The sequence below is a fragment of the Pseudoalteromonas sp. SW0106-04 genome (genome assembly GCF_001293805.1).
Lineage (GTDB): Bacteria > Pseudomonadota > Gammaproteobacteria > Enterobacterales > Alteromonadaceae > Pseudoalteromonas > Pseudoalteromonas ruthenica.
The window spans coordinates 288,357-403,699 of the sequence record NZ_BCAI01000002.1; the positions used below are offsets into that span (position 1 = coordinate 288,357).

General features: G+C 47.6%; 117 protein-coding genes (2 of these 117 cut by a window edge). 34 read left to right on the forward strand and 83 right to left on the reverse strand.

Features of this window, described 5'->3' with window-relative positions; translation table 11 throughout:
- From sspA to zapE, 7 genes are all read right to left on the reverse strand, one after another.
- Positions 1–35, reverse strand: the beginning of a protein-coding gene (gene sspA, locus W04_RS03965) for a stringent starvation protein SspA (RefSeq protein ID WP_022945575.1). 592 nt of this gene lie to the left of the window's left edge; only the first 35 of its 627 coding nucleotides appear in the window; its start codon is at positions 33–35; the stop codon falls past the left edge of the window.
- 127 nt (positions 36–162) lie between these two features.
- Positions 163–900, reverse strand: a complete 738-nt coding sequence (locus tag W04_RS03970) for a cytochrome c1 (protein ID WP_022945574.1) — start codon at positions 898–900, stop codon at positions 163–165.
- Positions 897–2,162, reverse strand: coding sequence for a cytochrome b N-terminal domain-containing protein (locus tag W04_RS03975; RefSeq protein ID WP_045979164.1), 1,266 nt, complete (start codon positions 2,160–2,162; stop codon positions 897–899). The genes W04_RS03970 and W04_RS03975 overlap by 4 nt, the downstream gene beginning before the upstream one ends.
- Entirely contained in the window at positions 2,162–2,758 is a 597-nt protein-coding gene (gene petA / locus W04_RS03980) for a ubiquinol-cytochrome c reductase iron-sulfur subunit (protein ID WP_022945572.1), read from the reverse strand. The genes W04_RS03975 and petA overlap by 1 nt, the downstream gene beginning before the upstream one ends.
- Before the next feature lie 467 nt (positions 2,759–3,225).
- Positions 3,226–3,615 carry a 30S ribosomal protein S9 gene (rpsI, locus tag W04_RS03985; protein ID WP_022945570.1) on the reverse strand — a complete coding sequence of 130 codons (390 nt, stop codon included), beginning with the start codon at positions 3,613–3,615 and terminating at the stop codon, positions 3,226–3,228.
- 11 nt (positions 3,616–3,626) lie between these two features.
- Positions 3,627–4,055, reverse strand: coding sequence for a 50S ribosomal protein L13 (gene rplM, locus W04_RS03990; RefSeq protein ID WP_022945569.1), 429 nt, complete (start codon positions 4,053–4,055; stop codon positions 3,627–3,629).
- A 230-nt stretch (positions 4,056–4,285) separates the two neighbouring features.
- Positions 4,286–5,374, reverse strand: coding sequence for a cell division protein ZapE (gene zapE, locus W04_RS03995; RefSeq protein ID WP_053909873.1), 1,089 nt, complete (start codon positions 5,372–5,374; stop codon positions 4,286–4,288).
- Positions 5,375–5,475: 101 nt separating this feature from the next.
- On the opposite strand from zapE, the gene W04_RS04000 reads away from it, so the two are divergent.
- The 3 genes from W04_RS04000 to W04_RS04010 all read left to right on the forward strand — a co-directional run bounded on the left by W04_RS04000 (position 5,476) and on the right by W04_RS04010 (position 8,586).
- Complete coding sequence (locus tag W04_RS04000; protein ID WP_045979162.1) at positions 5,476–5,925, forward strand: YhcB family protein; 450 nt, start codon at positions 5,476–5,478, stop codon at positions 5,923–5,925.
- Positions 5,926–6,046: 121 nt separating this feature from the next.
- A complete protein-coding gene (locus W04_RS04005) occupies positions 6,047–7,399 on the forward strand; it encodes a DegQ family serine endoprotease (RefSeq protein WP_022945566.1) in 1,353 nt (450 codons plus the stop codon).
- Between the two features lie 104 nt (positions 7,400–7,503).
- Complete coding sequence (locus W04_RS04010; protein ID WP_022945565.1) at positions 7,504–8,586, forward strand: trypsin-like peptidase domain-containing protein; 1,083 nt, start codon at positions 7,504–7,506, stop codon at positions 8,584–8,586.
- A gap of 74 nt (positions 8,587–8,660) precedes the next feature.
- Here the strand turns inward: W04_RS04010 and murA are convergent, their stop codons facing one another.
- The 7 genes from murA to W04_RS04045 are packed head-to-tail and all read right to left on the reverse strand — an operon-like array spanning position 8,661 to position 13,311.
- Positions 8,661–9,920 carry a UDP-N-acetylglucosamine 1-carboxyvinyltransferase gene (gene murA, locus W04_RS04015; protein WP_053909874.1) on the reverse strand — a complete coding sequence of 420 codons (1,260 nt, stop codon included), beginning with the start codon at positions 9,918–9,920 and terminating at the stop codon, positions 8,661–8,663.
- Positions 9,921–9,932: 12 nt separating this feature from the next.
- On the reverse strand, positions 9,933–10,190 hold the full coding sequence (locus W04_RS04020; protein ID WP_026111196.1) for a BolA family protein: 258 nt from the start codon (positions 10,188–10,190) through the stop codon (positions 9,933–9,935).
- Between the two features lie 5 nt (positions 10,191–10,195).
- Positions 10,196–10,486 (reverse strand): lipid asymmetry maintenance protein MlaB, encoded by a 291-nt coding sequence (locus W04_RS04025; protein ID WP_053909875.1) that lies wholly within the window; start codon positions 10,484–10,486, stop codon positions 10,196–10,198.
- Entirely contained in the window at positions 10,479–11,156 is a 678-nt protein-coding gene (locus W04_RS04030; protein WP_026111195.1) for a phospholipid-binding protein MlaC, read from the reverse strand. Before W04_RS04030 ends, W04_RS04025 begins: the two co-directional genes overlap by 8 nt.
- Before the next feature lie 5 nt (positions 11,157–11,161).
- Positions 11,162–11,716 carry an outer membrane lipid asymmetry maintenance protein MlaD gene (gene mlaD / locus W04_RS04035; protein ID WP_022945560.1) on the reverse strand — a complete coding sequence of 185 codons (555 nt, stop codon included), beginning with the start codon at positions 11,714–11,716 and terminating at the stop codon, positions 11,162–11,164.
- A gap of 12 nt (positions 11,717–11,728) precedes the next feature.
- Positions 11,729–12,508, reverse strand: coding sequence for a lipid asymmetry maintenance ABC transporter permease subunit MlaE (gene mlaE / locus W04_RS04040; protein ID WP_026111194.1), 780 nt, complete (start codon positions 12,506–12,508; stop codon positions 11,729–11,731).
- An 8-nt stretch (positions 12,509–12,516) separates the two neighbouring features.
- The gene (locus W04_RS04045; protein WP_081604435.1) at positions 12,517–13,311 is read right to left on the reverse strand and encodes an ATP-binding cassette domain-containing protein; all 795 of its coding nucleotides are present in this window, start codon (positions 13,309–13,311) and stop codon (positions 12,517–12,519) included.
- Positions 13,312–13,515: 204 nt separating this feature from the next.
- Between W04_RS04045 and W04_RS04050 the strand changes: the two genes are divergently transcribed.
- From W04_RS04050 to mgtE, 12 genes are all read left to right on the forward strand, one after another.
- Positions 13,516–14,487, forward strand: a complete 972-nt coding sequence (locus W04_RS04050; RefSeq protein WP_053909876.1) for a calcium/sodium antiporter — start codon at positions 13,516–13,518, stop codon at positions 14,485–14,487.
- A gap of 9 nt (positions 14,488–14,496) precedes the next feature.
- On the forward strand, positions 14,497–15,465 hold the full coding sequence (locus W04_RS04055) for a KpsF/GutQ family sugar-phosphate isomerase (RefSeq protein ID WP_022945556.1): 969 nt from the start codon (positions 14,497–14,499) through the stop codon (positions 15,463–15,465).
- A complete protein-coding gene (gene kdsC / locus W04_RS04060) occupies positions 15,465–16,016 on the forward strand; it encodes a 3-deoxy-manno-octulosonate-8-phosphatase KdsC (RefSeq protein WP_022945555.1) in 552 nt (183 codons plus the stop codon). Before W04_RS04055 ends, kdsC begins: the two co-directional genes overlap by 1 nt.
- Positions 16,013–16,567: an LPS export ABC transporter periplasmic protein LptC gene (gene lptC, locus W04_RS04065; RefSeq protein WP_053909877.1), complete on the forward strand. Its 555-nt coding sequence runs from the start codon at positions 16,013–16,015 to the stop codon at positions 16,565–16,567. Before kdsC ends, lptC begins: the two co-directional genes overlap by 4 nt.
- On the forward strand, positions 16,557–17,081 hold the full coding sequence (gene lptA, locus W04_RS04070; RefSeq protein ID WP_022945553.1) for a lipopolysaccharide transport periplasmic protein LptA: 525 nt from the start codon (positions 16,557–16,559) through the stop codon (positions 17,079–17,081). The genes lptC and lptA overlap by 11 nt, the downstream gene beginning before the upstream one ends.
- Positions 17,081–17,806 carry an LPS export ABC transporter ATP-binding protein gene (gene lptB / locus W04_RS04075; RefSeq protein ID WP_022945552.1) on the forward strand — a complete coding sequence of 242 codons (726 nt, stop codon included), beginning with the start codon at positions 17,081–17,083 and terminating at the stop codon, positions 17,804–17,806. Before lptA ends, lptB begins: the two co-directional genes overlap by 1 nt.
- Positions 17,807–17,830: 24 nt before the next feature.
- Positions 17,831–19,327, forward strand: a complete 1,497-nt coding sequence (locus W04_RS04080; RefSeq protein WP_022945551.1) for an RNA polymerase factor sigma-54 — start codon at positions 17,831–17,833, stop codon at positions 19,325–19,327.
- 25 nt (positions 19,328–19,352) lie between these two features.
- A complete protein-coding gene (gene hpf, locus W04_RS04085; protein ID WP_022945550.1) occupies positions 19,353–19,640 on the forward strand; it encodes a ribosome hibernation promoting factor in 288 nt (95 codons plus the stop codon).
- A 1-nt stretch (position 19,641) separates the two neighbouring features.
- Complete coding sequence (gene ptsN, locus W04_RS04090) at positions 19,642–20,088, forward strand: PTS IIA-like nitrogen regulatory protein PtsN (protein ID WP_022945549.1); 447 nt, start codon at positions 19,642–19,644, stop codon at positions 20,086–20,088.
- A 66-nt stretch (positions 20,089–20,154) separates the two neighbouring features.
- Positions 20,155–21,000: an RNase adapter RapZ gene (rapZ, locus tag W04_RS04095; protein ID WP_022945548.1), complete on the forward strand. Its 846-nt coding sequence runs from the start codon at positions 20,155–20,157 to the stop codon at positions 20,998–21,000.
- Complete coding sequence (locus W04_RS04100) at positions 21,000–21,272, forward strand: HPr family phosphocarrier protein (protein ID WP_053909878.1); 273 nt, start codon at positions 21,000–21,002, stop codon at positions 21,270–21,272. Before rapZ ends, W04_RS04100 begins: the two co-directional genes overlap by 1 nt.
- Positions 21,273–21,388: 116 nt before the next feature.
- Positions 21,389–22,747 (forward strand): magnesium transporter, encoded by a 1,359-nt coding sequence (gene mgtE, locus W04_RS04105; RefSeq protein WP_022945546.1) that lies wholly within the window; start codon positions 21,389–21,391, stop codon positions 22,745–22,747.
- On the opposite strand, the gene W04_RS18680 is transcribed toward mgtE, so the two are convergent.
- From W04_RS18680 to pmbA, 4 genes are all read right to left on the reverse strand, one after another.
- Positions 22,744–22,902, reverse strand: coding sequence for a YqaE/Pmp3 family membrane protein (locus tag W04_RS18680; RefSeq protein ID WP_022945545.1), 159 nt, complete (start codon positions 22,900–22,902; stop codon positions 22,744–22,746). The genes mgtE and W04_RS18680 overlap by 4 nt on opposite strands.
- An 81-nt stretch (positions 22,903–22,983) precedes the next feature.
- Positions 22,984–23,547: a BON domain-containing protein gene (locus W04_RS04110; protein ID WP_045979157.1), complete on the reverse strand. Its 564-nt coding sequence runs from the start codon at positions 23,545–23,547 to the stop codon at positions 22,984–22,986.
- A gap of 224 nt (positions 23,548–23,771) precedes the next feature.
- Positions 23,772–24,188 (reverse strand): VOC family protein, encoded by a 417-nt coding sequence (locus tag W04_RS04115; RefSeq protein WP_022945543.1) that lies wholly within the window; start codon positions 24,186–24,188, stop codon positions 23,772–23,774.
- A gap of 133 nt (positions 24,189–24,321) precedes the next feature.
- A complete protein-coding gene (gene pmbA, locus W04_RS04120) occupies positions 24,322–25,671 on the reverse strand; it encodes a metalloprotease PmbA (protein WP_053909988.1) in 1,350 nt (449 codons plus the stop codon).
- A 100-nt stretch (positions 25,672–25,771) separates the two neighbouring features.
- On the opposite strand from pmbA, the gene yjgA reads away from it, so the two are divergent.
- The gene (gene yjgA / locus W04_RS04125) at positions 25,772–26,284 is read left to right on the forward strand and encodes a ribosome biogenesis factor YjgA (RefSeq protein WP_022945541.1); all 513 of its coding nucleotides are present in this window, start codon (positions 25,772–25,774) and stop codon (positions 26,282–26,284) included.
- Positions 26,285–26,353: 69 nt separating this feature from the next.
- Here the strand turns inward: yjgA and tldD are convergent, their stop codons facing one another.
- From tldD to W04_RS04255, 26 genes are all read right to left on the reverse strand, one after another.
- Complete coding sequence (gene tldD / locus W04_RS04130) at positions 26,354–27,793, reverse strand: metalloprotease TldD (protein WP_053909879.1); 1,440 nt, start codon at positions 27,791–27,793, stop codon at positions 26,354–26,356.
- A complete protein-coding gene (locus tag W04_RS04135; RefSeq protein ID WP_231658015.1) occupies positions 27,790–28,620 on the reverse strand; it encodes a carbon-nitrogen hydrolase family protein in 831 nt (276 codons plus the stop codon). The genes tldD and W04_RS04135 overlap by 4 nt, the downstream gene beginning before the upstream one ends.
- Positions 28,617–32,456: a YhdP family protein gene (locus W04_RS04140; RefSeq protein WP_053909880.1), complete on the reverse strand. Its 3,840-nt coding sequence runs from the start codon at positions 32,454–32,456 to the stop codon at positions 28,617–28,619. The genes W04_RS04135 and W04_RS04140 overlap by 4 nt, the downstream gene beginning before the upstream one ends.
- Positions 32,456–33,928 carry a ribonuclease G gene (rng, locus tag W04_RS04145; protein ID WP_022945537.1) on the reverse strand — a complete coding sequence of 491 codons (1,473 nt, stop codon included), beginning with the start codon at positions 33,926–33,928 and terminating at the stop codon, positions 32,456–32,458. Before rng ends, W04_RS04140 begins: the two co-directional genes overlap by 1 nt.
- A gap of 2 nt (positions 33,929–33,930) precedes the next feature.
- A complete protein-coding gene (locus W04_RS04150; RefSeq protein WP_053909881.1) occupies positions 33,931–34,509 on the reverse strand; it encodes a nucleoside triphosphate pyrophosphatase in 579 nt (192 codons plus the stop codon).
- Positions 34,510–34,511: 2 nt separating this feature from the next.
- Positions 34,512–34,991 (reverse strand): rod shape-determining protein MreD, encoded by a 480-nt coding sequence (mreD, locus tag W04_RS04155; protein ID WP_022945535.1) that lies wholly within the window; start codon positions 34,989–34,991, stop codon positions 34,512–34,514.
- Positions 34,984–35,829, reverse strand: coding sequence for a rod shape-determining protein MreC (mreC, locus tag W04_RS04160; protein WP_022945534.1), 846 nt, complete (start codon positions 35,827–35,829; stop codon positions 34,984–34,986). The genes mreD and mreC overlap by 8 nt, the downstream gene beginning before the upstream one ends.
- Positions 35,829–36,872, reverse strand: a complete 1,044-nt coding sequence (locus W04_RS04165) for a rod shape-determining protein (RefSeq protein WP_022945533.1) — start codon at positions 36,870–36,872, stop codon at positions 35,829–35,831. The genes mreC and W04_RS04165 overlap by 1 nt, the downstream gene beginning before the upstream one ends.
- A 148-nt stretch (positions 36,873–37,020) precedes the next feature.
- Positions 37,021–38,238: a PEGA domain-containing protein gene (locus W04_RS04170; RefSeq protein ID WP_082342117.1), complete on the reverse strand. Its 1,218-nt coding sequence runs from the start codon at positions 38,236–38,238 to the stop codon at positions 37,021–37,023.
- A gap of 109 nt (positions 38,239–38,347) precedes the next feature.
- The gene (locus tag W04_RS04175; RefSeq protein WP_197275939.1) at positions 38,348–42,562 is read right to left on the reverse strand and encodes a DUF6701 domain-containing protein; all 4,215 of its coding nucleotides are present in this window, start codon (positions 42,560–42,562) and stop codon (positions 38,348–38,350) included.
- 65 nt (positions 42,563–42,627) lie between these two features.
- Entirely contained in the window at positions 42,628–43,083 is a 456-nt protein-coding gene (locus W04_RS04180) for an agglutinin biogenesis protein MshP (RefSeq protein WP_130147138.1), read from the reverse strand.
- A complete protein-coding gene (locus W04_RS04185) occupies positions 43,055–43,786 on the reverse strand; it encodes a prepilin-type N-terminal cleavage/methylation domain-containing protein (RefSeq protein ID WP_053909884.1) in 732 nt (243 codons plus the stop codon). Before W04_RS04185 ends, W04_RS04180 begins: the two co-directional genes overlap by 29 nt.
- Complete coding sequence (locus W04_RS04190) at positions 43,786–44,292, reverse strand: prepilin-type N-terminal cleavage/methylation domain-containing protein (RefSeq protein WP_053909885.1); 507 nt, start codon at positions 44,290–44,292, stop codon at positions 43,786–43,788. Before W04_RS04190 ends, W04_RS04185 begins: the two co-directional genes overlap by 1 nt.
- Positions 44,282–44,740: a type II secretion system protein gene (locus tag W04_RS04195; protein ID WP_053909886.1), complete on the reverse strand. Its 459-nt coding sequence runs from the start codon at positions 44,738–44,740 to the stop codon at positions 44,282–44,284. Before W04_RS04195 ends, W04_RS04190 begins: the two co-directional genes overlap by 11 nt.
- Positions 44,741–44,743: 3 nt before the next feature.
- Complete coding sequence (locus tag W04_RS19145) at positions 44,744–45,286, reverse strand: prepilin-type N-terminal cleavage/methylation domain-containing protein (protein WP_053909887.1); 543 nt, start codon at positions 45,284–45,286, stop codon at positions 44,744–44,746.
- Between the two features lie 24 nt (positions 45,287–45,310).
- Entirely contained in the window at positions 45,311–45,889 is a 579-nt protein-coding gene (locus tag W04_RS04205) for a prepilin-type N-terminal cleavage/methylation domain-containing protein (protein WP_053909888.1), read from the reverse strand.
- 78 nt (positions 45,890–45,967) lie between these two features.
- Positions 45,968–46,456 (reverse strand): hypothetical protein, encoded by a 489-nt coding sequence (locus W04_RS04210; protein WP_053909889.1) that lies wholly within the window; start codon positions 46,454–46,456, stop codon positions 45,968–45,970.
- A gap of 1 nt (position 46,457) precedes the next feature.
- The gene (locus W04_RS04215; protein WP_053909890.1) at positions 46,458–47,684 is read right to left on the reverse strand and encodes a type II secretion system F family protein; all 1,227 of its coding nucleotides are present in this window, start codon (positions 47,682–47,684) and stop codon (positions 46,458–46,460) included.
- Positions 47,684–49,396 (reverse strand): GspE/PulE family protein, encoded by a 1,713-nt coding sequence (locus W04_RS04220; protein WP_269432182.1) that lies wholly within the window; start codon positions 49,394–49,396, stop codon positions 47,684–47,686. The genes W04_RS04215 and W04_RS04220 overlap by 1 nt, the downstream gene beginning before the upstream one ends.
- Positions 49,396–50,601: a tetratricopeptide repeat protein gene (locus W04_RS04225; protein ID WP_053909892.1), complete on the reverse strand. Its 1,206-nt coding sequence runs from the start codon at positions 50,599–50,601 to the stop codon at positions 49,396–49,398. The genes W04_RS04220 and W04_RS04225 overlap by 1 nt, the downstream gene beginning before the upstream one ends.
- On the reverse strand, positions 50,598–51,500 hold the full coding sequence (locus W04_RS04230; protein ID WP_053909893.1) for an ExeA family protein: 903 nt from the start codon (positions 51,498–51,500) through the stop codon (positions 50,598–50,600). The genes W04_RS04225 and W04_RS04230 overlap by 4 nt, the downstream gene beginning before the upstream one ends.
- Positions 51,500–53,191 carry a pilus (MSHA type) biogenesis protein MshL gene (mshL, locus tag W04_RS04235; RefSeq protein ID WP_053909894.1) on the reverse strand — a complete coding sequence of 564 codons (1,692 nt, stop codon included), beginning with the start codon at positions 53,189–53,191 and terminating at the stop codon, positions 51,500–51,502. The genes W04_RS04230 and mshL overlap by 1 nt, the downstream gene beginning before the upstream one ends.
- Positions 53,175–53,492, reverse strand: a complete 318-nt coding sequence (locus tag W04_RS04240) for a hypothetical protein (RefSeq protein ID WP_053909895.1) — start codon at positions 53,490–53,492, stop codon at positions 53,175–53,177. The genes mshL and W04_RS04240 overlap by 17 nt, the downstream gene beginning before the upstream one ends.
- A complete protein-coding gene (locus tag W04_RS04245) occupies positions 53,470–54,126 on the reverse strand; it encodes a hypothetical protein (RefSeq protein ID WP_053909896.1) in 657 nt (218 codons plus the stop codon). Before W04_RS04245 ends, W04_RS04240 begins: the two co-directional genes overlap by 23 nt.
- Positions 54,123–54,716: a PilN domain-containing protein gene (locus W04_RS04250; RefSeq protein WP_053909897.1), complete on the reverse strand. Its 594-nt coding sequence runs from the start codon at positions 54,714–54,716 to the stop codon at positions 54,123–54,125. The genes W04_RS04245 and W04_RS04250 overlap by 4 nt, the downstream gene beginning before the upstream one ends.
- Positions 54,713–55,648 (reverse strand): hypothetical protein, encoded by a 936-nt coding sequence (locus tag W04_RS04255; RefSeq protein WP_053909898.1) that lies wholly within the window; start codon positions 55,646–55,648, stop codon positions 54,713–54,715. The genes W04_RS04250 and W04_RS04255 overlap by 4 nt, the downstream gene beginning before the upstream one ends.
- 91 nt (positions 55,649–55,739) lie before the next feature.
- Here W04_RS04255 and W04_RS04260 point away from each other — a divergent pair, with 91 nt between their 5' ends.
- Positions 55,740–56,648 carry a 1-aminocyclopropane-1-carboxylate deaminase/D-cysteine desulfhydrase gene (locus W04_RS04260; protein ID WP_053909899.1) on the forward strand — a complete coding sequence of 303 codons (909 nt, stop codon included), beginning with the start codon at positions 55,740–55,742 and terminating at the stop codon, positions 56,646–56,648.
- On the opposite strand, the gene W04_RS04265 is transcribed toward W04_RS04260, so the two are convergent.
- The 3 genes from W04_RS04265 to W04_RS04275 form a co-directional block, all read right to left on the reverse strand.
- A complete protein-coding gene (locus W04_RS04265) occupies positions 56,635–58,230 on the reverse strand; it encodes an EAL domain-containing protein (RefSeq protein ID WP_053909900.1) in 1,596 nt (531 codons plus the stop codon). The two genes, W04_RS04260 and W04_RS04265, sit on opposite strands and share 14 nt — an antisense overlap.
- 153 nt (positions 58,231–58,383) lie before the next feature.
- Complete coding sequence (gene ssb, locus W04_RS04270; protein WP_022945512.1) at positions 58,384–59,091, reverse strand: single-stranded DNA-binding protein; 708 nt, start codon at positions 59,089–59,091, stop codon at positions 58,384–58,386.
- Between the two features lie 19 nt (positions 59,092–59,110).
- The gene (locus tag W04_RS04275) at positions 59,111–60,478 is read right to left on the reverse strand and encodes an MFS transporter (RefSeq protein WP_022945511.1); all 1,368 of its coding nucleotides are present in this window, start codon (positions 60,476–60,478) and stop codon (positions 59,111–59,113) included.
- A gap of 242 nt (positions 60,479–60,720) precedes the next feature.
- Between W04_RS04275 and uvrA the strand changes: the two genes are divergently transcribed.
- Positions 60,721–63,543, forward strand: a complete 2,823-nt coding sequence (gene uvrA / locus W04_RS04280) for an excinuclease ABC subunit UvrA (protein WP_053909901.1) — start codon at positions 60,721–60,723, stop codon at positions 63,541–63,543.
- 45 nt (positions 63,544–63,588) lie between these two features.
- On the opposite strand, the gene W04_RS04285 is transcribed toward uvrA, so the two are convergent.
- Entirely contained in the window at positions 63,589–65,724 is a 2,136-nt protein-coding gene (locus W04_RS04285; RefSeq protein ID WP_082342120.1) for a winged helix-turn-helix domain-containing protein, read from the reverse strand.
- A 266-nt stretch (positions 65,725–65,990) separates the two neighbouring features.
- Between W04_RS04285 and W04_RS04290 the strand changes: the two genes are divergently transcribed.
- From W04_RS04290 to W04_RS04300, 3 genes are read left to right on the forward strand one after another with little or no spacing between them, the layout of a single operon-like run.
- Positions 65,991–66,218, forward strand: coding sequence for a hypothetical protein (locus W04_RS04290; RefSeq protein WP_053909903.1), 228 nt, complete (start codon positions 65,991–65,993; stop codon positions 66,216–66,218).
- Positions 66,219–66,229: 11 nt separating this feature from the next.
- Positions 66,230–66,499 (forward strand): hypothetical protein, encoded by a 270-nt coding sequence (locus W04_RS04295; protein WP_053909904.1) that lies wholly within the window; start codon positions 66,230–66,232, stop codon positions 66,497–66,499.
- Positions 66,496–66,723 carry a hypothetical protein gene (locus W04_RS04300; RefSeq protein ID WP_053909905.1) on the forward strand — a complete coding sequence of 76 codons (228 nt, stop codon included), beginning with the start codon at positions 66,496–66,498 and terminating at the stop codon, positions 66,721–66,723. The genes W04_RS04295 and W04_RS04300 overlap by 4 nt, the downstream gene beginning before the upstream one ends.
- A gap of 129 nt (positions 66,724–66,852) precedes the next feature.
- Here the strand turns inward: W04_RS04300 and W04_RS04305 are convergent, their stop codons facing one another.
- Positions 66,853–67,245 (reverse strand): thioesterase family protein, encoded by a 393-nt coding sequence (locus W04_RS04305; RefSeq protein ID WP_053909906.1) that lies wholly within the window; start codon positions 67,243–67,245, stop codon positions 66,853–66,855.
- A gap of 27 nt (positions 67,246–67,272) precedes the next feature.
- On the opposite strand from W04_RS04305, the gene W04_RS04310 reads away from it, so the two are divergent.
- The gene (locus tag W04_RS04310; RefSeq protein ID WP_053909907.1) at positions 67,273–67,977 is read left to right on the forward strand and encodes a 2OG-Fe(II) oxygenase; all 705 of its coding nucleotides are present in this window, start codon (positions 67,273–67,275) and stop codon (positions 67,975–67,977) included.
- A 40-nt stretch (positions 67,978–68,017) separates the two neighbouring features.
- On the opposite strand, the gene W04_RS04315 is transcribed toward W04_RS04310, so the two are convergent.
- From W04_RS04315 to W04_RS04340, 5 genes are all read right to left on the reverse strand, one after another.
- Positions 68,018–69,259, reverse strand: a complete 1,242-nt coding sequence (locus tag W04_RS04315) for a cysteine desulfurase-like protein (protein ID WP_053909908.1) — start codon at positions 69,257–69,259, stop codon at positions 68,018–68,020.
- Between the two features lie 9 nt (positions 69,260–69,268).
- Complete coding sequence (locus W04_RS04320) at positions 69,269–69,901, reverse strand: 2OG-Fe dioxygenase family protein (RefSeq protein ID WP_022945502.1); 633 nt, start codon at positions 69,899–69,901, stop codon at positions 69,269–69,271.
- 229 nt (positions 69,902–70,130) lie between these two features.
- Complete coding sequence (gene acnB / locus W04_RS04325) at positions 70,131–72,728, reverse strand: bifunctional aconitate hydratase 2/2-methylisocitrate dehydratase (protein ID WP_053909909.1); 2,598 nt, start codon at positions 72,726–72,728, stop codon at positions 70,131–70,133.
- A 257-nt stretch (positions 72,729–72,985) separates the two neighbouring features.
- Positions 72,986–74,047 carry an OmpA family protein gene (locus W04_RS04335; protein ID WP_045979110.1) on the reverse strand — a complete coding sequence of 354 codons (1,062 nt, stop codon included), beginning with the start codon at positions 74,045–74,047 and terminating at the stop codon, positions 72,986–72,988.
- 371 nt (positions 74,048–74,418) lie between these two features.
- The gene (locus W04_RS04340) at positions 74,419–75,570 is read right to left on the reverse strand and encodes a DUF5610 domain-containing protein (RefSeq protein WP_053909911.1); all 1,152 of its coding nucleotides are present in this window, start codon (positions 75,568–75,570) and stop codon (positions 74,419–74,421) included.
- Positions 75,571–75,765: 195 nt separating this feature from the next.
- On the opposite strand from W04_RS04340, the gene trmA reads away from it, so the two are divergent.
- Complete coding sequence (gene trmA, locus W04_RS04345) at positions 75,766–76,863, forward strand: tRNA (uridine(54)-C5)-methyltransferase TrmA (RefSeq protein ID WP_053909912.1); 1,098 nt, start codon at positions 75,766–75,768, stop codon at positions 76,861–76,863.
- A 67-nt stretch (positions 76,864–76,930) separates the two neighbouring features.
- Here the strand turns inward: trmA and W04_RS04350 are convergent, their stop codons facing one another.
- Genes W04_RS04350 through ccoG form a run of 4 tightly spaced genes read right to left on the reverse strand, consistent with a single transcriptional unit; the run spans position 76,931 to position 80,649 of the window.
- The gene (locus tag W04_RS04350; RefSeq protein WP_022943751.1) at positions 76,931–77,563 is read right to left on the reverse strand and encodes a thiol:disulfide interchange protein DsbA/DsbL; all 633 of its coding nucleotides are present in this window, start codon (positions 77,561–77,563) and stop codon (positions 76,931–76,933) included.
- A gap of 12 nt (positions 77,564–77,575) precedes the next feature.
- Positions 77,576–78,196 (reverse strand): thiol:disulfide interchange protein DsbA/DsbL, encoded by a 621-nt coding sequence (locus W04_RS04355; RefSeq protein WP_053909992.1) that lies wholly within the window; start codon positions 78,194–78,196, stop codon positions 77,576–77,578.
- 40 nt (positions 78,197–78,236) lie between these two features.
- A complete protein-coding gene (locus tag W04_RS04360) occupies positions 78,237–79,214 on the reverse strand; it encodes a serine/threonine protein kinase (protein ID WP_022943749.1) in 978 nt (325 codons plus the stop codon).
- A gap of 1 nt (position 79,215) precedes the next feature.
- Positions 79,216–80,649, reverse strand: coding sequence for a cytochrome c oxidase accessory protein CcoG (gene ccoG, locus W04_RS04365; RefSeq protein ID WP_053909913.1), 1,434 nt, complete (start codon positions 80,647–80,649; stop codon positions 79,216–79,218).
- A gap of 187 nt (positions 80,650–80,836) precedes the next feature.
- Between ccoG and W04_RS04370 the strand changes: the two genes are divergently transcribed.
- Positions 80,837–81,178 (forward strand): hypothetical protein, encoded by a 342-nt coding sequence (locus W04_RS04370; RefSeq protein ID WP_022943747.1) that lies wholly within the window; start codon positions 80,837–80,839, stop codon positions 81,176–81,178.
- Positions 81,179–81,375: 197 nt separating this feature from the next.
- Here the strand turns inward: W04_RS04370 and W04_RS04380 are convergent, their stop codons facing one another.
- The 13 genes from W04_RS04380 to gspC are packed head-to-tail and all read right to left on the reverse strand — an operon-like array spanning position 81,376 to position 93,290.
- A complete protein-coding gene (locus W04_RS04380; RefSeq protein ID WP_022943745.1) occupies positions 81,376–81,981 on the reverse strand; it encodes a UPF0149 family protein in 606 nt (201 codons plus the stop codon).
- Entirely contained in the window at positions 81,981–82,745 is a 765-nt protein-coding gene (locus W04_RS04385) for a type II secretion system protein N (RefSeq protein WP_053909914.1), read from the reverse strand. The genes W04_RS04380 and W04_RS04385 overlap by 1 nt, the downstream gene beginning before the upstream one ends.
- Positions 82,746–82,747: 2 nt before the next feature.
- A complete protein-coding gene (gene gspM / locus W04_RS04390) occupies positions 82,748–83,215 on the reverse strand; it encodes a type II secretion system protein GspM (RefSeq protein WP_022943743.1) in 468 nt (155 codons plus the stop codon).
- Positions 83,212–84,420 (reverse strand): type II secretion system protein GspL, encoded by a 1,209-nt coding sequence (gene gspL, locus W04_RS04395; protein WP_053909915.1) that lies wholly within the window; start codon positions 84,418–84,420, stop codon positions 83,212–83,214. Before gspL ends, gspM begins: the two co-directional genes overlap by 4 nt.
- Complete coding sequence (gene gspK, locus W04_RS04400) at positions 84,417–85,415, reverse strand: type II secretion system minor pseudopilin GspK (RefSeq protein WP_022943741.1); 999 nt, start codon at positions 85,413–85,415, stop codon at positions 84,417–84,419. Before gspK ends, gspL begins: the two co-directional genes overlap by 4 nt.
- A complete protein-coding gene (gene gspJ, locus W04_RS04405; RefSeq protein WP_053909916.1) occupies positions 85,402–86,058 on the reverse strand; it encodes a type II secretion system minor pseudopilin GspJ in 657 nt (218 codons plus the stop codon). Before gspJ ends, gspK begins: the two co-directional genes overlap by 14 nt.
- On the reverse strand, positions 86,045–86,449 hold the full coding sequence (gspI, locus tag W04_RS04410) for a type II secretion system minor pseudopilin GspI (RefSeq protein WP_022943739.1): 405 nt from the start codon (positions 86,447–86,449) through the stop codon (positions 86,045–86,047). The genes gspJ and gspI overlap by 14 nt, the downstream gene beginning before the upstream one ends.
- The gene (gene gspH, locus W04_RS04415; RefSeq protein ID WP_022943738.1) at positions 86,446–87,024 is read right to left on the reverse strand and encodes a type II secretion system minor pseudopilin GspH; all 579 of its coding nucleotides are present in this window, start codon (positions 87,022–87,024) and stop codon (positions 86,446–86,448) included. Before gspH ends, gspI begins: the two co-directional genes overlap by 4 nt.
- A gap of 5 nt (positions 87,025–87,029) precedes the next feature.
- Entirely contained in the window at positions 87,030–87,452 is a 423-nt protein-coding gene (gene gspG, locus W04_RS04420) for a type II secretion system major pseudopilin GspG (RefSeq protein WP_053909995.1), read from the reverse strand.
- Positions 87,453–87,493: 41 nt separating this feature from the next.
- Positions 87,494–88,726, reverse strand: coding sequence for a type II secretion system inner membrane protein GspF (gspF, locus tag W04_RS04425; RefSeq protein ID WP_022943736.1), 1,233 nt, complete (start codon positions 88,724–88,726; stop codon positions 87,494–87,496).
- Positions 88,726–90,222, reverse strand: a complete 1,497-nt coding sequence (gspE, locus tag W04_RS04430; protein WP_231658024.1) for a type II secretion system ATPase GspE — start codon at positions 90,220–90,222, stop codon at positions 88,726–88,728. Before gspE ends, gspF begins: the two co-directional genes overlap by 1 nt.
- Positions 90,223–90,274: 52 nt before the next feature.
- The gene (gspD, locus tag W04_RS04435) at positions 90,275–92,341 is read right to left on the reverse strand and encodes a type II secretion system secretin GspD (protein WP_082342123.1); all 2,067 of its coding nucleotides are present in this window, start codon (positions 92,339–92,341) and stop codon (positions 90,275–90,277) included.
- A gap of 22 nt (positions 92,342–92,363) precedes the next feature.
- On the reverse strand, positions 92,364–93,290 hold the full coding sequence (gspC, locus tag W04_RS04440) for a type II secretion system protein GspC (RefSeq protein ID WP_053909918.1): 927 nt from the start codon (positions 93,288–93,290) through the stop codon (positions 92,364–92,366).
- 212 nt (positions 93,291–93,502) lie between these two features.
- Between gspC and hslR the strand changes: the two genes are divergently transcribed.
- From hslR to W04_RS04455, 3 genes are all read left to right on the forward strand, one after another.
- Positions 93,503–93,907 carry a ribosome-associated heat shock protein Hsp15 gene (hslR, locus tag W04_RS04445; protein WP_022943732.1) on the forward strand — a complete coding sequence of 135 codons (405 nt, stop codon included), beginning with the start codon at positions 93,503–93,505 and terminating at the stop codon, positions 93,905–93,907.
- Positions 93,908–93,915: 8 nt separating this feature from the next.
- On the forward strand, positions 93,916–94,761 hold the full coding sequence (gene hslO / locus W04_RS04450) for an Hsp33 family molecular chaperone HslO (RefSeq protein WP_045979096.1): 846 nt from the start codon (positions 93,916–93,918) through the stop codon (positions 94,759–94,761).
- A 263-nt stretch (positions 94,762–95,024) separates the two neighbouring features.
- Positions 95,025–96,563, forward strand: a complete 1,539-nt coding sequence (locus W04_RS04455) for a phosphoenolpyruvate carboxykinase (protein WP_022943730.1) — start codon at positions 95,025–95,027, stop codon at positions 96,561–96,563.
- Between the two features lie 53 nt (positions 96,564–96,616).
- Here W04_RS04455 and envZ read toward each other — a convergent pair whose 3' ends face one another.
- From envZ to greB, 3 genes are all read right to left on the reverse strand, one after another.
- Entirely contained in the window at positions 96,617–97,924 is a 1,308-nt protein-coding gene (gene envZ / locus W04_RS04460; protein WP_022943729.1) for a two-component system sensor histidine kinase EnvZ, read from the reverse strand.
- Positions 97,925–98,644, reverse strand: coding sequence for a two-component system response regulator OmpR (gene ompR, locus W04_RS04465; RefSeq protein WP_022943728.1), 720 nt, complete (start codon positions 98,642–98,644; stop codon positions 97,925–97,927). It lies immediately after the preceding gene.
- Positions 98,645–98,742: 98 nt separating this feature from the next.
- Positions 98,743–99,225: a transcription elongation factor GreB gene (gene greB, locus W04_RS04470; protein ID WP_022943727.1), complete on the reverse strand. Its 483-nt coding sequence runs from the start codon at positions 99,223–99,225 to the stop codon at positions 98,743–98,745.
- 75 nt (positions 99,226–99,300) lie between these two features.
- On the opposite strand from greB, the gene W04_RS04475 reads away from it, so the two are divergent.
- The 3 genes from W04_RS04475 to W04_RS04485 all read left to right on the forward strand — a co-directional run bounded on the left by W04_RS04475 (position 99,301) and on the right by W04_RS04485 (position 102,686).
- Entirely contained in the window at positions 99,301–99,615 is a 315-nt protein-coding gene (locus W04_RS04475) for a hypothetical protein (RefSeq protein ID WP_053909919.1), read from the forward strand.
- 34 nt (positions 99,616–99,649) lie between these two features.
- Positions 99,650–100,228 carry a hypothetical protein gene (locus W04_RS04480; RefSeq protein ID WP_053909920.1) on the forward strand — a complete coding sequence of 193 codons (579 nt, stop codon included), beginning with the start codon at positions 99,650–99,652 and terminating at the stop codon, positions 100,226–100,228.
- A 133-nt stretch (positions 100,229–100,361) separates the two neighbouring features.
- Positions 100,362–102,686, forward strand: coding sequence for a Tex family protein (locus W04_RS04485; RefSeq protein ID WP_053909921.1), 2,325 nt, complete (start codon positions 100,362–100,364; stop codon positions 102,684–102,686).
- A 161-nt stretch (positions 102,687–102,847) separates the two neighbouring features.
- On the opposite strand, the gene W04_RS04490 is transcribed toward W04_RS04485, so the two are convergent.
- The 3 genes from W04_RS04490 to bioH form a co-directional block, all read right to left on the reverse strand.
- Positions 102,848–103,651 carry a putative metalloprotease CJM1_0395 family protein gene (locus W04_RS04490; RefSeq protein WP_053909923.1) on the reverse strand — a complete coding sequence of 268 codons (804 nt, stop codon included), beginning with the start codon at positions 103,649–103,651 and terminating at the stop codon, positions 102,848–102,850.
- Between the two features lie 2 nt (positions 103,652–103,653).
- Positions 103,654–103,962: a hypothetical protein gene (locus W04_RS04495; RefSeq protein ID WP_022943722.1), complete on the reverse strand. Its 309-nt coding sequence runs from the start codon at positions 103,960–103,962 to the stop codon at positions 103,654–103,656.
- Positions 103,963–104,058: 96 nt separating this feature from the next.
- Positions 104,059–104,793, reverse strand: coding sequence for a pimeloyl-ACP methyl ester esterase BioH (gene bioH, locus W04_RS04500; RefSeq protein ID WP_053909925.1), 735 nt, complete (start codon positions 104,791–104,793; stop codon positions 104,059–104,061).
- A gap of 95 nt (positions 104,794–104,888) precedes the next feature.
- Between bioH and W04_RS04505 the strand changes: the two genes are divergently transcribed.
- Positions 104,889–105,566 (forward strand): ComF family protein, encoded by a 678-nt coding sequence (locus tag W04_RS04505; RefSeq protein WP_053909928.1) that lies wholly within the window; start codon positions 104,889–104,891, stop codon positions 105,564–105,566.
- 29 nt (positions 105,567–105,595) lie between these two features.
- On the opposite strand, the gene W04_RS04510 is transcribed toward W04_RS04505, so the two are convergent.
- Positions 105,596–108,145 (reverse strand): M14 metallopeptidase family protein, encoded by a 2,550-nt coding sequence (locus W04_RS04510; RefSeq protein ID WP_053909930.1) that lies wholly within the window; start codon positions 108,143–108,145, stop codon positions 105,596–105,598.
- A 150-nt stretch (positions 108,146–108,295) separates the two neighbouring features.
- Between W04_RS04510 and nfuA the strand changes: the two genes are divergently transcribed.
- Together nfuA and W04_RS19060 are read left to right on the forward strand one after the other, a co-directional pair.
- Complete coding sequence (gene nfuA, locus W04_RS04515; RefSeq protein ID WP_022943718.1) at positions 108,296–108,871, forward strand: Fe-S biogenesis protein NfuA; 576 nt, start codon at positions 108,296–108,298, stop codon at positions 108,869–108,871.
- On the forward strand, positions 108,849–109,145 hold the full coding sequence (locus W04_RS19060; protein ID WP_045979089.1) for a hypothetical protein: 297 nt from the start codon (positions 108,849–108,851) through the stop codon (positions 109,143–109,145). Before nfuA ends, W04_RS19060 begins: the two co-directional genes overlap by 23 nt.
- Here the strand turns inward: W04_RS19060 and dinF are convergent.
- Complete coding sequence (dinF, locus tag W04_RS04525; protein WP_053909931.1) at positions 109,090–110,361, reverse strand: MATE family efflux transporter DinF; 1,272 nt, start codon at positions 110,359–110,361, stop codon at positions 109,090–109,092. The genes W04_RS19060 and dinF overlap by 56 nt on opposite strands.
- A gap of 39 nt (positions 110,362–110,400) precedes the next feature.
- Between dinF and W04_RS04530 the strand changes: the two genes are divergently transcribed.
- A complete protein-coding gene (locus W04_RS04530; protein ID WP_053909933.1) occupies positions 110,401–111,444 on the forward strand; it encodes a polysaccharide deacetylase family protein in 1,044 nt (347 codons plus the stop codon).
- Here the strand turns inward: W04_RS04530 and W04_RS04535 are convergent.
- The 4 genes in view from W04_RS04535 to W04_RS04550 are tightly spaced (at most 59 nt apart) and all read right to left on the reverse strand, a layout consistent with a single transcriptional unit that may run on beyond the window.
- Positions 111,422–112,453: a chemotaxis response regulator protein-glutamate methylesterase gene (locus W04_RS04535; RefSeq protein ID WP_045979087.1), complete on the reverse strand. Its 1,032-nt coding sequence runs from the start codon at positions 112,451–112,453 to the stop codon at positions 111,422–111,424. The genes W04_RS04530 and W04_RS04535 overlap by 23 nt on opposite strands.
- Positions 112,454–112,461: 8 nt before the next feature.
- Complete coding sequence (gene cheD / locus W04_RS04540) at positions 112,462–113,079, reverse strand: chemoreceptor glutamine deamidase CheD (RefSeq protein ID WP_022943714.1); 618 nt, start codon at positions 113,077–113,079, stop codon at positions 112,462–112,464.
- On the reverse strand, positions 113,076–113,897 hold the full coding sequence (locus tag W04_RS04545) for a protein-glutamate O-methyltransferase CheR (RefSeq protein WP_022943713.1): 822 nt from the start codon (positions 113,895–113,897) through the stop codon (positions 113,076–113,078). Before W04_RS04545 ends, cheD begins: the two co-directional genes overlap by 4 nt.
- Positions 113,898–113,956: 59 nt before the next feature.
- A protein-coding gene (locus W04_RS04550; protein ID WP_053909936.1) for a methyl-accepting chemotaxis protein crosses the window boundary here: on the reverse strand, positions 113,957–115,343 show its 3' portion. The gene runs 1,322 nt beyond the window's last position; the window shows 1,387 of its 2,709 coding nt (coding positions 1,323–2,709); the start codon falls outside the window, past its right edge; it ends in the stop codon at positions 113,957–113,959.

The window sequence follows — 115,343 nt, forward strand, 5'->3', positions numbered from 1 at the left end:
GTCATTACAGGGCGTTTATTGGCAGCAACGGCCATGCCTACCTCCATCAAAAAATCACAAAGTACAAAATACTTTTGCGTCATGGCCCAAAATTTGAGCAATGACTTTAAACGGCAATAGGGGCATGTTGCCCCTATTGAGTTAACTGGTTGAATATTCTAATTAATGAACATCTCGCCAGTATTCTTTCTTCAAAAAGAAAGCGAGGATAAACAGAATCACCAAAAAGCCGATGACCTTAATACCCAGCGCCTCTGAATCTAAGCGCGAAGGCTCACCTACATACGCCATGAAGTTTGCTAGGTCGCGGGCAGCTTGGTCGTATTCATCGACACTCATTTCCCCGGTCCCATCAGTCTCAGTACCCACTACTTTTTGTACTGTTTTACCATTTTGCTCAACTTCTTCGTAAATTGGCGTTGGTAGACCTTGCAACTCTTGCAACACGTGCGGCATACCTACTGATGGGAACACTACATTATTCACACCAAAAGGACGCGACTCATCTTTATAAAACGACTTTAAGTACGTATAGATGTAGTCAGGTGACTTAACACGTGCGATTAAGGTTAAATCCGGCGGAGCCGCACCAAACCATTTCGCTGCATCTTCTTCACCCATCGCATTTTTAATATGGCTACCTACTTTTGAACCATCAAAAATAAGCGTCTCTTCGCCGATTTCAGTAGGAATACCGATATCGCGGAAAGTACGCTGGTAGCGCTGGTACTGCATTTGGTGACAACCTAAGCAGTAATTCATGAACAACTTGGCACCACGCTGTAATGATGCCTGGTCCTTTAGGTCAATGTTCGCGTCTTGCAGCGGCATTGAAGGACCTGCTGCCATCGACAAAGTAGGCAGCAATGCGAATAAACCGATAACTAGTTTCTTCATCATTTCGTCAACCTCTCTGGCAATGGCTTGGTTTTCTCGTTTTTACTGTAGAAGAACAGTAACACAAAGAACATGAAATAGGTCACCGTACAAATCTGCGACAGAATTGTTTTGAAATCAGTTTGCGGTGTTGCACCAACCCAACCAAGAATAACAAAGGTCACAACGAACTGCGCAATATTCAATTTGTGGAAACCACAACGATAGCGAATAGAGCGTACGCGACCACGGTCAATCCAAGGTAGTAAAGCTAACACCACAATAGACGCACCCATAGCCACAACACCCAGTAGTTTATCTGGAATTGCACGCAGGATTGCGTAGAACGGTGTGAAGTACCATACCGGGAAAATATGCTCAGGTGTTTTCAGCGGGTTCGCTGCTTCAAAGTTTGGTGCTTCCAAGAAGAAGCCGCCCATCTCTGGCGTAAAGAACACGATGTAAGAGAAAATAATCAAGAAGCCAACCACACCAACAATGTCTTTCACTGTGTAGTAAGGGTGGAACGGTATTGCATCGACAATATCTTTCTTATCGGTGTAATACTCGTGGAATTTGAATTTCGCTTTGTCTTCTTCCGCAACAGTGCCTTTTTTACGTTTAATATCGATACCGTCAGGGTTGTTAGAGCCCACTTCGTGCAACGCAACAATGTGTAAGAACACGAGAATAACGAGCACTAATGGCAGCGCGATAACGTGCAATGCAAAGAAACGGTTCAAAGTGGCACCAGAGATAACATAGTCTCCACGGATCCACAGTGTTAGATCATCACCAATAACCGGAATCGCACCAAACAGTGAGATAATAACCTGAGCACCCCAGAATGACATCTGACCCCATGGTAATAAGTAACCCATGAAGGCTTCAGCCATTAATGCTAGGAAGATAAACATACCAAACAACCACAATAGCTCACGCGGTTTTTGATATGAACCGTAGATCATGCCACGGAACATGTGCAAATAAACCACCACGAAGAAGGCAGAAGCCCCTGTAGAGTGGAGATAACGCAGTAGCCAGCCGTATTCAACATCACGCATGATATATTCAACGGAAGCAAAAGCACCTTCAGCAGAAGGTACAAAGTTCATGGTCAACCAAATGCCCGTGACGATTTGGTTTACTAGCACGAGCATGGCCAATGAGCCAAAGAAGTACCAGAAGTTAAAGTTTTTCGGTGCTGGATATTGTGCGATGTGCATATTCCAGACGCGAGTCATGGGAATACGTTCATCAATCCAATTGATAATATTACCAAACATTATGCTGCCCCTTCGCCTTTTTCACCACCGACCAAAATCGTGGTGTCATCAATGAAGTAATAAGGAGGGATCTCAAGGTTCAGTGGAGCGGGAACCGATTGGAATACTCGACCTGCCATATCAAACTTAGAACCGTGACATGGACAGAAGAAACCATCATCAGTACCTTCCACTTTCTCGCCAAAGCCACCTTGTAAGAAGCTAGGAGAGCAACCTAAGTGAGTACAGATACCCACAGCGACAAAGATATCGTCTTTGCGAGAACGCATTGGGTTCTTAGCAAATTCAGGCTGTTGTGGTTCCTCAGATTGAGGATCACGCAGCTGATCTTCGTGCTCTTTAAGTTGTTTTAACATGTCAGGCGTACGCGAGATAACCCATACAGGTTTGCCTCGCCACTCAACACGGATTAGTTGTCCTGGCTCAATCTTCGAGATATCAACTTCTACGGGAGCACCCGCAGATTTAGCTCTCTCACTTGGGTTCCAAGACGCGATAAAAGGAACAGCAGCTCCAACCGCACCAACACCACCTACAACAGAGGTAGCTATGGTTAAAAAGCGGCGTCGGCTGTTGTCTACAGGCGCATTGCTCATCCACTTATCTCCACTATGATTCTCAACACTTGCTATATTGAGAACATCAGTTACAGCAGGTTAATTTTTGAAGTTACAAAATAGAAGCGATCATAAATAAAAGCCTTGATTAAAACAAGGTTATTCATTGTCTCACCGCCAATAAACACCGCCATTATTGCCATGCAACTTTTTACGGCATAGATCAGCGTGAACGATCATATCGCGGTTACTTGCTGGTGACGGTGACAAAGATCAATATCGGTTCAGCAAAGTATTAAAAATCACTTCATCGGTTTATTTGCCACGCAATTGTAGCAAAATTTTATCAAAAATAGTGGCGCGATGGGCATTAAATGAGGGAAATAATAGAAAAATATCAAACTTTAAGGCAGTAACGGGGGAGATGACACTTTATCATTGCCTAAAGTAAAAAACCCGGTTTGCCAAAGCAAAGCCGGGTTTTGAAATTCTGGATACGTAAAAAATTAACGCTTCGAGAATTGAGTGTTCTTACGTGCTTTCTTAAGACCCACTTTCTTACGCTCAACTTTACGAGCATCGCGAGTAACAAAGCCAGCTTTACGAAGGTCTGAACGAAGTGACTCGTCGAACTCCATAAGCGCACGGGTAATACCGTGACGGATTGCACCAGCTTGACCAGTAGAACCACCACCTTCAACAGTGATGTATAGGTCAAACTTTTCAGTCATTTCAACAAGCTCTAATGGCTGACGAACAACCATGCGAGACGTTTCACGACTGAAGTATTCTTCGATAGAACGTTGATTAATTACGATGTTGCCAGTGCCTGGGCGTAGGAATACGCGAGCACTTGAACTTTTACGACGACCTGTACCGTAGTATTGATTTGCCATGACTGTGCTCCTTAAATGTCTAGAACCTGAGGCTGCTGTGCAGCGTGATTGTGCTCAGTACCTGCGTAAACTTTAAGCTTACGGAACATTGCACGGCCTAGAGGACCACGTGGCAACATGCCTTTAACCGCTTTTTCAATGATCATCTCAGGCTTGCTAGCTTGAAGTTTCTCAAAGTTAGTAGACTTCAGGCCACCTGGGTAACCAGTGTGCGCATAGTACATTTTGTTCTGAGCTTTGTTACCAGTTACAGTAACTTTGTCAGCGTTGATTACGATGATGTAGTCACCAGTGTCAACGTGTGGAGTGTACTCTGCTTTATGCTTACCGCGAAGACGACGAGCGATTTCAGTAGCGATGCGACCTAAAGTTTTACCTTCGGCGTCAACTACGTACCAGTCACGTTTTACTGATTCTGGTTTAGCAACAAACGTTTTCATTCTAAAAATCCAATGTTTTCAATTTTAAAACCACAGGCAGTTTATTAACTGCCGCTCTACTAATGCTTTAACCCCTTCGAGTTTAAGACTTGATACTGTAAATAGTGGCTAAGCTAAATACAGTGATAGAACGCAACGTGGCAGGCGCGGGAGTATAGCAGTTTGAAAATCCCTTGGCTACCGCCGCGCTGATTTTTTATGCAGTGATAGGAGCTGTAAAAACGAACCGGCTAAGCTAAATGAGGGCGTTCTAGATATTCGCGTGATTGCATCTCTTGCAATCGGCTTACACAGCGTTTGAACTCAAAGTTTAAGTTCCCTTGAGTATAGAGCGCTTCAATGGGCGCTTGTGCGGAGATAATCAGCGTCACATTACGCTCATAAAATTCATCGACTAACGCAATAAAACGGCGCGCAGCGTCATCATTGTGTTGCCCCATTTGTTTCACATTGGCGAGTAACACGGTGTTATAAAGGCGGGAGATTTCCATATAATCCACTTGCGAGCGCGCACTTTCACACAGTTCGGCAAAATCAAACATCACAATGCAGTCACTAACCATGCGTGTTTGAATCATCCGCCCTTCAATTTCAATGGCCTCGTTTGCTCTGCCCGGCTCGGGGGATAGTTGCTCGAAATAAGCAAATAGGTTTTGATCCGCTTGCTCATCAAGCGGACTGTGAAAAATTTCCGCTTGCTCTAAGGTGCGCAAGCGATAATCAACGCCGGAATCGACATTCACTATCTCGGTATTAGCCTTTACCAGCTCAATTGCGGGCAGGAAACGTGCCCGCTGCAAGCCATTTTTATACAGCTCATCAGGCACAATATTAGACGTCGCAACTAATATAATCCCTCTCGCAAACAGCGCTTCCATCAGGCCACCTAATAGCATGGCATCTGTGATATCCTGAACAAAAAACTCATCAAAGCAGATGATGTCGGTTTCGGCTTTGAGTTTATCGGCCACCACCAACAGCGGGTTTTTAACATCTTGTAATTGTTTTAGTTCCTGATGCACACGGTGCATAAAGCGGTGAAAATGCACCCGCATTTTACGCTCAGTCGGCAGAGCCTCGTAAAAGGTATCGACCAGATAGGTCTTACCACGCCCTACCCCGCCCCAAAAGTAAAGCCCTTTGATGGCCTTCGTGCTATCCTTGGCAAACAGCTTAGAGAAAAAACCGCGCGGCTTTTCAGGCTGAGCAACAATGTCATCATACAGGCGTTGCAGGTGGCGCACCGCGTTTTCTTGTGCTTCATCATGGAGGAAGTCATCGCGCTGTAAATCTTGTTGATATTTTTGCCAAGGTGTCATGGTGATAGGAGCAATACTAGGGATTAATTTTCGCGCTATCTTAACACGGCTGACAACAAAGCGTATATTTGACTCAGTAAAGTTTTCAAAAGGGGAAATTTATGTATACCACTACTTGGCTAGGTATCGTAATTATTGTTGCTGCATGCAGCTTTTTTGTTGGCAGCTGGATGACTAAACGCCGCTTCAAACAGGGCGAATTAGAAGAGCAAGCGCAACAAGCGCAAAATGACCTTGAGCGTTACCGTCAGGATGTCGCTGATCATTTAGATAACACCAATAAATTAATCGCTAAGCTCAAGGAAAACTACGAACAGTTAGTTAACCATGTACAGCAAAGCGACCACTTATTAACTGCAAAACAAGATGTTGATTTAAGCCAGCCTTTCTTCTCAAAAGAAACCACTGAGCAACTGCATGCGTCTTTAAATCAGCGTCCCGAGCGCCAACCCACTCGCAGCGTGCACGACAGTCAGCCAACCGATTATGCCAGCGGCGAATCAGGGTTATTTAGTGGTGAGCAAAAGTCTAACGATAAGCAACCTGCCTGATAAATAGGCAGTTATTTATCTCTTGAGGAACTAAATTAACGACCCCATAGTCTGTATAGGAAATAGCTTTATAGGTATCGGGCTGCATAGCAGCCCCTGTATTGTGGAGTTTGCCCAGACTATGAAAATGAAGTTATCAATCATCAGTGCCGCCATTTTATCGGCCACTTTACTTGCTCAACCTAGTATCTCTCATGCCAAGCTGCCCGTCGCGGTAGATGGACAGCAGTTACCTACGCTTGCACCTATGCTCGAGCGCGTCACTCCTGGCGTAGTGAGTATTCGTGTATCCGGCTCAAAAGAAGTGCGTCGCCGTGTCGACCCGTTTGACTTCTTCTTTGGGCGCCCCCAACCTCGGTCACAAAAGCGTCCATTTAGCGGCCTAGGCTCCGGTGTCATCATCGACGCCGATGAAGGTTATGTAGTGACGAATAACCATGTTATCGCCGATGCCGAGGAAATGGTGGTGACCTTAGAGGATGGTCGTGAATTCGAAGCGACGCTCGTCGGCGCTGATAAAGAATCAGATATCGCGCTGTTACAAGTTGATGGCGAAGACCTTACTGAAGTCAAACTCGCTGACTCTGACAAGCTCCGTGTTGGTGACTTTTCTGTCGCTATCGGTAACCCATTTGGTTTAAGCCACACAGTCACTTCAGGCATCGTCAGTGCCCTAGGGCGTAGTGGGCTTAATATCGAAGGCTATGAGGACTTTATTCAAACCGATGCGGCTATCAACCAAGGTAACTCAGGGGGAGCGCTAGTTAACCTCAAAGGTGAACTAATCGGTATTAACACTGCTATTTTAGGTGCTTCCGGTGGTAACGTTGGCATCGGCTTTGCCATCCCCTCTAATATGATGAAAAACTTAGTCGACCAGATTGTTGAGTATGGACAAGTGCGCCGTGGTTCATTGGGTGTTGCTGGGCGCACATTAGATGCAGGCTATGCCGAAGCCTTGGATCTCGATGTTAAACAAGGTGCAATGGTTGAGCGCGTCGTTGAAGACTCGGCTGCCGAGAAAGCAGGCATCAAAGCTGGCGATGTTATCATCAGCGTCAACGGTGATGATATTAAGAGCTTTGCTGAATTAGCCGGCAAAATTGCTACCCTAGGTGAGGGTAAGGAAGTGGAAATCGGTATTTTCCGTGATGATGAAGAAATCGAGTTAGACGTGACCTTAGCCGCAGCCGACAATGTTACAGAGGAAGCCGCCGAAATTCATCGCGCCTTAGCCGGTGCAGAGCTTGAATCCGGCAAACGTAACGGTATCAAAGGGGTTATTATCAATTCGGTAGACCCCCGTTCCGTTGCTGCCCGACTGGGCTTGGAAGAGGGGGACATTATTACTCAGGTCAACCGTGAGCGGGTAGAAACCGTGCGTGAACTTGCTAATCTAATCAAAGATATTCAAGGTAATATTGTGCTGGTAGTACGCCGTGGCAATAGCACCTTCTTCGCGCCTATTCAGTAACCCCTGCTGTGCTTTAACAACATTCAACAGCGGCGCCCTTGCCGCTGTTGTCGTTTATGTGCCATCATTGCCTAAGCTTATAAATAAATAATAATTATTATCTCGTGCTGAAAAAGATTAAGTTCGCCTTGCTGCCGCTATTAAGTGGTCTGGGTATCGCCTTTATTATTGTGCTCGCCACTCCGTCTTTGCGTGATGCTTTGCTCCCCATTCTCTCCGCTGATGGCTTTACTGGCTCCCATATGAGCTACGCCAAAGCGGTACGCCGCGCCGCGCCCGCAGTGGTCACAGTGTATTCTGAGCGCATCTCGACTCAGCCACGTTACATGCAAAGACAGAACACCGTATCTGAACTCGGCTCAGGCGTACTAATGAGTCCAGACGGCTACATTTTGACTAACTACCATGTCATTAATAATGCTGATTTAGTCGAGGTCATTCTTGCTGACGGACGCCGTTTTAGTGAAGTGCAGTTAGTAGGGTTCGATACCGTTACTGATTTGGCATTATTGAAAGTCGCGGGGGAGAATCTGCCAGCTATCCCGGTTGATAATGACTTCAAACCTCAGGTTGGCGATGTGGTGCTAGCTATTGGTAACCCCCTTAACTTAGGGCAAACCATTACTCAGGGGATTATTAGTGCCACCGGAAAGCAACGAGTAACCGACAGCTCCCACAGTAGCTTGCTACAAATGGATGCCGCGATAAATGTCGGTAACTCAGGCGGTGCCTTAGTGAATTCTCATGGCGACTTGGTTGGCATTACCTCAGCACAGTTTAAAACCCGAGCGAACCTCGATATTCAAGGGATCTTCTTTGCTGTTCCCTACTCTCTCGCTAAGGATGTTATGGATAAGCTTATTCGCTATGGTCGGGTTGTGCGTGGCTACATGGGCATGGATGTAACCGCTGTCGATCAGCAAGGTCGGGAAGTCACTAATAACCATATGGCCATCGCCGGTATGCGTATTAATAAAATGGATCCACTCGGGCCGGCGTGGCGAGCTGGTATCAAAGAAGGCGATATTGTCGTCAGCATGGGCGGGCATTCGGTGAGTAATATCCAACAGACTCTGGAGCGCATTGCCAATACCGAACCGGGGACTGAACTTGAGGTGGAACTCTACCGTGATGGTGAGCCGCACACTTTGACGGTCACCGTCGCTGAACTAGAAACCCGGTTATAATCGAACACACCCACATTCCCATCTAAAAAGGCCGCTATCAGCGGCCTTTTTCTATTACCAAGTTAATAGCGAGACTACTCACTCACACGTTTAATATTGGCACCAAGCGCGCTGAGTTTGTCTTCAATATGCTCATAACCACGGTCAACATGATAAATGCGGTCAACACGGGTTTCACCACTGGCAATGATTCCGGTTAAGATCAAACTTGCAGAGGCCCGTAAATCGGTCGCCATAACCCGTGCGCCAGTCAATTTAGGACTGTCGCCACAAATTGCGGTATTCCCTTCAAGGCGAATATTGGCTCCCATGCGCTGAAGTTCAGGTACATGCATAAACCGGTTTTCAAAAATAGTTTCGGTAATTGTGGCGCTGCCATTAGCAACCACATTTAGCGCCGTAAACTGCGCTTGCATATCCGTAGGAAACCCTGGGTGAGGTGCGGTTTTAATATTCACAGCTTTGAGCTCACGACCACGCATATCTAGGTAGATGCTGTTGTCGGTCACTTCAACAAGTGCATTCGCCTCGCGCAGTTTTTCAATAACTGGCTCAAGGCTATGATAATCTGTGTTTTTGCATAACACATCGCCTTTTGCCATGGCCGCTGCAACTAGGAATGTTCCGGTTTCTATACGATCCGGTAAAATCGCATGCTCACACCCTTGCAAACGCTCTACGCCTTGCACTTCGATGCGACTGGTCCCTGCTCCGCTGATTTTAGCGCCCATGTTATTCAAGTACTTGGCTAAATCGCTAATCTCCGGCTCACGCGCCGCGTTTTCGAGTACCGTCTTACCTTGTGCTAAGGTTGCCGCCATCAACAGGTTTTCGGTGGCGCCCACACTGACGGTATCCATAAAGATTTCCGCACCTTGCAGCCGACCTTCGACATGAGCGTTAATGTACCCATTTTCAACCTCAATGGTTGCTCCCATACGGCGCATACCTTGAATATGAATATCCACAGGTCGTGCCCCAATGGCACAGCCACCGGGCAGAGAAACTTGAGCTTTGCCAAAGCGCGCAAGTAAGGGGCCTAAGGCCAACACCGATGCGCGCATTTGTTTTACTAAGTCGTAAGGAGCCAGTACCTTATCGACAGAACCACCATCGATCAGTAATTGCTCGTCTTGCCAACGAACTCCTGCGCCTAATTCTTTCAACAGCGCTTCAGTGGTATTGATATCCCGCAGCTTAGGAACATTGCTAAACGTGCTTTGTGAATCAGCCAGCAGCGCTGCGAATAAAATTGGCAATGCTGCATTTTTAGCACCAGAAATGGTGAGCTCACCGCTGAGCGGTGTGCCGCCTTGAATAATAAAATGGTCCATGCTGATTCCTAATTACTGCGGAAGGATAAACTTACGTTCGCGTTGCCATTGCTCTGGCGTAAAAGCGCGAATAGAAACCGCATGAATGGTGCCGTCTGAGATTTTTTCCATCAGTGGTTTATAAACAAGCTGTTGCTTTTTCACTGGTGTGAGCCCATCGAAGCAGTCACCCACGGCAATTACTTGGTAATGGGTCCCTTCTACTTTTACGATTATCTCTTCAAGACCTAGCTCTTGTTTTAATAAAGCTTCTACTTGACTGCTTTGCATCACTCTCACTCAAAAATACTTTCGACCTGTCCCAACTGCATAAGTTTATGCAACTGCTCAGGTATATGGTTTAGTTGTAACTGGCGCCCTTGGCGTTGCAGTTGCGACGATGCCTGAATAAGCCACGCTAAGCCTGCAGTATCGACTCGCGTCACTTCGCTCAAATCGATTTCCACTTGCTCTTGGCCTTGCACAAGCTGCTCACTTAAGCGTTTATCGGCAACGCTGTAGCGAGTTAGCTCACCGGCAATGGCAAAGTGCTGTGGCTTTATTTGTTGCAGCGACAGATTACTCATCGACACCATCACCTCGAAATTGCACAGGTAACTGGCTTTTCTTATCTAGTAAATCAATCACGTGCTCAATACCTTCTTGGCGCAAAATACCGTGTATTTCGCTTTGCTTGGCATCAAGCAAACTGATGCCTTCGGCGATCATGTCATAAGCACGCCATTGGTTGTCGTTATCCTTACGCACTTTGAAGCCAATATCAATGTCTGGTTTCCCTGGGTCCTTAATGGTGGTCTTTACCACAACCACATTCGCATCACCAACATCGCGAGGCGCGGCAAACTCAACCTTTTGGTTCGTGTACTGCGTAAACACCCCAGCATAGGTAGTTACCAGGTAGTTTCTGAAGACATCAATAAAGCGCTTTATATGGGCTATCGCCTGCTTCTTCTCTTCGGGGTCTTCGATACTGCGCGCCTTTTGAATATAGCTTGCGAGCATACGATAAGACGCATACTTATAGTCGATATAGGGCAACAGCTCTTCTTCGACAATGACCTTTAGGTATTCTTTATCGGCTTGAATTTTCTGTTGATCGCGCTCAACACGTTTAAAGGTGTTATCAGCAACCTGACGCACCATTTTATAAGGTTCACTTAAATCCACCTCTTGTGCCTGTAAGCTAGAAGTGGCGGCCAAGAGTACGGCAGTTAAAACAATGAACAGCTTACGCATAATCATTACTCGCTACTTTGATTAAATAAAAACTGGCCGATAAGCTCTTCTAAAACCAAGGCTGATTTGGTGTCAGTGATCATATCGCCATCCTTGAGCGCTTTCGTTTGTACGCCAAATACGGCATCTATCGAAAGCTCATCCTCGCTTTGTGCCTGCGCCACTTCATTGCCTAAACAACTTTGCTGTGCCGAGTCACTCGCTATGACCGGGGAAATACCCAAATACTGCTCGCCGAGTATGCCCGAGGTTAATATCGATACCGATGTGGCATCGGAAAACTTACACTCATATTGGTTGTCGATGGCCATTTCAACCACAGGAACAAATTCACTGGGGTGCACTTGGATGCCCTCAACACGGCCAACCACAACGCCACCGACTTTAATCGGAGCGCGTGTTTTCAACGATCCTATATTTTCAAACTTAGCCTGCAATGAATAAGTGCCATTACTACCAGCTAATCCTGCATTGGCGACCTTTAAAGCCAGAATTGCCAGCGCCGCCACACCAAGAGTGACAAAGAAGCCGACTAAAATTTCAATTTTTCTCGAATTCATGGTGTTAATCCTTTAGCCGCCAAACATTACGGCGGTCAAAATAAAATCGAAGCCAAGAACGGCTAATGATGAATGCACAACGGTTTCTGTGGTCGCTTTACTGATCCCCTCAGAGGTCGGGATACAGTCATAGCCTTTGTATAGGGCTATCCAGGTTACCAACAAGGCGAAGACAAAGCTTTTAATCAGGCCGTTGAGAACGTCTTTTTCGAACGACACTTGCGCTTGCATAATAGACCAGAAGCTGCCTCTATCTACACCAAGCCAATCTACGCCCACTAAATGTGCGCCGATGATGGCAATAGCAGAGAAGATCAGCGCAAGCAGCGGCATACTAATCATGCCGGCCCAAAAGCGTGGTGAAATGACGCGCTTCAGCGGGTCTACAGCCATCATTTCTAAACTCGTTAACTGCTCGGTGGCTTTCATTAAGCCTATTTCGGCGGTTAACGCGCTGCCAGCGCGACCAGCAAATAACAGCGCCGTCACCACCGGCCCTAGTTCGCGTAATAGGCTCAAAGCAACCAGGGGCCCCAAGCTATCTTCAGCGCCGTAATCAACTAATACGGTATAGCCTTGCAGAGCTAAGACCATGCCAATGAACAGCCCTGACACCAAAATAATAATCAGTGACTGAAAACCCACCATATACAGCTGTCGAATTAATAAGGGCGTGCCTTTGCGCACATTAGGAACACTAATTAAGGCACCCAGCAACATCTGTGTAGCGCGCCCCATCGACGCGAAACGGCTTAGACTTTTATGTCCAAGGCGTTGCCACAAATTAAGCAGCGACTGCATCATGACAACAACTCCTGTTCATAAGGCTCAGCATCAAAGTGGAAAGGCACTGGCCCATCAGACAGCCCTTGCAAAAATTGCTGCACTAAGGGCGATTCATGTTCACGCATTTGTGCCGGGCTGCCACTGCCAATCACCCCTTTGTCGGCGAGAATAATCACGTGGTCGGCGATACTCAACACCTCTTGCACATCGTGGGTAACAATCAAAGAAGACAACCCTAACACTTCGTTGAGTGATTTAATTAGCCGCACTAACACGCCCATAGAGATAGGGTCCTGTCCGGCAAAAGGCTCATCATACATGATAAATTCAGGGTCTAGGGCTATCGCGCGAGCCAAAGCAGCGCGGCGTGCCATCCCCCCGGACAACTCAGCAGGCATTAAATCTTTTGCGCCACGTAAGCCAACCGCTTGTAGTTTCATTAACACCACCAAGCGAATTAACTCCTCACTGAGTTCAGTGTGCTCTCTAAGAGGAAAGGCGATATTGTCATACACCGACATATCGGTAAACAGCGCACCACTTTGAAACAACATGCTCATTTTTGTCCGCGCTTGATAAAGCGCCGAACGTGACATGCTTGGAATGCTATTGCCTTGAAATAAAATATCGCCCGAATCGGGCTTTAATTGCCCACCAATCAGCCTGAGCAAAGTGGTTTTACCTATACCACTTGGGCCCATAACAGCAGTGATTTTCCCTTTCGGAATGGTAAAGTCCATATTTTGATAGATAACACGCTCTCCGCGCGAGAAGGTAACATCCTTGATTTCTACTATTGGTTGCGACAAGTCGCTCTCCCGCTCATTTCTATCATTAGACCTCGTATTTTAAAGTTTTTTTACGCTGAGGGAAAAAAGATTCTGTAAATTTTTGTAAGCCCATTCAAATTCCTGCTCAGTGGAACACCTAAACACACGGTTTTCTTACACAAACACAGCCCAGTTTGTTACTATCTGCGCCAAGGTTTCACTTACATCAATGGCTCATTAATCATGCTCACCTCTTTCGCCATTCTAGTCGCTGGTTTTGTCGCCCTAGTATGGAGTGCGGATCGTTTCGTTTATGGCGCAGCTGCGCTGGCTCGCAACTTAGGGGTGCCAGCCCTAATCATCGGTTTGACCGTGGTCGCAATGGGGTCGTCGGCACCAGAGATGATGGTATCAGCTTCTGCGGCACTGGCAGATAAAACCGATACCGCTGTCGGCAACGCTATTGGTTCAAACATTACCAATATTCTCTTGGTGTTAGGTATTACTGCTTTGCTACGCCCACTTTCAGTGTCCTCCATTACACTAAAGCGCGAAATGCCCATTGTGCTCGTGGTGTCACTGATTGCATGGTATATGTTTACCGATAATTATTTCTCTCAGCTTGAGGGATGGCTATTGGCGGGCGGTTTTGTCACCTTTATCGTTTTTTTGATTGTTATTTCACGCAATCAAAAAAGTAATGATGACGATCCCTTGGTGAGTGAAGTCTGTGATGAAATACCCAGTGGGGTGAGCACCAAGTCAGCACTGATTTGGTTGATTATCGGGATGGCGATGCTGCCCATCAGTTCGCATTTTATTGTCGACTCAGCAGTGGATATAGCCCAGTATTTTGGCCTTTCTGATTTAGTCATTGGGCTTACCATCATTGCCATTGGCACTAGTTTACCGGAACTTGCTGCTTGTGTGGCTGGGGTGCTGAAAAATGAAGACGACTTAGCACTGGGCAACATTGTCGGCTCGAATCTATTTAATATTCTCGCGGTCCTATCCATCGCCGGTATTTTAAACCCATCGGTTATCGACCCCTCCGCTGCTAACCGTGATGCATTAATTATGATTGCGGCAACGGTGGTGCTTATTGCCATGAGTTTGAACTTTCGTGGCGCGCGGCGTATCAACAGAATCGAGGGCGGCTTTTTACTAGTCGCATTTTTTGCCTACCAAGGATATATTTTTAGTCAGTTAGCCTAGAGTAATAGTATGAGCCAAAGCTTTATTGCCACCGCACAACGGGTTTTAGAAATAGAACAAACCGCTTTGCAGGAGTTACATCAGTATTTAGACGCACAATTTATTCAAGCGTGCGAGATGATCATGGCTTGTAGCGGCCGAGTCATCGTTATTGGCATGGGTAAATCAGGACATGTTGGTAATAAAATTGCCGCGACCCTAGCAAGTACCGGCACTCCAGCGTTTTTCGTGCACCCAGGTGAGGCCAGCCATGGTGATTTAGGCATGATCACTGAAAATGACATCGTTATGCTCATTTCTAACTCTGGCGAAACGCACGAAATTGTGAGCATTATTCCGGTAATTAAACGTATTGGCGCGCCCATGATTGCCATGACCGGCAATCCTCAATCAAGTATGGCGACCTTAGCTGATGCCCATATATGTATTAAAGTATCGCAAGAAGCCTGCCCACTGGGTTTAGCCCCCACCGCAAGCACTACCGCAACCTTGGCAATGGGCGATGCCCTCGCTGTTGCTTTATTAGAAGCCAAAGGCTTTACCGCCGATGACTTTGCCCTCTCCCACCCCGGCGGGAGCTTAGGTAAACGTTTATTACTGACCTTGAATGATGTTATGCATAGCGGCGATGACGTGCCACGTAGCCACCAATCACAAAGCATTAAAGAAGCCTTGTTAGAAATCTCAAGCAAAGGCTTAGGAATGACCGCTGTTGTCGATGATAATGAGCGACTGGTAGGGCTATTTACCGATGGCGATTTACGCCGTGTATTGGAGCAGCGAGTGGATATTCACAACACCGCGCTGATTGAGGTAATGACTCCAAACTGCACCACAGCCGATGCTCATATGCTGGCGGCGGAAGCACTGAAAATTATGGAGCAAAAGCGCATTAATGGACTCATCGTGACCGATCACGAGCAACGTCCCATTGGCGCGCTGAACACGCAAGACTTATTGCGCGCGGGGGTGATTTAGTGTTGTTTTCAGAGTTATACCAAGCCATAGACGAAGGCGCGTGGCAACGTGCACAGCGCACTCGATTGTTAATTTGCGATATTGATGGCGTGTTTTCAGATGGCCGTATTTACTTAGGCAATCAAGGCGAGGAATTAAAGGCCTTTAATACCAAAGACGGGTTCGGCATTAAAGCGTTGCTCAATGCGGGTGTTGAAGTTGCTGTTATCACCGGGCGACAATCACAGATAGTACAAACGCGAATGCAAAGCTTGGGTGTCCCCCACATTTATCAAGGTAAAGAGAATAAGCTCGAAGCCTATGCACAGTTAAAACGCACATTAAACCTAAGCGATGAGCAAATAGCCTACATTGGTGATGATGGCCCTGATTTACCGGTGATGGAGCAAGTCGGGTTCGCCGTAGCGGTTAACGACGCTCACCCATTGGTTAAGCGAATAGCCCATTACAGTACCTTGCTACCAGGGGGTTTTGGTGCTGTGCGTGAGCTCACAGATTTGCTGATGCTGGCCCAAGGACATAGCCTGGGAACACAGGGAAGTAGCACATGAACGCAGCGAGAGCGCTCATATCACTGCTATTTATCGTCGCGATGGCGTGGCTTTGGTACCCTTATTTTATGAAGTCGACAGATGATGGTGTCGCTCAGCAAGACCATATTGCCACACCCGACTATATCGCAACTGGGCTAAGTCAGACTAGTTATAACGATCAGGGTAAGTTAAGCCACACCGTTTATGCTGAGGAAATGGAGCTGTATCAAGAACTCGGGTTTACGCATTTCACCAAGCCGGTATTTACCTTATATGGTGAAACAGAAAATTGGCAGGTAAACGCCGATGAAGCAACTTTATACAACAACAACATTTTGATCTTGGAAAATAACGTCACCGCCACCAACTTAAAAGAAGGGGCGATGATTGAGAAGGTCAGCGCTGAGGCCATTCAAGTTGATATAGATAGCCAGCGCATGGAGTCCGAGCAGGCTGTAGTATTAAGTGGCCCGAATATGAAGATCACCGGGCAAGGCTTGAAAGCAGACCTCAATACAGAGATAGTTGAATTAACAGAACATACGCGAACAATATATTATGACCAATAAAATCAGTGCATTAATTACATCCATCGCAATTGGCTTGTGCTCTGCTAGCGCTACTGCTGAGCAAATTACCGCCAAGGAAGTGTTAATTGATGCCGACAAACAACAAGCACTGATCAAAGAAAATATCACTATTTTTGATAAGAACGTGCATATTGTTCACGGCAAACGGGAAATAAAAGCTGACCGCCTTGAGGCTCACCGTCGTCCAGAATTGGGTGATAACAAGCAATTGCTCGTAGCCACCGGCTCACCAGCTGTGTACACCGAAGTGATGGAAGATGGCACTGAGATTTCTGCACAGGCGCTGGAAATTCGTTATGACGTCGCCTCTGAGACCCTTAAAATTCAAGGTGATGCTAAGATTGCCATGGCCGACCAGCATATCGTTGCCGAAACCATAAGCTATGATATTGCCAAACAGCTGATCACCGCCGAAAAGGATGAAAACTCCAGCACACGAGTGCGCACAACATTAACACCACAAAGTGACGATACGCCGGAGAAAGAGCAATAATGGCGACTCTTAAAGCACAAAAATTAGCAAAAAGCTATAAAGGCCGGGAGGTCGTCAAAAGTGTGGGCTTAGAAGTACAAGCAGGTAGTATCGTCGGCTTGCTCGGCCCTAATGGAGCCGGTAAGACAACTACTTTTTACATGATAGTTGGCTTGGTACCCAGTGATAAAGGCACCATCAGTATTGATGATGAGGATATCACCTTGATGCCGATGCACTCTCGTGCGCGCTTAGGTATTGGTTATTTACCGCAAGAATCATCTATTTTTCGAAAGCTGACAGTTTTTCAAAATTTGATGGCCATCCTGGAAACCCGCAAGGGCTTAAGCAAAGCAGAGCGTGAAAGCGAGCTTGAGGGCCTACTTGATGAGTTTAATATACAGCACATTCGAGACTCACAAGGAATGGCGTTATCTGGTGGCGAACGTCGCCGGGTAGAAATAGCGCGAGCATTGGCGGCAAACCCCAAGTTTATCTTGTTGGATGAACCTTTTGCTGGTGTCGACCCTATTTCAGTGTTAGATATAAAGAAAATCATAGAGCATCTGCGCAATCGTGGCATTGGTGTATTAATCACCGACCACAACGTGCGAGAGACCCTAGACGTATGTGAAACCGCATACATTGTTTCCCATGGCGAGCTCATTGCTTCTGGCACTCCAGAGCAAGTTCTTGCCGATCAAACGGTTCGCGACGTCTATTTGGGTGAGCAGTTTAGATTATAACGATTAAAGGATTGTTAGAGATACATGAGGCAATCATTACAGCTGCGCCTAGGCCAGCAATTAACAATGACCCCACAATTGCAGCAAGCGATTCGCCTGTTGCAGCTCAGTACTTTGGATCTCCAACAAGAAATTCAAGAGGCGTTGGACGCCAACCCATTACTTGAAGTTGAAGAAGACAATTACGCCGACAATAACGACAACCAAGAGCAAAAAGAGTCGACGTCCGACAACCAAAATAACGATACCGCCGAGACGGCCAGCGCCAGTAAGGATGAAGTTGAAAGTGCTGATGCCATGAACAACGAGTCCATCAGTGAAGACTTGCCCATGGATGTGTCTTGGGATGAGTATATTAGTGCGGCTCCCGTTGCCTCCTCTGGGCCTATGCCAGAAGATGAGTCTATCTACCAAGGCGAAACCACCGAGTCGTTACACGATTATTTAATGTGGCAGCTGCAATTAACACCTTTTAGTGCCACCGACGAGGCCATCGCCACAGCCATCATTGAAGCCATCAATGACAACGGCATTTTAACAGTCAGTTGTGAAGATCTGCTGGAAAGCTTGAATCATGATGAACAAGACGATGGTATCGAGCTTGATGAAATTGAAGCCGTTCTTAAGCGTATCCAACTCTTTGATCCAGTAGGAATTGGTGCGCGTTCTTTACAAGAGTGCTTGTTGATCCAGCTCAAGCAATTTGACCCACAAACCCCTTGGCTTGAAGAGACCAAAGAGGTAGTTTGTAACTATATTGATTTGCTTGGTAGTCGTGACTATCGCACCTTGATGAAAAAGACTAAGCTTAAAGAAGCGCAGTTAAAAGAGGTGATGACACTGATACACAGTTTAAATCCGACTCCTGCAGCCACGATTGTGCGAGAGCAGTCAGAGTATGTGATTCCAGATGTATCAGTGAAGAAAGTTAAAGGCCGCTGGGTGGTTGAATTAAACCCAGATAGTATGCCTAAGATCCGCGTTAACGATCACTATGCATCAATGTCGCGAAGCTGTAAGTCGCAAAGTGATAGTCAATTTATTCGCTCGCATTTACAAGAAGCGAAATGGTTTATAAAGAGCTTGGAACAACGCAATGATACGCTACTTAAAGTAACTAATTGCATTGTTCAACAACAACAGGCATTCTTTGAACATGGTGAAGAGGCAATGAAGCCAATGGTGCTTAATGACGTTGCCGAAATGGTGGAAATGCATGAGTCAACGATTTCCCGTGTGACCACCCAAAAGTATATGCATACACCACGGGGTATTTTTGAGCTGAAGTACTTTTTCTCCAGCCATGTTACAACCGAAAACGGAGGTGAATGCTCGTCCACAGCGATTCGAGCATTGATCAAAAAGCTAGTAGCTGCGGAGAATCCTGCTAAACCGTTGAGTGATAGCAAGATTGCCGACGTACTAGCCGAGCAAGGAATTAAAGTGGCTCGGCGCACGATTGCTAAATATCGTGAATCGCTAGCCATTCCACCGTCAAATCAGCGTAAAAGTTTGATATAGACGTTAGACAAGAAGGAAAATGCTTATGCAATTAAATCTTACCGGTCGTCACGTAGAAATCACTGACTCTCTTCGCAACTATGTGAATAGCAAATTTGCAAAATTAGAGCGTCACTTTGACCATATAAATAATGTGCATGTCATTCTTGATATTGAAAAACTAACACAAAAAGCAGAAGCTACTCTTCACGTTAACGGTGGTGAACTGTTCGCAACCGCAGAGCACCAGGATATGTATGCGGCGATCGACGGCTTAATTGATAAGCTCGACCGTCAAGTGATTAAACATAAAGAGAAATTATCTCGTCACTAACATGAACCTAGATTCACTCTTTACCAAGGACTGCAGCAAAGCTGCGGTCCTTTTTAATAGCAAAAAAAGAATGCTGGAGTACCTCTCTCAGGTGGCTCATCAGCACAGTCCTCACCTCAGCGAGCAATCGGTACTTGATGCTTTGCTAACCCGCGAAAAGCTGGGCAGTACTGGCATCGGCAAAGGCGTTGCTATTCCACATGGCCGTCTCGATGGTATCGACAGTACGATTGCCATTGTTGTAACCAATCGCGAAGCCATTAACTTTGATGCCATTGATAACCGTCCAGTGGATATCTTTGTCGCACTTTTAGTGCCGGCCAATGAGACTGAACAACACCTGAAGACCTTAGCGACAATTGCTGATAAACTAAAAGACAAACAACTGTGTAAACAACTGCGCTCGGCCAGCAGCGATCAAGAGCTTTATCAATTGATCGCCGACTAATGCGCGCCGTATTGATTCATGGTGTGGTTTAAATGTGCGTCTTGGGGTAAAACAAGGAGTTGTCGGATGGAACTTATCATTGTCAGTGGTCGCTCGGGTTCTGGAAAATCAGTCGCGTTACGGGTGCTCGAAGACCTTGGGTACTATTGCGTAGATAACATCCCAGTTATTTTACTCCCCTCCTTGGTGCGCAGTGTTTCAGCAAATTATGACAAAATTGCCGTCAGTATCGACGTGCGCAATTTGCCCAAAGAACAGCATGAATTTAACGACATTCTCGCTTACCTGCCTGAGTTTGCTAAGCCTTCGCTGTTTTACCTTGATAGTGACGAACAAACGTTGATTAAGCGTTTCTCTGAAACTCGTCGACTACACCCCTTATCCATGCAAAATATGACGTTGGATGTCGCTATTCGTGAAGAGAAGCAGCTTCTTGATGTACTCATCTCCCACGCCGACTTTATTATTGATACAACTGAGCTCAGTGTTCACCAGTTGGCGGAGATGATCCGTGAAAAAGTGCTGGGTAAAAAAGACAAGCAATTACTGATCACTTTTGAGTCTTTTGGGTTTAAACATGGCATTCCAAAAAATGCTGATTATGTGTTTGATGTGCGGTTTCTCCCCAATCCCCATTGGGAACCTGAACTAAAGGCGCTCACAGGGTTAGACCAACCCGTTCAAGATTATCTAGCCAGTCACTCAATCGTGCAAAAGTTCACTTGGCAGATCCAAACTTTTGTTCAAACTTGGTTACCCCACCTAGAGCGTAATAACCGTAGTTATTTAACCATTGCTATTGGCTGCACTGGGGGTCAACACCGCTCAGTGTACCTTGCCCAAACTTTGGGAGAGCGCTTTTTAGATACTTATCCGAACGTGAAAATTCGCCATCGAGAGCAGGAAAAATAGTGATGGTTGAAGGTACTTTTATTATTCAAAACAAGTTAGGCCTACATGCTCGTGCAGCCTCACAATTGGCGCAACTGGCGATGAATTTTGATGCCGAAATAATGTTATATCAAGGTGATAAGAGCGCACAGGCCGACAGTGTCTTGGCTTTACTGCTCCTTGAGAGCGGCAAAGGTAAGGAAGTGCGCGTGCAGTGTGAAGGCCCTGATGCCGACGCCGCGTTGGCAGCTATCGGGGCGCTCATTGCAGAAAAGTTCCACGAACAAGAATAACCCTTAGGCATTTACTTTTGCTATCATTGATTTAGTTAGGTTAAACTAATCAACGGCTTGTAAGCGCTTGCTTGCACGCTATTTCCCACCCCATTTTTTGTATTTAAGGGATGCCTATGCCAGAAGCCTATGAACAAGATTACCCGCTGCAACAACTTCAAGAAGTCACCGAAGCTCTTAATAGCGGCCAGTTTGTTCATGTACGCAGGCTTCTCGCCAAAACTGCGCCCTGTGATACCGCATTATTATTAGAATCATCGCCCCATAAGACACGTTCTAAACTATGGGCGCTCGTCGACCCTGATGTCCAAGGTGATGTACTTGAAGAGCTCTCTGAAGATGTACGCCTGAGCATTATCTCACGCATGGAGCCTGAGCATATCGCCGCAGCGACAGAGGACATGGACGATGATGACTTAGGGGAAGTATTACGAAGCTTACCAGAGCCCGTTTATAAAGACGTTATTGAGGCGATGGATATCCAAGATAGAGACCGTGCAACTACGGCTCTGTCTTACCAGGAGCGCTCAGCTGGGGCGCTGATGAATACCGATACAGTGACTATCCGTCCCGATGTCTCTGTTGATGTGGTGCTGCGCTACTTACGTCTCAAAGGCGAGTTACCTGAAGGCACCGATGAGCTCTACGTAGTCGATAAAAATAACTGCTTTTTAGGCTCAATGCCGTTGAGCTCTTTGCTAACCACCATGCCAGATGCCATTGTGCGCGATATCATGGATGAAGAGTGTGAATCTATTCCAATCACCATGGATGAGTCTGAAGTGGCGCAACTGTTCGAGCGTCACAACTGGATTTCGGCCCCTGTAGTCGACGATCAAGCGCACTTACTTGGACGTATTACCATTGATGATATCGTCGATGTTATCCGAGAAGACGCTGAACACAGTTTACTGAGCTTAGCCGGTCTAGATGATGAAGAAGATACCTTTGCACCTGTATTTAAAAGTACTCAGCGGCGCTCCGTTTGGCTTGGAGTAAATTTATTGACCGCGATGCTGGCCGCATTTGTGGCGAGCTTTTTCGAAACCACCTTGGGTATCTTGCCATTTTTAGCCGTGCTCAATGGTATTGTGCCGTCAATGGGGGGCGTGGCCGGCTCGCAAACGCTGACCTTGGTTATTCGAGGCCTCGCACTTGGCCATATTAACGCCACCAACCAGAAATTTATACTGACCAAAGAGCTGGCCATCGGGGCCTTGAATGGGGTGCTGTGGGCTTTGCTTATCGGTAGCGCCATCGCGCTTTGGAAATGGGACTTAACAATCGGTTTAGTGATCGCCTTTGCGATGTTTATGAATCTCCTCGCTGCGGGTATTGCTGGTGCGGTTATTCCCCTAATTCTGAAGAGAATGAATATCGACCCGGCGCTCGCCGGTAATGTAGTGCTGACCACAGTTACCGACATCGTAGGTATCTTCGCATTCCTTGGAACCGCGACTTGGTTCCTTATTTAACGCCGTCCAATAATGTAGATAGCGTGAATAAGGCCAGGGAAGTAGCCTAGTAGGGTTAGTAAAATATTAAGCCAAAAGTGCATCCCTAAACCCACCTGCAAAAATACACCTAGTGGGGGAATAAGAATTGAGAAAATGATTCTAATAATGTCCATGATTGCTCCGCTAATTAAGCCTGCTTGTAGATAAAGGAAAGCCCAGCAACGCTGGGCCTTCTACCGAGAACTTACAACTAATTATTCAGCCATTACTCGCAGTTCATCGTTTACTTCACGAACATCTTCTGTGTTTTCAGCGATTTTAATCGCAAGGTCACGCTCGGCTTCGCTATCTACGTTGCCTTTAAGCGTAACGACACCTTGGTCGGTATCAACATCAATGTCAGTGCCTGCAACTTCTGAATCAAACAGTAGACGAGTAGTGATTACCGTCGAGATCTTAGCGTCGGTTAAATCGCTGCCAGTATCCCCTGCATCATCATTGTGGCTCATACCTTCTTCGTTGTTCATAACCGTTAGCTGGTTTTCTACATCGTTTACACCATCTAGGCTAACTACCAGCTCTTCGGCCAACTCTTTATCGACCTCGCTGTCTACTTTACCTGTGAGCATAACCTTGCCATTTTTCACATCAGTGTTGATGTCAAAGTTGTTCAGGTTGCCATTCAGTAGCAGCACAGTTTCAGCTTTACCATCAATCCATGCATCTTTACTCTCGTTCTGCCAATCATTTGCTTGGGCAGTGAAGGCAGTAGAACCAAGTACAGCTGCAGCTACGATTGTCTTAGTGAACGTTTTCATAATGTCGTCTCCTTACTATTGCTTGTGACGCTTTAAGTGTTGCGAATCCCTTGCCAACTTTATTTTATAATTAAAATCAATAATATAAGGCGTTTGTTCAGCAAGCATTTAGGTACAACCTTACCTAAGTTACACACCTCAGTGAAAAAATTTCAGAAAAGCGAACAACCAAGACATTTACGTTCATTTAGTGTTTATTTTGCAACTTTTAGCAGCATTTAAGCCTATAGGTCGTTATTTCTCTGTGCTGGAATATCAGATCCGTATTCAACAAACTCCACTTCAAAACCTGCTGGGTCTTTAAAATACACGTTGCGACGATAAGGATTTTCAGGGCCCACTTTATCAACTTCGAAGCCCGCGTCTTGGAGTCGTTGAATGACGCCATCAAGATCTTCTGTGACATAAGCAAAGTGTGCTAAACCAACTTGATGGCCGCTGAGATCACGGTTGTCACCAATGCCATTGTCACTAAAAGCAAGGTAGTGGTAATCATCGCCAAAATGCACCCAAGTACGCGGCTTCCCCGACCATAACCCCTCGCCTTGACTTCGCACCCGCCAATGTGGAAAAGCGGCACGATAAAAGTTGAGGGCTTGGTTGATGTCATTCACGACTAGGTTTACATGCTCTAAATACATAACGTTCTCCCGAAGATGATTTATTATTTCAGGGACTAAGGTATTTCCTCAACTTAAGTTGAGGTAAAGCACTTTTTAGAATTTATTTAAAAAAGCCTAGAGAGGGGCTCTAGGCTTTATCGTGTTACTTGAGCTACTGCCCCGCAACTTGCATTTGTTCAATTAACACCGAACCGGTTAACACCCCGCCGCGAGGGTCGACATCACCGCCAATGCCAGCAACGCCTTTAAACATCGAGCTAAGGTTGCCAGCAATGGTAATCTCACTGACTGGGTATTGGATCTCACCATTTTCAACCCAAAATCCGGCCGCCCCGCGCGAGTAATCGCCGGTGACAGTATTGACGCCTTGCCCCATCAACTCGGTCACTAGCAGCCCTTTACCCATTTGTTTAAGCAAAGCGTGCAAATCATCATGGGTTTGCTGTACCAACCAGTTATGAATACCGCCGGCGTGGCCTGTGGCGGTCATACCCATTTTGCGAGCGGCATAACTGGCTAATAAATAGGTCTGCAGTTCGCCACCGTGAATAATCTCACGATCTTGCGTTTTAACGCCCTCTGCATCAAAGGGTGAAGAAGCAAAACCTTTGGCTAGATGCGGACGCTCACTGATATTAACAATATCACTGAAAACTTGGGTATTAAGGCTATCGAGCAAGAAGCTCGACTTACGATAAAGTGCACCGCCGCCAATGGCCGACACTAAATGCCCAAACAGGGAATTGGCCACATCGGCACGAAAGATCACCGGCACCTTCATGGTTCCTAGTTTTTGGCTATTAAGCCGAGCAAGCGTTTCTTGCGCCGCTTCCAGGCCGACGTCTTTCGCCGCTTTTAAGCCTGCTTGCTCACGCGATACGGTATAGGCGGCATCGCGCTGCATCTGCTCACCTTGTTGGCCAATAACCATAGTGCTGATGCTATGGCGAGTGCGCGGGTAGCCTGCCAACATACCGTGACTGTTACCGTACACACGCAGCCCTTGGTGGCTACTAAAGCTGGCACCATCAGAGTTGACGATGCGTTCATCAAGGTTCAACGCCGCCTGCTCTGCCTCCTGGCAAATTTCAATGCCCTGCTCTGGGGTCACCTGCCACGGGTGGTACAAGTCTAAATCCGGCGGGCTTTGCTCTAATAACTCAGCATCAGCAAGGCCATTACATGGGTCTTCTGAAGTGTACTTGGCGATTTCAATGGCTTTTTCCACCACCGAACGCAGCGCACTGGGGCTTAAATCTGTGGTTGATGCTGAGCCTTTTTTATTACCTACATAAATGCTCACACCCAAACCACCGTCTTGGTTAAACTCGATGGTTTCTACCTCACCGAGACGAGTGCCTACAGAGAGTCCAGAAGTACGTGACATAGCGGCTTCCGCAGCCGTTGCACCGAGCTTCTTAGCTTGGGCAAGCACCTCGCTTACGGCCTCTTTGACTTCATCGATTTGGCTATAAATCGCTGCCGATTCATTTTCTTGCATAATGGCTTTCACAGTTGGTGAATATTGATCTAAGCGTACCACAAAGCATCTGCGCATTTTAGTGATATAATGGCTGCAAAGAGCATTAATCGAGCATGTTATGGCTAAGAGCAAACAACCTGAAGAAGAGATTATTTACGTTTCCAAAAGCGAGCTAAAACGCGATGCCATGGAGTTTCATGAGCTGGGTGTAGAAATCGCCAACCTCTCAAAAAAAGCACGTGAAAAACTACCATTGAGTAACGAGCTTGTGGAGGCGATGAACTTAGCCGACCGCCTGAAAGAGAAAAAAGACGCCTATCGTCGCCATCTCAATTACATCGCCAAAACCTTGCGCGGCACCGATAATGTCGAAGACATTCATCAAGCTATGGCCATTATCACCAATAAGAACAATCAAAAAGATGTGGTGATAAACCAAATAGAGCAAATTCGAGATGAGCTAATCGCTGAAGGTGATAGCCGCTTAAATCCTCTGCTTGAGCAATATCCGCAGCTTGACCGCCAGCGCATGCGACAAATTATTCGCCAAGCAGGCAAAGAGGTAAAGCAAGAGAAACCCGGAAAGTCTCACAAAGAGCTATTTCAAATCCTCAAAGAGTTAATGCTCTAGCAGAGTCTCGGTTACCAGCTTTAAGTTAGAAAAAACAGCGCTCTTGCGCTGTTTTTCTTTTGGGGATGTTTAAGCGGTACCACCGACGGTGAGTTGGTCGATTTTCAAAGAGGGCTGCCCCACTCCTACCGGGACACTCTGTCCATCCTTACCACAAATACCCACGCCTTTATCTAGCGCTAGATCATTGCCTACCATAGATATTTGCTTCATTACCTCTGGGCCATTACCAATCAGCGTGGCACCTTTGATAGGTGTGGTGATTTTGCCATTTTCAATTAAGTAGGCTTCCGAGGCTGAGAACACAAATTTGCCAGAGGTGATATCCACTTGGCCACCGCCAAAGTTTGGCGCGTAAATGCCTTTGTCTACTGAGCCGATGATCTCTTCTTGACTATGCTCGCCACCGAGCATATAGGTATTAGTCATACGTGGCATAGGCAAGTGTGCATAAGATTCGCGACGGCCGTTTCCAGTAGGCGCTACTCCCATCAATTTAGCGTTGTGCTTATCTTGCATATAGCCCTTTAAGATACCCTGCTCAATAAGTACGTTGTAACCACCCGGAGTGCCTTCATCATCGATATTTAATGACCCACGACGATTCGCCATGGTGCCATCATCAACCACAGTACATAGCTCTGACGCTACCTGCTGACCAATTTTGCCACTAAACGCAGAAGCGCCTTTGCGATTAAAGTCGCCCTCAAGACCATGACCTACGGCCTCATGCAGCAACACCCCAGGCCAACCCGCACCCAGCACCACAGGCATGGTTCCTGCTGGAGCGTCAATAGCTTCTAAGTTGACCTTAGCCATACGTACAGCGTCCTCAGCGTAGTGCATCCAACGCGGTTTTCCGTCGACTAATTCTTTGAAATAGTTGAAATCGAGTCTGGCTCCACCACCGGCACCCCCACGCTCACGACGATCACCCTTTTTCAACAGCACTGAGCAGTTCAATCTCACTAGCGGGCGAATATCGGTTGCAAAGGTACCATCACTCGCCGCCACAAGCACTTCTTCATAGACGGCGGACATCGAGCTTACCACCTGCTCAGCTTCAGGCGCCAATTGACGGATATACTCTTCAACTTCACGCAGAAGCGCCACCTTATCGTCATCGCTCATGCTCTGAATCGGTTGCAGCGGCGCAAATTGACGTTTCACATCTTGCTCACTGAATATTTTAACCTGACCATGTTGATCCGCATCAGCGATACTGCGTGCGGCCATCGCGGCATTATTAATCGCTTCGAGATTAATAGCATCAGAATAGGAAAAACCGGTTTTCTCGCCACTGATCGCGCGCACACCGACGCCGCGCTCGATGTTATAGCTCCCTTCTTTGACTAAACCGTCCTCTAACACCCACGACTCGTTGTAGCTCGATTGGAAGTATAAGTCCGCATAGTCCACCTTATGCTGATGGATGTATTGCAAGGCGTTGGCGAGATCATCGCGATCCAATCGGCTTTGCGTTAAAAGGTTGTGCTCAACTTGACTCATAAACTTACTTTTCTCGCTTGGCGGTGAGCATGCATGGGCATGGACTCACGGCGTTGATTTAATTCTTCGCTGTTTACTGGCTGGGCTATCCAGCCCTCGCCATGGCTCAGCTCAGCTTGCACTTCACCCCATGGCGAAACAATTAGGCTATGGCCATAGGTCTCACGGCCATTGTTGTGAGCGCAGTCACTATTATTACGACCGTACAGCCCGGCAGCGACCACATAACATTGACTTTCTATCGCTCGTGCACGCAACAAGGTATGCCAATGCGCTCGACCGGTGGGTACTGTAAAAGCACTAGGAACAAGCAGTATATCAGCCCCCAATTGCACTTGCTGACGATAGAGTTCGCTAAAGCGCATATCATAACACACACTTAACCCTAGCCGCCCAAAGGGCGAGTCGAGTACCACCACCTGCTCACCAGCTTCGGTATGTTTGGACTCGTGATAAGTGCCTGTGCCATCCGCTACGGTCACATCAAAAAGGTGAATTTTATTGTATTGCGCTCGCTCTTGACCTTGCTCATCAAAGACAAAAGATGCCGCGAGGTAACGCCCTTCTGAGGTGGCGACCGGCAGAGTCCCTGCCGCAATCCATATACCGTAACGCGTGCACAGCGCAGCTAAACGCTGGCGCCAATATAAGTGTTTTTCGGCCACAGCCAATACCTGCTCACTGCTTTTTGCAAAGCACAGCCAGCTCTCTGGTAAGCACACGAGGCAGGGTCGTTGCGGCTGTAATTGAGCTAAAAATTGCTCCAGCCGCTGAAAGTTATATTCACTGTCTTGCTGGGCACAAAACTGTAACGCATACAGCATCATAGTAATGGTTTCTCCAGTGGCTGCTCAGGTTGCGACGCGGGCGGCTGGTTTTGCGCGGCTTGCGGCAAGGTGACTTCTCGACTGCTACGATCGAGTTCAACCACCTCAGGGTTATCCATTGCCCCACTGACCTTAAATTTAATCTCAGAAATAACGCGCGCTGAGTGGATGACCTTATCCAAGGCCAGTGCAGCTAACCCTGTTACTGGGTTGACCATCCAAGCAACAATCACGGGTAAGCTAGAAGTAACCTGTGGTGCCACGGCTAAATCATAGTTAATGGTTTGCGTATTTAAATCGGCATAACCCTTGATAGTAAGATCAGCAGGCACGCCATCCATTTTCGTATCTTTAGTGTAAGCAATCCCTTGGGCCAACTGCATACTGCCTTGCATACTGTTGTAGAAAAAACCTTTCGCAAACACATCGCGAAAATCCAGCTTGAGCTTGCGCACCAGAGAGTCCAGGCTCAGTAACGAGAAGACCCGCGCTCCGCCATCGCTAATTTCACTTAAGTGCCCTTCACCGAGTTGCCAACTAATTTCACCGCCCAAGCTGGCGATATCAATATCGTAAGGGGCTGCCTGCCAATGCAGCGCAAAATCCATATTTGCTTCAGAGTCTTGAACCGTTGAAGTGATGTCAAACTCATCAAACAGCGAACCAATATCATCACTATTAAATTGGCCTTTGACATGGGTTTGCCCATCACGCCAATAGCCATCGGCACGCAGCACATGTTCGCGTTTATCGACCACCAACTCACTAATAGTCAGTTGCTCGCCAGCACCCGCAAAATGAAGCTCGACCTGATCAAGTTGATAATGGTTAATGCGACAATCACCGCAGGTAAACGCTACACTCGGTAGCTGCGTTAACCAATTTAAATCCGTTTCGCTGCTGTGTCTAACGTCATCACCGTCACTATCATTAGTGGGGATGTTCACGCGTAGATAGTCAGCATGGGCGCGAATATCGCGGCGCTCTGCTTGGCTACCGGTGGGAATGTCTACTCGGGCTCGCAGCTCTTTGGCTAGCAATTTTAAATCCATTGCTGCGGGTTGATTAATTAACGTAAATTCCAGCTCATTAAAGGGCACCACATCAACATAAGCTGTGCGTACTTGCCCCACCACCTTGGTTAACGGTGGCATTACCGAAGGCTCGCCACTGCTGCGTGCAGCCACATCAATAATATTATTAAGTACAGGCTGCCAAGCGAGGATATCGGCTTCTGGGAGATTAACGCTCACCTCAAACCCTTGCTTGTTAAGCCCTAAATTTTGCTTGCCGACAATAAGGTGAGCATTACTCATTTGCTGCTCGCCGTTGTTGAGAATGCCGTTAAAGTATAATTGCTCGTCCAACTCGACCATGATCAGGTTAGAAATGTCATCCCCCTGAATTAAGGCATTAAGCGGCCACGCATCGTCTGCGGCTTTGTTATACGGCGTCGGCAGAGTACTGGTTACCCCGAGCATATCACTTTGCACATGCGCCTCGTAACTAAACCCTTGGTTATCAAAGTTTAGAGCCAACTGCGCATTGAGCGCAGTGGTACCACTCAACTGCGCATCTAACAAGCCATTCAGCCGCTTTTGTAACTGCGCCACATCAGCTTGCAAACCAATGTTAACGTCAGCGTGATAGTTTTCGCCTTGGCTTCCACCTAGTAAGCTCACAGTGAGCGGCATCCCTTGCCAATAGGCCTGGGCTTCATTTATCTCAATACGATCGTTCACAAACGACAACCTGCCCCGCAGTTCACTTAAGTCGATGCCGGGCTGCGCTAGGTGAACGGCATTGCCAGCGAATAACACCTCGCCTGAAGCACGCACTCCACTGTCTTTGAGGTCGATAAGCAGCTGCAGCTCGCCATCTAGGCGGTCTTGTGCCTGTATCACATCAAAGACGGTGGCAAGCGGCTCTGCTAATGGTGTTTGCGCAAAAAAAGGCTGTAGCTTAGGCGCTTCAATATTAGCTGTAATATCAATGGCTAAAGTGTCAGCATTGAGCAAGTCCTGCAAATACACATGGACACTGTCACCCAGCGCTAAATTGAGTAACTCGCCACTGCGGCTATAAATATCCATGCGCTGATTGTTAAACGCTAAGTCAACAGCAGCATTTTTTATCGTCGGCCAATCAGGGGCAAAAGCGAACTCGGTATCTTCTATTTGGGCATTGACCGCGAACCGCCCCTGCTGTTCGGTAAAGGGAAACTGATCGAGCGGTCCCTGTAACAACACCTGAGCAAAATGCATATCGCCACTTTTTATTGCCCCATTGAGGTAGTCAATCAGGTTTTTATGCATATAAGGTTCAGGAAAGTAACGCCCGGCATTGGCTGCACTGCCGCCACTGATTTCTGCATATAGGTTCATATTTGGCTGCGAATCAAGAGTCAGCGCAAATTCGGCAACTAAGTCTAAATCATCATTGCTTAAAGTAACTTCATCACTTTCGATGGACCAATGCTCGCCATCATTAAAGAATGCGACTTCTGCGGCAAGTTGTTGATAAGCGAGCGGCTCGCTAAACGTCTTGCCGGTCAATAGGTGGTTGTCGCTACCAGCAATACTAAGTAAACCTTTACGGTTGTTAATATGCGCGCTGGCACTGAGGTCTTGCGCACCAGGAATACCATGAAATCCCGACCACCCTAAGTGTTCGGCTTCAAACCATACTCGCCATTGCTTATCGCCTTGCCAGTGAAAGTAGCCCTCGTTGATAAAGCCTTGCGGTTGCACCGTCAGCAGCTCTTGTAATAACTGCGATTTTCCTAACCGTGCAAAGGTGGAGAACATGGAAATATCTAAGTCTTGCACCCACACTTGTTGCTGTTCGCTGATGAGTGCATCAAAAATAATCGGTGCCCACTGGTATTGTTCATCGCTAAACTGCAGCCCAGATGTACGCACTCGCCAGCCTTTTGCTTGAGGATGAATACGCACCATCCCCTGCTGCAACTCGAGGTATTGAGGTTGTTGTTGGTATTGCCAATTGAGTTGGCTCGGTTGCATCGCCAATTGCACATCGGTTAAGCGGCCCTCAGCAAAGTGCAGCCAAGATTCAAAATTGAGATTCGATTGTAATTGGCTTAATTCCGGGCGAACAAACTCTTGTAACCAACCAGAGATGTTCAAACTCTGTGCCTGCAGATATAAATCGCCATAAATATTATTTAAGCGCGCGCCGGAGAGTTTAAGGCGAGCTTCAAGAGTGTTTTGCTCGATGCCCGGGAGGCTCACCTGACCTTCGGCAAAATGGTCTTTAGCACGGTTTTGCCACACCAAGTTTTCTAAAAAAATACGGTGATGGCGGTTATCGAGGCTAATGATGTTCAGTTCGCTATCTTCGATAGCAAAATGCCCTTGCTCACCCAAAAACAGGCTTTCGATTAAGGCTTGCTGCTGCGAGCTGCTGGTTTTTGACTCAGTGCTAAGTAGGGCGCGAGCGTCGATTTCAGCGTCAAACCCTTGCAGTACAAAGTAATTGGAGTGCAGCTGCCTATCCAGTAATGATTGCCATAAATTAATATGCAACCGGGTTTGTTCAATACTGACGCTAATAGGGGCCTTGGCATTGTCGGCAAACCCTACTTGGTTTATGACAAGCGCTGGGCCATTGCCCTGCCAGTTTGCACTTAACGAGCCAATGGAGATATCGGCATTTAACTGCTCACCAAGGAACTGCTCGACCTCAGCACGATAATCATTGGCATAAGGTAAGCTGTATTTGACCAGCGACACCAGCACAGCAAGCAACACTAGGGTAACTGCGCTGATTTGCCAAATTTTCCGCAAACAAAAAAAGCAAACCGACTTGGCGTTCACTACATCATCACCACATCGAACTGCTCTTGGCTATATAGGTTTTCTGTTTGAATCATGACCTGTTTACCAATAAAGAGCTCTAGCTCTGCAAGGTTATGATATTCATCATTAATTAGCGCTTCGCTAACCGCTGCAGAAGCATACACCATAAATTTATCTGCATCGTAGGCTCGATTAACTCGAACAATTTCTCGCAGAATCTCGTAACACACGGTCTCGACCGTTTTCAACGAGCCACGACCTGCACAAGACGGACACACCCCGCAGAGAATATGCTCTAAACTCTCCCGGGTACGCTTGCGCGTCATTTCCACAAGCCCGAGTGCAGAAAGGCTGTTAATATTCGCTTTCGCTCTGTCTTTGGACAACGCTTGTTCCAAAGAGTGCAATACTCGGCGTTTATGTTCTTCAGACACCATATCGATAAAGTCGATAATGATAATACCGCCTAAATTACGTAGTCTTAGTTGCCGGGCGATGGCACTGGTGGCTTCAATATTGGTATTAAAAATTGTCTCTTCTAGATTACGGTGGCCAACAAAGGCGCCGGTATTAACATCCACCGTGGTCATGGCCTCGGTTTGATCGATGATCAAATAGCCGCCGGATTTGAGCTCTACTTTACGATGCAGTGCTTTTTGTATTTCGTTCTCTACATCGAATAAATCAAAAATAGGCCGCTCGCCCGGGTAGTACTCTAATACCTTCGCAAGGTGTGGTACGAATTCTTCTGTAAAGGTTGTCAGCTCTTGATAGGTAAGCTTTGAATCCACACGAATGCGTTCCATGTCTTCGCCTACATAGTCACGCAAAGTACGAAAAGCAAGCTTTAAATCCTCGTGGAGGATGTTTTCTTTGCGGGTTTTCTTCCGCCTGTCGACTATTTTCAACCACAGTTTCTTAAGAAATTCTGCATCATGTTTAAGCTCATGCTCGCTGGCTCCTTCCGCTGCAGTACGAACTATAAAGCCGCCGTTCTCGTCGTTGTACTGGGCAACAATATCCTTCAGGCGCTGACGCTCTTCGTCGCCTTCTATACGCTGACTAACCCCTACATGAGTGGCATCTGGCATAAACACCAAATAACGTGATGGAATCGTAATATCCGTGGTTAAGCGCGCTCCTTTAGTGCCGATGGGATCTTTGACCACCTGCACCATAATGTGCTGACCTTGGCGCACCAATTCACGTATATCCTGCACCTTTTTGATATGCTGGTCGTCCACCCCTTCTTCAAAAGACGCACTATTGACGATGTCTGAGGCATGTAGAAACGCTGCCTTCTCTAGGCCAATATCAACAAAAGCGGCCTGCATACCCGGTAATACCCGGCTTACTTTGCCTAAATAAATATTGCCGACGATGCCTAGGTTGCCTATGCGCTCAACCTGCACCTCTTGCAATACGCCGTTTTCAATCAGTGCTACACGGCTTTCACTGGGCGTTACATTAATAAGTAATTCTGAGCTCATGGCTAAAATTCAGCTATTAGTTTCTGTGTTTCATACAAAGGTAACCCCATCACGGCGAAATAGCTACCGCTGAGGTGGGTGACAAAGGCACCAGCGCGTCCTTGAATTCCGTAGCCGCCGGCTTTATCGAGTGGCTCACCGGTGAGCCAATACGCCTCGATTTCTGACGCGGTCAAGGTTTTAAACTGTACGTCAGTGGTGACGACTAAGGAGCTGGTTTTAGTCTCGTTAGCCAAAGCGACTGCTGTCATCACTTGATGCGTACGGCCACTGAGTTTGTTCATAGTAGCGACAAAATCGTCATAGTCTTTAGGTTTACCTAAAGCTTGGTGGTCGAATACCACCACCGTATCGCTACCTAAAACAGGGCGGTCGGTATAGCCCATAGCCACGGCTGATTCAGCCTTTAAGCGTGCGAGACGTTCTACCAACTGTCTTGGTGTTTCCTGTGCGAGTGGAGTTTCATCGGCATCAACAGCAAATTGCTCAAATTCAATGCCCAATTGCTCAAATTCAATGCCCAATTGCTGCAATAGCTCACGCCGACGCGGCGATTGCGAAGCAAGATATATAGCAGACATAACTAACGGATCCGAAAATGGCGGCGATATTTACGTAATAATAAAAATAGCCATGGCCAACAAATAGCACCGGTCGCTGCCGGCCATAAAAATTGCGGTGCAAAATAGACTTCAAGCAAGAAGTGGTGCAGCCAGAATTGCAATAAATGATGCAGAGCCAAAAACACCGCCACAAGCAACCCTTGTTGCCAAATAGAGAAATTACGCAGCTTTTGGTAATTACTCGCAGTAATGTAAATAGTAATGGCATAAGTCAACGAATGCACCCCCAGAGGTGAGCCCGTTGCGAGGTCTATTACGAGCCCTGTTAACCATGCACTGCCAATATTAAGACGATGAGGGACCGCAAGGGACCAATACATAAGTACCAGTAACACCCAGTCAGGGCGAAAGGGTTCAAAAGAGATAGGCAATGGCATCAGCGCCAGCACCAATGCAAAAAAGATGGTAACGATAATGAGCCAAAATTGACGATTAATCATTATTTACCTCAGGCGTCGCCGCTGCACTGTTCAAGACCACTAACAAACGAATGCGATCAAGTTGCGCTACGGGCTCCGCATAAATCTGCGCGAACGGTCGTCCTTCATCACGGTTAATTTCCGTAACTACCGCTACCGGGTAACCCTCTGGAAAGCGCTCTCCTAAACCTGAACTTAACAGCACATCGCCAATACGAATATCTAAACTGTGGGGCACATGCGAGAGTTTAACTCGGGTAATTTTACCAATGCCTTCAACCACAGTTCGCACATCGTTGCGTAATACGCGCACGGGGGTGGCATGAGTTGTGTCTGTGATCAACAAGACACGACTGGTATTCGCGCCCACCTGCACCACTTGCCCCACCACGCCGAGCTCATCAATTACCGCCAGGCCTTCTTTTAGACCGTCGGAGGTGCCCTTATTGATAACCACTTGGTGGCTATAGGGGTTAGAGTGCACCGACAGCACTTGCGCAACTAGCTTGTTATTCTGTTGCCTCGGGTCCGAACCCAATAGCGCTCGTAACTTGTCATTCTCACGAGCTAAGAATTCAAATTGCTGCAGCTGTTCACTTTGCAATAGTTGCTTGGTCTTCAGCGCTTGGTTCTCTCGCAGTAATTGCTCTCGAGAGGTGAGGTTTTTGGCACTGGTGGAAATCAGCTCATAAGGAAGGTTTGCTAGGTAAAGTAAAGGGCTTACTAGCGTATTAAGCGAAGTACGAACAGCAGTGCCACCGCTGGTGTAGCGATCGCCAACAATCAAGATAACACTCAGCACAACTGCGATGGTCAACCGCAGTTGCATTGAGACAGTACGACCAAATAATAGCTTCATTAGTCGTAGCTAAATACATCACCGCCGTGCATGTCTATCATTTCTAAGGCTTTACCGCCGCCTCGAGCAACACAAGTTAACGGGTCATCAGCAACCACGACGGGGATACCCGTTTCTTCCATCAACAAGCGGTCTAAATCTTTTAATAGTGCTCCGCCACCGGTTAATACCATACCGTGAGCAGAGATATCAGAGGCTAACTCGGGAGGAGATTGCTCTAGAGCGACCATGACTGCGCTAACAATACCCATAAGTGGCTCTTGCAGCGCCTCTAAAATTTCATGTGAGTTTAGAGTGAACGAGCGCGGCACCCCTTCAGCTAGGTTACGACCACGGACCTCAATTTCTTTTGCATCATCGGTTTTAAATGCCGAGCCGATTTCATGTTTAATTTGCTCAGCCGTGGCTTCACCAATCAAGCTACCGAAGTTACGGCGTACATAGTTAATAATGGCTTCATCGAACTTATCACCACCAATACGTACAGAAGAAGAGTATACGACTCCGTTAAGTGAAATGATGGCCACTTCAGTCGTACCGCCACCAATATCAACAACCATTGAACCCGTTGCTTCAGACACGGGTAAGCCGGCACCAATTGCGGCCGCCATAGGCTCTTCAATAAGGTACACTTCGCGAGCTCCCGCACCCATTGCTGACTCACGAATAGCACGCTTCTCAACTTGAGTTGCTCCACAAGGAACACAAATCAACACGCGCGGACTCGGGCGTAAGAAATTGTTGTTATGGACTTGCTTAATGAAGTGCTGCAGCATTTTTTCGGTAACATAGAAGTCAGCAATTACGCCGTCCTTCATCGGCCGAATCGCTTTTATATTACCTGGCGTACGGCCCAGCATTTGCTTTGCTTCTGTACCTACCGAGGCCACACTCTTTGGTCCACCAGCACGTTCTTGTCGAATAGCTACAACCGAAGGCTCGTTAAGCACGATACCTTCTTCTTTTACATAAATTAGGGTATTGGCAGTACCCAAATCGATCGAAAGATCGTTGGAGAAGAGACCACGGAGTTTCTTAAACATGGAACTGGTTGACCTTTGAAAAATTCTTATTATCTGAAAGCTTGAGACACTTTACCAATGCATCCCCCTCGCGGCAACATAAAGCTTGCGCTAGCACGAAAAAACAGCGCCAAGGGCAAAACTGTTTAACAAACGGCCACAATAACGCTTATTTACTGGCTAATTTTACGGCGCTTTTGCTGAGTTGAGCATACACCACTTGGGGCTTTTCGAGCACCAACTTTACTTGGTAACTTTTGTACCCCGGTTTGCGCACTTCCACTTGATACTCACCCAGTGGCAATGTGACATCCAATTTAGTTTGCCCGTATGGTTCACCATTGATAAATACGGTGTCATCAACAACGTTAGAGCGTACCGTTAACGTTACCGGATTAGCGTCTTTAGCGTGTTCTTCGAAGTCTCCTAAAGCGGCTATGCGACCAACCTCGGTTGCCGAGCCGGTATTATCGCTTTGCTCACTTAACTGCCCCTGACTCACCTTATTATTGATGTTGTGATTTTGTAATCGGTTCACGGTGATTGTGCGACTTTGGCAATAACCTGGATCAACTTCGAGCAACGAACACAATTGCGAATTATCAATTTCGCCAGCCATGGCCACACTCAAATTGACATTAAAATTACCTTGGCCGCTAAAGGCGCTGTCAACTACATGGCTGGATACCACTTTGACCCGAGCGTTGGCCAAATCACGCTTGGCACTGACTAAACGGTACTCGGATAAATTGTTGTACACTTGATCTAAAAAGCGAGAGGTCGCTTTGCTAAGCCCTTGTTGCTGCCCACGGCGCTCGCATTGCCCTAAGGTTTCATCGCGCTGGCAGTTGATAGTATGCACCACTTCCAAGGTTCCTTTGCGGGCAAATTCGGTGCGTAAACGTTCAACGCGAGCTTGGTCAAGCGATTGCTGCAATGCCAGTTTACTTTTTCGGTTTTGCGCCACAGCAGTATTCAGTGCGCTAATACTTTCACGCTGACCATTGATTGCCGCTTGTTGAGCGTGAATTTGCGCTTGCTTATCATGCAGAGTTTGAGTGGCCTGTTGATAGTCTTTTTGTAAGCTATTCAAAGGCGTGTTTGGGTCTTTCAGAAAAGCCTGATAGCCCTCATCTAACGCCTGCCTGGCGAGCTGTTGTTGACGTTCAACCTGCTTGGCCTGCGCTTGCATACGCTGCAACTGAGTGTGCAATAAAGTCAGCTCATCTTGGTGTGCTTTTATCTGCAACTGATCGCGCTCGAATTGCTGTTGATTCTGACTGAGCTGCGCGGCGATTTCCGCTACTTTTGAGGTATCTTGTGCGTTAGTCGCCATACTGAATACTGCAAGGGCGCATAGTAGTAGTGATGACAGAGCTAGTCGCATGGTTTCCTTCCTAACAAATAAGCATCATCTTGTTTTGTTAAGGGTAGTATAAAAAACCATTTCTACTAGAAAATGAATAAAAACCAGCACATTACCTAAAAAAGGTCAGTTAGTTGAGCTGCTCGCGCCAATAAATAATACGGTCATTACCACGGAAAGTACCAAACTTGAGTGTCGCACTGGGGTTTTCATCAGCCGCACCATCACCGCTCCAATCCCAGAGCAACCAATCAGGCGCAGGGTAGCTCACCGGATAGGTACCAGGGTTTTCCTCAGAGTCGGCAAAAATCCCTTGGTCAACCACGTAATCGCCCGAGACCAACGCTCCACTACCCGTTGTGCTTAGCTCACCACTGCTGTCGATTAAATCGTTATGCGTATACGCACTGCAATGATCTTTGCTATTCACCGCCCAGCGCTGCCCTTGCCAGTACTGAGCTTGCATTGGCACCAACAGTGGTTCGAACTCACTGCCAAAGTTGTTTTCTAAGCGCAATCTACCGTAGCGCATATCCAACAAACCGCTAAAGGCTTTAGCGGTACAGTTACTGCAACTGGCCACCGAGTCTCCTACCATATCGGCGCTGCGCCATGGACGATTGTCAATTTCGCTGGAGATTTCAGCCCCTAGCTGCAATCGATTAAAGGGGCCATCAGGCTGCGCATTTGCCAAGCGTGCAAACATGCCATTGCTAACATTTACGCTGTAGACTCCTTGTTGCCATGTGCCCACAGCGGCACTAAAGCGCGACGCCAAACTTGCCTGCTGTGGCTCTAAACTGCGTGCTACGTAATTAAACTCGGCGCGACCTTGGTAATGTTCACCATAGTTTTGCAATACTCTGCCGGTGGCGCTTAAAGCGTGTGCCTGCCAACTCAGACTAATCTGCGGCTGGTCCATATAGGTAAAGTCAGTGCAGCTATCAAGTAGCTGTGAGGAATTCATGGCAAAATGCTCGGGGTAAAAACGACCAATCACGGCACTGGCCACTTGCTCACCTAAGTATGAAGTCGCTAAATACTGACCATTCACCGGGGCTACGTCTAAGCGAATACTCCCTGCTTCATCCCACATCACTTGTTGGCTTTGTTGTACACCTGAGGTATTCGTAAGTGCGAACGACCCTGAGCTTAATAGGCTGCCATCACCAAATCCAGGCTGTGGATAGACACGATCGAATAAGGTCACTTGAGCGCGCTGCGAAGGTGACTCTAAACCAAAGTTGGGGGTCACATTTCCCTGCTTATTCACGCTTGCCACTTGCACTTGGAACGCCTCGCCTGCGGCCACAAACCCAGCCCCTGAGCCTTGAGTTGCTGGATTTATGCGGCCATCACTGGCAGCTACTGCTATGACCTCCAGCTGGTAAGGTTGGCTCACAAAAGCGGCGCTACTACCCTGCAGGGTGAATTCTGGCTCGGTGGGGGTGGCCGCTACGGTCATTGCCCCATGTAATTGCAGCTGACCTACATCACTGTAGTTGAACTCTAACGGCGCCGCACCCTGGTTATTAAAGGTTAGCGCGACGCTCTGTTTATTCGCTTGTTGCCCTTGGTTGTTGAGGCCAATGGCTGTGCCATTGATTTGAGCTTGCTGGCCACTTTGGCATACCCCCGGGTTTTCACAAGAAAGGCCTAACTGCACCTGCTGTTCGCCTGCCACCCGTGCTTCACAAGCTCCGGTTACGGCATTGGCGGCAACCGCTTTTAATATCAGGTTATTAGATTCTCCTGCACGTAGGGTTGGCGGTGCAGACACGCCGTCACTGGCAAAAAATGCCAGCCCTGCATCGACGAAATCGATGGTGCAATTCGATAATGTACCGCCAATAAAGCAGCGATCTTGACTAAATGGTTTAGCTGGCGGTGTGGAACTTGCCACACCTATTTGCGCACTGCCTCCTTGTGGTAGCTGTAACTTCGTCGTGCCTACGCCATTAGTCAATGTAAACGGGTTACCACCGACAAATGTCCCAGCGGTGCTACTCATTTGTACTTCAACATCTTGCTCAACTAACGCTGTACAGTTTTCATCGGCACAGGCCTGCACCTGTATGTCGGCACTATAACAGCGCACGGTTTGCTGCGGATGCGATAAGCGAAAATGATCGACGGTGACACCAACAGGCTCAGAGCGCAATGCACAAATTTCGATGTTATCGAGTTCATGGATGTTAGTAGAGCCGCCCGTCGAGCCGGTAAAGGATAATAAAAAGTTTTCCGGTACCGGCGCCTGACCAAAACCGCTATCTAGCGCATTAAAGCTATCAATGAGCACTTCAAAGCCGCTACCGGTATTACGCTCTACTTTTACAATGCTCTGATTAGCGATTCTCGAGTCGATAGTGATGCGATAACGATGGGGTTGCGAGGAGGTTGCCTCATCCACTCCCGGTGATAAACAATCGCCGTTGGTGTTCGTGGTGCCATTGTTACAAGTGCCGCGTAAATAGCGGTATCCCGATTGACCATCACCAGAGCCGCGCACCACAACTGATTGTCGCCGCCGACCGATGGAACCATCCCCACCCTCATTAGAGAAGTTTCCAAACTCATCCAGCCCAATCCCTAGCCAGCCGCCAGCAAAACCAGACACCCCTGGTTTATAGCCATAGCCAAGAGGACCACCGAAAGAGCCTGGCTGCGGAGTGACAGCAGCATCAGAGAAAACCAATGCAGCACCATCAGCGCCACTGCCACCATAAGCAAAGTAATCAAACTCAACCTGAACTAAGTTATTCTCCGCCGGAAACAAGCGCTGAAAATTCACCGAAGTTGCCTGGTTGGTACGCGCCTCGGTAAGGCGTAGGCGACCATTCACCGGTTGTGGGGTAAAGTTACCGCGACTACGAAACGGGATCCATTGCTCACTGAGCGATGAACCACTGAAGTCATCGCTGATACAACTTAAGCAGGTGTCTGGACGCACATTACCATCTTTGGTCAGCCCTGCAAGCTGGTTGGTGTAGATAGTGGTTATTTGCTCAGTGGAGAGCGCCCCTTCATAGATAAGCACTTCATCCAGCACACCATTGAGCTCGTCGGCAAATGAGCCATTACTTCGCCACCATACTCCCAATGCCGTGCGCAGCACATTGAGACTACCCGAAGCAGCCTGACGGCAACCAAAGCTAACCCCGTTAATATATAAACAGATATCACGCCCCGAACGGGTCAAAGCAATGTGATTCCATGTGCCGCTGGTAATTAAAGGCGCTGGATTAGAGAAGGCATAATATTGCCCTTTAAAGCCAACTCGTACCTCGCCCCCTGAGCGTACATATAACTCAATCTCAGTATTGGTTTGATTGTTACTGGCGGAGAGCAACTCATTAAAGCGCCCAGTATCGTCAACTTGCGCCCACAAAGATAAAGAAAAGTCATTTCGGCCATTGAGAAGGGCCGCTGGTAAAGCAATATAATCATTGCCACTGCGGTTTAAACCCGCACCATTATTAACCTGCCCCGGCTCAGCGCTAAGCAAATACCCATTCGCTGGATAGTTGCCGGTTAAATCTTCCAATACGCCCGAGTCTAAGTCAGTACACAGATCAAGCGGGTAACTTGCTAGCAACGTTAGGCATGATCCTCTATCTGCCATTAGCTGGGCAATATCAGTCTCACTTAAGGTATCATCATGAACCTGAATATTATCTAACACACCATCAAAATAGTTGGTCAAGTTACCCCAATTTGTTGCTCCTAGGTATAAGTTTCCCGCTGTGTTCTTATTAGTGTAATCAATATATACGCGTTGAGATCCGGCAACCGTATCTCCGGCTTCATTGAACAGTTGTAACGACATTTGCGTTCGAGCATTGCGAAGTACATAGGCTTGAGCCACAAAAAAATACCAATTTCCCTCGCTTAAGAGGGCATTGGAAGTATATTGCTCTGGGCTTCCATAGCGATCCCAGAGCGTAAACGTCACCCGCCCATCCTTAGTGTGCAAACGATACTCCTGTGAATTACCTCCCTCTCCTTTGTGAACAATTGTGCCTGTCGCTGCTAGGTTATCAATACGAAACCAGCCACTAAGAGCAAATGCGCGGTTTGCACGCAGTAGTGGTGAAAGAGACACCGAATCAGCCACTGAAACATAGTATTGCGCCGGATAATACTGACCATTTGGCGGCCCTAAGTAGCCTTCACCACGAAACCAGCCGCCACGACAAGCGATTGCCTCAGTTGTGCTCGCCCCGTTTATTGCCGTACCGTGAAAGCCGTTACCACTTATATCGCGAACTTCATCGCTTACACCCGTCCACTGGGCTTCATTCATCGACCAAAAAGCAACAGTTTGTCCATAAGCATATGGTGACATGACGACACATAGCAGCATCCACATGCTAAATATGTACGCAGAAAACATTATCTTTGTGCCTAGCTTCACCCTTCTAGCCTCACTTCCACAGCGATACTGCGCTGTACATCGATACTGCCAGTGCTACATTGCGCAGCACTGGTTATTTGATAAAAATTAACTGCGCCACTGGCCACTGTCGGCTCAGGAACATCTTCTTCACTGGCACAGCTCATTTCCACGGTGCAATTCTCCAAGGCACGGCTAGCAAAGCTATAATTCGCCCCAGCTATGAGCGCACAACTGGGGGTGCTGTCAGTAATCAACCGTTGCAGGCTGCGCTCTATGCCACTTTGCGCAGCCATGTAACTGCGCGCCCCATAATATTCTAGGGCGTTTTGATTGATACCCGCGTTAATCACGCGAGAGAGCGCGAGGCCAAGCGCCAATAGCAGCACCGCCACTACGACCGCTACAACCAACATTGAGCCACGCTGCTGACGAAAAGAGCTGCTAGGGAACATTAGGAATATGTACCTCATGCGTTAGCCTAAGCTGTTCACCTTGCTCAGAACTAAAAGTTAAATCAAGGGTAACCAGGGCATTACGCTCCAATGTGCCCGGTTCATAGCGTGGTTGCCAGTCACTGACTCCCACAGCCAATAGGTTGGTCGCTGCATTTTGCTTGCGCACCAAAGATGCCCGGCCATCGACCACTTCGGCGCATAGTTCAACTTGGGGGCCAATCACATAAAAGCGCTTACCGGGTGAACTGCGCTGTGGCTGGGCGCTAAGCTGCCAATCATAAATATTGTCGTTATTACCCTGATCGTCAATATCAGTAATAGTCAACGCGTTATTTTCAATATCATTCACACTAGTAGGGAAGATAACAATCTTATCAACGTTTTCAACAGCACTGCCGTCAAAGTCAACCACTGGCAAAGGAGCTTGGTCTATCTCCCCCAGATAAGAGCCACTGCTCTTGATGGGGTAAAAGCTTAAACATCCGTTTGTGCCATCCACCGCGATGGAGTTAGGAACACTATTACGTAACTCTTTTTCTAATCGCAAAATAACAAATCGCGATTGCGCTACCAGCCCTGAACGTTGATTACCCTCACTGTAAATTTGCATAGCAAAGCGAATAAACTGGGTCACCCCGACTGCAAGTATCCCTAGGATAACGATCACTATGATCAGCTCTATTAAGGTAAAGCCCTGATTGCGACTAAATCCACGCATCAATAATTACCTCGATAAGCATCAAAGCGGTAGCGCTCACCATTGGGGGCGGTGATGGTTACCTCAATGCGCTTTGCCTGTTCAATGTTATCATTGCTGGATTGGTCGTAATCACCGTCAATCGCGACTAACACTGAGGCCGCGAATCCAGAATAAGTACCGCCGACATCAGTAATACTTAACCCATTGTAGTCATCAACATCATCATACAGATCACGACTGCCCTCCTCAGGGCCCATGGTGGTGCTACAACCAACGGGTTTTTCATCGCAGCGCTGAAAGGGCGGACTACGATCGCTGTTTTCGTCATAGGCTTTACCCAGAATTTCATTCATCAATGACTGCCCGAGCTTGGCTGCTTTTACTTGCACTAGGGGTTCAGCGCTTTGCCTTGCTTGCGGAGCAATCAAGGTGAATACAATGACCATCGCGATGGCAAAAATTACAATGCCCAGAATCAATTCGACTAGCGTAAAACCTCTCGCTCGCGGGCGCTTAACAGCCATACACAGCCCCTTCGCCGCTAATGCACACAGCTTGATTCCCCACCTGTACACGGCAGGTATTGGCGCAATTAATATCTGGTTGCCCTAGATGGTTAAAAGACAAGGAACTAAAGCTGCCACCGTTGTTATCGGTGGTGGTAAAAGTGATATCAGTGCCGGTGCTATCAACAACGAGATAGTCGTCATAGGCTGTAGAAATGGTATTTTCGCAATTTTGATTAGCGGGGGGCGCGATTAACGTGGTGGTAATTTTAACGCAATTATTACTATTAAGATTGTGCATCGCCTGCAACTGGATACTGCGGATCATCGCCAGCGTGCGGTCTCTTAAAGTGTAGGCATCTTCATTATTGGAGCCGAGAAATCGGGGTATGGCAGTCACCGCCAATACCCCAATAAGGATAATCGTGATTATGAGCTCAACGAGCGTAAAACCACGGTTGTTCATTGCTTACTGACAGTCGTCAAGATTTAAGGTGATCACTGGCGGTGTATTAGCATCGGCTGCTTCGGTGTAGGCCACATAACAGCCATCATTAGCTTCACCGCCGGTACCATTACCTGCCACTACCGCAGTCGGTGCATCACTACCTGTCGTTCTTACCACAAAAATAGCGGGTGTCCCGCCTGTAGCTTCAATCACATCGCTTGCAAAGTCGTTGGTTAAATCAATATCCATCGCTGCGGCAATACCTGTAGCTGCGGCTTGCGGGTAGCCAAAGGAAGTCGTTACATCAACGGTTCCATCGGTGCCTAAGTCAACCCCTTCGGTGCCATCACCTACATTACCTTGAATACCTTCAATAATAGCCTTTCCGTAAACGATATCTTTGGCAGAGTTCATCGCGCCTCTAACACCTTGTACCGTTGCCGCATTGGCATCACCCTGCAAGTTTAAAAAGCGTGGCGCCGCTGTGACTGCAAGAATCCCTAGAATAACAATCACAATAATCAATTCGATTAAGGTGAAACCTTGTTGTTTTGTTGCTTTCATCGTCTGTACCTCGTTATAGCAAACTTAAAATACGGTTACCTGCCCTGTTGCGGGAAAGTAAGAAAAACCATCAGTAGCTGCACCATCAGGCACAGAATCGTCAGGCAGATTCGCGACATTGGTGGTATCGAGCGAATCTGAAAGATAGTAAATACACTGCGAATTGGCCGCGTTAAATTGTACGTAATAACGGCTTTGCGCGGCCTGATTTGGGTCAATGGTATTAATAGGCGCTGATTGTAAAATAAGATCAAACACATCTTTGCAATCTTGGCGTGCCATAGCGCCAACAGTGGTATCGGAGCTACCATCGTTGGTGGGGTAGCCAATATCGCCATCAACACCTAAGGTAACTTGGTCATACACCACAGTGGTAATATCAGCGCCACCATTATCGACTAAGCGACCGTCAACTTCCCATTGTGAGCGCACTAATCCTATCGCCGCTGCAAATCCACCAGCCACGCCTTCAACCGATGCTTCGCGAGCATCATCGGTAACGTCGATAAAGCGCGGCAATGCGGTTGCAGCCAAAAGCCCTAAAATAATGATTACTATAATAAGCTCTATGAGTGTAAAGCCACTTTGTTGTTTGCGTTTCATTGCCTACTCCAACAGAGTTAAGTACCTAAATTCATTCTAGACCAAAGGCTGAATTACTCAAAAATCATTATGTTTTGTTTATTTGAGTGTAACAGCCACTTGACCGGTGTGTACATCAAAGCGAAACCAGGCTCGCTCATTAAAAAGAAACTCACACCCGACTAAGGCTTGCCCTGCCCATATCGGCTTAACACTGACCCCAGCCAGGTTGCCCTGCCCTTGCATTCGGGCAAATAAGCCCTGACAGGGAGCCCCATCGCCCTCAAGGCCTGTCGGCCAGCCAAAGCGATTAACCACAAACTGTTGTTGACCCACCACCTGCATTTGCGCGCTCACCTGCTCTAAGGTAATGATATCTTGTTTATGGGCTAGCCACTTACCATGAATAGCAACGGCACTGTGATGGAACTCCGCCACCGCTTTATGCAAGTTCACGTCATTGACATTATTAAATAACTGGCTGATATAGTAAATAAAAAAGCCAATAAACACACAAATCAGCAATCCACTAATAAGCAGTTGATAAACCCGGCTCAAACGCCGGCTCACCTGCTGCTGATTACGCACTTTAGCCCCCTTTAATCGCAGACATCAGGTTCCACATAGGAGTAAAAATACCCAATGCCAGTATTAGCACCATTACCGCCACCAAAGCAATTAAAATGGGCTCTATCTTCGCAGTCAGGCTCTTTAAATCAAAATCCACTTCGCGTTCATAATAGTCGGCACTTTCTTGCAACAGTTCATCAACGCGACCGGTTTCCTCCCCGACTGCAACCATTTGTAACACCAATTGCGAGAAGAGCTCACTCTGTCGGGAAACCCGCAACAGGCTGTCGCCTTTTTCTATGCCGCGTCGCATCTCGACAATACGCTGATGCATATAGGCATTATCAACGGCATCAGCCGTAAGGGATAGCCCGGTGGTCATTGGTACACCAGAACGTAACACCATGGCAAAACTGCGGCTGTATCGAGATAACAAAGAACGTTCAATGATACTGCCAATAATGGGTAAACGTAATTTCACGCGATCCCATTTCAATCGCCCTAGCTCGGTACCTAAGTAACGCCGTATCCCGTAATAGCTTGCCGCCATCAATGCCAGCAACAACCACCAGTAATGAACAAAGAAATTAGACGTGCCAATGAGAATGCGCGTCATCAGCGGCAACTCAGCATCGAATTTAGAGAACATTTGCGCGAACACGGGGATCACAAAAATATTTAAGATAAACATGGCCGCGATGAGGGCGATGATCACAAACGTAGGGTAGCGCAATGCCGCTTTTATTCGTTTTCGCGTTTCTTGCTCGCGTTCAAAATATTCAGCCAACTGTAAAAAGGCATCCTCAAGCTTACCGGTGTTTTCACCCACCACCACGATAGAGATCATTAAACGATGAAAAACCTCCTTGTGGCTCGCCATAGCAGCGGATAAATTGCGCCCCTGCTCAAGCTGAGTGGTAATTTCTTTTAATACCTCGCGAAAACGCGGATTTGTGGTGGTTTCAGCCAGGCCGTTAATAGCGCGGATAATCGGGATCCCCGCTTTGAGCAGTGAATACATTTGCCGTGAAAAGATAATCATCTCATCAAGGCCGACCTTGGGCTGAAGCCAAGCCATAAGCGGTTTGTTATCGGCGCTTTTTACCACCTGAGTTTCATCTATCTTAATGGGCACACTTTGACGCGCCAATAACTGATCCGCAGCCGCTTGTGCGTTATTAGCCTCAACCACACCTTTAATTAGTTTGCCCTGGCTATCTTTGGCCTGATAACGAAAATGCGCCATTAGTTGTTTACTACCTCAGGTACATATTCAGCTACTTTAAATACTTCATCCAAGGTGGTGATCCCTTGCTGAGCGTAGTCCATTGCCATATGTGATAAAGGTGAGAAATCTGGGTTATTCTTCGCTGCTTGTGCAAAGGCTTGGGTATCACTTTGGCGCAGCGCATCCATCATATCTTCGTTCATTTCTAGTAGCTCAAACACCCCGATACGGCCTTTATAACCGGTGTGATTGCAGCTGTTGCAGCCTCGCCCTTGGTAGAATTGCGCATCCGCTAGGTGAGGCTGTAAATAACGTACCCAGGCACGTTCTTGCTCGTCGGCTTCATAGGGTTGCTGACAGTTTTGACAAATACGGCGCACTAAGCGCTGAGCGATAATCGCTCGCAAGGAGCTGGCAACCAAATAAGGTGGTGCGCCCATATCGATAAGACGCATGGCGCTGGTGATGGCATCATTGGTGTGCAAAGTACTCAATACCAAGTGTCCCGTTAGTGCACCTCGCAGTCCTATCTCCACGGTTTCTTGGTCTCGCATCTCGCCGACCATGATAATATCAGGGTCTTGGCGCAAGGTTGTACGTAACACATTCGCAAAGCTCAAGCCTATTTTACTGTTCACCTGGACCTGATTTATACGGCTGATACGGTATTCAACAGGATCTTCCACAGTGATTATTTTATTCTGAGCCTGATTAAGTTCGCTCAAGGCCCCATACAGGGTCGTCGTTTTACCCGAGCCGGTGGGGCCGGTAACAAGGATCATGCCGTGCGGACGCTTCAGCGTTTCCCGTAACTTATGTAGCAAAGGTGCTGGCATACCGGTTTGATCTAAGGTGAGCAGCCCGGCGGATTGATCCAGCAAACGCATCACCACCGATTCACCATTTTGCACCGGCATGGTCGAGAGCCGCACATCTATGCTGTGGCCTTTTACTTTGATATTAAAGCGCCCATCTTGGGGAATGCGCTTTTCTGATATATCCAAGCCGGACATTAACTTAAGGCGTAGTACTAAGGCTGAGGCAATCTTAACGTGATCTAAGATATTCTCTTGCAACACACCATCCACCCGCTGACGAATACGCAGCATCTTTTCATCGGGCTCAATATGGATATCCGAGGCACGGACCTGTACCGCATCCTCAAAAATGGATTGCAGCAGCTTAACAACCGTTGCATCTGAGGTGCTGTCATCAAGGGCGTTGAGTTCGAACTCTTCCCCTTCTTGATACTCCTCATCAAGTTGTTCAGCAAAGTTAGCAATATCTTGGGTGCGTCGGTATACGGTATCGAACGCCTCTAACATTTGTGACTCTTGCACCACCGCAAGGTCGATGCGCTTCGAACCCAGAATAGGCCCTAACTGGTCAAGGCCACTTAAATCAGCAGGGTCACTCATACCCAATAACACGCTGTCGCCGTTATCCTCAATAACTAGCGCACGGTAACGGCGCGCATATACCTCAGGTAAGAGGGTGGCGGTTTCTGGCGCGATGCGACGTTGCGAAATATCTAAAAAGGGAACATTCAGTTGCTGAGCCAAAAAGCGCAGTAACTGTGGCTCGGCAATCACGCCTAAATCAACTAAGGTCGCCCCAAGTTTCCGCCCTGAGCTTTTTTGCGCCGCCAGCGCTTGCTCAAGCTGCTCTTCGGTAATTATCTGCTCGTGGACTAAGAGGTCCCCTAAGCGCATTTTTAAGCGAGGTCTAATCATGGCGTGTCCTGTAAACTATCATAGCGAGCTCGAGCGTATTGTTGTGACGGCCCTGATAAGCCACCTAATTGTAAAGCGGTAGCATAATGCCCTCGAGCGCTATGGTATTGGCCTAGTGCGTCTTCTGATGTGGCCAACGCCAACCACCATTTCGCTACATTGGGTTGACGCCTTACTAATTCAGTAAAGCATACCTTGGCAATATCGTGCTGCTTTAGCTGGCGCGCTGCCGATCCTTTTAAAATCCAATAGTCGTTGTTACCCAGTTGCGTTGCGCGCGCATTCTGGCCATCTCCTAACACCTCAAGCACGCGCTGATATTGCTGTTGTTCAATGGCCATTTTGGCAATCATGACACGCCATGAAAGGGTTTCTGGCGCCACTTTTAAGCCATTAATAAGCACACTGTATGCTTCTTCTAAGCGCTGTTGTCCATATAAGGTCGCAGCGAGTGATGACCGGGCTTGTTCATGTTCGGGAACAAGAATAACGGCTTGTTCAAACTGCTTTATAGCCTCGTTCGTCATTGCAAAGCGCAGCGACTGTTGTCCTTGCTCAAACCAGCGCTGCGCGCGCTGCTGAACACTTAGCGCCTTGACCACCTTCACAGCGGTATCACTGGATGACGCCACTGGCTGCGAGGCGTTAACCGCTCTCGTTGGTGGCTCAACTTGAGGTGCTTTTGGCTGCGTTGCTACTGGCTTATGACTTGGCTCGTCCTCAGTGGCCACCATTGCTTGTGCTGCCTCGAACGACTCGGTGCTGCTAGGTAGCTGCTGTGATGATGTCGGGGGCTCTGCTTGCTCGTTCTCTACCACGTTGGCATGCTGTGGACTATTGAGCTCGGCATTGATGGCTGACACAGGCCGACTGTTATCATCTTTAGGTGCCGTTAAAGCCACACTGGTCGTTTGCTTGGGCTGCGATGCTGTCTCTTCGATAACGAGCGTTGGCGCGTTTGCCTGGTGCGAGGGGCCAGCGACTGGCGCCTCGTCAAAGCTGTCACTTGTGCTTTTAGGAGCTGCGGGGATCAGTAAATAAGCAAGGGCGATGACGACCATGGCGCTCACTAACACCGCAACAATGGTGATGACATTTCGCCAAGGCCGCGCCTGCGGCAGTTGCACGGTCGGCTCTAACGCCAGTTCATGTTCGCCATCACGCTGCTCAATGTCTTTGAGGGCCTTGTTTAGTAGACTCACAACACTTGTCTCCACAACCAAATCCCCGCCACGCCTAACACTGTCACACTGAGCACTGCAAAGAACCACCAGCGCCGCATAGATGTTGGGGCGTAGCAATCCTCGGTATCGGCAATTGCCGCGCGAATATAGCGCTTATTGAGTGCTGTTTGTCCTTCCCCATAAGCCAATAATAGCGCTTTGTGGCATACCGTATTTACTAACCGAGGAATACCGCGACAAGCCCGTGCTATATGGTGGTTCAGACGCGGTGAAAAGAGGGGAGACTGCGCGCCTGCGCGGCGAAGGCGATGATTAATGTAGTAGTCCACCTCCGCAGCTGTCATCGGCCTCAGCTGATAGGAAAAACCGATGCGTTGGCGCAACTGCCTTACTTGCGGATTGGCCAGCTTAGTATCCAGTTCTGGTTGTCCAAAGAGGACTACTTGGAGCAGTTTTTTTTGTTCCGTTTCTAAGTTGGTTAATAACCGCAATGCCTCCAGCGCTTCCCAACTAAAACATTGTGCCTCATCAACAATCATAACCACCTTTTTCCCTTCTTGACTCAGGGTTAACAGGCGTTTCTCTATGGATTGGCTCAATGTTTGTTGGTCTTGCTCGGGCGCAAGTTCCAGCCCCAACTCAGCCGCCACCGCCCATCGCAATTCATCTGGGGTTAAATAAGGGTTGGGCAAATAGACAACCACATAATTATCCTCAAGGTGGTTTATCAACTTTCTACAAATCAGCGTTTTGCCTGTACCCACTTCCCCGGTGACTTTTATAAACCCTTCGGACATACTCAGTGCACTGAGCAGCACTTTCAGCGCTTCGTTATGAGGCTCAAGAGCACAGTAGAACTGCGTGTTCGGGGTGAGCGAAAACGGCATTTCCGTTAGGTTAAAAAAGCTGAGATACATTAATTGCGGTACCAGGTATCTAACAATTTACGTGAGCGTTGTTGCTGCTTCTTCCATGTGTCTGGCATAACCACGGTCGGGCGCAGTAAGATGACCAACTCTTTTTTATTCTGTTTCTTACGAATACTTTTAAACAGATTACCAACGAGAGGAATATCGCCTAACACCGGCGTTTTCGAAACCTCGTCGGAAGTAATGGTTTGCATTAAGCCTCCGATAACCACGATTTCGCCGCTCGATGCCCTGATTACCGTATCAGACTCTCGAATATTACTTTGAGCCAAAGGCAGCTCGATACTTTCGCTCCCTAATTTAATTGACTTGGTTTGCTCCTCGGTTTGAGTCACGGATGGGTGTACGTGCAAAATAACCGAGCCATATTTGTCTATTTGAGGCGTTACATCCAAAGCTATGCCAGAGAAAAAGGGTGTAAGCTCAATGTCATTGTTATTTTGTTGGGTGACATTGCCGATGTCTTCGCTGCTAGATACATCGGTTACAAAGTATTCATCTTCCCCTACTTTAATCACCGCTTTTTGGTTGTTAGTTGCAGTCACTCGAGGGTTTGAGAGCATTTGCACATCACCTTGGGTTTGCAATAAATTGATCACCCCAGCAAAATCAGGATTAGAGAAGACCAAACTAGCAGCCCCCCCTAATTCCGCAGAAATTTGATTACCGAGCTGCGCTGCTGTCGAGGAGAATGACAGTGATGTACTGCCAATATTTGCCGCTATTTCAGACCAATTGACTCCCTGCTGATATTCATCTTTGAGTGTCACCTCGATGATACGCGCCTCTAAAATCACTTGCCGCTGCAAGCTTTCCTCACTGTGGCGCAAGAACTCTTTCATGGCAGCAATCTCACTCGGTAATGCATGCACTGTTACCAAACTTGCTTGCGGACTAACAATGACATAACGACCACCGTGTGTGCCCACCAGTGATTGCAATGCCTCTTTTAAGTCGGCCCAAAAATCACTCTCGCTACTGGTTTGAATATTTGAGCCATTAAGCTGTTGAATATTTCCAGAGCCACTGTTGTTGCCATTATTGTTATTAATAGCGTTGTTATTACCGCCATTATTGCTACTAAAGTTGTTATTTCCGTTGCCACTGTTGCCGTTGTTATTCTGATCGTAATCGCTCACGCCGCCGGAGATAACGCTGACATTCGATACACCAAAGCGACGCATCATCAGATAGTTTACCGCTATAGACTCGGTGCGCATTTTTGCTGGTAAGACTTGCACTACCTGGCCTTCAAGAAACACATCAAGTGGATACATGCGGGTGATGATCTTAAGCACTTCATCCATACTGACCTGCTTAAGGTTCAAACTAATGGCGCCGGATACCTCAGGATGAATAGCGACACTGAAAGGGGTATCGTCTACCAGGGCGTTAAAAAATGGCCGAAGTGCAACTTCATTGGCGACCACATCGAAGCGCTCAATAGCCGTGCTGGGCTGCACCTTAGTGTGTGCTGATACCGAGCTCAGCAATTCTTGCTCAAAGTCTTTCGGGGGTTGCGGTGCCTCACTAACCTGCGACTGTTTTGCGGGTTCTAGTTCCTTGGCGATATGAGGTTGCACTCGTTCTCCGGTGCCGAAGGTCGCACAGGCGCTAACCAGCAACGAAGAGGTACCAACTATAAACCAGTGGACTAATAACTTATTGTTTAATTTCATTGCTATATAACTCTAACTTCAATTGCTTTGCACCTTGAACAAGGAGCACAGCATGGGCGCTAATATTGGTGACAGTGTAATCGGCTAACTTATCCCCCTGAGCGTATAACTGCCCAGAAATAATGGCCTTATGTTGACCTTTTTTACTCACTACCGACTCCAATACCCATTGCTGCTGTACCGACTCAGTACTACGTGATATCTGTGCCTGCAAAGCGGGGCGTGTTGGGTCTTGTAAAACTTGTGCCGCTATTGGCACACTTGCGACCATGAACAGGCTACAGGCTAATAAATGTTTCATTGTTACTTACCGTTGCTAAGTTCAAGGTGAGTTGCGCTCTCGGATGCTCCTGCACCTGATAATGAAAGCCTGTGATGAGTACCCGAGTGGCTGCCTGCTCAATTCGTGCCATATAATCTCGCAAAGCAAAGTAATTACCTTGCAAGGTCATCTGCATATTGTGCTGATAAAACTGTAATTGTGGTGACGATGGCTCACTTTGCTCGCCTGTTTGCACCGCTTCCACACCCATCACCTTAAAACCCAGTAACTGCACCCCTTGTTGCTGAGCTAGCAAATCGCCGAGAACATCAGGCATACGGTCGCCGGACACAAAACCATCACTGAGCTGTTGTAATTGTTGGTCTAAATTGCGGTTACGCTGGTGCAGCTCTTGAAGCTGCAACTTGAGGTTAGCTTTGTAATCAATAGCCAAAGCTTGAGTGAGTGCCTGTCGCTGTGTGCGCAGTGATGCATTCTCACTCTGGTAACCGGCAATTTGCGTGGCTGCTTGGTCGTGATTTTCCATCAATGGCATGCTTATAAACCACCCACCTAAGTACAGAATACAGAACAGCCCCACTGTCAGCACCAGCATCTTTTCCCGCTGTTGTAGCTGACTAAACTGGTTACTTATATGTTGCCAACGCTTCATGGCTGCTCCCCATCAATGCGAGTAGACACATTAAACTGTCTTAGCTCATCACTTTGATCGAACTCCAAGACCGAAAACTCTTTACCTAAAAAGTAGCTGGAATTTCTTAATTGTTTAAGCCACGGAGCTATTTCACTGGGTACCGCCGTTTTGCCCTGTAACTGCACATGACGCTGACTAATATTAATTTCTGTTAGCCACACTTGTGGGTTGTGATAGCGCGCCAAGTCATTCATCAAGTCGCTGTAAGTAAGCGGTGCACCGCTGCCCTTCCCTTGTAAATATGCAATCAAACTAAGGCGATGCTGCTCTGCGCGCTGTTGCTGTTCTAGTTGCTGCTGCAAGTTCTTGGTATCGCGCCGCTGCGCTAATTGCTTGTTAAGCTCTGCCACTTCAGCTTTTAGGTGGCTATGTTGCTGTGTAAGCTCCTGCAACTGCTGTTGTTGATGATTATTACGCCATACTTGCAGTGCGATAACCACAGCCAACACGACAAATGCAGCGATGAATATTTTTACAACTAGAGCCAGCGGCAGCGGATCATGACGCGGCTTCAAGCTTTCTTGGTAAAAATTTATGCTGCTTTTCATGCCTGCTCCAACATCGGAAAATAGGCGCCCGCCAAAGCCATATGGAATTTAGGGTCAATCACATCAGCCAAATCCATAACCGGTTTAAACTCCACAATAGGGGTAGTTTGAAACGCTTGCAAACGCGAGATCACCGCCTGAGCATCATCAATGCCTTGAATAAGAATTTCCTTTATTGGTGGCTGTTTGAGCTGGCTCTCATAAAAGTCCATGGAGCGCTGAATCTCAAGCCCTAACGAATCACTTAAGTGCGACAAAGTGGTTTCATCGGGCTGTTGCTGTAACGCGCTGAACCCTCGTAGCCTGCGATTAAGCAGCAATTGTTGATCGCGAATGATTAACACACTGGGTTCATCACCAGGCTCCTGATACACCACCAAGCGGGCATAGTTATCTTTGGCGGTCATCGCCGCGAGGGTGGTTTCTTTCACCGATAGCTGCTGAAGGTGGCAGTCATTGAGCTTATCGAGCTCAGAGACCAGCGGCCGCAATTGCTGTTTATCGGTAGCAAACACATTAATCTTGGCCTTTTGACCGGTGCTTTGAATCGGGTAATCGATATAATCAGCAATGATATTCTCAGCACTTATGCTCACCAAGTCTTTTAATGTCCACGGCAGTGACTGAGTGATTTCTTGCTCGCTCAGCTCTGGCTTCTCGGTCTGTACTATCTGATAATAGGATTGTGGTAACACCACGTACAAGTCGCAAGTGTCAGAAGAGATCTTGCGTAGCAATTTAAGTAATGCTTTCGAATAGTTAGCTGAATCGTTGAGCGGCAGCTCTTCGGTATCACTGACAAACCATTGTTGCTTTTTTTGCTTTAACTGCACCGCGCGTAACACGTCTGCGTACAAGGCAACGCCCACTATTGCTTCGGACTTTTTCTTTGTGTTTAGCCAAGGAACACGGGCCAAGAGTTTAAATGCCATATAGTCTGCAGTATCACCTATAAGAATATACAAAGTATCAATAATTTGCGGAATTTAGCAAGTTAATTAGGGGGAAAAATAGGGCAAAACTATGAGCTCAATCATTACATCCATCAAAGAGTCGCCAATGCAGCAAATTCACCATCCGCTGCTGCGGCATCACAACGTGCAACTAAGCATCAAACGCGACGATTTGTATCACCCTCTGATCCAAGGTAATAAATGGCGAAAATTAAAGTACAACTTAGCGGCTTTTCAGGCTTCTGAATGTAGGCAGTTGCTCACTTTTGGCGGTCCTTTCTCCAATCACTTATATGCAACGGCCGCCGCTGGAAAACTATTTGGTCTAAGCACTATTGGCATCGTACGCGGCCCTGAACTTGATATGCACAACCCCACACTGCGCTTTGCCCACGCCTGCGGTATGAAGTTAGTGGCGGTCACGCGTAAAGACTATCGCTTGCGCCAGCAAAAAGATTACCTCAATGAGCTTAAGCAACGCTTTGGTAATGTCTACATTCTCCCTGAGGGCGGAACCAACCACGCGGCGCTACGCGGTGTAGCGGAGCTAGCCCAAACCTTACCAGAACACGATTATCTAGTGTGCGCTACAGGAAGTGGCGGTACCTTAGCAGGGTTATGCGCAGGCCATACGCAGCGAAAAGTACTTGGTATTGCCGTGCTCAAAAATGCAGATTACCTGAATCATGAAATAAGCCAACTAACCTCCACACACCACTGTGACTGGCAATTGATGCAGCACTTTCATGATGGCGGTTATGGCCGCTTTAGTGACAAACAATGGCGCTTTTGCCAAGATTTCAGAGCCACCTATCAAGTGCCACTGGAGCCTATTTACACAGGGAAAATGATGTACGCACTGTGGCAACTGGTTGCACAAGGGTATTTTCCTGCCGGCAGTCGCATTATTGGCGTACATACCGGGGGCTTGCAAGGGCTCAATGGCCTGCGTTATCGCGGCCTACTCAAAGCGACTTGAAGGTTGACAGTTGCAGTGCACCAGAGAAGTATGCCCCTTGTGCAGCCCTAACCCCGAGCTGCTGTAACACCAAAACTTGTTGTTGCCTTTCAACGCCTACGGCAATTATTGGAATACTGTGCTGTTGAGCCTTTGCAACGTAAGCTAGCACACGCTTTTGCACATTTTTATCTACTTCAATGTGGGCAATAAGTTCGGGTGCCAGTTTTATCGCTTGTACCGGCACCGCCAATTTATCGAGATCCACATTCGGCCATGTTCGTAACTGGTCAATAATAATTCCGCGTTGGCATGCCTTAGTTCGGCGCACCCGCCTACGCACGATATATTGATGCTGCTCTAAAAGTTCGGCCTTACATTCGATAAGAACATTGCGATGCTGCTCGAGAAAGAGCGTAAGACGTTGCCAAAATTCATCATCGAACCAGCTTGATTGTTGCAAGTTGATGCTGACATCACCTTGTTGCACCTCGGTGGCAAGGATTTTATCCAATCGGGCTAAAACGGCGCTATCCACACTGCTTTCTGCTTTGCGTGTTTGCGGCTCTTCGAGGTACTCTGGTGAAATCAGGCCCAACTGCTGGTGGCGAACACGTAGCAAGGTTTCGTGATGCAGTATTTGCTCGCTATGCAAATCAAATACGGGCTGGAAAAAGCAAATAAAGTGATCTTTTTGTACACTTTCACTCAGCGAGCATGACTTCGCTGCCAATAACATAGAGTGGTTATGGCTAAAGGGGATACGGTAGCAATGTTTGTCTTCACTTTGCTTTGCCAATGCCAACGCCGATTGCGTTAATTGATAAACAATGGCTTGGTCAGCACCGCTTCGGTAGTTACAAATGCCCACTTTAACCTCTGCAGCCCGCAATTCAGGGAGTAAAGCTCGGCAGCTTTGTAATATGGTGTCGCTGAGTGCCTCAAATTGCTTGTCGAGGTGTTGGTAATGAATATCATGGATGGTAATAGCGAAGCTGCCGGTATTAAGCACCTTCACCGACAGCTGTTGTTGGTAGCTTAAGCTTTCTTGCAACAAAGTCTCGAGCAAACTCGCAACCCCGTTAGCAGCAACACTCAGTTTAGTGCAATGGGCGATTGCAAACACACTCTGATACAAGTGATTTAAGCCTAAAATACTCGCACTCATCGGTGCTTGTTCTGTTTTTTCTAACGATGGTACTTTGCTCTTTTGCGATATACGCTTTCGCCTAAGAAGGTTGACCACCTGCCAACACATGTACGCCAGCAGCGCATTACCGATGATAAACCAGTGACTTTTCGACAACCACAACGGCGAGCCAAATATCTCCTGATGTTCATTCCCGGTGGAGATAACCACAGACACAGGGTCAACATAAGCATGCTGAGGAGGCTCAAGGAAAAAGCCATAAGGTTCGAGTAAGGTCGTTAATAACGCATCATCTACATCAGTAACCCGATCTAGCTGATGTGATAGCTGATGGATATCGGCTTGGCGCTGCACATGCAAGGCATACGCAAGTACAGCATTGCACAATATAGCGAATGTAATAGCCGCTAAACCAACAGCGATCCATGTACGGTATGGACGAAATAAAGACAAAATACAGGCCGACGAGTAATCATTCTCATGCCTAAAGTGTTGTCCATGATAGGGGGAAGCTCAAGCAAGAACCCATAAAAAAGCCCCATAGAATGGGGCTTGTGGAATAAAATAGCGAGATATCAATAAGCTTTTCACACAAATTTTTAGTTGTTAGAACGGGATATCGTCGTCAAAATCAATGGGGGGTTCCATAGGGTTTGAAGCACCACCTTGGGGAGCATTTTGTGGTTTAGGGGCAAAGCCACCACCTTGCTGGCCGCCACCATGCTGATTGCTCTGATGATTCTGCTGAGAGCCAAAGCCACCTTGCTGTTGATTGCCTTGCTGCATACCTTGGTTGCTTTGTTGCTGGCCATAATTATTGCTTTGTTGCTGCCCGTAACCACCTTGCTGCGCAGCCCCCTGTTGAGGAGCTCCCTGCTGTGGGTTACTTTGTGCTTGGTTATTGCCACCAAAACCGCCTTGTTGCTGAGCACCTTGATAACCGCCTGAGGCAGCACCCTGGTTATCGCCACGACCGCCAAGCATTTGCATTTGCCCGCCCATATCGACAACAATCTCAGTGGTGTATTTATCTTGACCGCTTTGGTCGGTCCATTTACGGGTCTGTAGGCGACCTTCAATATAAACCTGTGAGCCCTTGCGCAGGTATTCACCCGCCACTTCTGCCAGCTTGCCAAATAGCACCACCCGGTGCCACTCTGTGCGCTCTTGCATTTGCCCAGTATTTTTATCTTTCCAGCTATCTGTGGTAGCAATGCTGATATTTGCTACGCCATTGCCGTTTGGCATATAGCGAACTTCTGGATCTTGACCCAGATTACCCACCAAAATTACTTTATTAACACCGCGCGCCATGGATTTTTACTCCTATAAATTACACTGCGGCGACGAGTCTTTGCGCCGCCTCTAAATCAAATTTTTTGTCGTCTACTTTAAGATAGCTGCGATTTTCATCACACACCACCGTGGCCTCTAACACCCCAGGTAATGCCACTAAACGACCCGCCAACTGCTGTGCATCCTGCTCTGAATCAACAGCACTAAGCAAACTAATAATTTTGCTACGCGGCGGCACTCGCATTTTCGCGGCTATGACAAGCCATATTACCCCAACCACAGCAGCCGCCGCAAACACCATCTCAGGGCTGCCGGTTTGGGCCACATAACCGCCTAAAATGCCTCCTAAAAACGCGCCCAAGAATTGCGATGAGGAAAAAACGCCCATCGCTGAGCCTTTTTGATTCGCCGGAGACAGTCGCGATACCAAGGCTGGCATAGTGGCTTCAAGAAAGTTAAAAGCCACGAAGTACAGCATCATACATGCCGCGATGACATACACTGAATGCGCCCCGGCAACCAGCCCAAGCATACTCACAATGAGCATCACGATAGCGACTAAAAACAAGGGTTTTTCTTTTTGCTTGGCAACGGCGACGATCATCATCGGCACCATAAGCACAAAAGAAAGCACAAATACGGGGATATATAATTGCCAGTGTTTGGCGGCTTCAAGCCCATCGGCAATCAGTTGCGTCGGTAGTGACACGAATACGGTCGTCAGTGACAGGTGCAAAAACAGCACCCCTAAGTCTAAGCGAGCTAAGTCTGGGTGACGCACTAACTTACCCACATCAGCAAGGGTAACACTGGTTTCGCCCTTGGGCGCACGATTAACCGCCGTAGGCACCATCCAAGTAACAATAGCCATGCCTAACACCGCCAGCGCAGCGGTCAGCCAGAAAATCCCGGAAACACCGAAGCTCGCGGCAACCATGGGCCCTAGCAACATGGCGACAGCAAAGCTCATGCCGATGCACATGCCGATCACGGCCATCACTTTAGGACGCTGCTCATCACGACTGAGGTCGGCAGCAAGCGCCAGCAGTGCACTGGCAATCGCCCCCATGCCTTGTAGCGCCCGCCCTAATGTCAGGGTATACATGGATTCGGCACAGGCGGCGACCACCGAGCCTAAGGTAAACAATACCAACCCACCGATGATCACCCGCTTGCGACCAATGCGATCAGATAACCACCCCATAGGAATTTGCAACAGCGCTTGGGTAAGGCCATAAGCGCCAATCGCGAGGCCGATCCATAACGGAGAAAAGCCACTGAGGCTTTGTCCATAGACAGCCAACACCGGCATCAGCATAAACAGCCCAAGCATTCGAAATGCAAAGACACTGGCTAGCGATACCGCTGCACGTTTTTCGACAGTATTAAGTTGAGATGCGGACATGACGAAGTACTAAGCAGCCATAAAGCAAATTAAATTTATTGGCCGGCGATGATAGCATATCCACGCGCCAATATGACATGCCCAGCGGCATTAATCTTACACTGATCGCCTGCCCTGCTGTGCTTCGTACTGAGTTTTTCGTTGTTACAGTATTCACTCTTTAGGTCAATAAGGCATCGCTAAATCCTGTACAAATATGCGATACTTACGGGCTATTAAATTGCACGGGTAAAAGGCGAAGAATGGAAAATATCGAAGTTCGCGGTGCACGCACCCACAACCTCAAAGACATCAACCTCACAATCCCTCGCGATAAGCTGATTGTCATCACCGGCTTATCAGGCTCCGGCAAATCTTCCCTCGCTTTTGATACGTTATATGCTGAGGGTCAGCGCCGTTATGTTGAGTCGCTTTCCGCATACGCCAGACAGTTTTTATCACTTATGGAAAAGCCCGATGTCGATCATATTGAGGGCCTCTCCCCCGCCATTTCCATCGAGCAAAAGTCGACATCACACAACCCGCGCTCGACGGTGGGCACCATCACTGAAATATACGACTACCTGCGATTGCTGTTTGCCCGTGTTGGTGAGCCACGTTGCCCAACCCACAATTTACCCTTAGCGGCGCAAACCATTAGCCAAATGGTGGATCAAGTCTTGGCGTTACCTGAGGGCAGTAAGTTGATGCTGCTCGCCCCGGTGGTCAAAAACCGTAAAGGGGAGCATGTAAAGCTGCTTGAGCAACTCGCCGCCCAAGGCTATATCCGTGCCCGTATTGATGGCGAGGTCTGTGACTTGTCCGATCCACCGCCGCTTGAGTTACATAAAAAACACAGCATTGAAGTGGTTGTCGATCGCCTTAAGGTGAAAGAGGGTCAGCAACAGCGCTTAGCCGAATCCTTTGAAACCGCCCTTGAGCTTTCAGGGGGCGTTGCTCAGGTTGCCGCTATGGATGACTCCTTACAGGAAGAGATGGTGTTTTCCGCCAATTTTGCTTGCCCGACCTGTGGCTATGCCATGAGCGAGCTGGAGCCACGGTTATTTTCCTTCAACAACCCCGCTGGGGCTTGTCAAAGCTGTGATGGCTTAGGGGTACGCCAGTACTTTGATCCCAACCGCGTTGTTCACAACAGTGAGCTCAGCCTTGCTGGCGGCGCTATCAAAGGCTGGGATAAACGCAGCTTCTACTATTTCCAAATGCTGCAATCGGTCGCCGAGCACTATCAATTTGATCTTAACACCCCCTTTCAAGACCTTGATGAGCAAGCACAAAAAGTGGTTCTAGAAGGTTCAGGAGGGGAGAAAATAGCCTTTAGCTACCGCAATGACCGTGGCGATCTAATTACCCGCAATCATGAGTTTGAAGGCATTCTTAACAATATGCAGCGCCGCTACCATGAGACCGAGTCAAACTCGGTACGTGAAGAGCTGGCTAAGTATCAAACCTCGCAAGCCTGTCCGAGCTGTCATGGCTCACGACTGCGCCAAGAGGCCCGTAATGTATTTATCGGTGACACCAACTTACCTGCCGTCACCCTGATGAGTATCGGTCAAGCCTATGACTATTTTGAGCAGCTCGATTTTAGCGGCCAAAAAGCGCAAATTGCCGATAAGATCCTCAAAGAAATTCGCGACCGCTTGTCTTTTCTCGTCAATGTGGGTCTCAATTATCTGTCGCTTGAGCGCAGCGCCGATACCCTCTCCGGGGGGGAAGCGCAGCGTATTCGTCTCGCCAGCCAGATAGGCGCGGGATTGGTGGGGGTGATGTATGTGCTTGATGAGCCCTCGATTGGCCTGCATCAACGCGATAACGATCGTCTGCTACAAACGCTGACCCGCCTGCGCGACTTAGGCAACACCGTTCTCGTGGTGGAACACGATGAAGATGCTATTCGCGCCGCCGACTATGTTATTGATATTGGCCCTGGCGCTGGGGTACATGGTGGTTATGTGGTTGCTGAGGGCACCCGAGATGAAATCATGGCTAACCCTGATTCATTAACCGGGCAGTATCTCAGTGGCAGCAAAGAAATCGCCGTGCCCAAAGAGCGCCATGCCACCTCTGATAAATGGCTGGAGCTATTCGGTGCCACCGGCAATAACCTTAAAGCCGTCGATGTGCGTATTCCTTTTGGCTTGATGACCTGTATCACCGGGGTCTCCGGTTCCGGAAAATCGACCCTTATTAACGATACCTTGTTTAAGGTGGCGCACACCGAACTTAACGGCGCAACCGCCGTTGAACCTGCGCCGTACAAGGATATTCAAGGTTTAGATCATTTCGACAAGGTTATCGATATTGATCAAAGCCCTATCGGGCGCACGCCACGCTCCAACCCCGCCACTTACACCGGTATTTTCACCGCGATTCGCGAGCTGTTTGCAGGCACGCAAGAGGCGCGTTCACGGGGTTACAAAGTGGGCCGCTTTAGCTTCAATGTTAAAGGCGGCCGGTGTGAGGCATGCCAAGGCGATGGCGTAATTAAAGTAGAAATGCACTTTTTACCTGATGTGTACGTGCCGTGTGACGTCTGCCAGGGCAAACGCTATAACCGCGAAACCCTGGAAGTGCTTTACAAGGGCATGAATATTCACCAAGTGTTAGAGATGACGGTAGAAGATGCGCGACAGTTCTTTGATGCCATCCCCGCGATAAAACGCAAGCTGCAAACGCTGATGGATGTCGGCTTGTCGTATATTCGACTTGGCCAAGCCGCAACCACCCTCTCCGGTGGTGAGGCGCAACGGGTAAAACTCGCCCGTGAATTATCCAAGCGCGATACCGGCAAAACCTTATATATACTTGATGAGCCAACGACAGGTCTGCACTTCCATGATATTCAGCAGCTGCTGGCGGTATTACACCGTTTGCGCGACCATGGTAATACCATCGTGGTGATTGAGCATAACCTGGATGTCATCAAAACCGCAGACTGGATCGTTGATTTAGGCCCTGAAGGGGGCAGCGGCGGGGGCGAAATTCTCGTTGCTGGCACGCCAGAACAGGTAGCCGAGTGCGAGCGCTCACATACCGGTAAATACTTAAAACCGATGCTCAAGTAACACCCACTCTCGGGCCTGAGTTTAATTGTTTTAACTCAGGCCTTATTATTCCCACATAAGGCGGTTGATTGAGCTATCTTCACTCATTTTGCGAGTGATAATGATGCGCCCATCAGCATCGGGCACCGCGCTTAGTATCTCAAATGGTAGCTGCACCTGCTCACACCGCTCTCCAGTCAAAGCCCAACGATACACGTTGTATGTATAGTCCATGGAATAGGCGTAGCCATCGCGCACATGGATAGGCACATGAGAAGACATTGATAGCTCACAGGGCACACTGTACTGGGCATTATCCGTTAATGATATTAAGGTCTTATCTTTGAACAAAAAGACCTCGCCGTTAGCACCGGTGACTAGCTGTAAGGCATCCGTCTCGCGCACCTTGTTAAGCTCCCGAGTGATAAAATCAAACTGATAAAGAGTCCGTGGTGACGATGATTTGCTTAACACATACAACGATTGGCCACTTTCATGCCACGCCCAATCCATTATCGGAATGTGTGCAAGCTCACTAATAGCCGTTGCCTTTGCGGTTTCAACATCGAGTAAGAAAGGTTTTTTCTGCTCTGTCAGCACGATGTTTTCGCCACTAGGCGATACCCTTAAGTTGTCCAAAAGAGCATGGTCTGGGTGATCTAGAAATGATATCTGCTTAACCTGCCCGTCACGGGCGTGCCATACCTGAGGACGGCCAGAGCGTAGCGAAATAAAATAGTGCCCGGTACTATGAGCGACTAACCCATATTCACTGCTATCGGAGGCATAAAGCTGCTGATATTGAGCCGCCTCGGTAAAGCTTTCCAAAGCGACCACTTGATAGGTTATGCGACTAAGCGGTGAGTAATACACCGAGTTGTCGTAATAGCTGATATCTGACATCTTGATATCATCAGGTAAGGCATAGGCCTCGGCGATTTCAGCGCTGTGAATGTCTATAAATAATAGCCGCCCTTTTTCGTCACCATAGAGTAAGGTCTCACTGTTATACCAATCCAATGCCGAGTTTCTGTAAAAACTAGCGGGCGGTGAGTTCATGCGTTTTATTTCACCGGTATCCAAGCTGTATACATAAACCTCTACCTGAAAGTCGAGATCCAGCTGTAAATAGGCGATGTGCTTTCCATCTGGAGATAACGACAAAGACCCTGGACCGACCTTGTCCGCCATAGGCGCAATCAGCTGAGAAGTCGTGCCCGAGTATACATCGTACCTAAATAGACCAATATAATGCGAGTACAACTCACCACGGATAAAATAGAAATAGCGACCATCATTACTTAACTGGCCACTGTAATCAAAACGATGATCACACTCCATGAGCGGCTTAGGTTCGCCTAATTCAGGGAAGTTGGTGAAATCTATGGCTAGATATTGGCAACTGCTATCAGTCGCGTTTCTGGCGCGTATCACCAAGGTATCACTATTATGTTGCCAAGACAGGGCGGCCACTTCAGCCTCTTTATAGGTTATGGCGACTTCGTCCCGAGTGATCACATCGAGAACAAAGGCGCCTTCTTTCCCTGATGCGTCTTTTTCATTGCTGTAAGCCAGTAAGCGTCCGCTATCGTTGATAAGAGGCACATATTCACTGCCCACTTTCCAGGTCACTTTGTGGCGACTCATTGGCTTTTGCTTAGCGATAACAGCGGTTGTTTGTGACGGTGTAAAAAACGCAGACCCGTTCAGCGTGTAAGCGGCACTAGCAAGCACAGCGATAAACACCACCGCAGCCACATACTTCCACCAAGCATAACTGGGCTTTGAGCGCGTAGGTGTTATCGGCTGCTTGTCCTCGTGGGTGTTAACTTGAGTGTGCGCAAGCAGCTCTGGCGCCGCAGTTTGTGGCGCAGCTGCACTGGCAGCGTTATCCAATGTCGCCACTTCACGGACCAAACTATAGCCTTGGCGGTAGTGGGTTTTTATAAAAATGGCTGGATCGTCAGGGTGTTTTAACTTTTTCCGCAACTCAGAAATAGCGCGATTTATGGCATTATTATCAACATAGCCTTGCTGCCAAACATGCTCAATTAATTGTTCACGGGTAACAATCTGCTGCGGCCGTTGGAGAAAAAAAGTGATCAGCTTAATCAGCAGCGGGTCTAATTCTCGCTCAATATCCCCGCTAAGCAACACTCCTCGCTGCTCAAGTAATGTCCATGGTCCAACTCTGTACTGCACTCGAAAAAAGTCCCTTGATTAAAGCCAACGCAATGCTAACACAGGTGAACAAAAAGTGAATCAAAACCTTATAAAAGGTTATATTTAAATATAATAATTGAGGGTATCTTTATGATTTTAAATGTTTATTTTGAATAATATGAAGTTATGAAAAATCCGTAAGATGTAGATAAGCGACGCGGCGAAAACCTCGGCCTAATATGGATAACAACAAAACGGCACAGCCAAGCGGCTTTGCAAACAACACCCATAACGAGGATTAAATTATGAACAAGCCACTACAAGCAGTATTACTAATGAGCACTCTTCTCGCGACAGCAACACAGGCTGGCGAATCGCAAGTTAATACACAGCCCAAAGCGACTCTGCCAAGTACCAGTTTGACGCAATTAAACAATAAATTAGAACAACAACTTGATATGCAGTTACATGAGTCTATTGGCCGTATTAACCAAGATGTCGCCAAGCGCATTATCGAGCAGCAAGGCAACTAAGGAGCACGGTGATGAAAGCCAGCAGTTTATCCGTCCCCCTATTAGCGCTGACGTTGAGCTCGGCGCATGCCGGCGGAGCTCAAGTACTTATGAGCCTTAACACAGCAACGGCGGTGACTGAAAACCCAGCGCATACACAACAGCAGCGCTCGCTGGCTACACTTGAGCGCAAGATGCAGCGCCGTTTAGAGCAGGGCTTAGTGATCGAGGTTGATAACAAAGCATTAGAACGCGCGCTGAGAGCACGTATTGAGCAGCAATTGGAGCAAAAAGAAAAATGACCAAAACAACCAAGCAAGCACTTCCTTACCTGTTGCTCTTTGGCACGTTGGCGTTGGCGCAATTGAGCAGCATTGATTGGCAACAATTGCGAGAGAGCAGCGCGCTAGTACAGCGCCATAGTAAGCAGTTGCAACTGTCATGGTGGCGCGAACAGGACAGTGCCAATGCTTATAATTACATGGTCGCGACCACCCCTCAGCAGCAACCACAATCCATCGATTAAATAACTGCAGGGGCGACCGCAGGGGCGAGCGCTGGAACATAAGCAATGGCACGCTAACTAAAACCATAAAGAGGCCATTGCCATCGTATCAGCCGCCGCCTCTGCGGCCCTTTATGTCGGCCTGCGTAGTCAGTCTGATAAATACTCACTGAGCGCCGTGCGCTCTTCATCGCTCAGGGGCTGAGAGGTTTTATCACTGAAATTGTAGCGCACCATCACCGTTTTTCCCTCGGCGCAACATTCACCATGCTGCCAAGCTTGTTGTTTAATGACGAAGGAGCTTGACCCGATACGCTCTATCATGGTTTTTACCTCGACCTCTTGGCCGTAAAATAACTCCCCCATAAAAGTCACTTCCACTTTAGCGACGATTAACCGCCATTGGTGGGGATTGAGATCGGGGGTAAAGATTTTAAAAATAGGGGTACGGGCGGCTTCAAACCATACAGGGAGTACGGTATTGTTAATGTGTCCAAGGACATCAGTTTCGCTAAAACGGGGCTGAACCTTCTCAATAAGCATAATAATTCCAAAAGGTAAGGTTGAGTCATGTCAGACTTTATTGGCGTTTATGATAACGCGCTTAGTGACGAGTTTTGTAGTCAGTTTATCGACCTTTTTGAGCAAAGCCCGCATACCCAGCCAGGGCGTACCTCTGGCGGTATTGATTTAGCGAAAAAAGATAGCCGCGATTTATACCTCAATGCCCATCCCGAGTATGCTCAAGCGCTACAACATATCCAGCAGGTAACAGCGCGACACGTGATGGACTACGTGCAAGAACACTTTTTTATGATGATTGGCGCCTTTGGCCTTAAAGTTTATCACCCAAAAACCGGACAGCCAGTTGATGTTACAGTGGAAAACTTTGATGAAGTGGCAAAGCCGCAGATCGGCACCTTACTACAGCAACTGTTTCGTCTGGGGAATATTCAAGCGCAAAAGTATGAAGTGAATAAGGGCGGCTACCCCTATTGGCACAGCGAAGTATACCCCCAGCAAGGCCACAACGAAGCGCTGCATCGGGTATTGCTGTTTATGTTTTATCTCAATGATGTCAGCGAGGGGGGAGAAACCGAGTTTTATTATCAGAATCGTAAAATAGCACCCAAACGTGGCACCATGGTGGTTGCTCCGGGTTATTTCACCCACACCCACCGAGGCAACAAGCCTATATCCAATGACAAATACATTCTCACTTCTTGGGTGTTGTTTAACCGCGCCGAGCAAATTTACGGACAGCCTAGTAGCTAACAAAAAAGGCGGCTGTTACGCCGCCTTTTTATAAACATGATTACGCGTTGTTAATGAGCGTTGCCAAGAGCTCGAATAAGCGGTCTATTTCGGCGATGCTGTTGTAGTGCATGCAACCGATACGCACGACTCCGCCTTTATCCATCACGCCGAGCTGCTCACACAGGCCTTGCGCATAAAAGTTACCATCCCATACACAGAGGTGGTGCTGGCCTAAAAACTCCGAAACTTGGCGCGGTTCGAAGCCGGCAATGGTCAGTGCAAAGGTGGGTGTACGCTGTTGCACTCGTTCAACATCGCTAATGCCATACAGAGTGATCTGTGGAAACTCCGCCAAACGCGTTAAGAAGTGGCGACTGAGCGCCATTTCATGCTCTTTACTATTAGCAAAGGCAGCTTGCAAGCGCTGACGACGTGGCGTGCTGGCATCAAGACCACTTAAACTGGCGATATATTCAATTGCGGCGGTGACACCGGCCAACCCTTCAAAGCTTTGTGTGCCCGTTTCCCAACGCCCCGGAACCACATCTTTCGCCGGCGCGACTTTGTAGGGAGTAAAATGCTCCAAATGAGCGCGCTTACCGTAAACGATGCCTACGTGCGGACCAAAGAACTTATAAGCTGAGCAAGCAAGGAAGTCACAGTCTAAGGCTTGTACATCGATAAGCTCATGTGGTGCGTAGTGCACGGCATCCACATAGACTAACGCACCGTGCTGGTGAGCAAGCTCAATAATGCGCTTAATATCATTGATAGAGCCTGTGGTATTGGAAGCATAGGTCACTGCCACCAGCTTAGTATTGCCATTAAGAAGCTGCTCGAAATGAGCCATATCCAAGGTACAATCCTGCTCGTTGACGCGTAGCGCATGCACTCGCGCCCCCTTGTCTTCAGCAGCCTGCACCCATGATGATACATTTGAATAATGATCAGCATTGGTGACAATGATCTCATCGCTCGCTTGCCAGTCTCTTGCCAAAGCGCGGCTGAAACTGAATGTCAGGCTGGTCATGTTGGCGCCAAAGACAATTTGCTCAGGGCTTGGGCTATTAAGTAAATCAGCCACTGCTTGACGCGCGGCACTCATCACCGCCACGGTTTTGTCACTGGAGAAAAACGCGCCGCCCAAATTAGCATTGTAGTGGCCAAGGTAACTGCTCATCGCGTCTAAAACAGACTGCGGAACCTGCGCCCCACCTGGACCATCAAAAAAGGTCGGAGATTGACCATCCACCTGCTGCATTAACGCCGGAAACTGCTGGCGTAATTCGGTTAAGTTCATGGCTGTCCCTTAAGCTGTCAGCACGAAGCAATCCAAGTAACCTGGCTTGCTATCATCAATTTTATTCATCGGCGTGGCGTTGTGCCAAACTTGGCGATCGTCAATCAGCGCAAACATGCCGTCTTTGATCTCCATTTTAAAACACGGTTTCGCTTCTTTATGCTCATACACCAGCAGCTCTCCGCCTTCTAGGTTTTCGTGCGATACGCCACATACACAGACATGGTCAAAGCCGTCTTGATGCACGCCTTCAGGTGCCGGCGGCGTATCACTTTCAATCGCCAACATGCGGAACTGATGAATTTCAATATCACGGTCATCACTGATGCCGGTCATGGTGCGAAACTCTTCCACAATGCGCTTCATGCCTGCACTGGCCAACAGCGACTGTTCTAGATTCTCGTAGGTACGCTCAATATTGCCTTGGAAGTTATTGATGGAGTCGTCCTGAACAAAGGCTTTAGTTGGCTGTAGCGTAAGCTCGCCTTGCTGCATTTTAACCACTGAGTAGCGACGCTTACGAAATGCACCATCGGCATACGGGTTGTCGGGAAGATTATCAAACGAAGGCTTTACTGCGTCGATATGAGCTTGGTCGATAAAACGAAGCTGGAGAAGGTTCTGATTATTTAACGTTGTCATAAAGATCCTGCCTTTTATGCAAATTTGCGGGGATCTTAAGCTATTTTCGGTGGTGGTTTGATTTTATTTACCCAGTTAGTTTATATGTTTTTGCATCAAAAATGCATACATAGAAATATAACAGGTAAATAATCCAACATTTTTATATAGTGAAAAAATAAACACCTAATCAACTTTGTTTTGAGCATAAAAAAGCCCACTTGCGTGGGCTTTTTTATTTAACGCTGCATTACACCGCTTGCTGGATGATGACCTCATCCGCTTTTTTGGTGTACTGAGGCATTTTATGGAAGTTCAAGTAACGATACGTATCAGCCGCTGTCGCATTGATCTTCTCGGCATACTCTTGGTATTCCTGAGGCGTAGGTAGTTTACCCAAAATCGCTGCAACCGCTGCAAGCTCAGCAGAAGCCAAGAATACATTAGCACCAGTACCTAAACGGTTCGGGAAGTTACGCGTTGAGGTAGACACCACAGTCGCTTTATCAGCAACTCGAGCTTGGTTACCCATACACAATGAACACCCTGGTGTTTCAATACGAGCGCCGACACGACCAAAGATACCGTAGTAACCTTCGTCTGTTAGCTGGTCACGGTCCATTTTCGTTGGTGGCGCAACCCAAAGTTGAGTTGGCAAACGACCGCCGTAGTTATCAAGAAGCTTACCAGCGGCACGGAAGTGACCGATGTTAGTCATACATGAGCCGATGAATACTTCGTCGATTTTCTCACCGGTTACGTCAGAGAGTAAACGCGCATCATCTGGATCGTTTGGCGCACACAAGATTGGCTCTTTGATCTCTGCAAGATCAATTTCAATCACGTGCTTGTAGTCTGCATCTTTGTCCGCTTCCATTAGCTCTGGGTTGGCAAGCCACTCTTCCATCGCTTTAATACGACGCTCGATAGTACGTACATCGCCGTAACCTTCAGAGATCATCCACTTCAACATGACAATGTTTGACTCTAGGTATTCAGCGATTGATTCACGGCTCAGCTTGACGGTACAACCGGCGGCACTACGCTCCGCTGATGCATCAGAGAGCTCGAATGCTTGCTCAACAGTAAGGTGTTCAACACCTTCAATTTCAAGAATGCGGCCAGAGAATTCGTTGATCTTACCTTTCTTCTCAACGGTAAGCAGACCTTCTTTGATGCCGTAATAAGGAATAGCATGGACGAGGTCACGAAGCGTGATACCTGGCTGCATTTCACCTTTAAAGCGCACCAATACAGACTCAGGCATATCCAGAGGCATAACCCCGGTCGCCGCTGCAAACGCAACCGCACCAGAACCTGCTGGGAATGAAATACCTAGAGGGAAACGGGTGTGTGAGTCACCACCCGTACCTACTGTATCTGGAAGTAGCATACGGTTAAGCCAAGAGTGAATAACACCATCGCCTGGGCGCAGTGATACACCGCCACGGTTCATGATGAAATCAGGCAGCGTGTGGTGCGTTTTCACATCGATTGGTTTCGGGTAGGCTGAAGTGTGGCAGAAAGACTGCATGGTTAAATCAGCAGAGAAACCAAGGCAAGCTAAGTCTTTAAGCTCATCACGAGTCATTGGACCGGTGGTGTCTTGTGAACCCACGGTAGTCATCTTAGGCTCGCAGTATTGGCCTGGGCGAACACCTGGCATGTTACAAGCGCGACCAACCATCTTCTGCGCTAGCGTGAAGCCCTTACCTGAGTCGGTAATGATCTTTGGCTTACGGAAAATATCTTCCGGTTCCATACCCAAGGAGGCACGCGCTTTATCGGTAAGGCCACGACCCACAATCAGAGGGATACGACCGCCAGCACGCACTTCGTCAAGAATCACGTCAGATTTAAGTTCGAAAGTGCTGATCACCTCATCGGTGCCGTGACGCTTCACCACACCTTCATATGGGTAGATATCAATTTGATCGCCCATATTCATGTCATCAACATTTAACTCGATTGGTAGCGCGCCAGAATCTTCCATGGTGTTGAAGAAAATAGGGGCAATTTTACCGCCAAGACAAACACCGCCAACACGCTTATTCGGTACGTGTGGAATGTCTTCACCCATAAACCAAAGTACTGAGTTAGTCGCTGATTTACGTGAAGAACCAGTACCTACAACATCACCTACATAGGCAAGTGGTAAGCCTTTTGTTTTTAGCTCTTCTAGCTGTGAAATAGGACCTACTTCACCGTTTTTATCAGGGTTAATGCCATCACGCTCATTTTTCAGCATTGCCAAAGCATGCAATGGAATGTCAGGACGTGACCACGCATCAGGAGCTGGAGAAAGGTCATCGGTGTTAGTCTCACCGGTTACCTTGAACACGGTAACAGAGATTTTCTCTGGTACTGCTGGCTTTTTCTCAAACCACTCAGCATTTGCCCATGATTCGATAACTTGCTGCGCGTACTTATTACCTGCTTTGGCTTTTTCTTCCACGTCATAAAACGCGTCGAACATAAGTAAAGTGTGTGACAAGCCCTTTACAGCAATCGGTGCTAAAGCGTCGTCATCAAGAAGGTCTACCATTGGCGCAATATTGTAACCGCCAAGCATAGTGCCTAGTAGCTCTGCTGCTTTTTCTTTATCAATAAGTGGCGTTTGCGTTTCGCCTTTAGCAACTGCAGCAAGGAAACCTGCTTTTACGTAAGCCGCGTCATCCACACCAGGTGGTACACGGTTTACAAGTAAGTCTAAAATGAATTCTTCTTCACCGGCTGGTGGGTTTTTAATAAGTTCGATTAAGTCAGCTGTTTGCTGAGCATCTAGTGGTGCAGGCACAATACCTTGGGCTGCACGCTCTTCAACATGTTTACGATATTCTTGAAGCACAATTTTGCCCTCTTGGTGACGTGAAAACAGCGCGTATCGCCAAAGCGCTTACGTGCTATTTATAAAATTTTGACACAAATACAATTATAAAGGCTTTAAAGATAGAAGAAAATTGCTGCCATTGCCCAGTAAGGAAATAGTCACTATAAATTTGATGAATATCAATTAAGAGAAGATATAAAGTGGTGAATATTGAGTAATAATTATTTGCAACAAAAAAGCCCAGCATCGCGCTGGGCTTTCTCATCAGTTGATACTTAGTTGCGATTTACTTTTACGCGTTCAGTTACAGAGATATGTGCTTCAACGCGACGGTTTTGCGCATGTGCTTGTGCAGTGTTTGCATCGTTTAACAAGCGCTCTTCACCGAAGCCCACCGTATTGATGCGCGACTCGGCAATGCCGTCGTCGATAAGCTGGTTCGCTACGTGATCGGCACGCTTTTTAGAGAGCGTTTTGTTATAAGCGGCATCACCCACTGCAGAAGCGTGACCTTCCAACAGCACAGTGGTTTTTGGATACTCTTTCATAAAGTCAGCCACTTCTTGAATATCGTCAAAGTAACGCTGGTTTACGTCTGAGTTATCATGCGGGAAGCGCACTAACAAGCTCACTTTATCGCCTTTTTCCATGTAACGAGTACAACCGTTCTCATCCACCGCATCGGTCATAGGTGTATTTGCGCAATTATCTCGCGCGTCAATAACGCCATCTTTATCGCTGTCTTTCGGCTCTTCTTTAACTACTGGAGCAACAACAGGCTCTGGCGCCGGCTCTACTTTTTTCGGCTGCGGCTTATCACCAAAGTGATAGCTAAGACCTAGTTTAAGGCCGAAATCTGAGTGGTTTTGGTTCAAGCCTTCGTAGTAATTTGCTTCACCATATGCAGCCCAGTTATAAGTTAGGTGATGGCGAAAACCCACACCTAGATTTGCCGCATTGAAGTCGTTATAAACATCAAACTTCTTAGCACCCAACACACCATAGACGGTATCGTTAAAGTGGTATAGTACATCAGCACCATAACGCTCGCCGGTTTTATGATTGTCGGTATTTTCAATATCAAGCTCGAGTGCAGCAAACTCTAATCGTGCAGTCCAATATTCGTTAAAGCGATAACCCACTTCAACACCTGAGCCAAAAGATTCGCCAATTTCAGTGCCTACAGGCGCACCATCAATGCGATCCCAATCGGCCCAGAAATAATCCCCAAAAACACCAATATGGAGGCCTTCTTGCGGGTTTGTTTGTTCGTCAGCCATAACGCCTTGAGTTGCGAAAGCCAGTACAATAGCTGCAGAGAGTGATTTGATTTTCATTGTATCCATCCCATGTTAACGATTATCGAGCACGCGCTTAGCATTGTTGCGTCACACACCAGATTAAAAAAGCGACTAATACTGCTTGATAAATCTGGGCTCGTTCGATTGTTATTGACTTTATTAGCTGGCATTTCTTGCTCTTATCGTAGCCACAATAATCAATGTGCTCTACGTCGTGGTCCAAGCCAACAGTTCATTTCCACACCCAAAGTGTAGACCGCAGTGAAGCAAAAACAAAAGCTTAGCCCCACTTTGTACTTCAAATTTAAACACAAGTTTGCTGAATAGCTGCTGAGCATCATATTAAAGTACTATGAACTGAATGTAACCAAGGCATTAAAAAAGCACCGAATGGTGCTTTTTGTTTATTACTCGCTGTCATCGTTGGGGGTCGATGGTGAGTCTTTTAACAGCTGCTCCAGCTGCGAGAACATCGCTTTGCTGTAGTCAATAAACTCCTGCACTTTCTCTTGCTCTTTATCTTGATTGAGCCAAAGCATCAACCCCGATAGTTCATTTTGCAGCCCTAAGTCACCGGCCTGTTTGTATGCCTCTTTCAGCGATTCATTGAAAGGTTGCAGCTCTTTGGCAACCTCCTTACCTGGTGCCGAGCGCTCATACTCTCTTATTGCAGCACGAGTTTTAGTTTGTGTCAGATCCATAGAGAAGGCGACTAGCTCAGGGTTATCTAGCTGCAACTCACTGGCTTTATTGAATGCCTCATCATATTGGCCGCTAAAGAAATCTTCACTTACGCCTTGCAGTTGCGCCATGAAATCATTTACAGCTTGCTGCTCATCTTCATTTAATTCGCCATTAACCGATAACGTGAAGTTTAATTCCTGCTTCTCAAACTGTTCAGATGCATAGCCAGCCCCTTGCTTTTCGCCGGGGGCAAATAAACTGGCAGCCGCACCAGCTTGGAAGTTTTGCGCTAAACTAACGACCACTTCATCGCCTTCAGCGGTAGTAAAGCGATACTCGGCATTATTTTGTAGCTGCATATACTGGGCTTGGCTTACCGCTACACCATTACCAATACTTTGTTCGCCAAAAAGCGATTGCTCAAACTCATTGAGCCCTTCCTCGATACCTTTTTGTGACTGCTCAATGCCGGTTTTAATTTCGTCATTGAGTAGCCCAGCATCTTCAAGCTCACCGTAGGCATCATCAATACCGGTTTGCACGCCTTCGCGCGCTTGCGCCAGCATTTCTTGTAACTTGTCGTCATTGGCGCCATCAGCTTTGGCTTTTTTCACCGCACCTGTGACAAACTGCAGCACATTTTTCACAACCTCTTCGAAGTCAAATAACGGCTTGCTTTGCTGTTTTGGTTGTTCGAGCCCTAACGCTTGCGCCAATTTATCATTCAATACCTTGGCACCCACTTGGCCATAACCCGATGAGTAACTATCAAACCTCGGAGAGTTAATCGCGGGCTGTGCCGGCGCATCACCTTTATTTTTTAAACCAGAACGATTGCTTTGGTTAAAGATATGATTTAAATCGCTAATTTTCATGAGCTAAGGCCCTCCTCTGCAGTGGTTGCCAAGCCTTGGCAGCACACATTCATGAGTCAATTAATATACTACTACCGCTGTTATCGGCAGCACGCACAGAAACTGTAGAAATTTTGTGCACTTTATAATGACCGATACTGGACAAACCGTGGCAACTGCCTACAATAGCGGCGCACTTAATAACGAGAGGTTTGCATGCCAGTAATTGATATCGATACCAGCACCTATGACGCGCAGCTAACAGAAAAACAACAACGAATCACGACACAGTTTTCGCGCTTTGGTGTGCAACAGCTTGAAGTGTTTGCTTCGCCGCCGAAGCATTACCGTCAACGTGCTGAGTTTAGAGTATGGCATGATCAGGACGAGCTCTACCACATTATGTTTGACCCCGTGAGCAAAGAGAAGATCCGCGTTGATCACTTTGACCCGGGTGCGCCGCTAATCAATGACCTTATGAGCACACTTATCAACGAGCTCAAAGATGATGAGTTGATGCGCCGTAAACTGTTTCAAATCGATTACCTCACGACGCTAAGCGGTGAGGCATTGGTGAGCCTGCTTTACCACAAGCCACTCGACGAGCAATGGCTAGCTGGTGCCAAGGAATTACAAGCAAGATTACAAAAACGCTTTAATGTTGAACTCATTGGCCGTGCTCGCAAACAAAAAGAAGTGTTAGGGAATGACTATGTTATTGAGCGCTTGCAGGTAAATGGCCAGCAGTACGTTTATCAGCAAGTAGAAAACAGCTTTACCCAACCCAATGCCAAGGTGAACGAGCTAATGCTGGGCTGGGCTCAAGATGTGTGCGCCCCCTTGAATAATGATTTGCTCGAGCTTTATTGCGGTAATGGTAACTTCTCTGTCGCCTTAGCAGGGTCTTTCAATCGCGTATTGGCCACAGAAATTTCGAAGTCATCGGTTAAATCGGCACAATACAATATCGCTGCTAATAAGGTGACTAACCTCGATATTATTCGTATGAGTAGCGAGGAATTTACCCAAGCTATGCGTCAAGAACGCAGCTTTAGCCGCTTAAAAGACATCGACTTACAAGAGTATAACTGCCAGACCATCTTGGTTGATCCACCGCGTGCTGGTATGGATGAGTTAACCTGTAAGTTGGTGAGTGAGTATGACAATATTGTCTACATCTCCTGTAACCCAGACACCTTAGAGCGCGACTTAGATAGGCTAGCAAGTACTCATAAGGTAACGCGATTCGCGATTTTTGATCAGTTCCCTTACACCCATCATATTGAATCCGGTGTGTTCCTCACTCGCAAGTAACTGACATTGTTTGCAGAATAAAAAAAACCGCATCATTAAATGCGGTTTTTTTTATGTCTTTCTTAACTTATTTTTTCGCAAGAAAGTTAATTAGTGCAGCAATATCTTCAGGATCGGTAACACCTGACTCACGACCTAGTAGTAGGCGATATTTACCATTAACAATAAAGGTAGGAACACCGCGTAGGGCCCCCTTTTCTTTAAAGTATTCTTGATCGCGCTGCATCTTAGAGGCTTTAGTGCGAATAGCAAAACCTTTAAATAGCTTGTCAAACTTATCGCCATCTACGCCGTTGGCAACAAAAATATCTTTCACGTCAGCGACTTCGTTAAACTTAGCGCGCTTAGTGTGGATATGACTGAACATGGCTGCAATCAGCTTATCTTTTTGCGGCAGCACTTCAGCAGTCGCGAGTGCTTGTGACAGCATATCTTGATTCTCGGTGCTGCGGCCGCCCATGAAATTAACGTGGCTTTTCTTAAAATCAACATCTTTGCTGAGCTTTGGTTTTACATCCATAAGCAAGCCTTCGTACGCGTTACATGCGGGGCAATAGAAAGAGAAAAACTCTTTCACTTCCGGCTTACGGCTAGCTCTGTCCGAAACCACTTCATAGTGCGTGCCTTCTTCAAACTGTGCCGCAATTGCACTGATAGGCAGCGCTAATGCCATCATGGCTAAAGCAATGAACTTCTTCATCGAGTACTCCGATTATTTTTCTAATAAATAGTTTACGAGCTCGTTTAGCTCTTGTTGCGATGCCACTTTATGCACATGTACTTTGTACTTATCGTTAACGATGAGTGTTGGCACGCCTGTCAAAGCACCTAGTTTTGAGTAAGTTGTTTGGTCATCCACGGCTTCTTTCTCACCATTTACAACAGGTTCGCTCGCAGCAAGCATAGCGAAACGTTGGGCATCAATGCCTTGCTCTGCGAGCAACGCTTCCACAGACTCTTGCGTTTGTAATGGCTCGCGTTGACGGTGAATGCTATCGAAAATCGCCTGCGCTACTTCGGCTTCTTTACCTTCTTCTTTGGCAACGAGGTAAGCCCGAGTTAAGCGGTTTTGCGCATCTTTATCAATACGTAAGAAGTTTACATGGCTCTTAACTAAAGGCACGCCTTCAGGCAGTGACTCTTCAAGCGCCCCAACAATAGGCTCAAGCTTGAAGCAATGAGGGCAGTAGAAAGAGAAAAATTCGGTTACTTTATCAGCTTCAGACGCTTCAGCTTCAAGTACTTGATAGTGCTCGCCCGCTTTAAAGTCAGCTGCCCAAGCGGCAACAGGTAGGCAAAGTAGTAGTAGTGAATATTTTAAAGTTTTTATCATAGTCATCTCAATGTATACATTAAACATCAAAAGCAGGTGCTTAAGGTAAAAGTTTTAATGGTGGCTCATCTAACGCCGCCAACTGCTCTTTTAAAGCCAGAGTTTGCTGTTCCCAGTATTTGTCTTCAGCAAACCAAGAAAAGTTCCGTTCAAACGCCGGATCTGACCAACGTTTTGCTATCCAGCCCATATAATGCACCATGCGCATGGCTCGCAATGGCTCAATCAATCGCAACTGAGAATGGTCGAAGTCGGCAAATTCTTCATATGCCAGAACCAATGTATCAAGCTGCAGTAACTGATTTTGCCTGTCACCACTGAGCATCATCCATAAATCTTGAATCGCTGGGCCTTGTCGGCTGTCATCAAGGTCAACGAATGTCAGGGTGTTGTCCGCAGACCATAGAATGTTGCCAGCGTGGCAGTCACCATGCAAGCGAATACTCTGCGAACAATCATAAAGTTGTACCGTTTTATCAATAACCTGTTGCAGTACCGTATAAAATGGCAGCGACATGGCTGTGCTCACCAAGTTACTTTGCTGTAAATGAACCTTAGCTTGATGCAAATACTCGTCGCACCCAAGCGTTGGTCGCTGCTCAAAAGCAGACGCTTTAGCCGTTTGGTGCATCCGCCCGATTAAGCGCCCGAGTTGCTCCAACTGATCCAGATTGTCCATTTCAAACTGCCGGCCACCCACACTTGGGAACAAGGTAAAACGATAACCTTGATGCTTAAACAGGGTCTTGCCGTTGATTGTCAAAGGTGCCACCACTGGCACCTCAGCATCCATTAATTCTTGAGTGAAGCGGTGCTCTTCCAAAATTTGTGCATCGCTCCAACGCTCTGGGCGATAGAACTTTACAACATAGCGGCGCTTATCCTCTGCCAAAAATTGATACACCCGATTCTCATAGCTATTGAGTGCTAATAACCCGGACTCGGCGTACACCTCAACCGAGTCAAGGGCATCTAAAATGGTGTCAGGTGTCAAAGATGCAAAACTAAACTCGCTCACATTAGCGCCCTTTAAAGAAGTTGCTGGATTGCTTAAGCTGAGTGTCAGGGCTATCCACTGGGTAAAGCACAAACTCAAATTCGGTCATTGGCTTACGTAAGTCATAAGGGTCAATGATCACCGACAACGGTGCATTGTGGGAGCGCCCCGGCTGTACGGTGAACTCCTGCTCACCAATCACTTGATAATGCTCCAACCCCTGCACTTCGACTCTAAAGCGCTGTTCTTGCTGGGCTTTATTTAGAATCTTTAAGGTATAGGTATTCTCTACCAAGCCTTCCATATTGACCCGATACAGCTGATTCCGATCGCGGATAATGTCTAAGTCCATCGGCACGCGCATCATAATATTGGCCGCCAGCGCACCAATAAGAATAAATAGAATGACTGAATAGCCAATCAGCTTGCCACGAACGGGTTTGGTTTTCTCTGCCGACGCTTCAAGGTTGCGCTCGGTGGTGTAGGAGATAAGCCCGCGTGGATAATTCATTTTATCCATCACGCCATCGCAGGCATCAATACAGGCGCCACAGTTTATGCACTCATACTGCAGGCCGTTACGAATATCGATGCCGGTCGGGCACACTTGCACACACAAGTTACAGTCGATGCAATCGCCTAAACCCAGTTCCTTGGGATCTTGTTTACGCCCACGTGGACCACGTTTCTCACCGCGCTTAGCATCGTAACTGACTGTGAAGGTATCTTTATCAAACATGGCTGATTGAAAACGTGAGTAAGGACAAATATGCAAACACATGATTTCGCGCATCCACCCAGCATTACCGTAGGTGCATAGCGTAAAGACAGCAATACTTAATACCGCATAACCACCGGCTGAAAAGGTAAGAAAGTCAGGCAACAACTCACGAATAGGAGTGAAGTAGCCAACGAAGGTAATAGCGGTATAGAGAGAGAAAAGCAGCCAGCTACCATGCTTGGCTGTTTTACGCCAAAACTTATCAAAGTCCATGGGGCGCTGATCCAACTTTTTACGCTGGTTTGCAGTGCCCTCTATCTTCTCTTCGAACCAAATAAAAATAAACGTCCATACGGTTTGCGGGCAGGTATAACCACACCATACTCGGCCATAAAAGGTGGTCACCAAAAACAGCGTAAAGGCAGCAATCATAAAAATAAACGCGAGAATGGTGAGGTCTTGCGGTAAAAACGTCAGCCCAAAAATGGTGAAGTGCTGGTTCATTAAATCGAATAACACTGCTTGCTGGCCATTGTAATTAATCCAAGGAAGTAACATAAAGGCCAACATTCCTACCAGACCAATACGTTGACGTAACAATTGATGGAGGCCTGTTACAGCGCGAACGTAAATGCGGTTACGGGGATTAAATCGATCGCTTTGCGCCGCACTGGGCTTTTCGATCTTCACGTCAGTAGGGATATTTTTTACCTTGATCCGCTGCTCTTTATCCATTGTCTTTCCTCAACGCCACGTTTTTAGGAAGGGGACAGTTAGTTTAACTGCTTAGAGTGCAAGTATATCAATTTAGCGACAAAAATGATGCCTTTGCAGGCATATATGATGGCTTTTGCTTGCTTTTAAAACACAGAGTTTACTAAACTAGGGCTGCGCTCGCAGTTACCTAGATCAAGGTTTAGTTATGAAGAAGTTATTGGTTATTATTTTTTTGGTGTTGGCTTTTTTCACCATAGACCACCCGATAGTAAAAGGCCCCCGGGACAAGCTGTTTAATCAGACCATGTCCGATTTGAGCGCGGCCAGTAAAGTGAACAAAGAAGTCAAAGCCAAACGAGCCCTAGAGCAAATTCGCCAACAAGTACGCTTGACAGACAAACAGGATCAACACCTAGCCTCTGCTTTGAATACCGTCAATGGCATGTACGCATGGGAGCGTAAATACTGTTTAAATCGCGAGCTTAATGAATATCTGTTTGGTGATGCTTTGCGCCAAAGCTGCTCGGTCATCGCCAGCACCCACTAAGTTATGGATTTCTCGTCACTGACCAAAAAGCAAAGCCAGTCGTTTGTGCAGCAAAAAAAATTGCTACAGCGACTGTCTAAAGGTCAAGAGGTGCGCTGCGAGCACTGCCATGGAAAAGTCATCCTAGCTCTGGGTGAGCCGGGCTATGCGAGCGCACGGTGCGAAAAGGGCTGTACCGACGTGCTATTACAGCTATCCTAGCCGTCCCATTCTTGCTCATCATCAAACAAGCCACTTTGCACTGCGACAAGCTCAATCAGCTCAGCAAAGCCGAGGCTAAAGTCGGCCATCATATCGAACAAGACTTCGGCAAACTGTTGCTCGCTCTGCCCACTTTGTGCCGCTTGTGCGCAAAATGCTTGTTGCTCACTGAACAAACTCAGTACGGTCACCGCTTGTAGCAACATCTCGCGACTATCGTCATCCACCGCCTGCGCCGTTAGCAACGGCTCAATATAATAGCTAACACCAATCGCAAACCCTTGGCTCCACAGAAGTATAGGTGCATCATTGGCAAAGTTATGCTGCCAAGGCTGACGCAATTGCACAACCTTACGCAGGTTGAACCCCTCACTATAAACTTGATCGCTCACCTGTTGCTGCGCATTCATTAACGCAAATAATACGCTCTCATCGCTCTTCGCTGCTTGCTCGCCCAACACATCGACCAACCATTGCTCTGGCTCGATAGGCTGAGGGGCGCACACAAGGGCAAACAAGTAGCCTTGCAGCTGCACAAAGTCCATTGCATGGTCATGTTCATCCAAGTATTTTTGCAGTTGTTGCTGCACACTGTCGGTCATTAGAAGTTGATCCTATAACGCCCATCACTGGTTTGGTTGCCAAGGAACTGTACAGCATCATGCACATCCTTAGGTAGACTCGCATCCGGCTTTACAAAACCACTTGCTGTAAGTTGACTACGCTCGTTAAGGCCCGCATCAACTTGCAGCCCAAGGCGATTCTCTTTATCAACTTTCACGCTAATACCGCCGTTTTTACAGGCTAACTGTCCTTCTAATTCACCAATACTGAACCAGCCATTACGCCCTTTCACGGTGATATCTGGTGAGCTAATTTCGCCAGCGAGAACTTGGCAGTGCGGCTGACCCAATTGATAGTGGGCAATATCAACAAAAATCCGCCCCCGCGCTTGGGTGGGAATAGGCAGTTGTACTTGTGCCAATGCCTGCTCCATACGAACACGGGCATTAGCGTCAGTAACCGTTAAGTCCTTCTCAAACAGCCCATAATTAATCACCCCACCCGCAGAGAGCTCTTCAGGGTTACGTTTATTCCCTAAGGTGACATCCACTTGCGCTTTACCTGTTAGTAAAGCCCAGGCATTCACTTGCCACTGCGCTTTGCTCAGGTATTGACCTTGATAGCGCACACCATTTATTTGTCCTTGCCAGATGGTACCGCTTGCTGGCCCTAGCTGTAATCCTGGCGGCAATTGCTTAGCCGCCAAATTAAGCGCGATAGAGGCGGGAAATAAAGCCACAGCAAAGATAATAAAAGATAGTAAAAATAAGCTTCCCAGAGCGAATGCTTTCTTCACAGACATAGTTACTCCAATACAATGCGGCTAACGCGCACATGCCCAGGCTTTTGGTCTTGCGACAGTTCAATATTGGCGATGCTAACGCCGTGATTGTTCACCAACTCGTCAAGCCAAGCTAACAACTGGTTGAACGGTACACTATCAATGTTTACCCGTAAGCCATCACCGCTTGGCTGCATACGGCTGATCGCAATTTGATATCGGCCCCGGGTGCGGTTGACGATTTGCGTCACATTTTTGCCACTGGTGTTGGCAACGGCGCCTTTTGCTTTGAGCTTGACCACACTTTGCTGCACAAATTGCAGCAACTCTTGTTGTTTTAACTGGTCTTGCTTGGCGTCTTCAATGGCATTATTCAACGGCCGATACACCACCATGACAAAGAAGAACACCACAAATACCGCACCAGCAATTAAGAGTAAGCGCTGCTCTTGCGGCTTTAAGGACTGCCAATAATTAGTGAGTGCGCTCATTGTGCTCCCCTTATTCTTAACTCGCCGATGACACTTTCACCATCGTTATTGAGTGAGCCTTGTTCAACATCTAAACCGCGCTGCTCGAGTTTGGCTTTTACCTGTCCAAAACTTTGGAAATCTTGTCCTCGGGCCCCTACGCGCAGTTCATTGCGACGTTGGTCAAAGCGTAATGTTTGCGGCACAAACTGTTTGCTTTGTTGCACCACATCGGCAAAATCTTGTAGTAATAATAAAAATTGAGCGCTCGGACCTTGGCCACTTTCTTTCAAAGCACCGTTAATCTGGCTCCGTAATAAATGAGGACGCACTTTAGTGCCTGGGAAAGCACGTTCATAAGTGCTGATCACCTGAGCCTTGGTTGCTTCAGCTTGGCTACTATAGTGATAAAGCTGCGCGCCCTTAACCCCAAGCATAAAGACCAAGGTCACCGCTGCTGCCACCATCGCCGGGCGCCAAGTTTTTAACCAGCCATAGCTTTGCTTTTTATAAGCAAATTCGCCTTGGCGAAGATCGATTGGCGACGAGGCTGTGGCGAACATCGCCAAAGGTAACTCAAACTTCTCTTCATGTACTTCGGTGGCTATCTGCTCACTGTGATAACCAGGCAACGGGCTATACAAGTCTAAGGTTTGTACGCCAACGGCACTTAAAAAGGCTTCGGCCCACTGTGGCTCTAGCTGTGCGCCATGCCACGCTCCATAGCGCACCAAAAAGCTATGCTCATTGACAGCCATCGCTGTAGCTCGCTGTGGCTGAGGCTCTGGTAATAACAGGGCGTCAGTGTGAATATGCTCAACAAGCAATTGCGCATCGCTCAATACTGAGAGCCAATTTTGCAACCATTGACGATTCACCAAAGCAACCTGAATGAAGTGCTGCTCGCCATCACTGTGCGCCTGGCCGTGAGCGATAAACAAGCTGTCGACATCAACGGCAACCTGCTCCTCAATCATATAAGGAAGCGCTTGCTCTAGCTTGCGGCTCCACTTAGTCGGCAATTGCACGCGGTGACATTGCACCTGAGCACTGGGTAACACTAAGGTGCACTCACGGTTATGTGCTTTCGTTGCTAGCTGCTCTAATTCATTGGCATCATGTAGTTGACCACTGCCAATAATTTCATTTTCACTGCGGTTATAGACCAGCCAATGTATGGGCTGATCGGGGCGCTCGCCCACGTGGATCAGTAAGGACTCTCTCACTGCACGCCTCCAAATTTTCGCGCCAAAATAGTTACGTTGTTTTTATCTGCTTGTAGTAATGACGTCATAGTAAACTCGAAATCAACGAAGGTAGCGGTGGTTTGTAATTGAAAGTACTCACTTTTCAACACAAAACGCTCATCATCTGCCTTCACATCCTGTCCGCCTTGTTTTTTTACTTCTGTGGTGAACTCATTGAGCTCATCGAATCCTTCGTCGGGACGAGCGGCAATCACCGCCTGCGCACCTGACTCACTGAGACCATTGACCATTGCTGCCAATAACAGCGCCTGATCTTCAGTAATGGTATTGACGTTAATAGAAAACAGCTCGTCATCAGGAATAACGCACACATAGGGCGCTATTTTCTGCATGACTAAGGGGTTAAAGCCCTTCACTAAACGCAGCTCTGAAATATCGGCGAAGAAGTTATTGGCGGTTAAGTAAGGCACATCACGTGACAAATACTCATCTTCTTCAGCACCTGAACGCATGGTAATACTGTCTTCATCAAGCCAATCAAAGACACTGTCAGCCATGGCCTCTTCCGACTCTTGCGCAGGCAACTCCTCAACTTCTTTGAGCAAGGCTAGCAGCGCCTTGTGCGCAGGATTTGATTTTACAAAGCCACCTTCAGCAGCACTGGGCTCAGCGCGCAAGGCATTTAAGTTTAAACACGTTTGTAAGTCCCTTATCGCACCACTAATGGTGCCGTTTTCCACCGGATAAGGGGTGTCAGCGGCGAGTGCCCAAGGTTGTTGTAAATGCATTTTATCGGGCTCTTTTTCAATACTTTCCCGCAACACTTTTTGTGCCAGCGCTTCCGCTGCATAGGCATACCATTTCGCCTGGCGGAAATCGTCTAAATTCGTAGACTTTTGCACTTGCACCATTAAATTGATGCTCATTTGCGCCGCTATCGTCGTCGCCAAGGCGACAATAAACAACACAATAACCAGCGCTGCACCACGAGCTGACTGTTTACTTTTCGCCACTTTTTGCCTCCTTGCCTTGCCCTGCAAGTAAAAACAAACGTTTAATTGGCTCCCGGTCTTTTAGCGTCAGCTCAATAGACACCGCTTTGGGTAATCCCTCTTGTTGCCACTGTGGCTGCCATGGCTGCTCCCCTTTACTATCATAAAATTCAAAGGTGAGCTCTTGCACCCCCTCCAACAGCACTTGCACACGTGGCTCTGTACTATCTAACTGATCGACATAGAGTCGATATAGCCGCTCTAGCCGCTCATCTTGTACCCGGTATGCCACAGCTTGCAATTCACTGCGCGGCAATAGGTAGCCGGGGTTCGTCCAGCCGCTGCGCACAAAGCCAATACCATCAAACTCGCTATCGAATAAATAACGTTCGTGCATCAGGAATTGCTCTTGCGTATCACCCGCCTCGTTACGCACTTTGCGTTTAGTGATCTGACTAAAGTCTTGCTCTAGCATGCGAAATACGTTTTGTAGCCGTGAGAGCTCATCCAAGGTTTGCTCTGACGCTTCCTTGGTGCGTGTGGTTACATCCAAAATCTGATGGGTTGCGCCGATAATAAACACCATCACAGCCAACGCGACCAACACCTCGACTAAGGTAAAGCCGCCTTCGCTCGCATTGTGACTGCCATTAGCGCCGGCCATTGCTTTTGGCCTCTTTATCGATATAGGTGGATAGGGTGTAAGCAAACTGCTCGTATTGCTCATCGGTGTACACCTCGATATCCACTTTTACAAAGCTACTGTCCGCCGTGCGCGTGACTTTTTGCTGCCAATACCAGGTTTGTCCAGCCAACTCGACTTTGCCTTTATGGTTATTTTTAGCAGCCCACTTGTCACCTTGAGCACGAATTTCAACTAACTGGTTTTCTGCCACCCAAGACGCATAGGTTTGCTCTTCGATGGTACTTAAGTGATTAATATGCTCGCCGCTGATTTGCATCGCTGCGATGCCAGCCATGGCGCATATACTCAAGGCCACCATCACTTCCAACAACGTAAAGCCCTGATACCGCCAACCCCTGCCTCGATTCATGGCCACTGCTCTCTATCAAGTGCAACGGGAGCCATAAACTCACCGGTAATGGTGTAGGGCATAAGCTCTTCTTCACGGCTATCCACGGCCAACGCCAGCTCAAACGGACTGACCTCTCCGGAGGAAAGGATCATCACCTGCGGGATCTTCATTTTTTCCAGCTCAAGGAAGTCCTCTTCATCGACCCCTAAAAGCTGCTGCCAGTCGACGGCATTGAGCAGGCTATCTTGCGCCCATGGCAAATCTTCTTGATTCAGGGTCAACTCAAAAGGCGGTTCAAATTGCTTGCCTTTCAGTACTCCTTCGGCATCTTCCAATGGCCGCCATTCCTGCTCAGCATAGGTTAAAAACTCATAGCCATTATCGGCAACATACAGCCCTAATTGACGCTGATTTAAAATGGCGTACTCAGAGGCATAATTAATACTGGTTTGCAGCGCGAGGGCGTGTTGCTCGAGCTCATCCTCATGTGAGTCATCGATGCTGTATACCACGAGATTAGCGGTAAAAGCGATGATCGCTAAAACCACTAAAATCTCGATTAAACTAAAGCCACGATGACGAGCAACTGCCATACAAATTAACGCTCTTCTTCGTCCCAGTTACCAATATCGTCCTCAGTACCCGCTTCACCGTCCGGACCCATTGAAAATACGTCAATCTTACCGACTTCTCCGGGGTAAATAAGCTGATACGGATTACCCCATGGATCTTCTGGTAAGCTCTCTATGAAACCACCATCAGGGAAACGTTTTGGCACCGGTTCAATACTTGTTTTGGTCACCAAAGCTTCAAGACCTTGCTCCGTGGTTGGGTAGGTCTTATTTTTTAATTTATACAGGCTCAATGCATCTTCAAGCTGTTGAATATCTAGCTTTGCTTTGTCTAATGCGGCCTCTTCCTGTTGCCCCATAATGTTGGGTGCCACAATTGACATGATCATGCCAATAATGACCAGAACTACCATCACTTCTAATAATGAAAAACCAGATTGCTTTCTCACTGTCATTACCTCTAATTGCTTAAATCCATCTGCGCCTTAGCTTATAAGCCAATGGCCTTGTTCATCGCCATAATCGGTTGCAATATGGCCATTACGATAAATAACACGATAATAGCCATGGTTGCTATCATCGCGGGTTCCAAAAGTTTAAGTGACACATTGACCATGGTCTCAAACTCACGATCTTGGTTATCGGCGGCGCGCTCTAACATTTGCTCTAACTCGCCTGACTTCTCACCACTGGCTATCATATGTAGCATCATCGGCGGGAAAAGCTTAGTTTGCTCAAGCGCCGCACGAAGGCTAGCCCCTTCACTAACTCGAGTAGCCGCCTCGGCAACGGCCGCTTTAATCTTCTCGTTAGCAAGCACATGACCTGAAATTTTCATACCCTCAAGCAGCGGCACAGCACTGGAAGAAAGAATGCTTAGGGTACGAGCAAAACGCGCAGTATTTAAGCCCCGACTCACTTTGCCGATACCGGGTAAGGTCAGCAGCTTGCTGTCATACCAAAAGCGAATATTGGGCTTTTTCAGCGCTTGCTTAATACCGACTGTGAGCAACACAAATACTGCGATGCACACAAACCAATAGTTTTGCACGAAGTGGCTGGCAGCCATCACCCACTCGGTGGTCCAAGGTAATGCTTGCTTTGACTTTTCAAACGTTTTCAATATCTTGGGCACCACAGTTCCAAGAAGAATAGAAACAATGGCCACGGCAAAAATCACCAAAATGATAGGGTATACCATGGCCTGGGTAATCTGTGAGCGCATGTGTTGACGTTGCTCGGTGTAATCAGCTAAGCGGTTTAAAACCTGGTCTAGATGCCCTGATTTTTCACCTGCTGAGACCATCGCCCGATACAGATTATCAAACACGTGAGGAAACTCCGCGAGGCCATCGGCTAGGGTGTAACCCTCCACCACTTTCGAGCGTACCGCCATCAACATTTTCTTCAAGCGCGGCTTCTCGCATTGCTCGGCCACGGCCATGACCGCAGCTTCAACTGGCAATGCGGATTGAATAAGGGTGGCAAGCTGACGGGTAATAAGGGCAAGATCTGACGTCGATATTTTCGCTTTAAATACGTTGCCTAATAAGCCTTTATTGGCAGCATTGGCCTTTTCTTGAGAAGCAGCTAATTCCACGGCAACAGGCATCAGTCCTTTGTCACGCAATTGCTGACGTATTTGCTTTGCCGTATCGGCCTCTAAAAGGCCTTTTTTTTCTTTGCCTCGCCCATCTAACGCGCGATATTCAAATGCTGCCACTATTGCTCCTCACGGGTAACCCGTAACACTTCTTCCAAAGTCGTTTTCCCAGCAAGAACTCTAGAGCAGCCATCTTGGCGAATACTTGGGCTGTGCTGACGCACATATTTCTCAACCATTTGCTCACCATGGCCGTTATGAATCAGCTCACGAATATGGTCGTCCACCACTAATAACTCATGAATACCGGTACGCCCTTTATAACCGTTATAGTTACATTCTTCACAGCCTTGGGCGCGATAGATAGTGGGTGGGTTTTCAGCGGGCACACCCAATAGCTGGCATTCACTTTCATCAGCTTCATGGGCCTGCTTACAATTATTACACAAGGTGCGCACTAAACGTTGAGACAAGACTCCTAACAGCGACGAGGACAATAAGAAAGGTTCTACCCCCATATCTTCCATACGGGTGATCGCCCCGGCTGCGGTGTTAGTGTGCAAAGTTGACAGTACTAAGTGACCGGTCAGTGACGCCTGAACACCAATTTGCGCGGTTTCTAAATCACGGATTTCACCCACCATCACCACATCTGGATCTTGACGCAAAATAGCTCGCAGACCACGCGCAAACGTCATATCCACTTTCGGATTGACCTGAGTTTGGCCGATACCGGGGATCTCGTACTCAACAGGGTCTTCAACAGTGAGGATATTGCGGTCTCGGCTATTGATGGCCGTCATTCCGGCATACAGGGTGGTACTTTTACCCGAACCTGTTGGGCCGGTTACGAGAATAATGCCATGGGGTTTACGAATGAGCTCCGCAAACAGTTCTTGGTTGCGTCGTGTCATTCCCAGGTCTTGTAAATCAAGGCGGGCATTGTTTTTATCAAGTAGACGCAGCACCACCCGCTCACCAAAGCTTGATGGCATCGTTGACACCCGCACGTCAACCGCGCGCCCAGCAATGCGTAGGCTGATACGACCATCTTGAGGAACACGCTTTTCAGCAATATCCAGTTTAGCCATAACTTTAATACGCGATACGAGCAGCGAAGCTAGCTTGCGATTAGGCTTGAGCACTTCTTTGAGCACGCCATCGACGCGAAAACGAATCACAAGCTCTTGCTCGAAGGTTTCGATATGGATATCCGATGCACCCTCTTTGATAGCCTCGCCCAACATGGCGTTAATCAGCTTGATAATCGGCGCATCATCGTCAGCAGCGAGCAAGTCTTCGGTTTGCGGCAGCTCCTCGGCGAGAGAGAATAAATCGGCCTCATTGCCGATATCTTCCATTAGCTGCTGGGTTTCCGAACTATCGCGTTGATAGGCCGCCTCAAGGACGAGTTCGAATTTGTCTTCCGGCAACCGCTCTACGCTAAACCCTCGGCCTGCGAAGCGGCGCACCTCCAACATAACCTGAGGCTCTAAATCATGGCTATGGTAAAGCAGTAACGTCTCATCATGCTCCACTAATAGCACTTGAAAGCGGCGCGCAAAGGCAAATGGCAGTCGCAGCGGCGCTGTGGCAACAGTTTCTGATACCTCCATCAGCGCTTCGTCAGTGACGGGCACCTCAGCGCTGCTTTGGGCGGCGATTTGCTCAGTCATTGTCTCGCTCAGCCTTATTTTGCTCTTTCAAATACTCTTCATAGGTAGGCGGCAATACAAGCGCGTCATTCCACTCAGGGAGTAATGGCACTTGCTCAGTTGGCATCAAATCGATACCGTCATCGCTTTGTTTGAGCTGCTCACCACGGATAAATTTATATTTACTGTGGCTCAGACGGTTCATGCTCTCAATATCGCGTAAAATTGTGGGGCGAATAAAGACGATAAGATTGCGTTTACGCTTTGACGTACTGGTGGATTTAAATAAGTGGCCGAGCACAGGAATATCACCAAGTAACGGTACTTTAGAGACACTTTCTTGGACGTCTTCATCGATGAGGCCACCGAGCACAACCATACCACCATCGTCGGCTAGCACTGTGGTGGTAATGGCACGTTTGTTAATGGAAATATCCACCGCCGTTGAACCCGCGACATTCGATACTTCTTGTTCAATGGTTAGCTGTACTGCCGAGCCATCGTTTATTTGCGGTGTTACTTTAAGCTTCACACCCACTTCCTGACGATCAACAGTCTGGAATGGATTTTCATTGTTACTGCCGGTCGACGAGCCAGTAATAATGGGCACTTCTTGACCAACAATCATCGACGCTTCTTCATTATCCATCGTAGTAATCGAAGGAGTCGCCAAGATATTCGAATTCGTGTCGTTAGAAACGGCTTGGACTATCGCGCCCCAGTCATTCTTAACGATACCCATGGCTAAGCCATTGATTCCACCTAGTAAACTAGCGAGAGGACCAAGGTCGCCTTCTTCGGTACGGCTAATCGGAGTTACCACACCACTTTCTGAGCCAACAACATTGTCAGTAATGGTTTTATCACGAGCTTGCTCTGCTGCCACTGCCAGTGAGCCAACGGGCACGGTGGTGCCGTTGTTAAACTGCAACATGCCTCCTTGTTCGGTGATCCATTGCAAACCAAAGTTAACGCCATCGCCTTCAGAAACCTCAACAATAATGGCTTCTACCAAGACTTGCGCACGGCGAATATCTAGTCGTTCAATCACTTTTTCAAGTGAGCGCATCATGTCGGGTTGGGCGGTAATCACCAATGAGTTTGACGCTTCGTGCGCTTCAATGCTGATGTCATCACTGCCGCGACGTGTGGTGCGCGCAGCATTACCATTGCCTTGCTGCTCTTCTTTTAAAGACTTACTAACCCCCTGTAATACCTTAACCAGCTCATCTGATTTAGCGTAATTAAGGTAAAATACTTTGGTATTCCCGGTTGTCTCTAGCTCGTTATCTAAGCGCTTGACTAATTCAATGGCGCGCGTGCGGGCCTGCCCTTCACCACTGACAATCACACTGTTGGTACGCTCATCTGCAACGACCCGAGGGATCAAAAAGTCGGGGACGCTGCCTTTGCCATTGTCTTTAAAAATATTATCGACAACAGACACCACATCAGAGGCCGTGGCGTGTTTCAGACGCACAATATCAACACGTTTATCACCGGCTTGGTCAACCAAGCGAATAATTTCCACTAGGCGGTTTACCGACTCGGCATGACCGGTCAGCATCATGACGTTAGAAGGGTTAAAGTTGGTAACATGGCCGCCATCTTTTTGGTCACTAAACTGACGGATCAGTGGACCCAACTCTTGGACGGTTACATTTTTCACTCGCACAACCCGAGTTACCAGCATATCACCGCCCATGCCGTCATCTTCACCGATGACTGGCACATTAGACTTTTTCGCGTCTGAGCTTTTCTCTACTTTAATGATACCACTTGGCATTTCGACAGCAGCATAGCCGTGTACTTCGAGAACGTTGAGGAAGAATTGATAGTACAGCTGTTCATCCATGAGCTCGTAGCTACGCACATTAATTTTGCCACGTACATTGGGGTCAATGATCACCGTCTTGTTAAGGTTTTTACCAACGATATTGATAAACTCGTTGATATCTGTGCCCTTAAAGTTTGCCGCATATTCGACTGCGTACAGATTTAAACTTACCCCAGCGGCGAAAAGTAGCGCGCCATACTTGGCAAGCCCTTTTATTATTTTTGTGCGAAATTTCGCGCCCATTGTTCTTACTCCAAACGTGTGATTATTGCAGGCTAAATTGCACATCGAACAGTTGCCCGTTGCGGTTCACGGTAATAGATGCGTCGGTGCTATTGCGCAGCTCTTGCAATGCTGCCATGGCTTGTTTCATATCGGTTAGCTGATAACCATTTATAGCAATGGCGATGTCATTATTTTCAAGGCCCATTTGTTTAAATAGGGCCGGATCTTTTCCTGGGCTTAATTTATACCCTTGTAGACGACCTTGGTTACGTGCCGGAGTGATGCGTAGATACTCCGATAACTTTCCTGGGTCGGCAAGAATTTGTTTGCGTGTTTGCTGTAGAGCTTGCTTGGCCTCGGCACTGGCTGTGGCATTGATGGTTTTCGCCTTACCGGCACTCGCTTTGGGAGCGTTATCAGCTTGTGGCCGACTTGCTGGCACAGGCATAGATACGGTTTTAGTGAAGCTCAAGCCGTCAAGCATCAGTGTTTCAAAGCGCCCACCGACATCCAAAATAGCTCGGTCAGGAAGTACTTTTGCCAGTTTAGCGCGTGTTCCTTTGATAACATCATCAATACCGTAGGTCTCTTGGCGCCCTTGGGATTCAATAATGGCGAGCCCGGCGGTTTTGTCGTTGGTAGCTGCTACCACGCCGGTTAGGTTTATGCTTAGACGTGTTTCAGGGGCGTCGCTGATAACTTCCTGTTTAGGTTCAGCTTGCTCGACAGCGGCGGCATCACCGAACAAATTAACTGAACGGATGGCGGCAATATTTGCTCGCTCTGCACCTTTGTTTGCTTGGCTCACAGGTGGCATCACCGTGCTTGCTTGCGGTTGTGGCCATACCAGCCAAAGCAACCCAGCGGCTAGATAACCACAATACAACACCGCAACCAGCACGATAGTGGCCACGATTTTTCTCTGTGGGAGCTGCTTAAGCCATTGTTGTAGTTGGGCTGAATCCAAAACTCTATACTATTATTATTGTAGTCGTTAACGTCACATAGTACATCTATCACTGAGTGACAACAAGCACACCATGTAGCATTAATGTAAAAACATGTAGCCTAGTATAACCTCCGCGCAAGACAGCAATATGACAGCGTTCTGTGCTTTTTTTGGTCGTTGTGTTGTGCTAAATTTCGCCCTTAACTTAGAGAAAATAGTACCGAGGTAAAGTGAGCAAGTCAGCAGCGAACGAACACAGCGAATCTGTGCGCTTAGACAAATGGTTATGGGCCGTGCGCCTCTACAAAACTCGCGCCATAGCACGAGAAATGGTGCAAGGGGGCAAGGTCCACTATAACGGTCAACGTTGCAAGCCTAGTCGTCAGGTCGAAGTGGGAGCGAGTATACGCCTTGCTCAAGGCTTCGATGAAAAACATATTAAAGTGCTTAAACTACTTGAAAAGCGTGTGGGTGCCCCCATTGCTCTGACCTGCTACGAAGAAACCGAGCAAAGTAAGTTAAAACGCGAAGAAAACGCCATTGCGCGTAAAAACAATGCCTTCTTTGCGCCACACCCTAATCAGAAACCGGACAAAAAGCAGCGCCGTGAACTGATTAAGATGAAAGCCAAATAGAGAAACTCATGCAAAACGATTTATTACACCGTTATATTTTTGAGCAACACGATGTTCGTGGTGAGCTCGTTCAAGTAAGCGATGCTTTCGCGCAAGTGATCAAAGACCGCGACTACCCTGACGCCGTAAAAAAGCTCTTGGGTGAGCTATTCGTAACCACTTCGTTGTTGACTGCGACACTCAAGTTTCAAGGCCATATTAATGTGCAAATCCAAGGTGATGGACCAGTAAAGTTTGCAGCCATCAACGGCGATCATGAGCAAAACCTACGCGGTGTCGCTCGCATGCAAGGTGAAGTAAAAGGAGATGGGTTACTGGCGCTGATGGGTAAAGGTCATATGATTATTACTATCACCCCAGTCAAAGGCGAACGCTATCAAGGGATTGTGCCGCTTGAGCATGACAGCTTAGCTAAATGCGTGGAACAATATTTTGCCCAATCTGAGCAACTAAAAACACGGATGTGGTTCGCCACGGATATAAGCCCTGGTCAAGAACGTGCAGCGGGCCTTTTCCTGCAAGTGCTTCCCGTCAACCAAGACAAAGCGACTGCTGATTTTAGTCATTTAGAGACGCTCAGCGATACAGTAACCGAAGACGAGTTATTAAATTTAGATGCACACACCGTATTGACTCGCTTGTACCATGAAGACAACCCTAAACTGTTCGAGCCACAGCCAGTGCAGTTTAAATGTACCTGTAGTCGCGAGAAAACCATCGATGCACTCGTTAATGTCGGCAAAGATGAATTACTTGCCGACGTACAGGCGAATGGCGAAATTGTTATTAACTGCCATTATTGCCTCAGTGAATACCGCTTTAACGAAGAGCAAATTAAAGCAATCTTCAATTAATTAAGCATTCATTCATTTAAAAAGCTCGAGTACGAAAAACTCGAGCTTTTTTGTTTAAAATAATGACACCGGTATCATGAAATTTTGCTTTTTTATGACACCGGTATCACTGAAATTATTCATGTTTTTTCATATAAAACCGCCATTTTTAGGGCTTTCACCGCTCGTATACAAACAAACCTTCTGTTACTATAAAATCCATAAAGCACTCTCACACAGCTTTAGATTAACCCGTTCAACCTCTCACAATTTTAGGTAAAAAAATGACTTCAAGCGCTACTCGTTTTGTTGATCTTACAACCGCAGAACTGATCGAGCAGGCAGTTCGTCGCGGCGAAGGTACTCTAGCCGCTAACGGTGCATTTGTTGCTAAAACAGGCCGTCGCACTGGTCGCTCTCCTCAAGATCGCTTTATCGTAAAAGAAGCAAGCACTGAAAATGATATTCAGTGGGGCAATGTTAACCGCCCATTCGATGCCGATAAATTTAATGCGTTGTGGGAACGTGTGGAAAACCACGTTGCTGAAAACGATCACTTTGTCTCTCACTTAGAAGTAGGCGCCGATCCAGAGCATTATTTACCTATTGTTGTTACTACAGAAACTGCATGGCACCACGTGTTCGCGAAAAATATGTTCATTGAGCCAAAGCAGTTCAATGCCGCGAATTTACCGCAATGGCAGATTTTGAATGTACCTTCATTCGTATGCGACCCAGAGCGCGATGGCACTAATAGTGATGGCACTGTGATCATCAACTTTGCCGAGCGAAAAGTGTTACTTGCTGGTATGCACTATGCTGGTGAAATGAAGAAGTCGATGTTCTCAGTGCAGAACTTCTTACTGCCAGGGAAAGGTGTTCTACCTATGCACTGCTCTGCAAACGTGGGTGAGAATGGCGATACCGCCTTGTTCTTTGGCCTTTCAGGCACAGGGAAAACCACCCTGTCTGCCGACCCTAGTCGTTTCTTGATTGGCGATGATGAGCACGGTTGGGCTCCTGGTAGCGTCTTCAATATTGAAGGCGGTTGTTACGCCAAATGTATCGACTTATCGCAAAAGAACGAACCGGTTATTTGGGATGCTATTCGCTTTGGTACTATTTTAGAGAACGTGGTACTAGACGACACCCGTACGCCTGATTACAGCGATGCTAGCTTGACGCAAAATACCCGTGCCGCTTACCCACTAGAGCACATTGCCAAGCGCAAAGAAGAAAATCGCGCCGGCGAACCAAAAGCCGTGGTGTTTTTAACTTGTGATGTGAGCGGTGTATTACCACCAGTATCAGTATTAAGTGAAGAAGCTGCAGCATACCACTTCTTAAGTGGCTACACCGCTAAAGTAGGCTCAACAGAAATTGGCTCAACGTCTGATATTGAATCTACTTTCTCAACCTGTTTCGGCGCGCCATTCTTCCCTCGCCCAGCGGGTGTTTATGCGGAACTATTAATGAAGCGCGTGCGTGAGTTCGGCGCTAAAGTATACTTGGTTAACACTGGTTGGACAGGCGGTCCTTACGGTATTGGTAAGCGTTTTGATATCCCAACCACGCGTGCTGTAGTTGATGCGATTGTGTCAGGCAACTTAGCCGATGTAGAGACCCAACATATCGATGTATTAAACCTAGACGTGCCGGTGGCTGTACCTGGTGTCGACACTGAGGTACTGAACCCTATCAACACCTGGGCTGATAAAGACAAATACAACGAATACGCGAAGAAACTCGCAGACGATTTTAATCAGAACTTCGCTAAATACGATGTTTCTGATGCGATTAAACAAGCCGGCCCGCAAAGCTAAGGGCTGCTGTTTATACTTAGCCATTGCGCTGAGAATTCAATCCCACGCCAGCATTACGCTGGCGTTTTTATTGGTAAGTATATAGTTGCACACAAGCCGCCCTGTTCACGGTTCTTGAGCTCAACCTTGCCATTGTGCATAGTAACGATACGCTTAATAATCGCCAGCCCTAAACCGCTGCCTTCACTGCCTCGTGCCTGATCACCTTGGGTAAAAGGCGCGAACACCTTCTCCAGCTCAGATTCAGGGATGCCAGGCCCTTTGTCTAACACACTGACACAGACGTATTTCTTGCGCGCACAAAAGTGAGTATTCACCTCTATGCTGTCATCAGAATAGCGCAAGGCATTCTCTATCATATTGGTGAGTACACGCTTGATTGCCACACAACTTATCGGCACATTGGGAAGGCTGGGGTTCAAAGTGAGTGTGATATCTCGGCCATGCTGTTGCTCAGCATGGACCACCTCTTCAACCAAAGCGTTGAGATCTTCAGGTTGGTTATCCCCTTTGTCATGGTGGCGTAGATATTCAATGAACTGATCAATGATTGCGTTCATATCTTCTATATCGTGAATAATACCTTCGCGCAGATAGTCCTCATCATCAGACATCATTTCAGTGGCTAAGCGAATACGGGTCAACGGCGTTCGCAAGTCATGTGATACCCCAGCCATTAACAAGCGCCGATCTTGCTCTAGCGCAGCAATGCTACGCGACATCTGATTGAAGGCTCGCGTTACCTCAACCATTTCAGTCGAACCTTGCTCATCAACAACGGTGCTAAAGTCGCCTTTACTCACCTTCATCGCCGCTTCTTGGAGTGCTTTGAGAGGGCGGTTTAGGTGCCGCGCAAATAACCACCCTCCCAGCACACTGAGAAAGCCAATACTGGTTAGGTAAAAGGTTAAAAACTCAATATTGGCTTCGGTGAAGCCAGATAATGGCACCCGCACCCAGTATCCTGGAGCCTGCGGCGGTTCTATCCAATACACCAATGGATTAGTTTGACTAATACGCACACGGGCCGAGCCATTAAGCTGTTCCGACATAATGTTGGAGAGCATTGAATATTCACGAGCTTGCCCTAGCCCGTTAATGTAAGCCTCGCGCTGGGTGAGTAACTCGATTCCTGTTTCTTCTAAGAAGCGTTTCGACACTTCATCACTGACTTCGACGCCATCATCGACACCAATGAATACCGTTTTCACCTGCTTTGCGAGCATGATATTCACTTGCTCTATGGTCGGCTTGACCACATAGAAGCTCACCGCAACATAGGACACCACTTGGTTTATAAGTAGCAAAGCACCAACTAAAAATACCGTTTGCCCAAATGCGCTTTTGGGAAATAAGCTCATTTACTTGTTGCCGTCGGGCACAAATACATAGCCCAGCCCCCATACTGTTTGAATATAACGAGGGTTAGCGGCATCGGCTTCGATCATCCGTCTTAAACGTGATACTTGCACATCTATACTGCGCTCCAAAGCGCTGTAATCACGGCCCCTAGCCAAGTTCATAAGCTTATCGCGGCTCAGTGGTTCACGTGGGTGTGAAACAAGAGCTTTCAGTACCGCGAACTCGCCACTGGTCAGTGAAATAACCTCATCCCCTTGAGTCATTTCTCGCGTTGCCAGATTTAGCGCAAAGTCACCAAACTTAACTAAGTTTTCTTCTGATGAAGGCGCACCCGGCACTTCTTTAGCGCGACGACGCAAAATAGCCTTCACTCGAGCCAATAGTTCGCGTGGGTTAAACGGTTTAGGAATGTAATCGTCAGCACCTAATTCGAGGCCAATAATACGATCAACCTCGTCACCCTTAGCGGTCAACATCACGATAGGAATTTCATTTTCTTTTTGTCGCAAACGACGACAAATTGAAAGGCCATCTTCGCCGGGCAACATTAAATCTAAAACCATCAAATGAAAGTTTTCTCGTTCTAATAGCTTATCCATTTGTTCGGCATTGGCGGCGCTGCGTACGATAAACCCTTGCTCAACTAGATAGCGCTCCAAAAGGCTGCGTAAGCGCATGTCATCATCGACAACGAGGATTTTTGTTGTTTCCTGTCCCATTATTTTTCTTTTCGTTGTTTTTCCTCCATTAACTATATTCGAAATAGCGGGCAGGGGAAATGTACAACACCAATTAGATTGTTACATTTGTTGTCGGCCTAACTATCGTCACTGCGATAGTGAATGTCATTGATGTACCAAAGTTTGCGCCCTGTCGGGGTAGATACCCAGGCCTCATCATCAACCTGCTTTTTTAACAACGCTCGCGCCATTGGTGCATCGATTGAGATGACAGTTTTGCTATCATAAATTTCATCTGGACCGACAATTTGAAAGCGTAACACTTCGCCTTGTTCATCTTCCACTTCGACATAGGCGCCAAAAAATACTTTTCCTTCTTGCTGAGGGCTGTAATCAACAACTTGAAGGTCTTCTAAGCGCTTACGCAAATAGCGCACGCGCCTGTCTATTTCCCTCAGACGCTTTTTATTATACTGATAATCGGCATTTTCCGAGCGATCACCTAAGCTCGCCGCCCAAGCGACTTTCTTCGTTACTTCTGGGCGCTCGGTGCGCCATAAGTGGTCTAACTCTCGTTGCAACTGCTGGTATCCACGGCGTGTAATTAATTTCGTTTTCATTGCTTTTTGTTCAGTTTTAATTCACAGTCTGCATTACATAGTTAAATGTAGCGGTATTTTTAGGCGAGTATAGTGATGCACAAATACAGTGTAAAACACATAATATTATTGGTACTCAGCCTACTTGTGCTTAACAGCTGGGGAGTTGCCAATGCTCACACGCAATTTTGTAGCGTTACTGATCAGCCGAGTGTCGCCCTCGAGTTAGAAGCTACCTCAAGCCCAGCTCAAGATAAAGACAGCGAGAAAGATTTTGACTTTACCGCTGCTTCACTTTCAGCAAATACATACCAATCCTTAGCACTTAGAGCGGCTCACGCCGAGCTAGGTAAAGGTGCACTATGTAACTTACGCCCACAACAACGAGCGCCTCCCATTTTCTTTAAATAAGCTGTTTTTTATTAACAATTATTTGGAGAAGATCATGACTGATTTTAAAACCTTACGTACTCATTATGTAACAAGTGCGAGCCAATTTACTGCTCCCCAAGTTGTTCCAGAGGCGTTAAACACCAACAGTAATGCCATGACATTACTGCAAGATTTTACAGCCCAAGCGCCTATTCGCATTTTGGCTAACACCCCTTTAAACGCTGCAAGAAAACTTGCCAGCGCTACTCCCACCAACGCACTGTTAGTGGTCGATGAACAGAATAACGTGCTAGGCGTTACTTCTAGCGTCGAATTACAGAGCGCGCGAGTCACGACTCAAGCCGCACAAATGGGCATCAACCCTAGTGAGCTACTGGTTCATGACATGATGCGTTCGCTGCATACCCTGCCCTGTATCAGTATGCTTGCTGCACGTAATACCACCTTGGGTAATGTACTCAGCACTATGGAACACCGTGGCAGTTTCTATTTATTAGTGACTGACAAAGAGCAAGTAACTGGAGTTTTCTGCGCCCGTGCTATTGCCAGAAAGTTAGGTATCGCATTAGATATCACTCCTGTCGCACAATCTTTTCAAGAGGTTGTAGCCAGCGTCGAGCATCCGCATTAACAAAGCTTTGCAAAGTGAAACACCTCGCCAGGGACGGCGAAATTTGCCCTTCTGTTCACTGTTGGCTGTGATATTATCCAATGCAATTATGATTAATGTGCCCGTATTAGGGCGACAAGTGTAAAGGTTTTCAATGGGCAATCTCACAACTTTGCTTGCGCAAGAGTTGCAAGCGCAAGAGCAACAGGTGATCGCAGCAACCAAGTTGCTTGATGAAGGGGCAACAGTACCGTTTATCGCGCGTTACCGAAAAGAAGTTACTGGTGGATTAGACGATACTCAATTACGCACCCTAGAGCAGCGATTAGGTTACCTGCGTGAGCTCGAGGAGCGCCGTCAATTCATTACTAAAACCATTGCAGAGCAAGATAAGCTCACTGGCGAACTGCAAGCCGACATCGCCGCAGCAACGACCAAAACAGAGCTTGAAGACCTCTACCTTCCCTACAAACCCAAGCGCCGCACAAAAGGGCAAATTGCTATCGAAGCGGGTCTGGCACCCTTGGCCGATGCCTTATTCGAGAACCCTGATCTTGACCCACAAAGCCAAGCTTCAGAATATGTCGATGCCGATAAAGGAATCGCAGATAATAAGGCAGCTTTAGATGGTGCCCGCGCTATTCTGATGGAGCGCTTTGCCGAAGATGCCAAGCTGCTTGCCAAGTTGCGTGCACATATTAAGCAACATGGTCATATTGAAAGTAAGGTCATTGCTGGCCAAGAGCAGTCAGGAACTAAATACCAAGATTACTTTGAACACAGTGAAGGTGTGGCGAGTGTTCCCTCTCATCGCGCTTTAGCCATGCTTCGTGCGCGCAACGAGGGCGTACTGGCACTGAGCATTAACCCAGACGCCGAGAGTGCTGATGGCCATGCTTTATGTGTGTCGATGATAGCCGAGCATTTCAATTTGCCGCTGGAAGGCAAAGCAGCCAGTACCTGGCTCGCCCAAGTGGCGCAGTGGACATGGAAAGTGAAGCTATCACTGCATCTAGAGAATGAGTTTTTAGCGGCGATGCGTGAGCATGCAGAAACCGGTGCCATAGATGTGTTTGCCAAGAACCTAAAAGATTTATTAATGGCTGCGCCAGCAGGCGCGAAAGTCACTTTAGGCCTTGATCCTGGCTTGCGTACCGGGTGTAAAATGGCCGTTGTCGATAGCACCGGCAAAGTCTTAGCGACCGCCACCATCTTCCCACATGCCCCACAAAATCAATGGGATAAATCGCTACGTACGATTGAGCAACTGTGTCGTCAACATAAAGTCGAGTTAATTGCTATTGGTAATGGCACCGCCAGCCGCGAGAGCGATAAACTCATCGCTGAACTGATCAAGGCACAACCGGAGCTCAAACTGAATAAAGTGATGGTCAGTGAAGCGGGCGCCTCGGTGTATTCTGCGTCTGAGTTTGCAGCTCAAGAGTTTCCGGATTTAGATGTCTCATTACGTGGCGCGGTTTCTATTGCCCGTCGCTTGCAAGACCCGCTAGCAGAGCTGGTAAAAATTGAACCAAAATCCATCGGTGTTGGCCAATACCAGCACGATGTATCACAAAGTCAGCTTGGGCAAACCCTGACTTCAGTTGTTGAAGACTGTGTAAATGCCGTGGGTGTTGACGTAAATACCGCATCTGCGCCCCTATTAACTAGAGTTTCCGGACTGAATAAAACCTTGGCGCAGAACATCGTTCAATACCGTGATCAGCATGGTGCCTTTGCGAGTCGCTCTGAGCTGAAAAAAGTAGAGCGCCTAGGTCCTAAAGCCTTTGAACAAAGTGCCGGATTCTTGCGTATTGTCGGTGGTAAAGATGCTCTGGACGCTTCAGCGGTGCACCCAGAAGCCTACCCTGTCGTAAAGGCCATTTGCGCAAAAACGGGTAAGCCCATTGATGCCCTGATAGCCAATGCAGAAGCATTGAAGGACGTCAATCCACAAGAATATATCGATGATAAGTTTGGCCTGCCTACGGTCACCGATATTATTGCAGAACTACACAAACCGGGCCGCGACCCACGCCCTGAGTTTAAGACTGCGGCCTTTAAAGCCGGTGTTGATACCATAGCCGATTTAAAGCCGGGCATGGTGCTTGAGGGAGTCGTTTCCAATGTCGCCAACTTTGGCGCCTTTGTTGATGTTGGCGTCCATCAAGATGGTTTAGTTCATATTTCTGCGTTAACCGACAAGTTTATTAGCGACCCACGCGAAGTGGTCAAAGCCGGTGATATTGTTAAAGTAAAAGTAATGGAAGTGGATGTGTCGCGTAAGCGCATCAGCTTCACCATGCGCTTAAACGATGAGCTACCGGCTGCTGGTGCGGCGAAAGCGGAGCGCAAACAAACGAGAAAGCCTCAAGGCGCTACAAACAAAGGTAAAGGCGCACCGCGCAAGCCTAAAGAAGCGAATAACGCCGCTATGGGCAATGCTTTCGCTGAGGCCTTCGCCAAACTTAAGAAGTAAGCTTTTTTAAGATAGAAAACGCAGCAACCGCTGCGTTTTTTTGGCCCTCACTAACGCATCAGCAGTCGCTATGATGGTGCCGTTGCTTTTAAATAAACCATTTCAGGCAGAAATAGGAAATGTGTTTAGTATAGGGGGGACGAGTAAAGGGAAAAGTAGCGCTAAACCTGCGCCATAAAAGCCGATTGCTTGCGCTCTTGCGGCGCACTGACTTGCTGATAAAAATCGGCAATACGCAGGGCTCTTGATTCAACCTCTTGGTCACGCTCAAAACGACGAGTAGGCTCATTGGTTGCGAATGCTGGCGGTATTGGCGTTTCCTCTTCTTCAGAGGTGTTGAGCTGTTGCCCAGCCAACTCAGCCTGAGCCCGGGCCAGCTTTTGCGTTGCTTCATTCGCTATGGCTCGATCAGCACCGGAGGGCTCTGCTGGCGCCAACGCCGCTGAGCGTACCTGCTGCATCTTCTCGATGGTTGCTTGTGGGTCGCCCGGTACTTCGCCCACATCTATTTGTACTTCTCCACCCACCGCGTAATTTTTGCCATCTGGACCACGTTGATAGTCGTAGCTCGGTGAGCCGGCATATTGACCCCCTACCGATGCATGGGCTTGTTCGTGAGTTCGAACTTCACGGTCACGCTCTGCAAGCTCTTGGATTTGTTGCTGTTCCTGCTCGCGCTGCTGTTGCTGCTGCTCGCTAGATTGCTCCTCAGCCCCCTCACTGTCGCGCTCGTTAATCGTTTTCTGCTGGGCAACTGTTTCTTTTTCGCTGCTTTGCGCGTCTTTACTCTGACCGGGGTTACGTGCCTTGTCTGCGTCTGATGCAGCTTTATTATCGGTTGCGCTCTGTGCTGGCTGCTTAGGCTCGGGGATCACTTCACGCAGCTGGTTGTCACGCCTTACACTCTCGGTGTAAACGTTTGCGGTATTAAAATTAATAGTTGGCGTTGGCGTGACTATGTTCATGTCTATGCACGAATATCAATAATTGTTCCTAACACTTCATCGGCAGTACGAATTGACTCAGTGTTAGCTTTAGCATTGAACTCAGCTACTTTAAGATTCACCAGCTCCTCATCCACGCGCGGAGCCTGTGACACCGGAGCCGTTACCGCTTCATCAGCATTGGCACCTTGAAGTTGACGACCCTGCTGAGTTTGCTGTTGGTCTTGGCGCTCAATAGTAGCGCGATTAATGTTAGCGGTCGCTTGCTCAACATCTTGTTGAGCGCGATTAAAGCCTTCTACACCAGCATTAAAAATAGCTCCTACAGGCATAACTTTCCCACCTACATTACAATTACACTTATAGTTATTATTGCGCAAAAAGTAGACGAAATAAAGGTGTTTCGGCTATGTCTCGCTGGTTTTAGGTCAAAGCATTGATTTTAAAGTAGCTAAAAATTCATCTTTATGAGATATGAAAGGCGCATGAGAGGCCTTATCAAGCACGGCGATATCTAAATCGCTCCGCAACGCCTGCATTTGTGCAATAGCTTTGTAGGGAACCAAGGCATCCAAACGACCAAAAATAGCACCCACTGGTTGCTTAATATGGGCAAACTCGTGGCGTAAGTCATGGTGTTGTAAAATATCCAGGCCTTGGCGCAATGCCTCAGCCTGAGGCGGTGGTGCTTGCTTAAGTAACGCTTTTAATTGCTTGGTATCGGCACGGGCGGTATCACTACCCATTGCTTGAATAGCCAAAAAGCGTTCGATGGTTTTTGCGCTGTTGTTCAGCAGTTGCGAGCTAAAATCTTCTAGAACTTGTGCTTTTATGCCCGGCCAGTCGGCTTGTTGGGCAAAAAATGGAGTGGATGCCACCAGAATAACTTTGCTGACCTTATGTGGGTAAAAATAGGCAAGGTAAAGCGCCACCAACCCACCTAAAGACCACCCCACGATAACGCTGTTGTCCTGCAGTTGCTCTGCAAGCACCGCACTCATAGTCGGTAAATCATAAGTGTGTAACTGCTGACTCTCACCATATCCTGGCAAGTCCAACGCACGTACCTCGCCATCAAATAAAAAGTTGAGTTCTGGGCGAATAAGCTCCCATACCTTGTTATTCATTCCCCAACCGTGCAGTAACACCAATTGTTTTTGCATTTTCTAACGACCACACCCACTATTAAAACGGATTGCCTGGGCTAAGAGCCCAAGCACGCAATGTAGCAATAATAACGGGATTTAAAGGTTATGCAATGGATGCTCTATCACACCTGCGCAGTTGGCTATTTCCGCAGTACTGCAAGCTTTGTTCACAGTCTCTGCCGATGGGAGCACAGTTATGTCAACACTGTTGCGCGACATTTAGCACCTTCTCTGAGCCCGACTTATTAGTTCGTGCCGATATTCAACGACTGTTTCCATTGCGCTATGTTGATCACTTAGTGGCTTTGCAGTGGTATCGGCCACCCGTGAGTACTTGGCTAAAGCAATACAAGTACGCCCATCAGCTGCACTACCAGGTCGCCGTGTCACAGCTTTTACAGCAGCATTTATATACTCTTAGCCGTGCTGATAATTGGCAATGGCCTGATAGTATCGTGCCTATCCCTTTAGCTCATCCCCGGCTTGTTTGGCGCGGCTTCAATCAATGTGTGCTGCTTTGGCAGCAGGCGGTGCCACAAGGTTTATTTGTCGCCAATGCTCTTGCCAGACCATTGAGCACAAAGCAACAAGCTAAGCTGGGCGCGCGTTCGCGACGCAAAAACTTAGCCAACGCCTTTACCGTTAGAATGCGTGTTCAGGGTATGCACATTGCCATCGTTGATGATGTCATGACCACAGGCGCTACCGTAGACAGTGCTGCTCGTAAGTTAAAAGAGGCTGGGGCAAAAGAGGTATCGGCTTGGGTTGTGTGCCTAACCGCAAAGTAAAAAGAGCCGGCTAAAGCCGGCTCTTTGGATTATTCACCGCGAGCGTGAATATGCTCACCGAAGAATAAGGCATTACTAAAGATACGGCTAGTGCCATACCAGAAACCTCGGAAAACCGGATTGTCTGTCATCGCGACCACCGTACCTTGCCCATATGAGTGCGCAACAATGGCTCCTGCATTAGCGATTTGCGTTACGTTATTATCATGGGTAAACCCAGCTAATAATGGCTTCTCGGTGTATTTCGCTACGTTAACAAATGGAGCACTGGATTGCTCAAGCAAAAAGGTGCTGTTTTTGAATACTGGCAGCTGCTTACGAGTTAACGAGTAGCTCAGCGGGTGCGTTAAATCGACTTCCGTATTAAAAATAGCCCCGGCGATACGCTGCTTACCGGCAAGCATATCTTGGTCACCATATTTGAGACCTTCGGTTGCGAATACTGCGGCCATATCTTTACGCGATACATAACTGGCTTTTAGTATTTGTTGGTCAACCAAGAACTTAGCTCCACCTTTTTGGCCCCAGATAACACCACCGCGTTTAACCCATTTTTGTAGTGCCACTTTTTGCGCTTTACTCATTGCCGAGTAGCGGCCATTGGCGAGCACGATGTGGGTGTAATTATCTAGATTCACACCACCTAGGTTATCCAACTCAATAATGCTTGGCGTGATACCCACATGGCGATCTAAGTAATACCACAGCTCGCCCACCTCGTACTGGCTGGTTTGCTTACCGCCCACCAGCAAGACTTTTGGTAAGTGCACAGGAGCAAGCTGCCGCGAACCTAAATCAACGCCTTTACTGGTTAATCCTGAATCCAAGGCAACGATAGGTATAGCAAAGCGTTGTTGCGCCTCATTTAAAATATCTAGCCAATGTTCGTGTTGTTGTATGCCTGCTGGAATAACAATAGATCCCGCCGCAAACTGTTTTGTCGCGTTACCACTTTTTGCACTCAGTGGTGCTAAGGCAACGCGAGCGTTGACTCCCTCACGCAGCAAGTGGCTTAATAATTTAGGTGCATCATAGTCGAACCACTCAAAGGCATACGCGTAGTGTCTTGTTAGTTCTTGCGCTGATGGCTGCGCACCCTGTTGCCATGGCTGCTGTGCAAGCTCCAGCCCCCAAGTACTGCTTAATGGCGCAAATTCAAGGTTAAAGGCATGGGCAAGTGTCCAAGCAGATACGTCATAAAAGGTATTGTCGTTAAAACTTTGCTGCTCAGAGAAAATTGACTTAATCAGTCGGTATTGGCGTTGCGCCAGTGGCACAAAGTAGCTATTAGCCGCAGCAAAAGTGTGCTTATCAACAGTGGTTTGTTCTTCGAGTGCATAAGCCTTAATTTGATGCTGCGCGAGTAACTCTAAGAAATAATCTAAACGGGTAGCATCCTTAGGTGCGCTCACCACATAACCTTTCAACTTGTCTTTATCTGCGAGCTTACCTACTTGTTGGTAAAAGTCCTGCTGATAATCAAGTAGCTGCTGACGGTTTTCAAGCACCGCGTCAAAAGTAGAGAAGCTAGTGAGGAGCTGGTTTTTTATGGTGAAAGCAAAGTCCATTTGACCATTAGCAGTGTCTTGAACATGCCCTCGGCTACTCGCCTGCTCAAAGAGAATACCGATGCTGCCATTCACATCTGGGTAAGTGGAACCTTTACCAACATAAAAATCATCAAATGCTTCTTCGGTAAAATATAAGCGCTCTTCACTATCAAGGATGCGAGCATGATGTTTCGCGATAGCTTTGGTTAGATCAACATTACCATTGGGTGTTAGCGGGTTTTTCCGTGATGGTATACCTGGCTGAAAGAAATAAGTGCTGTTTGGCCCCATCTCATGAAAGTCGGTCAGCACATTGGGCTGCCACTTATGGAACTGAGCAATACGTGCCCGAGACTCAGGGTGTTGTAGTAGTAACCAGTCGCGATTTAAGTCAAACCAATAATGGTTAGTGCGACTACTCGGCCAGTTTTCATCGTGTTCGCGTGTGTGAGGGTCGGCACTGGGTGTCATGGCTCGGTTTGAGTTTGCCCAGTTTGCAAAACGTGCCAAGCCATCTGGGTTCAGCGACGGGTCCAACAGCACCACAGTGTCATTGAGTAGCTTCTCAACACGCTGATCTTGTGCTGCGGCCAAGTAATATGCCACTAATAATGCCGCATTACTGCCTGAAGATTCATTACCATGAACACTATAACCCATGTAAACCACAGCTGGGTCATCGTTCGTGCTTGGCTCACCCTCTAAGCGCGCTAAGTGTTGTGCGCGAACTTGCTCGATATCGGCTAAGCGTTGTGGTGCAGCAAACGTTAACATCAGCAATGGTCGCTGCTCATGGGTGTAACCAATAGTTTCAATATTGACACGTTCGCTGGCATCGGCCAAAGCACGCATATAGTAAACCAGTTGATCGTGGCGCACATGCCATTCACCGACTTCATACCCAAGCACCGACTGAGGTGTAGGGACATTAGGATCGAACTGAATATCATTGTTAAAGTAGTAATCGAGCGGCTTAGCACTCAGTGAAGATGCAAATAAAAGCACCACTAGAAAAAGTATTCGACGCATGGAATTTATTGCTGTTAGAGGACCATAGTCCTCACGCTACCACCCGATTAAAATTAAGCCAACTTTTTACGGTCAACACTGGCGACAACGCGATGAGCAGAGTATGATACGCAGTAACCGAGTAAAATAGTCAAGTATAGCGTTGTTACTATGATCACAATTTCAGAATCTGCTCAAAGCCACTTTGCCAAATTGCTTAGTGAGCAAGCCGAAGGCACCAACATCCGTGTATTTGTTGTCAATCCTGGCACATCACAAGCTGAGTGCGGGGTGTCTTACTGCCCTGCCGATGCCGTTGAGGAAGGTGACATTCGTCTGAACTTCAATGGCTTCGATGCTGTTGTCGACAGTGAGAGTGCACCCTTTTTGGAAGATGCCGAAATCGACTTTGTTACCGACCAAATGGGCACACAACTCACTCTCAAAGCACCTAATGCTAAAGCACGTAAGTTGTCTGACGATGCCTCATTAGAGGAGCGTGTAGAGCACATGTTGCAAACTGATGTGAACCCACAGCTTGCGAATCACGGCGGTCAAGTACAGCTAGTAGAAATTACCGCTGATGGCATTGCCATTTTACAATTCGGCGGCGGCTGTAATGGTTGTTCAATGATTGATGTGACCCTCAAAGAGGGTATCGAGAAGGAAATGGTCGCTAAATTTAGCGAAATCTCTGGCGTGCGTGATATCACCGAGCATAGCCGTGGCGAACACTCATACTACTAAGTTTAAACGCCTAGTATATAGCTTGGGCAGCGAGCCCAAGCTAAGCCTCAGGCGATTTTTTATCGGTTTAGGCTTATTTGCCATCGCCATGGGCCTCATTGCGGCAGGCTACTTTTATGTACCACTGTTACAAGTCCCTGGCCTTATTCTACTCGCCGTTGCCCTATTTTTTGCCTTTTGGGGCTACCTGGGCATTTTTGCTAATCGTTTTTCGCAGGTTATATCAGCAACTGATGTGACTTGGCCAGACGATGATAACGCAGCGCCAAAGTAATCCCGCGCAAGCCCATAAAGGCCGTCATCGCCGCCCACAGCGCGTGATTACCTAAACCTTGAGTCAGGGCAAAAACACCAAAGAAGCCCACAGCTGCTGAGAAGATCATGGTATTGCGCATATCCTTGGCCCGCATTAGCCCCACAAAAACACCATCGAATAGAAAACAGCCCATAGCGATAAGTGGCATGGCGATAAGCCAAGGTAAATAAGTAATCGCCATGGCGTTAACTGCGGGCACATCGGTCAGCAGACGAATAATTTGCGCACCACCGAGTAGGAAGATAAGTGCATATAGCAACGCAAAAACTAAGCCCCATTGCATACTGATACGCACCCACATACGCACACGTTGCTCATCTTTGGCTCCTTTAGCCTGCCCCACTTTGGCCTCCGCTGCGTAAGCAATACCATCCATAGCAAAACTGATTAGCAATAAGAAATTCATTAACACCGCGTTCGCCGCCAACACCACATCACCAAGACGCGCCCCGTAAAAAGTCATAAAGCTAAAGCACAGCTGCAGCATCAGCGAACGAAAGAAAATATCGCCATTGAGACGCAGCAAGGTGCCTAACTGCAGTAGTTTAGGGGATAAATACCAGTGCCATTGTAATTGATGGCGTTTAAATAAACGACTCACTAACCACAGTGCAAACCCGAGAGCACAGTAATCAGCCATCACGGATGCTAAGGCCGCACCTTTGACTCCCATTTCTAGGCCCAATACGAAGTAAAGATCGAGTGCTATATTGACCACATTGGTTAATAACACCAGCAGAAAAGGGCCACGACCATACTGTACACCGAGCATCCAACCCAACAACACCAAGTTACTCAGTGCTGCGGGGGCACTGTAAATACGAATATAAAAGTAATGATTGGCTTGCTCAATTGTTTGCGCCGAGGCATCGGAGAGTTGTGCCATTAACCAGGCTAAAGGATGCTGGCAAACAATAAGTAGTAGCGCCACCAGCAGCGCTAACATGATACTTTTCTGTAACGAGGCCACAAGCTGGCGCTTGTTTTGTTCGCCATAGGCCGTGGCAATAAGCCCGGTGGTACTCATGCGCAAAAAGCCCGCCAGCCAAAACAACATGGAAATAACCGTTGCACCTAGGGCTATACCTGCTAAATAATGGGCACTCCCGAGGTGACCTATGACCGCCGTATCAACCAAGCCTAGTAATGGCACGGTGATATTCGATAGAATCATAGGCCCAGCAAGCATCAATAAGCTTTTATGGTGGGTATTATGTTTAAAAAAGTGTCCCATGTAGTAATTTTCTCTTTCTTTGCACTGGCGTGCGCATCGGCTCAAGCTGCCGTTATTCTACAGTATCATCACGTAAGTAAAACCTTGCCTAAGGTCACCAGTGTTGATGCCAGTACATTTCGTGCTCATATGCAGTACCTTAAAAAAAATGATTTTGAAGTCATTGCGTTAGACACTCTGATTGAAGGACTCAAACAGGGCGAAAGCTATAATGATAAAACCGTGGCCATTACCTTTGATGATGGTTACGACAACAACATTGAGCAAGCAGCGCCTATTCTTAACGAGTTCGGCTACCCCTATACCATATTTGTTAACCCCAAACTTATTGATGAGCAGCGCAGCTATGTCATGACCTGGGAGCAGCTCAAGACACTCAGTCAGCAAGGTGCCCTTATCGCTAATCATAGCGCTCAGCATGACTATCTGCACCACCGCTTAGATGGCGAGAGTGACGCCCAATGGCAAGAGCGTATCCGCGCGGATTTACAGTATTCAGAAAAACGTATAGAGGAAGAGTTGGGTTACAGCTTAAAGTATTTAGCCTACCCTTATGGCGAATTTGACCGAGCCTTACAACAACTGGTGCAAGACATGGGTTATGTTGGCATAGGACAACATTCAGGGGCCGTAGGCCCAGACAACGACTTTACGCGTTTACCACGTTTTCCCGCATCTGGTTTTTATGCAGACTTGGATACCCTGTCTACTAAACTGGCATCCCTGCCGTTTCATATCGATACCTTAACCTATGACGATACAGTCACGACAAAACGCCAACCTGAACTGACGGTCTCTTTCAAAGAAAAAGGCTTTCATCAAAATCAATTCGCTTGCTATGTGTCTGGTCAAGGTCGGGCCGAACTCAACTGGCTCTCTGCTAAGCAGGTTAAAATCACCGCTAAACAAGAGTTGGGAGACGGGCGTGCCCGTTACAACTGCACTGCGCCTTCACAACAAGCGAGCGGGCGCTACTTTTGGTTTTCACAACCTTGGGTGATCACTTCTTCGCCTGCTCAATAAGCCATTGCGGAGATTTAGCTAAACTTAAGGTTACCTGTGCGGCCCCAAGGTCAATGGCGGCCTTGGGCATGCCCCAAACCACTGAACTTGCCTGATCCTGGGCCGCTGTTACTGCTCCTGCCTGTTTTAACTGTAACAGCCCCTTGGCACCATCAGCCCCCATGCCCGTTAGCAATAGTGCACAGGTGTGCTTAGCTAGTTGTTGCTCAACAATGGACGAAAACATCACATCCACCGCTGGACGATGACGATTAACCGGTTCGCTTGATGACAACCGACACACCAGCTTACCGCCTTTACGCTGCACCATCAGGTGCTCGCCACCTGGCGCGATATAGATATTGCCTGCCTTAATGACTTGCTCATCACTTGCCTCGTGCACCTGCATCGCACAAACATTATTCATGCGTATGGCAAAAGACTGGCTGAATACCGGTGGTATGTGTTGGGTGATAACCACCGCAGGGAAGTTTTCAGGTAGGCGCGTAATCACTTCTTTAATAGCTTCGGTACCACCGGTAGATGCACCTATGGCTACGAGGTGGTTGAGTTTAAACTGTTGGTCTTTTTGAACGGTTACCGGCGCAAGTGTTTTGCTGGAGTGACGACGAATGTTGGCCTTAGCCGCAGTGCGCACTTTTTGCTGTACTGAACCTGCATAAGCTTGCATTTGGGCGCGAACATTATTGGTGGGCTTAGCAACAAAGTCTACAGCTCCCAACTCCAACGCTTCGAGTGTAATAGGTGCGCCCTGCTGGGTCAGTGTCGAAATCATCACCACCGGCATTGGTCGCAAGCGCATGAGGTTTTTTAAAAAGCTGATGCCATCCATTTTTGGCATTTCAATATCTAGAGTGAGCACATCGGGGTTGAGCTGTTTTATCATCTCCCTTGCCTGGTAGGGATCGCTGGCACAGCCCACCACCTCCATATCATGGGCGTCAGTAATAATTTCCTTTAATAGTGACTGGATTAGCGCTGAGTCATCGATAATTAATACACGGATCATGGTCACTCCTAAAACAGCTCAATATCGGTATTGCTGTCTGTCTGCTCAAGATCGCGCAGGTATTTCAGTTCTCGTTTCTGAATAGTGTCGTTGTGCATTGTGCGCAGCTTTTTCACCTTCACTGCACCTGATTCTGGGTGAAAGAGCACTTTTCTCGGCCAAGGGCCACCTACATCATGTGCAACCAAGTTGAGCCCTTCCTCCTTTAGGTATGCATTGGCAAAACGGATATTGCCCATACCGACATCGGTCATAGAGCGAATAATCTTACCGCCACCAAATAGTTTTACTTGTAAGTTCTTGCGCAATCCACCATTTTTAACAATTTCATTAATCAAAAATTCCATTGCCCAGTTCCCATAGCGGCAGTCGGTGCTATCGGGATCTATTTGCTCCAGCTGCAAAGAGCTGGGTAACATAAAATGATTCATACCACCGATCCCCATTACCGGGTCGTAGATACACGCAGCAATACATGATCCCAGTACCGTTGACACCAACTCATCTTGCTTGGTGACATAAAACTCACCGGGCAACACCTTAGCCATCACTTTATTGCGGCCTGAGTCCCAAAACCGTTTTATTTGCTCAAACCCGCGTAAGGTTGGCTTGAATGCTGGGTTCATGAACCTACCTTAGAATACATAGTACGACCTAGGTTATTGAACTGAGTTTGCTCTTTACCCATGGTTTCGGAGTGGCCTAAAAATAAGTGTCCTCCGGGTTTGAGCCGCTGTGCAAATAAATTGTAGAGGTGCTCTTTGGTCACTTTGTCGAAGTAAATCACTACATTTCGGCAAAAAATAACGTCGAATTGGCCCTTCATAGGCCAAGGCTCGAGTAAGTTTAAGCGCTTAAAAGTAATGTACTTCTGTAGTGCCTGCTTCACTTTCATTTGTTCGCCACTGCGACTTTTTAAAAACCATGTTTTCAACAGTGGCTCCGGGATCCCTGTGACCTGTCGTTGGTTGTATACTCCTTGTTGTGCGCTGTGCAGCACATTGGAATCTAAATCGGTCGCGAGAATCTTGATATCCCAGCCAACACGCGGACAAACTTTGGCAACCGACATCGCAATGGAGTATGGTTCCTCGCCTGTGGAACACCCTGCCGACCAGATACGAATTTTATGATCGCGAGTATTTTCTTTTAACGCTCGCGGAAGCAGCTCCTTTTCTAGGTAATCGAAGTGGTGCTTCTCACGGTAAAATGAGGTTAGATTGGTGGTCAATGCGTTAATAAAGTGGCTCAGCTCCTGCTCGGGATGCTGCTCCAAAAACGCTAGGTATTGCTTGAATTTGGTAAACCCGTATTGGCGCAACCGTTTTGCCAGCCGCGAATACACCATTTCTCGTTTATGCGGTCCGAGCACGATGCCGCACGCTTGATAAACTTGCCCAGCAATACTTTTAAAGTCTTTATCTGTAAAAATAAACTCCGACATTGCTGGGCCTCCTCGCCAATACGCACTTTAGTTGGGCACATCATGTAGCCACTACGCTATTAAAATTCTTCCCACTCGTCTCCATCATCAACAAAGTTATTCCCTGAGGGGGCAGGTGATTTATTTGCTTGCGTTTTAGCTCCGTTCAACCGTTTCACAGCATTACTCGGGCTGGTACTCATATCCGGAAGAGCTGCTTGCATATTGATGGAGAAAAAACTCAGTAGCTGGCGCATACTATTGGCCTGCTCCGCCATCGATTCGCTAGCAGCAGAGGCTTGTTCAACCAAGGCTGCATTTTGTTGAGTCATCTCATCCATTTGCGCCACGGCTTTATTTACTTGTTCAATACCTGAACTTTGCTCAATTGAGGCTTCTGAAATATCAGAGATCATTTGCGTTACTTTTTGCACCGACTCAACAATGTCCTGCAACGTTGCACCTGATTCATTCACTAATACGGTGCCATCCTCAACCTTGCCGACACTGTCACGGATAAGCTCCTTAATTTCTTTGGCCGCACCCGCTGAGCGTTGTGCTAAGTTACGCACTTCACCGGCAACCACCGCAAAGCCGCGACCTTGCTCACCAGCTCGCGCCGCTTCCACGGCGGCATTAAGTGCAAGCAGGTTGGTTTGAAAAGCAATCTCATCAATAACACCAATAATGTCGGCAATTTTCTTACTCGCTTCGTTAATCTCTGCCATGCCTGAGACAGCACGATTAACCACGTCGCCACCTTGCTTGGCCTTGTCGCATGTTTTCTCTGCAAGCTCACTGGCAACCTTGGCATTATCGGCATTTTGCTTCACCGTGCTGGTCATCTCTTCCATACTCGACGCGGTTTCTTCCAACGATGAAGCTTGTTCCTCGGTACGCTGGCTTAAGTCGGTATTACCTTGTGAGATCTCCTCTGCTCCAGTGGCCACCAAGTTGGCTGAGCTGGTGATCTTCTCAATCATCTCGGTGAGCTTATCAGCGGTACTGTTGGCATCACGCTTGAGCTTTTCGAAGGCTCCCTGGAAGTCACTATCAATACGCTTAGTTAAATCACCATGAGCTAATGAATCCAGCATAGTGGCCGTTTCATCCACTGCTTCATCCACCACCTCTACCAGTTGGTTAAGGCCTTTAGATAAACGCAGGAAGAAGTCATCTTTGCCATCTAAACTCACGCGAGCATTCAGCTCCCCTCTGCGAGCAGCGCCTACTAAGTCATTGATTTCTTTCTCAATAGAGACCTCTGCGGTGCGATCGTCCCACTCGACTACGGTCCCCGCACGCTCACCTTCCTCGGTTAATATTGGATTGGCAACTAATCCGAAGGTCCGCCCACCGACGACAATCTCTGTACTGTAGGTGGTAGAGAGTTTCTCTAACATTGAGCGTTGATGCGCTGGGTTTTTATGAAATACATCAATGTTTTGACCAACCAAGTTGTTACTG

Excerpts from the sequence above, each read along its gene's own strand:
- W04_RS03970 (WP_022945574.1), bottom strand. The coding sequence starts at position 900 with ATGATGAAGAAACTAGTTATCGGTTTATTCGCATTGCTGCCTACTTTG.
- W04_RS03975 (WP_045979164.1), bottom strand. The coding sequence starts at position 2,162 with ATGTTTGGTAATATTATCAATTGGATTGATGAACGTATTCCCATGACT.
- petA (WP_022945572.1), bottom strand. The coding sequence starts at position 2,758 with ATGAGCAATGCGCCTGTAGACAACAGCCGACGCCGCTTTTTAACCATA.
- rpsI (WP_022945570.1), bottom strand. The coding sequence starts at position 3,615 with ATGGCAAATCAATACTACGGTACAGGTCGTCGTAAAAGTTCAAGTGCT.
- rplM (WP_022945569.1), bottom strand. The coding sequence starts at position 4,055 with ATGAAAACGTTTGTTGCTAAACCAGAATCAGTAAAACGTGACTGGTAC.
- zapE (WP_053909873.1), bottom strand. The coding sequence starts at position 5,374 with ATGACACCTTGGCAAAAATATCAACAAGATTTACAGCGCGATGACTTC.
- W04_RS04000 (WP_045979162.1), top strand. The coding sequence starts at position 5,476 with ATGTATACCACTACTTGGCTAGGTATCGTAATTATTGTTGCTGCATGC.
- W04_RS04005 (WP_022945566.1), top strand. The coding sequence starts at position 6,047 with ATGAAAATGAAGTTATCAATCATCAGTGCCGCCATTTTATCGGCCACT.
- murA (WP_053909874.1), bottom strand. The coding sequence starts at position 9,920 with ATGGACCATTTTATTATTCAAGGCGGCACACCGCTCAGCGGTGAGCTC.
- W04_RS04020 (WP_026111196.1), bottom strand. The coding sequence starts at position 10,190 with ATGCAAAGCAGTCAAGTAGAAGCTTTATTAAAACAAGAGCTAGGTCTT.
- W04_RS04025 (WP_053909875.1), bottom strand. The coding sequence starts at position 10,486 with ATGAGTAATCTGTCGCTGCAACAAATAAAGCCACAGCACTTTGCCATT.
- W04_RS04030 (WP_026111195.1), bottom strand. The coding sequence starts at position 11,156 with ATGCGTAAGCTGTTCATTGTTTTAACTGCCGTACTCTTGGCCGCCACT.
- mlaD (WP_022945560.1), bottom strand. The coding sequence starts at position 11,716 with ATGAATTCGAGAAAAATTGAAATTTTAGTCGGCTTCTTTGTCACTCTT.
- W04_RS04050 (WP_053909876.1), top strand. The coding sequence starts at position 13,516 with ATGCTCACCTCTTTCGCCATTCTAGTCGCTGGTTTTGTCGCCCTAGTA.
- W04_RS04055 (WP_022945556.1), top strand. The coding sequence starts at position 14,497 with ATGAGCCAAAGCTTTATTGCCACCGCACAACGGGTTTTAGAAATAGAA.
- lptC (WP_053909877.1), top strand. The coding sequence starts at position 16,013 with ATGAACGCAGCGAGAGCGCTCATATCACTGCTATTTATCGTCGCGATG.
- lptA (WP_022945553.1), top strand. The coding sequence starts at position 16,557 with ATGACCAATAAAATCAGTGCATTAATTACATCCATCGCAATTGGCTTG.
- lptB (WP_022945552.1), top strand. The coding sequence starts at position 17,081 with ATGGCGACTCTTAAAGCACAAAAATTAGCAAAAAGCTATAAAGGCCGG.
- W04_RS04080 (WP_022945551.1), top strand. The coding sequence starts at position 17,831 with ATGAGGCAATCATTACAGCTGCGCCTAGGCCAGCAATTAACAATGACC.
- hpf (WP_022945550.1), top strand. The coding sequence starts at position 19,353 with ATGCAATTAAATCTTACCGGTCGTCACGTAGAAATCACTGACTCTCTT.
- ptsN (WP_022945549.1), top strand. The coding sequence starts at position 19,642 with ATGAACCTAGATTCACTCTTTACCAAGGACTGCAGCAAAGCTGCGGTC.
- rapZ (WP_022945548.1), top strand. The coding sequence starts at position 20,155 with ATGGAACTTATCATTGTCAGTGGTCGCTCGGGTTCTGGAAAATCAGTC.
- mgtE (WP_022945546.1), top strand. The coding sequence starts at position 21,389 with ATGCCAGAAGCCTATGAACAAGATTACCCGCTGCAACAACTTCAAGAA.
- W04_RS18680 (WP_022945545.1), bottom strand. The coding sequence starts at position 22,902 with ATGGACATTATTAGAATCATTTTCTCAATTCTTATTCCCCCACTAGGT.
- W04_RS04110 (WP_045979157.1), bottom strand. The coding sequence starts at position 23,547 with ATGAAAACGTTCACTAAGACAATCGTAGCTGCAGCTGTACTTGGTTCT.
- W04_RS04115 (WP_022945543.1), bottom strand. The coding sequence starts at position 24,188 with ATGTATTTAGAGCATGTAAACCTAGTCGTGAATGACATCAACCAAGCC.
- pmbA (WP_053909988.1), bottom strand. The coding sequence starts at position 25,671 with ATGCAAGAAAATGAATCGGCAGCGATTTATAGCCAAATCGATGAAGTC.
- yjgA (WP_022945541.1), top strand. The coding sequence starts at position 25,772 with ATGGCTAAGAGCAAACAACCTGAAGAAGAGATTATTTACGTTTCCAAA.
- tldD (WP_053909879.1), bottom strand. The coding sequence starts at position 27,793 with ATGAGTCAAGTTGAGCACAACCTTTTAACGCAAAGCCGATTGGATCGC.
- W04_RS04135 (WP_231658015.1), bottom strand. The coding sequence starts at position 28,620 with ATGATGCTGTATGCGTTACAGTTTTGTGCCCAGCAAGACAGTGAATAT.
- rng (WP_022945537.1), bottom strand. The coding sequence starts at position 33,928 with ATGAGCTCAGAATTACTTATTAATGTAACGCCCAGTGAAAGCCGTGTA.
- W04_RS04150 (WP_053909881.1), bottom strand. The coding sequence starts at position 34,509 with ATGTCTGCTATATATCTTGCTTCGCAATCGCCGCGTCGGCGTGAGCTA.
- mreD (WP_022945535.1), bottom strand. The coding sequence starts at position 34,991 with ATGATTAATCGTCAATTTTGGCTCATTATCGTTACCATCTTTTTTGCA.
- mreC (WP_022945534.1), bottom strand. The coding sequence starts at position 35,829 with ATGAAGCTATTATTTGGTCGTACTGTCTCAATGCAACTGCGGTTGACC.
- W04_RS04165 (WP_022945533.1), bottom strand. The coding sequence starts at position 36,872 with ATGTTTAAGAAACTCCGTGGTCTCTTCTCCAACGATCTTTCGATCGAT.
- W04_RS04170 (WP_082342117.1), bottom strand. The coding sequence starts at position 38,238 with ATGCGACTAGCTCTGTCATCACTACTACTATGCGCCCTTGCAGTATTC.
- W04_RS04175 (WP_197275939.1), bottom strand. The coding sequence starts at position 42,562 with ATGTCACCATATGCTTATGGACAAACTGTTGCTTTTTGGTCGATGAAT.
- W04_RS04180 (WP_130147138.1), bottom strand. The coding sequence starts at position 43,083 with ATGAGGTACATATTCCTAATGTTCCCTAGCAGCTCTTTTCGTCAGCAG.
- W04_RS04185 (WP_053909884.1), bottom strand. The coding sequence starts at position 43,786 with ATGCGTGGATTTAGTCGCAATCAGGGCTTTACCTTAATAGAGCTGATC.
- W04_RS04190 (WP_053909885.1), bottom strand. The coding sequence starts at position 44,292 with ATGGCTGTTAAGCGCCCGCGAGCGAGAGGTTTTACGCTAGTCGAATTG.
- W04_RS04195 (WP_053909886.1), bottom strand. The coding sequence starts at position 44,740 with ATGAACAACCGTGGTTTTACGCTCGTTGAGCTCATAATCACGATTATC.
- W04_RS19145 (WP_053909887.1), bottom strand. The coding sequence starts at position 45,286 with ATGAAAGCAACAAAACAACAAGGTTTCACCTTAATCGAATTGATTATT.
- W04_RS04205 (WP_053909888.1), bottom strand. The coding sequence starts at position 45,889 with ATGAAACGCAAACAACAAAGTGGCTTTACACTCATAGAGCTTATTATA.
- W04_RS04215 (WP_053909890.1), bottom strand. The coding sequence starts at position 47,684 with ATGGCGCATTTTCGTTATCAGGCCAAAGATAGCCAGGGCAAACTAATT.
- W04_RS04230 (WP_053909893.1), bottom strand. The coding sequence starts at position 51,500 with ATGTATCTCAGCTTTTTTAACCTAACGGAAATGCCGTTTTCGCTCACC.
- mshL (WP_053909894.1), bottom strand. The coding sequence starts at position 53,191 with ATGAAATTAAACAATAAGTTATTAGTCCACTGGTTTATAGTTGGTACC.
- W04_RS04240 (WP_053909895.1), bottom strand. The coding sequence starts at position 53,492 with ATGAAACATTTATTAGCCTGTAGCCTGTTCATGGTCGCAAGTGTGCCA.
- W04_RS04245 (WP_053909896.1), bottom strand. The coding sequence starts at position 54,126 with ATGAAGCGTTGGCAACATATAAGTAACCAGTTTAGTCAGCTACAACAG.
- W04_RS04250 (WP_053909897.1), bottom strand. The coding sequence starts at position 54,716 with ATGAAAAGCAGCATAAATTTTTACCAAGAAAGCTTGAAGCCGCGTCAT.
- W04_RS04255 (WP_053909898.1), bottom strand. The coding sequence starts at position 55,648 with ATGGCATTTAAACTCTTGGCCCGTGTTCCTTGGCTAAACACAAAGAAA.
- W04_RS04260 (WP_053909899.1), top strand. The coding sequence starts at position 55,740 with ATGAGCTCAATCATTACATCCATCAAAGAGTCGCCAATGCAGCAAATT.
- ssb (WP_022945512.1), bottom strand. The coding sequence starts at position 59,091 with ATGGCGCGCGGTGTTAATAAAGTAATTTTGGTGGGTAATCTGGGTCAA.
- W04_RS04275 (WP_022945511.1), bottom strand. The coding sequence starts at position 60,478 with ATGTCCGCATCTCAACTTAATACTGTCGAAAAACGTGCAGCGGTATCG.
- uvrA (WP_053909901.1), top strand. The coding sequence starts at position 60,721 with ATGGAAAATATCGAAGTTCGCGGTGCACGCACCCACAACCTCAAAGAC.
- W04_RS04290 (WP_053909903.1), top strand. The coding sequence starts at position 65,991 with ATGAACAAGCCACTACAAGCAGTATTACTAATGAGCACTCTTCTCGCG.
- W04_RS04295 (WP_053909904.1), top strand. The coding sequence starts at position 66,230 with ATGAAAGCCAGCAGTTTATCCGTCCCCCTATTAGCGCTGACGTTGAGC.
- W04_RS04300 (WP_053909905.1), top strand. The coding sequence starts at position 66,496 with ATGACCAAAACAACCAAGCAAGCACTTCCTTACCTGTTGCTCTTTGGC.
- W04_RS04305 (WP_053909906.1), bottom strand. The coding sequence starts at position 67,245 with ATGCTTATTGAGAAGGTTCAGCCCCGTTTTAGCGAAACTGATGTCCTT.
- W04_RS04310 (WP_053909907.1), top strand. The coding sequence starts at position 67,273 with ATGTCAGACTTTATTGGCGTTTATGATAACGCGCTTAGTGACGAGTTT.
- W04_RS04315 (WP_053909908.1), bottom strand. The coding sequence starts at position 69,259 with ATGAACTTAACCGAATTACGCCAGCAGTTTCCGGCGTTAATGCAGCAG.
- W04_RS04320 (WP_022945502.1), bottom strand. The coding sequence starts at position 69,901 with ATGACAACGTTAAATAATCAGAACCTTCTCCAGCTTCGTTTTATCGAC.
- W04_RS04335 (WP_045979110.1), bottom strand. The coding sequence starts at position 74,047 with ATGAAAATCAAATCACTCTCTGCAGCTATTGTACTGGCTTTCGCAACT.
- W04_RS04340 (WP_053909911.1), bottom strand. The coding sequence starts at position 75,570 with ATGAAAATTAGCGATTTAAATCATATCTTTAACCAAAGCAATCGTTCT.
- trmA (WP_053909912.1), top strand. The coding sequence starts at position 75,766 with ATGCCAGTAATTGATATCGATACCAGCACCTATGACGCGCAGCTAACA.
- W04_RS04350 (WP_022943751.1), bottom strand. The coding sequence starts at position 77,563 with ATGAAGAAGTTCATTGCTTTAGCCATGATGGCATTAGCGCTGCCTATC.
- W04_RS04355 (WP_053909992.1), bottom strand. The coding sequence starts at position 78,196 with ATGATAAAAACTTTAAAATATTCACTACTACTACTTTGCCTACCTGTT.
- ccoG (WP_053909913.1), bottom strand. The coding sequence starts at position 80,649 with ATGGATAAAGAGCAGCGGATCAAGGTAAAAAATATCCCTACTGACGTG.
- W04_RS04370 (WP_022943747.1), top strand. The coding sequence starts at position 80,837 with ATGAAGAAGTTATTGGTTATTATTTTTTTGGTGTTGGCTTTTTTCACC.
- W04_RS04380 (WP_022943745.1), bottom strand. The coding sequence starts at position 81,981 with ATGACCGACAGTGTGCAGCAACAACTGCAAAAATACTTGGATGAACAT.
- W04_RS04385 (WP_053909914.1), bottom strand. The coding sequence starts at position 82,745 with ATGTCTGTGAAGAAAGCATTCGCTCTGGGAAGCTTATTTTTACTATCT.
- gspM (WP_022943743.1), bottom strand. The coding sequence starts at position 83,215 with ATGAGCGCACTCACTAATTATTGGCAGTCCTTAAAGCCGCAAGAGCAG.
- gspJ (WP_053909916.1), bottom strand. The coding sequence starts at position 86,058 with ATGGCCGGCGCTAATGGCAGTCACAATGCGAGCGAAGGCGGCTTTACC.
- gspI (WP_022943739.1), bottom strand. The coding sequence starts at position 86,449 with ATGAATCGAGGCAGGGGTTGGCGGTATCAGGGCTTTACGTTGTTGGAA.
- gspH (WP_022943738.1), bottom strand. The coding sequence starts at position 87,024 with ATGGCAGTTGCTCGTCATCGTGGCTTTAGTTTAATCGAGATTTTAGTG.
- gspE (WP_231658024.1), bottom strand. The coding sequence starts at position 90,222 with ATGGAGGTATCAGAAACTGTTGCCACAGCGCCGCTGCGACTGCCATTT.
- gspD (WP_082342123.1), bottom strand. The coding sequence starts at position 92,341 with ATGGGCGCGAAATTTCGCACAAAAATAATAAAAGGGCTTGCCAAGTAT.
- hslO (WP_045979096.1), top strand. The coding sequence starts at position 93,916 with ATGCAAAACGATTTATTACACCGTTATATTTTTGAGCAACACGATGTT.
- W04_RS04455 (WP_022943730.1), top strand. The coding sequence starts at position 95,025 with ATGACTTCAAGCGCTACTCGTTTTGTTGATCTTACAACCGCAGAACTG.
- envZ (WP_022943729.1), bottom strand. The coding sequence starts at position 97,924 with ATGAGCTTATTTCCCAAAAGCGCATTTGGGCAAACGGTATTTTTAGTT.
- ompR (WP_022943728.1), bottom strand. The coding sequence starts at position 98,644 with ATGGGACAGGAAACAACAAAAATCCTCGTTGTCGATGATGACATGCGC.
- greB (WP_022943727.1), bottom strand. The coding sequence starts at position 99,225 with ATGAAAACGAAATTAATTACACGCCGTGGATACCAGCAGTTGCAACGA.
- W04_RS04475 (WP_053909919.1), top strand. The coding sequence starts at position 99,301 with ATGCACAAATACAGTGTAAAACACATAATATTATTGGTACTCAGCCTA.
- W04_RS04480 (WP_053909920.1), top strand. The coding sequence starts at position 99,650 with ATGACTGATTTTAAAACCTTACGTACTCATTATGTAACAAGTGCGAGC.
- W04_RS04485 (WP_053909921.1), top strand. The coding sequence starts at position 100,362 with ATGGGCAATCTCACAACTTTGCTTGCGCAAGAGTTGCAAGCGCAAGAG.
- W04_RS04490 (WP_053909923.1), bottom strand. The coding sequence starts at position 103,651 with ATGAACATAGTCACGCCAACGCCAACTATTAATTTTAATACCGCAAAC.
- W04_RS04495 (WP_022943722.1), bottom strand. The coding sequence starts at position 103,962 with ATGCCTGTAGGAGCTATTTTTAATGCTGGTGTAGAAGGCTTTAATCGC.
- bioH (WP_053909925.1), bottom strand. The coding sequence starts at position 104,793 with ATGCAAAAACAATTGGTGTTACTGCACGGTTGGGGAATGAATAACAAG.
- W04_RS04505 (WP_053909928.1), top strand. The coding sequence starts at position 104,889 with ATGGATGCTCTATCACACCTGCGCAGTTGGCTATTTCCGCAGTACTGC.
- W04_RS04510 (WP_053909930.1), bottom strand. The coding sequence starts at position 108,145 with ATGCGTCGAATACTTTTTCTAGTGGTGCTTTTATTTGCATCTTCACTG.
- nfuA (WP_022943718.1), top strand. The coding sequence starts at position 108,296 with ATGATCACAATTTCAGAATCTGCTCAAAGCCACTTTGCCAAATTGCTT.
- dinF (WP_053909931.1), bottom strand. The coding sequence starts at position 110,361 with ATGATTCTATCGAATATCACCGTGCCATTACTAGGCTTGGTTGATACG.
- W04_RS04530 (WP_053909933.1), top strand. The coding sequence starts at position 110,401 with ATGTTTAAAAAAGTGTCCCATGTAGTAATTTTCTCTTTCTTTGCACTG.
- W04_RS04535 (WP_045979087.1), bottom strand. The coding sequence starts at position 112,453 with ATGATCCGTGTATTAATTATCGATGACTCAGCGCTAATCCAGTCACTA.
- cheD (WP_022943714.1), bottom strand. The coding sequence starts at position 113,079 with ATGAACCCAGCATTCAAGCCAACCTTACGCGGGTTTGAGCAAATAAAA.
- W04_RS04545 (WP_022943713.1), bottom strand. The coding sequence starts at position 113,897 with ATGTCGGAGTTTATTTTTACAGATAAAGACTTTAAAAGTATTGCTGGG.